This window comes from Paenibacillus sonchi, assembly GCF_016772475.1.
Classification (GTDB): domain Bacteria; phylum Bacillota; class Bacilli; order Paenibacillales; family Paenibacillaceae; genus Paenibacillus_AQ; species Paenibacillus_AQ sonchi.
This window is the reverse complement of record NZ_CP068595.1, coordinates 5,015,117-5,125,611: the sequence shown is the minus strand read 5'-3', so window position 1 is coordinate 5,125,611 and position 110,495 is coordinate 5,015,117. Positions and strand designations below refer to the sequence as shown.

The 110,495-nt window shown below is 52.4% G+C and carries 124 protein-coding genes and 3 pseudogenes (2 of these 127 running past the window's edge); 39 read left to right on the top strand and 88 right to left on the bottom strand.

The genetic code is table 11. From position 1 onward, the window contains the following. Window positions 1-734, top strand: the 3' portion of a protein-coding gene (locus tag JI735_RS22830) for an MFS transporter (RefSeq protein ID WP_039839267.1). Its footprint begins 487 nt before the window's first position; the window shows 734 of its 1,221 coding nt (coding positions 488-1,221); its start codon lies off the left edge, out of view; its stop codon occupies window positions 732-734. 746 nt (window positions 735-1,480) lie between these two features. On the opposite strand, the gene helD is transcribed toward JI735_RS22830, so the two are convergent. Together helD and JI735_RS22820 are read right to left on the bottom strand one after the other, a co-directional pair. Continuing rightward, complete coding sequence (helD, locus tag JI735_RS22825) at window positions 1,481-3,838, bottom strand: RNA polymerase recycling motor HelD (RefSeq protein ID WP_039839275.1); 2,358 nt, start codon at window positions 3,836-3,838, stop codon at window positions 1,481-1,483. Window positions 3,839-4,121: 283 nt separating this feature from the next. Continuing rightward, on the bottom strand, window positions 4,122-5,153 hold the full coding sequence (locus tag JI735_RS22820) for an FUSC family protein (protein ID WP_039839277.1): 1,032 nt from the start codon (window positions 5,151-5,153) through the stop codon (window positions 4,122-4,124). A 206-nt stretch (window positions 5,154-5,359) separates the two neighbouring features. On the opposite strand from JI735_RS22820, the gene JI735_RS22815 reads away from it, so the two are divergent. Beyond that, window positions 5,360-5,845, top strand: a complete 486-nt coding sequence (locus tag JI735_RS22815; RefSeq protein WP_039839278.1) for a hypothetical protein — start codon at window positions 5,360-5,362, stop codon at window positions 5,843-5,845. 70 nt (window positions 5,846-5,915) lie between these two features. Here JI735_RS22815 and JI735_RS22810 read toward each other — a convergent pair whose 3' ends face one another. Continuing rightward, window positions 5,916-6,572 (bottom strand): phosphatase PAP2 family protein, encoded by a 657-nt coding sequence (locus tag JI735_RS22810; RefSeq protein WP_039839279.1) that lies wholly within the window; start codon window positions 6,570-6,572, stop codon window positions 5,916-5,918. A gap of 109 nt (window positions 6,573-6,681) precedes the next feature. On the opposite strand from JI735_RS22810, the gene hfq reads away from it, so the two are divergent. Beyond that, a complete protein-coding gene (gene hfq / locus JI735_RS22805; RefSeq protein WP_020426909.1) occupies window positions 6,682-6,903 on the top strand; it encodes an RNA chaperone Hfq in 222 nt (73 codons plus the stop codon). 165 nt (window positions 6,904-7,068) lie between these two features. Here the strand turns inward: hfq and JI735_RS22800 are convergent, their stop codons facing one another. Further along, window positions 7,069-8,178 (bottom strand): lactonase family protein, encoded by a 1,110-nt coding sequence (locus JI735_RS22800; RefSeq protein WP_039839280.1) that lies wholly within the window; start codon window positions 8,176-8,178, stop codon window positions 7,069-7,071. Window positions 8,179-8,397: 219 nt separating this feature from the next. Here JI735_RS22800 and JI735_RS22795 point away from each other — a divergent pair, with 219 nt between their 5' ends. The 3 genes from JI735_RS22795 to JI735_RS36180 all read left to right on the top strand — a co-directional run bounded on the left by JI735_RS22795 (window position 8,398) and on the right by JI735_RS36180 (window position 10,179). Further along, a complete protein-coding gene (locus tag JI735_RS22795) occupies window positions 8,398-8,733 on the top strand; it encodes a hypothetical protein (RefSeq protein ID WP_039839282.1) in 336 nt (111 codons plus the stop codon). 217 nt (window positions 8,734-8,950) lie between these two features. Continuing rightward, window positions 8,951-9,991, top strand: a complete 1,041-nt coding sequence (locus JI735_RS22790; RefSeq protein ID WP_233476014.1) for a peptidylprolyl isomerase — start codon at window positions 8,951-8,953, stop codon at window positions 9,989-9,991. 20 nt (window positions 9,992-10,011) lie between these two features. Continuing rightward, the gene (locus JI735_RS36180) at window positions 10,012-10,179 is read left to right on the top strand and encodes a hypothetical protein (RefSeq protein ID WP_233476013.1); all 168 of its coding nucleotides are present in this window, start codon (window positions 10,012-10,014) and stop codon (window positions 10,177-10,179) included. A gap of 108 nt (window positions 10,180-10,287) precedes the next feature. Here the strand turns inward: JI735_RS36180 and JI735_RS22785 are convergent, their stop codons facing one another. Further along, window positions 10,288-10,482, bottom strand: a complete 195-nt coding sequence (locus tag JI735_RS22785) for a DUF2188 domain-containing protein (RefSeq protein ID WP_039839286.1) — start codon at window positions 10,480-10,482, stop codon at window positions 10,288-10,290. 66 nt (window positions 10,483-10,548) lie between these two features. Further along, the gene (locus JI735_RS22780; protein ID WP_020426914.1) at window positions 10,549-11,148 is read right to left on the bottom strand and encodes a nitroreductase family protein; all 600 of its coding nucleotides are present in this window, start codon (window positions 11,146-11,148) and stop codon (window positions 10,549-10,551) included. A 270-nt stretch (window positions 11,149-11,418) separates the two neighbouring features. Here JI735_RS22780 and JI735_RS22775 point away from each other — a divergent pair, with 270 nt between their 5' ends. Beyond that, window positions 11,419-12,846, top strand: coding sequence for a metallophosphoesterase (locus JI735_RS22775; RefSeq protein ID WP_051052297.1), 1,428 nt, complete (start codon window positions 11,419-11,421; stop codon window positions 12,844-12,846). A 60-nt stretch (window positions 12,847-12,906) separates the two neighbouring features. On the opposite strand, the gene JI735_RS22770 is transcribed toward JI735_RS22775, so the two are convergent. Further along, window positions 12,907-14,424, bottom strand: a complete 1,518-nt coding sequence (locus tag JI735_RS22770; RefSeq protein WP_051052299.1) for a copper amine oxidase N-terminal domain-containing protein — start codon at window positions 14,422-14,424, stop codon at window positions 12,907-12,909. Window positions 14,425-14,515: 91 nt separating this feature from the next. After that, window positions 14,516-15,184: a TraX family protein gene (locus tag JI735_RS22765; protein WP_202676473.1), complete on the bottom strand. Its 669-nt coding sequence runs from the start codon at window positions 15,182-15,184 to the stop codon at window positions 14,516-14,518. Between the two features lie 275 nt (window positions 15,185-15,459). On the opposite strand from JI735_RS22765, the gene JI735_RS22760 reads away from it, so the two are divergent. After that, window positions 15,460-16,245 (top strand): TrmB family transcriptional regulator, encoded by a 786-nt coding sequence (locus tag JI735_RS22760; RefSeq protein WP_039839295.1) that lies wholly within the window; start codon window positions 15,460-15,462, stop codon window positions 16,243-16,245. 31 nt (window positions 16,246-16,276) lie between these two features. Then, a complete protein-coding gene (locus tag JI735_RS22755; protein ID WP_039839297.1) occupies window positions 16,277-17,503 on the top strand; it encodes an MFS transporter in 1,227 nt (408 codons plus the stop codon). A 77-nt stretch (window positions 17,504-17,580) separates the two neighbouring features. Here JI735_RS22755 and JI735_RS22750 read toward each other — a convergent pair whose 3' ends face one another. Beyond that, window positions 17,581-18,690: an NADH:flavin oxidoreductase gene (locus tag JI735_RS22750; protein WP_039839299.1), complete on the bottom strand. Its 1,110-nt coding sequence runs from the start codon at window positions 18,688-18,690 to the stop codon at window positions 17,581-17,583. A 142-nt stretch (window positions 18,691-18,832) separates the two neighbouring features. Between JI735_RS22750 and JI735_RS22745 the strand changes: the two genes are divergently transcribed. Next, a complete protein-coding gene (locus JI735_RS22745) occupies window positions 18,833-19,510 on the top strand; it encodes a TetR/AcrR family transcriptional regulator (protein ID WP_267918966.1) in 678 nt (225 codons plus the stop codon). Window positions 19,511-19,603: 93 nt separating this feature from the next. Here the strand turns inward: JI735_RS22745 and JI735_RS22740 are convergent, their stop codons facing one another. Both JI735_RS22740 and JI735_RS22735 read right to left on the bottom strand, forming a co-directional pair. Then, window positions 19,604-20,095, bottom strand: coding sequence for a pyridoxamine 5'-phosphate oxidase family protein (locus tag JI735_RS22740; protein ID WP_039839303.1), 492 nt, complete (start codon window positions 20,093-20,095; stop codon window positions 19,604-19,606). A 108-nt stretch (window positions 20,096-20,203) separates the two neighbouring features. Then, a pseudogene (locus tag JI735_RS22735) lies at window positions 20,204-22,170 on the bottom strand (glycoside hydrolase family 127 protein). A 162-nt stretch (window positions 22,171-22,332) separates the two neighbouring features. Between JI735_RS22735 and JI735_RS22730 the strand changes: the two are divergent. Then, the gene (locus JI735_RS22730; protein WP_233476011.1) at window positions 22,333-22,941 is read left to right on the top strand and encodes a hypothetical protein; all 609 of its coding nucleotides are present in this window, start codon (window positions 22,333-22,335) and stop codon (window positions 22,939-22,941) included. Continuing rightward, window positions 22,914-23,204 (top strand): helix-turn-helix transcriptional regulator, encoded by a 291-nt coding sequence (locus JI735_RS36175; protein WP_233476010.1) that lies wholly within the window; start codon window positions 22,914-22,916, stop codon window positions 23,202-23,204. The genes JI735_RS22730 and JI735_RS36175 overlap by 28 nt, the downstream gene beginning before the upstream one ends. Window positions 23,205-23,282: 78 nt before the next feature. Here the strand turns inward: JI735_RS36175 and JI735_RS22725 are convergent, their stop codons facing one another. Continuing rightward, window positions 23,283-23,504 (bottom strand): hypothetical protein, encoded by a 222-nt coding sequence (locus JI735_RS22725; RefSeq protein ID WP_039839312.1) that lies wholly within the window; start codon window positions 23,502-23,504, stop codon window positions 23,283-23,285. A gap of 283 nt (window positions 23,505-23,787) precedes the next feature. Here JI735_RS22725 and JI735_RS22720 point away from each other — a divergent pair, with 283 nt between their 5' ends. From JI735_RS22720 to JI735_RS36170, 4 genes are all read left to right on the top strand, one after another. Then, window positions 23,788-24,369 carry a YitT family protein gene (locus tag JI735_RS22720; protein WP_039839315.1) on the top strand — a complete coding sequence of 194 codons (582 nt, stop codon included), beginning with the start codon at window positions 23,788-23,790 and terminating at the stop codon, window positions 24,367-24,369. Between the two features lie 152 nt (window positions 24,370-24,521). Then, window positions 24,522-25,289, top strand: coding sequence for a threonine/serine exporter family protein (locus JI735_RS22715; protein ID WP_039839318.1), 768 nt, complete (start codon window positions 24,522-24,524; stop codon window positions 25,287-25,289). 28 nt (window positions 25,290-25,317) lie between these two features. After that, window positions 25,318-25,749 (top strand): threonine/serine exporter family protein, encoded by a 432-nt coding sequence (locus JI735_RS22710; RefSeq protein ID WP_202676471.1) that lies wholly within the window; start codon window positions 25,318-25,320, stop codon window positions 25,747-25,749. 7 nt (window positions 25,750-25,756) lie between these two features. Beyond that, complete coding sequence (locus tag JI735_RS36170) at window positions 25,757-25,903, top strand: hypothetical protein (protein ID WP_233476009.1); 147 nt, start codon at window positions 25,757-25,759, stop codon at window positions 25,901-25,903. Here JI735_RS36170 and JI735_RS22705 read toward each other — a convergent pair. From JI735_RS22705 to JI735_RS22685, 5 genes are read right to left on the bottom strand one after another with little or no spacing between them, the layout of a single operon-like run. Next, a complete protein-coding gene (locus JI735_RS22705) occupies window positions 25,900-26,421 on the bottom strand; it encodes a GNAT family N-acetyltransferase (RefSeq protein ID WP_039839328.1) in 522 nt (173 codons plus the stop codon). The two genes, JI735_RS36170 and JI735_RS22705, sit on opposite strands and share 4 nt — an antisense overlap. Window positions 26,422-26,423: 2 nt before the next feature. Continuing rightward, entirely contained in the window at window positions 26,424-28,451 is a 2,028-nt protein-coding gene (locus JI735_RS22700; protein ID WP_459213565.1) for a Na+/H+ antiporter, read from the bottom strand. Between the two features lie 33 nt (window positions 28,452-28,484). After that, on the bottom strand, window positions 28,485-28,652 hold the full coding sequence (locus JI735_RS22695) for a hypothetical protein (RefSeq protein ID WP_202676470.1): 168 nt from the start codon (window positions 28,650-28,652) through the stop codon (window positions 28,485-28,487). A gap of 45 nt (window positions 28,653-28,697) precedes the next feature. Beyond that, window positions 28,698-28,907 carry a hypothetical protein gene (locus tag JI735_RS22690; protein WP_202676469.1) on the bottom strand — a complete coding sequence of 70 codons (210 nt, stop codon included), beginning with the start codon at window positions 28,905-28,907 and terminating at the stop codon, window positions 28,698-28,700. A gap of 1 nt (window position 28,908) precedes the next feature. Beyond that, the gene (locus JI735_RS22685) at window positions 28,909-29,109 is read right to left on the bottom strand and encodes a helix-turn-helix transcriptional regulator (RefSeq protein WP_020433825.1); all 201 of its coding nucleotides are present in this window, start codon (window positions 29,107-29,109) and stop codon (window positions 28,909-28,911) included. A 231-nt stretch (window positions 29,110-29,340) separates the two neighbouring features. Between JI735_RS22685 and JI735_RS22680 the strand changes: the two genes are divergently transcribed. After that, window positions 29,341-30,096, top strand: a complete 756-nt coding sequence (locus tag JI735_RS22680; RefSeq protein WP_039839331.1) for an MBL fold metallo-hydrolase — start codon at window positions 29,341-29,343, stop codon at window positions 30,094-30,096. 93 nt (window positions 30,097-30,189) lie between these two features. Here the strand turns inward: JI735_RS22680 and JI735_RS22675 are convergent, their stop codons facing one another. The 14 genes from JI735_RS22675 to JI735_RS22615 form a co-directional block, all read right to left on the bottom strand. Beyond that, window positions 30,190-31,065 (bottom strand): beta-1,6-N-acetylglucosaminyltransferase, encoded by an 876-nt coding sequence (locus JI735_RS22675; protein ID WP_051052301.1) that lies wholly within the window; start codon window positions 31,063-31,065, stop codon window positions 30,190-30,192. Window positions 31,066-31,141: 76 nt separating this feature from the next. Continuing rightward, window positions 31,142-32,008 (bottom strand): VOC family protein, encoded by an 867-nt coding sequence (locus tag JI735_RS22670; protein ID WP_039839336.1) that lies wholly within the window; start codon window positions 32,006-32,008, stop codon window positions 31,142-31,144. 240 nt (window positions 32,009-32,248) lie between these two features. After that, window positions 32,249-32,980: a metallophosphoesterase family protein gene (locus JI735_RS22665; RefSeq protein ID WP_039839338.1), complete on the bottom strand. Its 732-nt coding sequence runs from the start codon at window positions 32,978-32,980 to the stop codon at window positions 32,249-32,251. A gap of 894 nt (window positions 32,981-33,874) precedes the next feature. Continuing rightward, a complete protein-coding gene (locus JI735_RS22660) occupies window positions 33,875-34,297 on the bottom strand; it encodes an Rrf2 family transcriptional regulator (protein ID WP_039839339.1) in 423 nt (140 codons plus the stop codon). Window positions 34,298-34,350: 53 nt separating this feature from the next. Then, window positions 34,351-35,166 (bottom strand): hypothetical protein, encoded by an 816-nt coding sequence (locus tag JI735_RS22655; protein ID WP_051052303.1) that lies wholly within the window; start codon window positions 35,164-35,166, stop codon window positions 34,351-34,353. Window positions 35,167-35,191: 25 nt separating this feature from the next. Continuing rightward, entirely contained in the window at window positions 35,192-35,554 is a 363-nt protein-coding gene (locus JI735_RS37460; protein ID WP_325175534.1) for a DJ-1/PfpI family protein, read from the bottom strand. Window positions 35,555-35,576: 22 nt separating this feature from the next. Continuing rightward, complete coding sequence (locus JI735_RS37455; RefSeq protein ID WP_325175533.1) at window positions 35,577-35,774, bottom strand: hypothetical protein; 198 nt, start codon at window positions 35,772-35,774, stop codon at window positions 35,577-35,579. Between the two features lie 31 nt (window positions 35,775-35,805). Continuing rightward, window positions 35,806-36,126 carry a carboxymuconolactone decarboxylase family protein gene (locus JI735_RS22645; protein ID WP_039839340.1) on the bottom strand — a complete coding sequence of 107 codons (321 nt, stop codon included), beginning with the start codon at window positions 36,124-36,126 and terminating at the stop codon, window positions 35,806-35,808. A gap of 32 nt (window positions 36,127-36,158) precedes the next feature. Continuing rightward, window positions 36,159-36,905, bottom strand: a complete 747-nt coding sequence (map, locus tag JI735_RS22640) for a type I methionyl aminopeptidase (protein WP_039839341.1) — start codon at window positions 36,903-36,905, stop codon at window positions 36,159-36,161. An 18-nt stretch (window positions 36,906-36,923) separates the two neighbouring features. Next, window positions 36,924-37,403 carry a YhfM domain-containing protein gene (locus JI735_RS22635; protein WP_039839342.1) on the bottom strand — a complete coding sequence of 160 codons (480 nt, stop codon included), beginning with the start codon at window positions 37,401-37,403 and terminating at the stop codon, window positions 36,924-36,926. A 142-nt stretch (window positions 37,404-37,545) separates the two neighbouring features. Beyond that, window positions 37,546-38,175 carry an SGNH/GDSL hydrolase family protein gene (locus JI735_RS22630; protein WP_039839343.1) on the bottom strand — a complete coding sequence of 210 codons (630 nt, stop codon included), beginning with the start codon at window positions 38,173-38,175 and terminating at the stop codon, window positions 37,546-37,548. A 75-nt stretch (window positions 38,176-38,250) separates the two neighbouring features. Continuing rightward, window positions 38,251-39,114, bottom strand: coding sequence for a DUF2785 domain-containing protein (locus tag JI735_RS22625; protein ID WP_039839344.1), 864 nt, complete (start codon window positions 39,112-39,114; stop codon window positions 38,251-38,253). A 408-nt stretch (window positions 39,115-39,522) separates the two neighbouring features. Further along, the gene (locus tag JI735_RS22620; RefSeq protein ID WP_202676467.1) at window positions 39,523-40,701 is read right to left on the bottom strand and encodes an NAD(P)/FAD-dependent oxidoreductase; all 1,179 of its coding nucleotides are present in this window, start codon (window positions 40,699-40,701) and stop codon (window positions 39,523-39,525) included. A 17-nt stretch (window positions 40,702-40,718) separates the two neighbouring features. Beyond that, entirely contained in the window at window positions 40,719-41,132 is a 414-nt protein-coding gene (locus tag JI735_RS22615) for a helical membrane plugin domain-containing protein (protein WP_020433848.1), read from the bottom strand. Between the two features lie 331 nt (window positions 41,133-41,463). Between JI735_RS22615 and JI735_RS22610 the strand changes: the two genes are divergently transcribed. Further along, a complete protein-coding gene (locus tag JI735_RS22610; RefSeq protein WP_039839348.1) occupies window positions 41,464-42,081 on the top strand; it encodes a nitroreductase family protein in 618 nt (205 codons plus the stop codon). A gap of 138 nt (window positions 42,082-42,219) precedes the next feature. Here the strand turns inward: JI735_RS22610 and JI735_RS22605 are convergent, their stop codons facing one another. The 3 genes from JI735_RS22605 to JI735_RS22595 form a co-directional block, all read right to left on the bottom strand. Then, window positions 42,220-42,843, bottom strand: a complete 624-nt coding sequence (locus tag JI735_RS22605) for a hypothetical protein (protein WP_051052305.1) — start codon at window positions 42,841-42,843, stop codon at window positions 42,220-42,222. A gap of 615 nt (window positions 42,844-43,458) precedes the next feature. Beyond that, window positions 43,459-44,151: a class I SAM-dependent methyltransferase gene (locus JI735_RS22600; RefSeq protein WP_039839349.1), complete on the bottom strand. Its 693-nt coding sequence runs from the start codon at window positions 44,149-44,151 to the stop codon at window positions 43,459-43,461. A gap of 38 nt (window positions 44,152-44,189) precedes the next feature. Further along, a complete protein-coding gene (locus tag JI735_RS22595; RefSeq protein ID WP_039839350.1) occupies window positions 44,190-45,092 on the bottom strand; it encodes a LysR family transcriptional regulator in 903 nt (300 codons plus the stop codon). Window positions 45,093-45,596: 504 nt separating this feature from the next. On the opposite strand from JI735_RS22595, the gene JI735_RS22590 reads away from it, so the two are divergent. Next, complete coding sequence (locus JI735_RS22590; RefSeq protein ID WP_039839351.1) at window positions 45,597-46,337, top strand: SDR family NAD(P)-dependent oxidoreductase; 741 nt, start codon at window positions 45,597-45,599, stop codon at window positions 46,335-46,337. Between the two features lie 498 nt (window positions 46,338-46,835). On the opposite strand, the gene JI735_RS22585 is transcribed toward JI735_RS22590, so the two are convergent. The 12 genes from JI735_RS22585 to JI735_RS36165 all read right to left on the bottom strand — a co-directional run bounded on the left by JI735_RS22585 (window position 46,836) and on the right by JI735_RS36165 (window position 61,362). Beyond that, window positions 46,836-49,937 (bottom strand): cellulose binding domain-containing protein, encoded by a 3,102-nt coding sequence (locus JI735_RS22585; RefSeq protein ID WP_202676466.1) that lies wholly within the window; start codon window positions 49,935-49,937, stop codon window positions 46,836-46,838. 417 nt (window positions 49,938-50,354) lie between these two features. Next, the gene (locus JI735_RS22580) at window positions 50,355-51,026 is read right to left on the bottom strand and encodes a YcnI family protein (protein ID WP_202676465.1); all 672 of its coding nucleotides are present in this window, start codon (window positions 51,024-51,026) and stop codon (window positions 50,355-50,357) included. Window positions 51,027-51,078: 52 nt separating this feature from the next. After that, on the bottom strand, window positions 51,079-51,744 hold the full coding sequence (locus tag JI735_RS22575) for a response regulator (RefSeq protein WP_039839357.1): 666 nt from the start codon (window positions 51,742-51,744) through the stop codon (window positions 51,079-51,081). Then, window positions 51,741-52,538 (bottom strand): sensor histidine kinase, encoded by a 798-nt coding sequence (locus JI735_RS22570; protein WP_233476008.1) that lies wholly within the window; start codon window positions 52,536-52,538, stop codon window positions 51,741-51,743. Before JI735_RS22570 ends, JI735_RS22575 begins: the two co-directional genes overlap by 4 nt. Before the next feature lie 199 nt (window positions 52,539-52,737). After that, window positions 52,738-52,962: a hypothetical protein gene (locus JI735_RS22565; protein ID WP_202676464.1), complete on the bottom strand. Its 225-nt coding sequence runs from the start codon at window positions 52,960-52,962 to the stop codon at window positions 52,738-52,740. A 6-nt stretch (window positions 52,963-52,968) separates the two neighbouring features. Then, a complete protein-coding gene (cysK, locus tag JI735_RS22560; RefSeq protein ID WP_202676463.1) occupies window positions 52,969-53,889 on the bottom strand; it encodes a cysteine synthase A in 921 nt (306 codons plus the stop codon). 207 nt (window positions 53,890-54,096) lie between these two features. After that, window positions 54,097-57,936 (bottom strand): galactose-binding domain-containing protein, encoded by a 3,840-nt coding sequence (locus JI735_RS22555; protein WP_039839362.1) that lies wholly within the window; start codon window positions 57,934-57,936, stop codon window positions 54,097-54,099. 417 nt (window positions 57,937-58,353) lie between these two features. Then, the gene (locus tag JI735_RS22550) at window positions 58,354-58,929 is read right to left on the bottom strand and encodes a DUF4256 domain-containing protein (RefSeq protein WP_039839363.1); all 576 of its coding nucleotides are present in this window, start codon (window positions 58,927-58,929) and stop codon (window positions 58,354-58,356) included. Window positions 58,930-59,011: 82 nt separating this feature from the next. Beyond that, a complete protein-coding gene (locus JI735_RS22545) occupies window positions 59,012-59,470 on the bottom strand; it encodes a Crp/Fnr family transcriptional regulator (protein ID WP_202676462.1) in 459 nt (152 codons plus the stop codon). Then, window positions 59,418-59,708 (bottom strand): hypothetical protein, encoded by a 291-nt coding sequence (locus JI735_RS22540; RefSeq protein WP_202676461.1) that lies wholly within the window; start codon window positions 59,706-59,708, stop codon window positions 59,418-59,420. The genes JI735_RS22545 and JI735_RS22540 overlap by 53 nt, the downstream gene beginning before the upstream one ends. A 119-nt stretch (window positions 59,709-59,827) precedes the next feature. Then, on the bottom strand, window positions 59,828-60,892 hold the full coding sequence (locus tag JI735_RS22535) for a DUF4153 domain-containing protein (protein WP_233476007.1): 1,065 nt from the start codon (window positions 60,890-60,892) through the stop codon (window positions 59,828-59,830). Then, a complete protein-coding gene (locus JI735_RS36165) occupies window positions 60,886-61,362 on the bottom strand; it encodes a DUF4153 domain-containing protein (RefSeq protein ID WP_233476006.1) in 477 nt (158 codons plus the stop codon). Before JI735_RS36165 ends, JI735_RS22535 begins: the two co-directional genes overlap by 7 nt. Before the next feature lie 114 nt (window positions 61,363-61,476). Between JI735_RS36165 and JI735_RS22530 the strand changes: the two genes are divergently transcribed. Beyond that, window positions 61,477-63,147 (top strand): ABC transporter substrate-binding protein, encoded by a 1,671-nt coding sequence (locus JI735_RS22530; protein ID WP_039839366.1) that lies wholly within the window; start codon window positions 61,477-61,479, stop codon window positions 63,145-63,147. 104 nt (window positions 63,148-63,251) lie between these two features. On the opposite strand, the gene JI735_RS22525 is transcribed toward JI735_RS22530, so the two are convergent. Further along, a complete protein-coding gene (locus JI735_RS22525; RefSeq protein ID WP_039839367.1) occupies window positions 63,252-63,743 on the bottom strand; it encodes a DinB family protein in 492 nt (163 codons plus the stop codon). A 483-nt stretch (window positions 63,744-64,226) separates the two neighbouring features. Here JI735_RS22525 and JI735_RS22520 point away from each other — a divergent pair, with 483 nt between their 5' ends. Genes JI735_RS22520 through JI735_RS22510 form a run of 3 tightly spaced genes read left to right on the top strand, consistent with a single transcriptional unit; the run spans window position 64,227 to window position 66,732 of the window. Then, entirely contained in the window at window positions 64,227-65,042 is an 816-nt protein-coding gene (locus tag JI735_RS22520) for an ABC transporter ATP-binding protein (protein ID WP_233476005.1), read from the top strand. A 59-nt stretch (window positions 65,043-65,101) separates the two neighbouring features. Further along, entirely contained in the window at window positions 65,102-65,932 is an 831-nt protein-coding gene (locus JI735_RS22515; RefSeq protein WP_039839368.1) for an ABC transporter permease, read from the top strand. After that, window positions 65,929-66,732, top strand: coding sequence for an ABC transporter permease (locus JI735_RS22510; protein WP_202676460.1), 804 nt, complete (start codon window positions 65,929-65,931; stop codon window positions 66,730-66,732). Before JI735_RS22515 ends, JI735_RS22510 begins: the two co-directional genes overlap by 4 nt. Before the next feature lie 82 nt (window positions 66,733-66,814). On the opposite strand, the gene JI735_RS22505 is transcribed toward JI735_RS22510, so the two are convergent. The 4 genes from JI735_RS22505 to JI735_RS22490 form a co-directional block, all read right to left on the bottom strand. Beyond that, window positions 66,815-67,258 (bottom strand): GNAT family N-acetyltransferase, encoded by a 444-nt coding sequence (locus JI735_RS22505; RefSeq protein ID WP_039839371.1) that lies wholly within the window; start codon window positions 67,256-67,258, stop codon window positions 66,815-66,817. 26 nt (window positions 67,259-67,284) lie between these two features. Continuing rightward, entirely contained in the window at window positions 67,285-67,830 is a 546-nt protein-coding gene (locus JI735_RS22500; protein WP_039839372.1) for an AAA family ATPase, read from the bottom strand. Between the two features lie 113 nt (window positions 67,831-67,943). Further along, the gene (locus JI735_RS22495) at window positions 67,944-69,353 is read right to left on the bottom strand and encodes an NAD-dependent malic enzyme (RefSeq protein ID WP_202676459.1); all 1,410 of its coding nucleotides are present in this window, start codon (window positions 69,351-69,353) and stop codon (window positions 67,944-67,946) included. A 109-nt stretch (window positions 69,354-69,462) separates the two neighbouring features. Then, window positions 69,463-70,059 (bottom strand): TetR/AcrR family transcriptional regulator, encoded by a 597-nt coding sequence (locus JI735_RS22490; RefSeq protein ID WP_039839375.1) that lies wholly within the window; start codon window positions 70,057-70,059, stop codon window positions 69,463-69,465. Window positions 70,060-70,179: 120 nt separating this feature from the next. Here JI735_RS22490 and JI735_RS22485 point away from each other — a divergent pair, with 120 nt between their 5' ends. Further along, the gene (locus JI735_RS22485) at window positions 70,180-71,172 is read left to right on the top strand and encodes an acrylyl-CoA reductase family protein (protein ID WP_202676458.1); all 993 of its coding nucleotides are present in this window, start codon (window positions 70,180-70,182) and stop codon (window positions 71,170-71,172) included. Window positions 71,173-71,230: 58 nt separating this feature from the next. Here JI735_RS22485 and JI735_RS36160 read toward each other — a convergent pair whose 3' ends face one another. The 4 genes from JI735_RS36160 to JI735_RS22470 form a co-directional block, all read right to left on the bottom strand. Next, window positions 71,231-71,314: a winged helix-turn-helix domain-containing protein gene (locus tag JI735_RS36160; protein WP_233476511.1), complete on the bottom strand. Its 84-nt coding sequence runs from the start codon at window positions 71,312-71,314 to the stop codon at window positions 71,231-71,233. Window positions 71,315-71,340: 26 nt separating this feature from the next. Then, the gene (locus tag JI735_RS22480; RefSeq protein ID WP_233182928.1) at window positions 71,341-71,661 is read right to left on the bottom strand and encodes a response regulator; all 321 of its coding nucleotides are present in this window, start codon (window positions 71,659-71,661) and stop codon (window positions 71,341-71,343) included. A gap of 926 nt (window positions 71,662-72,587) precedes the next feature. Then, the gene (locus JI735_RS22475) at window positions 72,588-73,325 is read right to left on the bottom strand and encodes a cupin domain-containing protein (protein ID WP_051052312.1); all 738 of its coding nucleotides are present in this window, start codon (window positions 73,323-73,325) and stop codon (window positions 72,588-72,590) included. Window positions 73,326-73,506: 181 nt separating this feature from the next. After that, window positions 73,507-75,102, bottom strand: a complete 1,596-nt coding sequence (locus tag JI735_RS22470) for a sensor domain-containing diguanylate cyclase (protein WP_051052315.1) — start codon at window positions 75,100-75,102, stop codon at window positions 73,507-73,509. Between the two features lie 330 nt (window positions 75,103-75,432). Here JI735_RS22470 and JI735_RS36155 point away from each other — a divergent pair, with 330 nt between their 5' ends. Beyond that, window positions 75,433-75,636 carry a hypothetical protein gene (locus tag JI735_RS36155; RefSeq protein ID WP_157771513.1) on the top strand — a complete coding sequence of 68 codons (204 nt, stop codon included), beginning with the start codon at window positions 75,433-75,435 and terminating at the stop codon, window positions 75,634-75,636. Here the strand turns inward: JI735_RS36155 and JI735_RS22465 are convergent. The 7 genes from JI735_RS22465 to JI735_RS22435 form a co-directional block, all read right to left on the bottom strand. Beyond that, window positions 75,633-76,427: an SDR family NAD(P)-dependent oxidoreductase gene (locus JI735_RS22465; RefSeq protein WP_039839377.1), complete on the bottom strand. Its 795-nt coding sequence runs from the start codon at window positions 76,425-76,427 to the stop codon at window positions 75,633-75,635. The genes JI735_RS36155 and JI735_RS22465 overlap by 4 nt on opposite strands. A gap of 33 nt (window positions 76,428-76,460) precedes the next feature. Continuing rightward, entirely contained in the window at window positions 76,461-76,724 is a 264-nt protein-coding gene (locus tag JI735_RS22460) for a hypothetical protein (RefSeq protein WP_039839378.1), read from the bottom strand. Between the two features lie 179 nt (window positions 76,725-76,903). Continuing rightward, window positions 76,904-77,044 carry a hypothetical protein gene (locus tag JI735_RS22455; protein ID WP_157771514.1) on the bottom strand — a complete coding sequence of 47 codons (141 nt, stop codon included), beginning with the start codon at window positions 77,042-77,044 and terminating at the stop codon, window positions 76,904-76,906. Window positions 77,045-77,072: 28 nt separating this feature from the next. Further along, window positions 77,073-78,698, bottom strand: coding sequence for a glycoside hydrolase family 9 protein (locus JI735_RS22450; RefSeq protein WP_202676457.1), 1,626 nt, complete (start codon window positions 78,696-78,698; stop codon window positions 77,073-77,075). A gap of 57 nt (window positions 78,699-78,755) precedes the next feature. Continuing rightward, on the bottom strand, window positions 78,756-79,493 hold the full coding sequence (locus JI735_RS22445) for a GTP pyrophosphokinase (protein WP_039839388.1): 738 nt from the start codon (window positions 79,491-79,493) through the stop codon (window positions 78,756-78,758). 144 nt (window positions 79,494-79,637) lie between these two features. Further along, on the bottom strand, window positions 79,638-80,669 hold the full coding sequence (locus JI735_RS22440) for an HD-GYP domain-containing protein (RefSeq protein WP_039839390.1): 1,032 nt from the start codon (window positions 80,667-80,669) through the stop codon (window positions 79,638-79,640). Window positions 80,670-80,800: 131 nt separating this feature from the next. Continuing rightward, window positions 80,801-80,953, bottom strand: a complete 153-nt coding sequence (locus JI735_RS22435; protein ID WP_157771515.1) for a hypothetical protein — start codon at window positions 80,951-80,953, stop codon at window positions 80,801-80,803. A 171-nt stretch (window positions 80,954-81,124) separates the two neighbouring features. Between JI735_RS22435 and JI735_RS22430 the strand changes: the two genes are divergently transcribed. After that, a complete protein-coding gene (locus JI735_RS22430; RefSeq protein ID WP_039839392.1) occupies window positions 81,125-81,427 on the top strand; it encodes a Dabb family protein in 303 nt (100 codons plus the stop codon). Here JI735_RS22430 and lepB read toward each other — a convergent pair. The 10 genes and pseudogenes from lepB to JI735_RS22385 form a co-directional block, all read right to left on the bottom strand. Then, a complete protein-coding gene (lepB, locus tag JI735_RS22425) occupies window positions 81,424-81,921 on the bottom strand; it encodes a signal peptidase I (protein ID WP_039839393.1) in 498 nt (165 codons plus the stop codon). The genes JI735_RS22430 and lepB overlap by 4 nt on opposite strands. 29 nt (window positions 81,922-81,950) lie before the next feature. Next, a complete protein-coding gene (locus JI735_RS22420) occupies window positions 81,951-82,352 on the bottom strand; it encodes a DUF4265 domain-containing protein (protein ID WP_039839395.1) in 402 nt (133 codons plus the stop codon). 41 nt (window positions 82,353-82,393) lie between these two features. Next, window positions 82,394-83,259, bottom strand: a pseudogene (locus JI735_RS22415) (SDR family oxidoreductase). 55 nt (window positions 83,260-83,314) lie between these two features. Then, window positions 83,315-84,457, bottom strand: a complete 1,143-nt coding sequence (locus JI735_RS22410; protein WP_202676456.1) for a GNAT family N-acetyltransferase — start codon at window positions 84,455-84,457, stop codon at window positions 83,315-83,317. Then, on the bottom strand, window positions 84,454-85,770 hold the full coding sequence (locus JI735_RS22405) for a F390 synthetase-related protein (protein WP_202676455.1): 1,317 nt from the start codon (window positions 85,768-85,770) through the stop codon (window positions 84,454-84,456). The genes JI735_RS22410 and JI735_RS22405 overlap by 4 nt, the downstream gene beginning before the upstream one ends. Then, window positions 85,767-86,621, bottom strand: coding sequence for an MBL fold metallo-hydrolase (locus JI735_RS22400; RefSeq protein WP_202676454.1), 855 nt, complete (start codon window positions 86,619-86,621; stop codon window positions 85,767-85,769). Before JI735_RS22400 ends, JI735_RS22405 begins: the two co-directional genes overlap by 4 nt. Beyond that, window positions 86,621-87,043 (bottom strand): Rossmann-fold NAD(P)-binding domain-containing protein, encoded by a 423-nt coding sequence (locus JI735_RS37450; RefSeq protein ID WP_325175532.1) that lies wholly within the window; start codon window positions 87,041-87,043, stop codon window positions 86,621-86,623. The genes JI735_RS22400 and JI735_RS37450 overlap by 1 nt, the downstream gene beginning before the upstream one ends. Further along, a complete protein-coding gene (locus JI735_RS37445; protein WP_325175531.1) occupies window positions 87,013-87,612 on the bottom strand; it encodes an NAD-dependent epimerase/dehydratase family protein in 600 nt (199 codons plus the stop codon). The genes JI735_RS37450 and JI735_RS37445 overlap by 31 nt, the downstream gene beginning before the upstream one ends. Then, complete coding sequence (locus tag JI735_RS22390; RefSeq protein ID WP_233476004.1) at window positions 87,609-88,838, bottom strand: ATP-grasp domain-containing protein; 1,230 nt, start codon at window positions 88,836-88,838, stop codon at window positions 87,609-87,611. Before JI735_RS22390 ends, JI735_RS37445 begins: the two co-directional genes overlap by 4 nt. After that, window positions 88,828-89,829 (bottom strand): beta-ketoacyl-ACP synthase III, encoded by a 1,002-nt coding sequence (locus JI735_RS22385; protein WP_202676453.1) that lies wholly within the window; start codon window positions 89,827-89,829, stop codon window positions 88,828-88,830. The genes JI735_RS22390 and JI735_RS22385 overlap by 11 nt, the downstream gene beginning before the upstream one ends. Window positions 89,830-90,123: 294 nt before the next feature. On the opposite strand from JI735_RS22385, the gene JI735_RS22380 reads away from it, so the two are divergent. Continuing rightward, window positions 90,124-90,930, top strand: a complete 807-nt coding sequence (locus JI735_RS22380; protein ID WP_051052318.1) for a hypothetical protein — start codon at window positions 90,124-90,126, stop codon at window positions 90,928-90,930. An 82-nt stretch (window positions 90,931-91,012) separates the two neighbouring features. On the opposite strand, the gene JI735_RS22375 is transcribed toward JI735_RS22380, so the two are convergent. Next, window positions 91,013-91,804 (bottom strand): lipid II flippase Amj family protein, encoded by a 792-nt coding sequence (locus JI735_RS22375; protein ID WP_039839429.1) that lies wholly within the window; start codon window positions 91,802-91,804, stop codon window positions 91,013-91,015. Between the two features lie 258 nt (window positions 91,805-92,062). Continuing rightward, window positions 92,063-92,740 (bottom strand): TetR/AcrR family transcriptional regulator, encoded by a 678-nt coding sequence (locus tag JI735_RS22370; protein WP_157771516.1) that lies wholly within the window; start codon window positions 92,738-92,740, stop codon window positions 92,063-92,065. 120 nt (window positions 92,741-92,860) lie between these two features. Between JI735_RS22370 and JI735_RS22365 the strand changes: the two genes are divergently transcribed. Then, the gene (locus JI735_RS22365; protein WP_039839430.1) at window positions 92,861-93,892 is read left to right on the top strand and encodes an aldo/keto reductase; all 1,032 of its coding nucleotides are present in this window, start codon (window positions 92,861-92,863) and stop codon (window positions 93,890-93,892) included. A 114-nt stretch (window positions 93,893-94,006) separates the two neighbouring features. Here JI735_RS22365 and JI735_RS22360 read toward each other — a convergent pair whose 3' ends face one another. The 4 genes from JI735_RS22360 to JI735_RS22350 form a co-directional block, all read right to left on the bottom strand. Next, window positions 94,007-94,390, bottom strand: a complete 384-nt coding sequence (locus tag JI735_RS22360) for a ribosomal maturation YjgA family protein (protein WP_233476003.1) — start codon at window positions 94,388-94,390, stop codon at window positions 94,007-94,009. A 17-nt stretch (window positions 94,391-94,407) separates the two neighbouring features. After that, complete coding sequence (locus tag JI735_RS22355; RefSeq protein WP_202676451.1) at window positions 94,408-94,902, bottom strand: NUDIX domain-containing protein; 495 nt, start codon at window positions 94,900-94,902, stop codon at window positions 94,408-94,410. A gap of 18 nt (window positions 94,903-94,920) precedes the next feature. Next, complete coding sequence (locus JI735_RS37025; protein ID WP_267918964.1) at window positions 94,921-95,052, bottom strand: hypothetical protein; 132 nt, start codon at window positions 95,050-95,052, stop codon at window positions 94,921-94,923. A 160-nt stretch (window positions 95,053-95,212) separates the two neighbouring features. Next, a complete protein-coding gene (locus JI735_RS22350; RefSeq protein ID WP_233476002.1) occupies window positions 95,213-95,764 on the bottom strand; it encodes a putative ABC transporter permease in 552 nt (183 codons plus the stop codon). A 408-nt stretch (window positions 95,765-96,172) separates the two neighbouring features. Here JI735_RS22350 and JI735_RS22345 point away from each other — a divergent pair, with 408 nt between their 5' ends. Together JI735_RS22345 and JI735_RS22340 are read left to right on the top strand one after the other, a co-directional pair. Continuing rightward, the gene (locus JI735_RS22345) at window positions 96,173-97,432 is read left to right on the top strand and encodes an alpha/beta hydrolase family protein (RefSeq protein WP_039839435.1); all 1,260 of its coding nucleotides are present in this window, start codon (window positions 96,173-96,175) and stop codon (window positions 97,430-97,432) included. A 94-nt stretch (window positions 97,433-97,526) separates the two neighbouring features. Next, the gene (locus tag JI735_RS22340; RefSeq protein ID WP_039839436.1) at window positions 97,527-98,117 is read left to right on the top strand and encodes an acyl-CoA-like ligand-binding transcription factor; all 591 of its coding nucleotides are present in this window, start codon (window positions 97,527-97,529) and stop codon (window positions 98,115-98,117) included. A gap of 66 nt (window positions 98,118-98,183) precedes the next feature. Here the strand turns inward: JI735_RS22340 and JI735_RS22335 are convergent, their stop codons facing one another. From JI735_RS22335 to JI735_RS22325, 3 genes are all read right to left on the bottom strand, one after another. After that, window positions 98,184-98,369: a hypothetical protein gene (locus JI735_RS22335; protein ID WP_039839437.1), complete on the bottom strand. Its 186-nt coding sequence runs from the start codon at window positions 98,367-98,369 to the stop codon at window positions 98,184-98,186. Between the two features lie 227 nt (window positions 98,370-98,596). Further along, a complete protein-coding gene (locus tag JI735_RS22330; protein ID WP_020434039.1) occupies window positions 98,597-98,770 on the bottom strand; it encodes a hypothetical protein in 174 nt (57 codons plus the stop codon). Window positions 98,771-98,863: 93 nt separating this feature from the next. Then, window positions 98,864-99,013 (bottom strand): hypothetical protein, encoded by a 150-nt coding sequence (locus tag JI735_RS22325; RefSeq protein ID WP_202676450.1) that lies wholly within the window; start codon window positions 99,011-99,013, stop codon window positions 98,864-98,866. Here JI735_RS22325 and JI735_RS22320 point away from each other — a divergent pair. After that, window positions 98,996-99,493 (top strand): alpha-L-arabinofuranosidase C-terminal domain-containing protein, encoded by a 498-nt coding sequence (locus JI735_RS22320; RefSeq protein ID WP_325175634.1) that lies wholly within the window; start codon window positions 98,996-98,998, stop codon window positions 99,491-99,493. The two genes, JI735_RS22325 and JI735_RS22320, sit on opposite strands and share 18 nt — an antisense overlap. A gap of 33 nt (window positions 99,494-99,526) precedes the next feature. Here the strand turns inward: JI735_RS22320 and JI735_RS22315 are convergent, their stop codons facing one another. From JI735_RS22315 to JI735_RS22305, 3 genes are all read right to left on the bottom strand, one after another. Further along, window positions 99,527-100,216, bottom strand: coding sequence for an LrgB family protein (locus JI735_RS22315; protein WP_020434036.1), 690 nt, complete (start codon window positions 100,214-100,216; stop codon window positions 99,527-99,529). Beyond that, complete coding sequence (locus JI735_RS22310) at window positions 100,213-100,623, bottom strand: CidA/LrgA family protein (protein WP_020434035.1); 411 nt, start codon at window positions 100,621-100,623, stop codon at window positions 100,213-100,215. Before JI735_RS22310 ends, JI735_RS22315 begins: the two co-directional genes overlap by 4 nt. Window positions 100,624-100,827: 204 nt before the next feature. Then, window positions 100,828-101,502 (bottom strand): NAD(P)H-dependent oxidoreductase, encoded by a 675-nt coding sequence (locus JI735_RS22305; RefSeq protein ID WP_039839439.1) that lies wholly within the window; start codon window positions 101,500-101,502, stop codon window positions 100,828-100,830. 143 nt (window positions 101,503-101,645) lie between these two features. On the opposite strand from JI735_RS22305, the gene JI735_RS22300 reads away from it, so the two are divergent. Continuing rightward, a complete protein-coding gene (locus JI735_RS22300) occupies window positions 101,646-102,029 on the top strand; it encodes a winged helix-turn-helix transcriptional regulator (RefSeq protein WP_039839442.1) in 384 nt (127 codons plus the stop codon). A gap of 28 nt (window positions 102,030-102,057) precedes the next feature. Here the strand turns inward: JI735_RS22300 and JI735_RS22295 are convergent, their stop codons facing one another. Next, window positions 102,058-102,432: a YkvA family protein gene (locus tag JI735_RS22295; RefSeq protein WP_063822124.1), complete on the bottom strand. Its 375-nt coding sequence runs from the start codon at window positions 102,430-102,432 to the stop codon at window positions 102,058-102,060. 136 nt (window positions 102,433-102,568) lie between these two features. Between JI735_RS22295 and JI735_RS22290 the strand changes: the two genes are divergently transcribed. Beyond that, window positions 102,569-103,657 (top strand): low temperature requirement protein A, encoded by a 1,089-nt coding sequence (locus tag JI735_RS22290; protein ID WP_039839444.1) that lies wholly within the window; start codon window positions 102,569-102,571, stop codon window positions 103,655-103,657. A 102-nt stretch (window positions 103,658-103,759) separates the two neighbouring features. Here JI735_RS22290 and JI735_RS22285 read toward each other — a convergent pair whose 3' ends face one another. Next, the gene (locus JI735_RS22285) at window positions 103,760-104,731 is read right to left on the bottom strand and encodes an acetylxylan esterase (protein ID WP_039839446.1); all 972 of its coding nucleotides are present in this window, start codon (window positions 104,729-104,731) and stop codon (window positions 103,760-103,762) included. Between the two features lie 102 nt (window positions 104,732-104,833). Here JI735_RS22285 and JI735_RS22280 point away from each other — a divergent pair, with 102 nt between their 5' ends. Continuing rightward, window positions 104,834-105,679 (top strand): sugar phosphate isomerase/epimerase family protein, encoded by an 846-nt coding sequence (locus JI735_RS22280; RefSeq protein ID WP_039839448.1) that lies wholly within the window; start codon window positions 104,834-104,836, stop codon window positions 105,677-105,679. Here JI735_RS22280 and JI735_RS22275 read toward each other — a convergent pair. Beyond that, a complete protein-coding gene (locus JI735_RS22275) occupies window positions 105,670-105,921 on the bottom strand; it encodes a DUF1572 family protein (protein WP_325175633.1) in 252 nt (83 codons plus the stop codon). The two genes, JI735_RS22280 and JI735_RS22275, sit on opposite strands and share 10 nt — an antisense overlap. 176 nt (window positions 105,922-106,097) lie before the next feature. Here JI735_RS22275 and JI735_RS22270 point away from each other — a divergent pair, with 176 nt between their 5' ends. From JI735_RS22270 to JI735_RS22260, 3 genes are all read left to right on the top strand, one after another. Beyond that, entirely contained in the window at window positions 106,098-107,009 is a 912-nt protein-coding gene (locus tag JI735_RS22270; RefSeq protein ID WP_202676448.1) for a glycosyltransferase family protein, read from the top strand. Beyond that, window positions 106,997-107,173: a hypothetical protein gene (locus JI735_RS22265; protein WP_202676447.1), complete on the top strand. Its 177-nt coding sequence runs from the start codon at window positions 106,997-106,999 to the stop codon at window positions 107,171-107,173. Before JI735_RS22270 ends, JI735_RS22265 begins: the two co-directional genes overlap by 13 nt. A 175-nt stretch (window positions 107,174-107,348) precedes the next feature. Next, a complete protein-coding gene (locus JI735_RS22260; RefSeq protein WP_020434026.1) occupies window positions 107,349-108,116 on the top strand; it encodes an SGNH/GDSL hydrolase family protein in 768 nt (255 codons plus the stop codon). A gap of 346 nt (window positions 108,117-108,462) precedes the next feature. On the opposite strand, the pseudogene JI735_RS22255 reads toward JI735_RS22260, so the two are convergent. Beyond that, window positions 108,463-109,574, bottom strand: a pseudogene (locus JI735_RS22255) (glycosyltransferase). A gap of 28 nt (window positions 109,575-109,602) precedes the next feature. Between JI735_RS22255 and JI735_RS22250 the strand changes: the two are divergent. Both JI735_RS22250 and thiD read left to right on the top strand, forming a co-directional pair. Beyond that, window positions 109,603-109,812, top strand: coding sequence for a hypothetical protein (locus JI735_RS22250; protein WP_233476001.1), 210 nt, complete (start codon window positions 109,603-109,605; stop codon window positions 109,810-109,812). A 132-nt stretch (window positions 109,813-109,944) separates the two neighbouring features. Then, window positions 109,945-110,495, top strand: the 5' portion of a protein-coding gene (gene thiD / locus JI735_RS22245) for a bifunctional hydroxymethylpyrimidine kinase/phosphomethylpyrimidine kinase (protein ID WP_039839459.1). The gene runs 262 nt beyond the window's last position; 551 of the gene's 813 nt are visible here — the first part of the coding sequence; its start codon is at window positions 109,945-109,947; the stop codon falls past the right edge of the window.

The window sequence follows — 110,495 nt, the reverse complement described above, 5'->3', positions numbered from 1 at the left end:
CAGGCTTTGGCTCGCTGCTGATCTGTACTGCTGCAGCACTGGTGCTGATTTTGCCGCTCAGCTACCGCCTGACCACGAAGCTGCCGGCACATCATAAGGAGCCGGCAGCTCCGCCGGTAACAGAAATCAGGGGTGGCGCCTTCCGGAGACTGTTTATTCCCTGCCTGCTTAACTTTCTGCTGTCTGTCTCCTATGGCGGACTGCTGGGTTTTCTGGCGCTCTACGGTGCTGAGGCCCATCTGGAACACATCGCTTACTTCTTTCTGTTCAATGCTGTAGCGATTGTAGTTGTACGGCCGCTCTCCGGGAAAATTTACGACCGTTTCGGCCCTCCTGCCCTGCTCATTCCGGGGAGTCTCTTCATAGTTGCAGGACTGCTGCAGCTCTCCTTCGCTTCCTCAACGGCTGCACTGTTTCCGGCCGCCCTTTGTTACGGAATCGGCTTCGGTTCGATGCAGCCCGCATTGCAGACCTGGATGATCCAGTCCGTGGAGCCCCGCCAGCGCGGGACGGCGAACGGCATGTTCTTCAACTCGCTGGATCTCGGTGTAGCGATTGGAACCATGATCCTCGGTTCCATTGCACTGTATACCAGCTATGGCGTCATGTACCGATATTCGGCACTGGCACCCGTTCTGCTGCTGTTGATATATACAACCCTGCTGCTCGCTAAACGTTACAACCGCCAAAAACCTGCGCCAAAGAATTCCACGAGCCACTCTGTGACCAAATAAACGCTTAAGCTGTTCCTTGTATACCCTCTCGCTTAAAGTGATTCTATCCATCATCTGGCCGATACGGCAAGAACCAAAACGGCTGTGCGGTCCTCCACGGGACAGCGCAGCCGTCTTGGTTCTAGCGTTACCTGGAGAACGACTCCCCATGAATCCTACGGCAACTCTTTAAGTGGAAAAAGGTTACCTAATTTGCCGAAGTACCCTACCCTTGGGCAGATGAAGTGGAAAAAGGGACACTAATTCAGCTCATTTCACCATTGTTCAAGAAATATAGCCCAATGGGTGATTAGGTTTACTTTTTCCACTTCAATCTCAGGATTTTCTTAATTTTCGGAAAAATAAGTTCCCTTTTTCCAACTAGCACCTGCGAAGAAGCCGGTAAAGACGGATCGCCCTATTCCTTTGCGATCGATCCGCAGCCGTTACGGACAGGAGAGCCTTTATGGATAGAAGATTCGGCTATTCCGCAGGACTAACGGACTCAGATGCCTTTATTTCTCCCTCTCCCCTTTATTCCAGGCTCCATCGAACGATCTAACGGCTCCTGAGTCCGTAACTGCTGAAAAAGTAAGGTTTTTGGCAAAATAAGGGCTCCTCGGTCCGCTTCAGTCCGCGGATGGAGCCCTATCCTCCTGCATCGCGTATATTCCTGTGAGTAAATTCTTATATTTTCAAAAAAACCGCCCTGTGATCTCTGATCCCGGGGCGGTTTTTGTTTATCATGATATTCAATAAAGGCTCCCTCAACCCTGCATAACTCCGGCAGCTGCCGACTCGCGGGCTTCGGCGGGCAGAAAATGATTCGGCTGCCCCAGGCTGTAAATATGCAGCAGATGCATAGCCCGGGTGCATGCGGTATAGAACAGCTTGCGTTCACTTTCCCGGCCATATTTAGCCTCGGAGCCGTCATAAATGATGACGGCATCAAACTCCACGCCCTTGGCCAAATATGCGGGCAGCACCAGGGTCCCTTTTTGGAAATTGGGCGTATCCTTCGTAACCAGCCTGACCGGAAGCCTGTTCTGCAGCTCGGCATGGACGCGTGCGCTCTCCTCTGCCGTTTTGCAGATTACCGCCACGTAATGATAGCCCATGGAGTGAAGATTCAGCACATCCTGCTCAATTGAACCAATCAGACCCTCCTCATTGTCCACAACCGTCAGCAGCGGTGATTCTCCCCGCCGGTTGAAGGGAACAATCTTTTCCCCGCCGGGAATCATCGAACGCGTAAATTCAACAATCTCATAGGTGGAGCGGTAGCTGCGGGTCAAGGAGATGACCTCCGTATTCTCCTGGCCGTAGATGCTGACCAGCCCGCCCAGATCACCAAGCACCTCACCCTGGGCATAAATCGCCTGATTGAGATCGCCAAGCACCGTCATTTTGGCCCGGGGAAACAGGCGGCGCATGAATTCAAGCTGGAACGGGGAATAATCCTGCACCTCATCGACGATCACATGACGGATTTGCGTATTGGTCCGGAAGCCCTGGCTCAGCTCCTTCAGATACAGAAACGGTGTAGCATCTTCATAGGCAAGCTCGTTCCGGCTCAATGACGTCACCGTCTGGCGGCAGATAGCGTCCCAGGCTCCCGGCAGCTCCCGGCCGTTGCCCAGGCGCTCCATTAACTCACGGTCAGCAAAAAGCAGACTGTACAGCCCCTTCACATCCACGAACCTTCCCCGTTTGGTCCAGCCGCGCAGCGGCTTCAGACGCTGGCTGACAATATACCGGGCCAGCACCGTTTTCTCCATATCGAAGTCATCAAAGCTGTCATTCCGGCCCCCGCCCTTGCGGCGGAGCATATTGTATGCCCGTTGATAGTCACTGGAATCCAGCAGCTCAATCTGGTCCTCCACCCACTGCGATTCCCGCTCTTCCACACTGAAGGCAGCGATTTTTTTGAGCAGCCAGCCCGTCATCAGATCGATCCGGTTCGCCAGTTTAATACCGGGATCAAAGCTGTAGAATTTTTGCTGCATTTCTTCTTTACTGACGACTGCCCGGCCTAGAAATACAAGCGGTTTAAACAGCATCCCCTCATGCTCCAGCAGATTGACGTAACGCCGGATCACATCCAAAAAAGCCACAGAGGACTTGTAGGCAATTCCCGCTCTCCGCGTGGCTGCCTCAGGCCCTTCCGGGGCATTCAGCAGGCTTTCTGTCTGGCTGAAAACATCCTCCAGCTCAAATTCCTGGCCCAGCCGGTGCTCAAGATACATCTGGAACGTAGTCTGCTGCATATTTTCTTCACCCAGCTCCGGCAGTACCGTGGATACATAGCTGTTAAAAAGCGGATTCGGCGAAAACAGCAGCATTTGGTCCGCCTGCAGCACCTCGCGGTATTTGTAGAGCAGATAAGCCACGCGCTGCAGCGCGGCTGAGGTTTTGCCGCTGCCTGCTGCACCCTGCACGACCAGCATCCGGCTCCGGTCATTGCGGATAATAGCATTCTGCTCCTTCTGTATGGTCGCAACAATACTTTTCATCCGGTCGTCCGCACTGTGGCTGAGCACCTGCTGAAGCAGTTCGTCGCCAATGGTAACACCTGTATCGAACATGACCTCAATCGTGCCGTTATCGATCACGAATTGGCGTTTCAGCTCCATGGTGCCGGAGACAAGCCCGCCTGGTGTTTCATAGGCTGCCGGACCCGGAGCCCCGTCGTAATAAAGACTTGAGATGGGAGCGCGCCAGTCGTATATCAGGAACGAGCCGTTGTCCTCCATCAGCGAGCCGATGCCCAGATAAATCCGCTCTGTCTCTGCATCCGCTGTCTCCTTAAAATCAATCCGTCCAAAATAAGGCGATACGACAAGCTTTCTATATTTTTTGAGCGCTTTGCTCGACTGCAGATGATGGCGTTCCCGTTCATTCAGAATTTGCGCCTGCTGGCGCAGGCTTGTCGAGGTTTCTCCTAGGTCATCCGGGCTGCTGAAGTTCACTGTAACCTCTTCCCAGAAGTCTTTGCGCATATCCACAACATCACTGCGATGAAGACCAAGCTCCTCGGATAGCCGTCTGATATGGGCCGACAGCAGCTTTGTAATTCCGTTTACCCGTTTCTGCTCTTCTTCCCACTCGCTATCATGCTTCTCCATTGCAATTCATCCCCTTCGGAAGGTTGATATTTATCCTTGCCTATGCTATAATTAAATTAATTTATTTTACCATTTTTGTATTATTTTTCCGATATCCATTTATATTAACAAGCACGGCATCCTTTTTCAAGTCTCTCTATCCGTGATACATAATGATCCGGTCCCTTCAGGGGCCGGATCTTTTGCTATGACCAAACATTGATCTTCCTGGTTATATACTATAAAGTATGCGCCAATACATGCTTGACAGTCAACGTTGTGCTGCTCAAAAGCAGGCTATTGATTATTCCTTCTCCTCGGCAGAAAGCCGGTTAATCTGATCCGCAACCTTATCCAGCCGCTCCAGCTGGTATCCGTAATCATAAATTGCAGCCGCCACTACAGAGAGGCGCAGCTGGCCGGATTTCTCAGCATCATAACCGTTGATTGCCGCTTGGAGAAAGCGGTCGTTATCCTCCGCCAGCGGGTCAATATCGTTCGCTCCCGGTTTCAGCTTGTCTTCAAACTTGAGCAGAATAGTCTCATGGTATTTGATCAATTGCTCCAGATGGCGGTCAAACAGCTCATCGGTCTTCCCGGTGCGCTCCGCCTGGAAATAATGCCGGTCCACCGCCTCCAGCACTTCAAACCCTTTCTGCAGCGAAGCCAGCAGGTTCTTATAGACCACCATCTGCCGGGTCTGGCTGTATTTGGCCCGTCGTAGCTGTTTCTGTTCCTCCTCGAACAAAGCGTACTTATCCGCAAGCGACCGGATAGAGGCCTCCAGCGCATTTTTTTCGTCGCGGAAGACACTCTCCTTCATCTCATGCGACACAGCCGTCCGCAGCAGCAGCGACAGGCTGCCGAATACATTTTCAATCTGCTGGATATACTGCTTCCGCGGCTGCGGAGGAAATACGGCTATATTGATAATAAAAGCAGCGACAATACCGGTCAGCGTCAGCAGAAAGCGGGTTAACGCAAACTCCCATTGCCCCGAGGCTTCCATGACCGAAATTACAGTGACCAGGGTCAACCCGATCGTATCGGCCCGTTTCATTTTCATACTGATCATAATCACCAGAATACATACCAGCCCGACGGCAATCGGCTCATTGGACAGCAGCATTCCGCCCAGCAGCGCCAGTACCGCACCTATGGTACTCGTCTGAATCTGATCCAGAAAGTACCGCCAGGATCTGTAGATCGAGGGCTGCATCGCAAATATCGCCGCAATCGCTGCGCCTACAGGAGAAGAGAATTGCAACAGAGCGGATAGATAAAGTGCAAGTGTTACGGCCAAGCCGGTTTTGAGTATGCGGGCGCCAAAAGCCAAATCCATCCCTCCTAATCGATATTACTTCGTACAAATATGTATATCCTGATCTGTTTTGGTTCATTTCTAAGAAGGTACAGACATTATTACCCAGGAAGCTGGCTGCCGAATTTTAGTGTGGCTTAAGCCGGCTTTCAGGATGCTTTCAGCTTTCGGGGAATACTGAATACAGCAGTCCCCCCACAAATCCATGTACGAGGTGAATCATGAGCAACAATGTCAAAAGAATTACAGCCTTCGCTGCAGCGCTTCTGCTCTGCCTGGCTCCGGCTGCCGCCTTTGCGGAAAATGCTGTCAGCAGTACACCTGCAACCGCTCCCGATTCAGCAGTACGGGCTGATCAGAACCCCCGTCATCCCCATCCCCCAGGCACCGACAAAGACTTCCGGGCCGGAGGCGGGCATTTCATTATCAGTGAAACGTCCAAACTGCTGGAGATGGACCGTCATGAGCTGATCCGCAGCCTGAAGTCAGGTACAACCTTGTATGCGCTGGCCAAAGAGAAGAAAGGCTGGACTGAAGAGCAATACCTCCAAAAGCTGAGCGAAGCGGCAGTCATGAAGCTTGAGACTTCCATCAAAGATGGCCGTCTGACCCAGGGTGAGGCAGACAAGCTGAAAGCCGGACTGCCGGCACTTCTGAAGCTGGGCATCAGCCGGATAAATCAATTCCAGCAATCCATAAAACGCTGAAGCACCTGGCAGAACAGGTATATTCATATGGCGGACAAGCGGATTCCCATGCGGGCGGGAATCCGCTTTTTCATGGCAGGCGCTTCTTGCTCTTCCGGGAATTCCGGTAGGCCTCAAAGCAGGCAATACATAACATCATCCAGGCTCCGCTCGCCGCATATCCACCAATGACATCACTTGGGTAGTGTACCCCCAGATAGACACGGCTCCAGCCGATCCCCCCTGTCATAAGCACTGTGAACAGAATGAACAGAATCCGCTCGCTTCTCCTGCGCATATACCGCCACAGCAGGTACGCAATGATGCCATACAGCGAGAACGCCGCCATGGAATGCCCGCTCGGAAAGCTGTATCCGGCCTGTTCAATCAAGCGGTGGATATTCGGGCGTTCCCGGTGAAACCACAGCTTCATCCAGGTGTTCAGCAGCTGTGAGCCTGCCCCGACTGCAAGAAACAGAATCAGCTCGATACGGTGCTTCAGCACAAAGTACAGCAGCACCATTGCCAGTAATGAAATGCCGATGGCAAGACTGGATGAGCCCACCAGGGACAATCCCTTGGCCAGGGAAGTCAATGCCGGGGATTCCGCGGACTGCACGGCATGAATCATGAAGTTGTCAAACCCGGAGATCCGGTCCATCTTCACAAACACAGCGATTACGACAAAAACCAGAAAAAAACCGATAAACCCCCGGAAACCTCTTGACCAGTATTGGTATTGCAGCATAACTACCCCCTTGTCCAATTTAAGCCGGATGACCCTATTTTCAGAGAAGGTCTTACCCGTGGTATAATGTTCTGGAAGACAATTCATAAAAAGATGGAGTGCTGCCAAAGTGGAAACTCTGAAATTACAGGAGCGTTTGTTGAACCAATGCATCTCAACCAAGGTTCCCGTGACGATCTTTACAACCAATGGAGTTAAAATGCAGGGACTTGTAACCTCTTATGATGCCTATACGATCACTTTGCAAGGGCAAGGTGACGGCAGACAAAATGTGCTGTTCAAATCAGCCGTCTCTACAGTTGTACCGCTGAAGCCTGTCTCGCTCAAATAAGCCTTCAATCCAGCTTTCCCGTTAATCTGGAATTACAGCCCCTTTTCAAAAGGAACACCGGAGCTTTATGCTCCGGTGTTCCTTTTGCTTGAAATATAAGGAATCTTCATCTCCAACAAAAAAACATCATCCTTGTATTTAGCACAGAGCAGGATTCACCGGAGACTAGTCGGCCGCCGGAAAATATGCAGGTTTGACACACACCGGTTTGGATAACGCGGCGGTATTTCCGGTGAAGCTGAGCCGCCCGCTTGCGCGGTCAACGCTGAACACCACCAGATTATTGCCGTCGCGGTTAGCGGCTATCAGATATGCGCCGTCCGGAGTGAGGGCAAAATGGCGCGGATGCCCGCCATGTGTGGAGACATGCTCCACCAGTGTAAGTCTGGCGGTTGCAGGGTCAACGGCATAAACCACAATGCTGTCATGTCCGCGGTTCGAACCGTACAAAAAGAGTCCGTCTGCAGACAAGGCGATTTCCGCACAGCTGTTGTTTGCCGCAGGGTAGCCTTCGGGCAGTGTAGAAATCGTTGCAACCGTCTGAAGTGTACCTGCTGCACTGTCATACAGGAATGAGGTAACCGTGCAGTCCAGCTCATTGATTACATAAGCGGATTTTCCGTCCGGATGAAAGACGAAATGACGCGGTCCCGCCCCTTCATGCAGCATGGTGTCTCCCAAGGCTTCAAGTGTCTTCGCATCGCGGTTAATTTTATAGGTCCGGATCAGATCCAGCCCCAAATCGGAGACGAACAGAAATTTCTCGTCCGGACTGAAGATGGCGGAATGCGGGTGGGGCTTTTCCTGCCCGGGCAGGTTTCTTTGACCCGTATGTACAGCGGTATCCTCCAGACGCACAGGCAGTCCTTTCTGATCCAGGGATACCAGACCCACGAGGCCCCCATGATAGCTGCATACGATAATAAATTCATTGCGGGTATCTCTTGAGATGTGGCAGGTTGTCGTTTGGCCGCTGCCTGCGGCAGGCATAGTGGAAATGCGGTTCAATTCCGTGAGCTTGCCATTTTGCGGATTTATTGAAAAGGATACAACCTCGCCTTCCTTGCCGCCTTGTCCGTTAGCTTTTTCTCCTATGACATACAGCCGTCCTTCAGCAGCATCTACGTTCACAAAAGTCGGGTTAGTAATGCCCTGCACCTGATCCAGAGGGGTAAGTTCGCCCCCTGCTTCCCCATTGAATTCAAATACCTGAACCCCGCTCTCTTCAGCGCTTGCGTAGGAACCGGTAAACAGCAGCAGTCTTGTATTCTTCATCTCGGTAATCCTCCTCCAATGGTCTTCAGTCTCGTTGCCTTAAGCGGCCCGAATGGGACCGGCCATTTATATAATTTACATTTTTTCAGCGTCTATGACAAATCGCGTAGTAAAATTTCACAAAATATTTTAAAAATGAGGCTTTCCAAGGGCAGAGCGTTATGTTATAATGAAAGCGCTAACATTAGGTTTTTTACTTTATTTTAAGGGGGAACATGAATGAGCAGCCTGCTGGAAGCCAGAAATGTGTATGAGGACTTCGAGGTGGAAACGGACATTCTGTTCTTTAAGGTCGGAGACCATGATTTGGTCATTTTTCACGGCAGAAACTATAATATAAAAAAGAGAATGACTGCCGAACAGCTTAACCGTTTAGTATCTAACCCAAGTTATTATCATGTGTACGGGGGCTGTTACGTCAATCTGAACAAGATCAGCTCCATCGAAGACGACAGCATCTATTTCGGGGAGATGGGCCTGTTTGCCAAGACTGTCCGTGTGCCAAGACGGAAGCAGGAAGGCATACGTCATCTGCTGAGAAGCCTCAGCTCATAGGCAAATTTATTTTCCGCTTGAAGCAGAGAAATATGGAGCCTTCCCAAAGCCGGAGCCGCATGTTCTATTCATGCGGCTCCGGCTTTTTCTTGTTTCTTAAGAGAAACTTAAAAAGTAAATCGGCTTTTTTATACTTTCTTAAGGTTTGGAATCCTGATTTCTGGTAAAGTTGTAGAAAGACAGGCAACACCTATATTGAAGGGAGTCATTAATTCTAATGGACAAAAAAGATTTCAATGAGAATGAACATCAGGGCAACAATGGAGCAGCGGAAGAGAACAGCCCTTCCGATATTCATGAAGAAGCACTGGAGGGAACAGCATCCAGTCCTGAGCCGGAACCGGAAACCGCTCAGAAAGCTGCAGAAGTATTCGAGCAGAACGATGCACCTGACAGCGCTGCCAATGTTCCGGTAATGAATAAGGTAGGCGACGGCACCCCTCCTTCCTCCCCGGCTTCCACAGGCGGACGGGGCTGGATGATCGCATCGATTGTGCTGGCTGCAGCACTTATCGTCGTTTTCATCGTACAGCCTTTCAAGAAGGATGACAGCAAAGTAGCCGTCGCAACTGTGAACGGGACCGACATTTCCAAAGCAGAGCTTTATGATAAACTGGTTGAAGCCGGCGGTGAAGCCACTCTCCAAAACCTGATTACCAAAACTCTGGTAGACCAGGAAGCCAAAAAAGCCAACATTACGGTGACCGATGCCGACATCCAGGCAGAGCTTGAAGATCTGAAGACCCAATTCGGCGGTGAAGAAGCGCTGAACAATGCGTTGCAGCAAAGTTCGATGACGCTGGATGACCTGAAGAAGCAAATGCCGCTGCAGGTTGAAATCCGTAAATTGGTTGAGCCAAAAGTAAAAGTAACGGATGAAGAAATTTCCAAATACTACGAAGAGAATAAGGCTTCCTTCAATCAGGAAGAAGAAGTCCGCGCTTCCCACATTCTGGTCAAAACCAAAGAAGAAGCTGAAGCGATTGTAAAACAATTGGCAGGTGGAGCAGATTTTGCCGCACTGGCGAAAGAGAAATCCTCAGATACCGGCTCCAAGGATAAAGGCGGAGACCTTAATTTCTTCAAGAAAGGCGATATGGTTGCTGAATTCTCCGATGCTGCCTTCAAACTCAAGGTTGGCGAAACCAGCGGCGCTGTCAAAACGAACTATGGCTACCACGTGATCAAAGTAACCGACCGTAAAGAAGCCCACAACTATACGCTGGCTGAGAAAAAGAAGAAATCACCAAAAAACTGAAAGCGCAAAAGGTATCCGAAATGTCTTCCACTTGGCTGCAGGAGCTGACCGCCGGTGCGAAGATTACCAACACGCTTACGGATAAACCGGAAGCATCTCCTTCCGCTGATGCCAGCGCAGCACCAGATGCCAGCGCAGCACCTGCCAGTGAAGCTCCGGCGGCTACAGAAGCTCCAGCTACGAAATAAGACGTTTCCACTGCTGCAGCTTGAACCGGAGCCACAACTTATACAAAGAGGACAAGCGGTCATCCCGCCTGTCCTCTTTTTGTTTATTCACTATAGCAACCCATAGTGCTAATGGTTTTTTTTGCGGATCTGCTTATCATGATTCTCGCCCCACTCTTTAGCCTGTGCCGTGGCAATCGAGATTGCCCTGTCCTCTTCATATCCTTCGTCCAAGAGGGCATTGGCGATCTCAATCGCCTTATTCCGCACCGGGGCCATAAAGTTCTTCAGAGAATCCGGATAATCATCTTCGTTCCATGGCATCGCAAAAACCTCCTTAATCGGGCTATAGATATCATTAGCCGGATCAAGGAGGTTTTAAACATTGACTTATTTAATGACTTTTACACGTTCTTCAATCGGCTGAAATTCTTTTTCACCTGGAGCGGTGACCGTTTTACCGAAAGGCATTTGGGCGATCAGCTTCCAGTCGGCCGGAATATCAAAGGTTGCTTTCACTTCATCATCGATAAGCGGGTTGTAATGCTGCAGTGAAGCACCCAGACCTGCTTCAGCAAAAGCAGTCCATACTACAAACTGCAGAATACCGGAGGATTGGTTCGACCAAATCGGGAAGTTTTCAGCGTACAAGGCAAAGTTTTCCTGCAGATGCTTCACCACTGCCTGGTCTTCGAAGAACAATACTGTGCCGTATCCGGCTTTGAACGAAGCCAGTTTCTGTGCAGTGCCTTCAAATTGCTCAGTAGGTACAATTTTGCGGAGGGTATCTGCCGTGATATCCCATACCTTATCGTGCTTATCTCCCAAGAGTACTACTGCTCTGGAGCTTTGGGAGTTGAATGAAGTTGGGCTATGTAGGACCGCAGCTTCAACAATCTCTTGAATCTCTGCATCGGAAACCGGGGATTCTTTGCTGATGGCATAGATAGAACGTCTGCCTTTTACCGCTTCAAGAAAGTTTTTAGACATCGTATAAATACCTCCATTTATTTAGTAACTTACTTTTTTAAATCTTAACACTTTTATTCCGAGAATGCAACATCCATTCACAACTTTTTCCTCTTGCTTGTCTCCATACCCACTCTATTGTCGCTGTCCCAGAGCATATTTATTCACATTCCACTAATTTGTATAAGCAAATCAGGCGATTAAGAAACAGTTACTCACTTTTCGATATACAATTCTGCACCAAATAGGCTACAATAGTTCAGCAACAGTGCAGAAGGAAGGTTGAGATGTATGAGAAAGCTTAATTTTAAAGGCTCTTTTTTGTTGCAAAAAACAAATATACATACCTTTACAGTGCTTCTGGCCGCAGGTTTCATCCTCGCGAGCTGCCGGGACACAAATTCGGCATTGCCGGACAGGCCAGTGTCAACCGTAGTGCAGGCAGAAGCAGACACGGCACCGGTGTCCTTCTGGGTGGCAACAGATACCCATTACCTCGACAAGGACCTTCAGGATGGCGGGGCAGCTTTTCAGGCCTATGTGAACGGCGGGGACGGCAAAATCCTTCCCTACAGCGAGGAACTAATGGAAGCGCTCGTCTACGACGTTGAGCAAAAAAAGCCAAAATTCCTGATTCTCAGCGGAGATCTGACCAACAACGGGGAAACCAGCAGCCATAAAAAGCTCGCAGAAAAGCTAAAACGCGTGGAGGAAGCGGGGACCGATGTCTATGTAATTCCAGGCAATCACGACTTGAATAATCCCTGGGCAAGATCGTTCAAGGCAGACAAGCTGATCGTTGCTGAGCATATTGCCCCGGAGGATTTTACCGAAATGTATGCCGACTTCGGTTATTCTGAAGCCCTTTCGCGGGATAAGGACAGCCTCAGCTACCTTGTTAACGCAGCCCCGGGGCTCTATCTTCTGATGATCGACAGCAGTCAATACGCGAACAATGAAAGCTACGGCTTCCCCCAGACAGACGGGCGCATTCTCCCTTCTACCCTCTCCTGGATGGATGATTGCGCAAAGCTCGCTGCCGGGAAACATGCGTCCATCATTACGGTAATGCACCATAATCTGCTCAGCCATACCTCCATGTCTGTTGCCGGTTTCAAGCTCAACAACAGTCAGGAAACGATGAAGACGCTGCGCAGGAATAATCTCAATCTGGTATTGTCCGGACACATTCATATGCAGGATATCGCCCGCGATCCGAAAAGCGGAAATGAGGGTACAGCAGGCGCAGGGGAATCTCCGGTCTATGATATTGCCACCAGTGCCTTCGCCGTTAATCCGCATCAATATGGTGCGATGGCCTTCGATCCCGCTACGCGGGCAATTACCTACCATTCTACTTCAGTAGATGTGGAAGGCTGGGCCAAGGCAAATGGCATTACCGATCCCAACCTGCTAAACTTTACAGCCTATGCGGAGAAGGTATTCGCTGACCAATCGTATAAGAAGGCAATGGCCCGTCTTAAAGAATCCACATTCAGCGAACGTGAAAAACAGTCCATGGCTGAAGTTATGGCTAAGTTGAACGTCAATTATTTTGCCGGGACCACTTCGGATGCTCTGGATGAAATTAAGGCCATGCCGGGTTATAAGCTGTGGATGGGTATGGATGGCGGCTTCATGTCCGGCTATATCCAGAGCATGGCCGCAGATAAAGCGCTCAGCAATGTCTCCTTGAAAATGAACCTGACCAGGCCTTAATCTTCATAAGAAAACCGGAACCTCTTGTTGAAGAGGTTCCGGTTTTTTGTAACTCTGGATTTACGGACGGTCAATATAGATGTAGCCATCCTCATCTGTTTCGACCTTGGCATGAAGCGCCTCTGCCAGCAGACGAAGCGGCACATAAGCATCTCCGTATTCATCGATGAACACCGGCTGCGGAAGCTTCACTGTAGCTCCGTTTATCTGAACCTTGTCAGACCCGATTTTGAACACCAGCTGGTCACCGTAGACATCATCGGTAACCTTGATGGCGCGGTTAGCACCATCCCATTCCACTGCCGCATCGAGATCTTCAGCCAGATACCGCAGCGGCACATAGGTTGTGCCTCCTTCGACAATCGGATAATAGTAATCATCATCCGGGGCAATCACCAGGGATTTGGAGGTAATCCCCATATCATTCTTGAGCAGGTTGTACAGATCAGAACCTTGCTCAAAGCTTCTTAGCGTTTCACCCGGAGTCAGGTCGGTTGAAGACATATCCAGCGCGCCTTCAGTAGAAATCCGGTCAGCGGTCACCGGACCGTTCACATTCCAGGTCTGAGTTCCCAGCTTGAGTGAAATACTCTGAAGCGGCAGGTCCTCGCTCGCTGGCAATGCGACATTCAGATCGATATTCTGCTTGCGGACATGGAACCCGTTATCCACAAACAGATCTACATTCAGCTTGGTATCTTTGCTGAGTACAGTTTTTAGTTCAGGCGTAGAGGAGTAGAGATTATCCAGCTGCTTGTCATAGACAAGCAGAAGTGCATCTACAGCCAATTTGGCCGCATCATGCGCTACTGTCACTACACCTTCCTTATCTTCCAGGGGAATATCGCCCAGTCCCAGATCGCTGAGCTCACTTGCGCCGATACCATTGGCTTCCAGAAGCGGATACAGATAATCATAAAGACCGCTGATGAATGCCGTGAACCCTTCGGTATCCTTGGAAATGGATTTCAGGAAGCTTTTTACCAATGCCGGCAATTCTTCTCCCGTAATCTCCGTATGCAGCTTAGTCAAACTCAGTTGTTCGCCATATACAGATTCATTAACAGAAGCTATGCTGATTGCGCCGGGATTCGGCAGATTTTTGACTACAAACTGAGTAAGCAGCTTGGAAAGCTCTGTAGTTTTGTTCTGGTCAAACCCTTTAAGGCCAAGGGATTCCTCATACCCTTCAAGCGGATAGTAGAAAGGCTGTTTCGCACCTTTTGCTGTAAAAACAACGGCAGTAGTATCCATAAAGAATGTAAAAGGAATGGATAATTGCTTATAGCCAACAACTCCTGACGCGGAAATGTTGCCATTGTCCTGAAGCTTCACATGGCTGATGTTCAGGGAGAAGGAATTAATCAGATCCACCATTTTCTGATCTTCTGCACTAATTCCTGCAGCAGGTACAGCATTCACCGACAAGGTGGTGCTGGATTCAGAAGATTTTACATCCAGATCCCCCAGAAGCGCCTTGTTGACATCGAATCCTGCAACCGACTGGCAGCCTGCCAGAATCAGCAGCAATGCGAGAATCGGAAGCAACCACTTGGTCCTTGCTTTCATTTTCTTCATAGCATGTCTCCTCTTGTTATATTTTGCAATCTATATCCATCAACTCTAAAGAGGAAGGATCGGGGTCAAGCCCCTGCAGCCAACTGCAGGATTATATTGTAAACAGACTCCGCCAATCAATAGTTACCCACTCCCGGAAAAACAGAATCTTCACCAAAGCCAGCGCGGCCAGATGCAGTGGATAGAAGGACCACCAGATCCAGCGCGGCAGCCGCTTCTGCTCCAGCAGACGCCAGAATCCCGGAGCTCCTGCAATCAAAAGGGTAGGAAGTATACTGAGCATCTGCACCGTCCACCCATAATAGAACAGGTAGATGCTATTCAGCAGGAAATGCGCCAGAATCATCCAGTAGGAACGGACGTAACGGAAAATCAGCACCAGCAGCAGACCGTAAGCATTGTAATCCAGCGGCAGCCGGTCCATCAGGACAAAAGCAAAAATCACTACAGGAATACCGTACCACGGATTGGGCAACTTATCCAGAACAAACAGGACCAGCGCCGACAGCAGCAAGGTAAAGACGACATTCCAGCCTCCCGGATCAAGTGCCAGATTATAGGGAATTTGCGTTAACAGTGCAATCCAGAGCAGCCGCCGCAGATAACGCGGCCTCGATGATGTATGTATATGCCCTTGCACGAGCATGTAGCAGTAGATTGGAAAAGCAATTCTACCCACAATCCTCCAGCCCATCTCGCCAGGGAAAAAAATATAGCCGATATGATCAATCAGCATGGTCAGCATCGCAATAATCTGCATCTTTGGCCTCCAGTGGGGTGATTTGGGGGATTTCCGGCTGGCAGTTCACACTTATGCCGTTCAATTCTAGCGAGGTTATGGGATTCGGGACCATGTCTTTAGCTCCTGAAATCATTTATATTTTTTAATGTTAACAGTATAACAGAGATGCACTGCATACGCATCGAACTCATTTTATTCTGAAAATTCAGTCTTGACAGCTATACATAATCGTAGTAGTATTTCGAAATACTTCTACATTATCGGAAGATTATCGAATGCGAAGGAGGCTCCATATGATTGAAGCCCTACGGAAACTCGGTTTGTCCGATCTCGAAGCCCGCTGCTATCTGGCGCTGCACGGTCAGTCGCCCTCTTCAGGCTACGAGGTCTCTAAGCAGGTATCCGTTTCACGCTCCAACGTGTATGCCGCACTGCGCGGCCTGGTGGAAAAAGGGGTCTGCCGCGCTGAAGAAGGTGAGCCGGTTACATTCGCGGCGATCCCGATTGGACAAGTTGTAAAACTGCTTCAATCTGAGTTCGAACGCACTGCCCGCTTACTGGAGAGTGAGCTGACCACCCTGCCGGATCCGCCGCCCTTCTTCAGTAACTGGAAGGGGGATCAGCAAGTGGATCTGGCGGTCCGCCGCCTCGCCGCCAATGCCAGGGATCAGATTCTGGTCGATCTTTGGGCAGAGGACCTGCACCGGGTTGAGGAATCGCTGCTCGCCGCCGAGCACCGGGGAACCGCCGTTCATCTGATGGTCATCGGTGAAGCGCCGACGGAGCTTAAGCGGGTTATCATACATAGTGTGCCGCCCGGTGGTCCGAATAAATCACGGAACTTCTCCATGCTGCTGGACAAGGAGGCGGCGATCCTCGGCAGCTTCAGCCGTCATGCACCGGCATCCGCGCTGGAGAGCAACCACCCGGCGGTGCTGAACGTGCTGGAGACCTCGTACTTCCACGATGTGGTGATGATGCGGATCGAGAATGATTTTACCAGGGAGCTGGAGGAACGATACGGCAAGGATTACGCCCAGATCCGGCGCGAGCATCCTGAGATGCACTCGAAGAACTAGACTACCTGATATCAAGAAAGGATGACTTGCCTTGAATCCAAACGGCTCGTCCGTGCTGCATAACCGCTCGTTCCTGCGCCTGTGGATCGCGCGGATCTTCTCGACCAGCGCTTTTCAAATGCTGTCTGTCGCCATCGGCTGGCAGATGTACGCGCTGACTGACAGCGCCTTCCAGCTTGGCCTCGTCGGCCTGGCACAATTCCTGCCCATGCTGCTGCTGACGCTGCCGGCCGGGCAGACCGCGGACCGCTACGACCGCCGCACTATCGTCTATCTCTGTCAGCTTATGGAAGGCGTTGTGGTCCTGCTGCTTGTCCTCGGCAGTATGCAAGGCTGGCTGGGCTCGCTTCATCTGCTGATCGCTGCCGCCATTCTGGGTGCATGCCGCACCTTCGAAGGCCCTGCCTCGGCAGCACTTGTGCCGGACATCGTGGACCGCGAACAGCTGCCGAAGGCGGCAGCCTGGTCAGCCTCGGCGATGCAGACTGCAATGATCGTTGGCCCGTCACTCGGAGGTGTACTCGTGGTCTGGGGTACCGCCGCTGCCTATATTGCATCGCTGGCCGCACTCCTGGTCTCGACTGTTCTGATCTTCTTCGTCAAGACTGTTCACTTCGTGAAAAAGCTGGACGCCGTCAACATGGATACCTTCCTCAGTGGGCTGCGGTTTGTATTTGCCCGAAAAATCATTCTCGGCACCATTTCGCTCGACCTGTTCGCCGTGCTGCTTGGCGGCGCAACTGCCCTGCTGCCGATCTTCGCCGAGGATATTCTGAAGACCGGGTCACTCGGTCTTGGTCTGCTGCGCTCTGCACCAGCGGTCGGGGCGATCGTCGTCTCCCTGATCTTAACCCGGTATTCGGTGGAGAGAGCGATTGGTAAGACACTATTCGCCTCTCTCGTTGTATTCGCCTTGGCGACAATCCTGTTCGGTGTGTCCCACAACTTCTGGCTCTCGCTCTTCGCGCTGTTCCTCATCGGCGCTTCCGACGTCGTAAGTGTCGTAATCCGTTCGACGCTCGTTCAGGTCAATACGCCGCAGGAGATGCAAGGCCGTGTCAACGCCGTCAACTCGCTGTTTATCGGTACCTCGAACCAGCTGGGCGAATTTGAGTCCGGCACGATGGCCGGTCTGGTCGGTGCCGTGCCTGCGACAGTTATTGGCGGGCTCGGTACCCTTGCCATCTCTTTTATCTGGATGTACTGGCTCTTCCCCGTCCTCCGGACCCAGAAAACGTATACGGCAGAGAAGGGGTAAAGACAGTGTCCGTATTAAACCAAAACAAGCAGATCAAGGACAGGTGCCTTAATCTGCTTGTTTTGGTTGTTTGTGCTTCAATACAGTTTCGCCGCTGCATCAGGAGTAAAGGCTTGAATCTCCTCCAGCCTGCCTTCGCGGATTTTCTTCGCCCATGCCGGATCACCCAGGAGCGCGCGTCCGACCGCTACCAGATCAAACTCCTGGTTATCCAGCCGCTTCAGCAGTTCCTCCATTCCTTGGTGGTCCGCTTCCTCTCCTTCAGCGGGATCATTGTTCATGCCTATGGAACCAACAGCAATCGTTGTCTTCCCGGTGAGCTTCTTCACCCATCCGGCAAAGCCCAGCTCCGAGCCTGCGAATTCCGGGTCCCAGAACCGGCGGGTCGAGATATGGAAGATATCCACCCCTGCCTGCACCAGTACATTCAGGAACTGTTCCAGCTGCTCCGGTGTATCCACCAGCTTCGCTGTGTAATCCCCCATTTTCCACTGGGATAACCGGATGGAAATCGGATAATCCGGGCCGACTGCAGCGCGGACAGCCTGGACAACTTCGGCTGCAAACCGGGTACGCTTCAGGAAATCGCCGCCATAGCGGTCCGTCCGCTGATTGGTTTTTTCCCAGAAGAATTGGTCAATCAATAAGCCGTGGCCGCCGGAAAGCTCTATCCCGTCGAAGCCAGCCTGCTGTGCATTCACTGCGGCATCGGCATAGGCCCGAATGACCCTGGCTATTTCTTCTTCCGTCATCGGCTCGCTTATCTTGTTCCCCTGCATATCGAGTCCCGATGGTCCAATCGATGGAGCGTCCGGGTAAGGCTGGGAACCCATGGGACGAATCATTCCCATATGCGACAATTGCGGTACAATCATCCCGCCGGCCTCATGAACCTGTCGGATCACTTCACGCCAGCCGTTCATAGCAGCTTCTCCAAAGAGATTAGCAAGTCCCGGATCACTGGTTGCAGCCGGATGATCAATCATCCCTACGGTGATGATAAGCCCCACCCCATTCTCGGCACGGCGGCGGTAATAAGCTGCCATATCCTCACCCGGCACTCCCTCCGGTGAAAAAGCACGCGCCATTGGCGACATTACAATCCGGTTAGGTATAGTTAATTGATGAATCGTATACGGTTCAAATAAGGTCTCCAGGGAATTGATTTCCTCCTGTTGTTTGGTCATGTATAACGCCTCCTATAGGTTCAATGATGATTCTCAAAGCAGGTTTGAAAGCAATAGTAACAAGCTCCAGCCTGCCCTTCAACCAACAATTTGCCCAAGTTGTTGCTTAAGCAAGATGCGAAAAAAACTGTCGCATTGAGAGATGATAATTGTTGTCTATGGAGCACATGTTTATAATAAGAGGATTATAATCTTTACTGAAAGAGGTGCTGCAAAGGATGGCTGGCGTACTCCCCCCAACCCGAACGACCCGCGTGTCATCCGGACGCGTCAATTAATTCTGGACGCCTTCGTCCGGCAATTGAATGTTATGGACTTCAACTCCATAACCGTCGGAGACATTACCAAGGCAGCCACCATTAACCGGGCGACCTTTTATGCTCATTTCCAGGATAAATATGCGCTGTTTGAAGCCTTTTTACTAGACGCCTTCACGAACATGGTCCTTAATAAAATCGATACGGAAGGACCGTTGACAGAGAAGACGCTTCAGGAGCTTATCACAGCATTATGTAATTATCATGAAACCAGCCACCGCTGTTTCAAAAGATATGATTCTGTGGCTCTCCTGCTCGAAGAGAATATCAAAGTGCATCTCGAAAAACTTATACTTCAGTTGATCTCCAGCTCAGACGCGACTACAGATTCCAACTCGCTTGCAACTGCAGCCACCCTGCTTAGCTGGTCTTTATATGGAGTAACCTACCGCTGGAATCTGGAAGGAAGATCAGAGTCTGCCTCCGAACTGGCGGAGCGGGTAATGCCGCTGATCACGGGGGGCTTCCGCATGTTCAAGCCTCAAGTCTCTTATTCCGAATAAGTTCACTGGTGCTACTCGTATGATAGATCAGCAAAAAGATGCCCTCCGCCGCTGGAGGATTCCGGCGGCGGAGGGCATTTTTCCTCAGAATAATTATTCTAACTCAATCGTCTTGTTAAGATCCGACTTCTCCGTATCCTGATGGGTGATCCGTTTGAACATGTAAGTCGCCATCTCAGCCAGGTTACCGCTCTTCCAATATTCTGCGGCTTCGGCATGAACCTGAATCAGGATCACGTCCGGGTCATCATAGGTGGTCTTCAGGAACGTGTTATACCCTGCACTCCAAAATTCTTTCTTCTTCTCCAGATCCTCCACAATCTTAGCGGTTCCGCGGATGGAGACATAGGATTTGTCAGCGTACACAACGTTAACCCTCGGATCATGGATAATTTCCCCGAACTTGCTGGTGTCCTTCTTCGTCATAAACCACAGGTCTCCGTCAAACTCAATCTCCTGAGTCTTCATGGGACGGGATACCAGACCTTCTTCCGAGATCGTTGTGAACATCGCAGTATCAATACCTTTGATAAGGTCCCGAACCGTCTCAACAGCTTCCTGATGACTTTTGTCCAAAGTTGACATGTTTATCGCCTCGTTTCTTCCGGGTTATGGGAATAGGATATCCAAACGCGTATCTATTATTAACCCGAATCGGCGAAAACCTATGATTCCATATCTATTCAGCGCAGCCTACGCCTTGCTCTCCGGAATCCATACCTTCATCTCGCCGCTGCCGCGGTTTCCCCACAGATAATAGGGAATGGCCGTGATCGTGGCGGCTTCCACAGGTGCCTTCACTCTGCTGTACAAGCCGCTGCTCCAGCCTGCCTGCTGTATCCGGCTGCCTTGGCTTTTTACTACTACTGCACTGCCTAGCAGTGAAGCTTCAAAATGCTCTGTGAACGGAGCGGATTCATGTAATGCAATTGAGCTTAGCGGTGTGCTGTTATCGGCGGCTTCCAGACAATAGACGAGCGGGCCGCGCTGAATAGCGGTCTTTCCGGCATCTGTCCGCAGCTGCGGATGGGCATAGACCCGGTGCGCTTCCATCGGCAGCTTCAGCTCAATTGTGTCCCCGGCGTTCCAGACCCGGCGGATCACGCAGTATCCCTGCTCCACACTTTCATCCAGACTCAGCTTCTCGCCGCCCACTCTGATCTCCGCACTGCTGCTCCAGGAAGGAATACGCAAAGCGATGCCGAACTCCGCAGCTTCCGCCGGATCAACCTTGAATGTGACGGTTCCTTCCCATGGGTAGTTGCTCTGCTGGCGGACAGCTACTGCCGTCCCCCCAGTGTCGTGTTCAATTCACTGCCAATGTACAGATTGGTGTACAGGGTGTCCCCGTGAACTGTGTAGATATACTGATTCATCGAGGTCAGCAGCCGGGCCACATTCGGCGGACAGCAAGCGCAGCCGAACCAGCCCTGGCGCTCGGATTTCACATGATGCTTATCCGGATTGCAGGTGCAGGCCTGCGGCCAGACCTCAAGCGGATTCACATAGAAATAGTGTCTGCCGTCCTGTGCCATAGACCCAAGAACGTTATTGTAGAGCGCCCGTTCCATGACATCCGCATAACGCGCATCCGGTTCCAGCTCCAGCATCCGCCGGGCAAAAAAGATCAGTCCGATCGAAGCGCAGGTCTCGGCATATCCCGTATCATTGGGCAGGTCATAATCGAAGGTAAACGCTTCACCATTATGTGTGGACCCGATGCCGCCGGTAATATACATCTGCTTCCCCGTCATATTGTCCCATAATCTTACACAGGCATCGCGCAATGCACGATCTCCGGTAAGCGCTGCCAGATCCGCCATCGCCGAATACATATATACCGCGCGGACTGAATGTCCTACAGCCTCCGTCTGCTCCCTCACCGGAATATGTGCCTGAAAGTATTTCAAGTCAATGCTGCTCGCCGGACTGCTGCTCCAATGCGAAACCCGGTCCCTGGACTCCCATTCCTGCCGCAGAAAATTAGGCTCCTGGCCTCTCTGATCGATAAAAAAGCTGCTGAGCTTCAGATATTGCTCCTCACCCGTCAGCCGGTACAGCTTCACCAGTGCAAGCTCGATTTCCTGATGCCCGTCATAGCCCTTCAGCTTGCCTTCCTCCGGTCCAAATACGGAACTGATATGATCGACCATACGGCGCATCGTATTGAGCAGCTTGTCCTTGCCTGTGGCTTCATAATAGGCAACCGCAGCTTCGATGAAATGTCCCGCACAGTACAGTTCATGGCAATCCTGAAGATTGGTCCAGCGTTTGCCGGGCTCCTTAACTGTAAAATAAGTGTTCAGATAACCATCCGGCTGCTGCGCTGCGGCGACCAGATCAATGACCGCGTCAGCCCGGGCCTCCAGCTCGGGGTCGCGCTTCAGCTTAAGCGAGTAGCCGACGGCCTCCAGCCATTTGGCGACATCACTGTCCTGAAACACAAAGCCGTGAAACTCCCCAGTTCTTCTGCCGGCGGCAATCTCGAAATTGGCAATTGCATGACTCGGCTCCGCTTCCGGCACCCGGTCATGGAGCGCTTCATACTGATAAGGAATGACCACCTCCTGGACCAGCTGGATATAACGTCCCCAGAAGTCATCTCGGATAACTGCGGACAGATTGCCGGCTGTTTGCTGATTTCCGCTGATTTTATTCATTTTCCACTTCTCCTCTACATTCATTTCATCCTCGCTATTTGCCATTATAGACGGTAAAATAAATAAAAAACAGGATCAGAAACAACCCTGTTTTTGTACAATTTCACACTCATCAAATGATGCAGGCCATTGCGATGAAGCACCATAAAAAGGAGCGCAGCCATGCCATTTAATCCATCTTATATCCATTTGGCGGCACCGCCTTTCCCCTATTTTCTGGAGGGGGACCGTACCGTTTATCAGCCGGGGGATCAGCATCCCAACCGCAGCCGCATGGGGAAATTCGATCTGCTGATTGTAGAACAGGGCTGCCTGTTCATTGGCGAGGAGCATAAACAGTGGGCCGTGCCAGCCGGGCATACCCTGCTTCTTCTGCCGGACCGCTACCACTACTCAGTTAAGCCCTGCGAGGAAACGACCTCCTTCGTATGGCTGCATTTTCACACCGTAGCCGAATGGGTTGAGGCCGAGGGTGATCCCGTATATGCCAGCCGGGAAGAGCATCTTCAGAAGTATCTCACCTATCCTTATACCATCCGTGTGCCGCAGTTTGCTTCCCTGCCCGATCCTTTTGAGCGAAGCGGCCAAGCAGAGCTGCTGCTGCAGCTGGGCCAGGGAAGACGTTCCAGCGCCGTATGGCAGCAGCAGCGGATTTTTGAGGACATGCTGCGGATGCTGGATCTTGGCCAGCAGGATGCCGGAGGAAGCCCCGGGCGGAGATTGCCGAACGGACGGAAGCCTATTTGCGCAATCATTATACAGAGCCGCTGACTAATGTCAGCCTGGCGGATGCGCTGCATTTCCACTATAACTATCTGGCGCGCTGCATGAAACGGGTCTACGGGCTGACTCCTATGGAATATTTAACTGATTACCGGCTGGAGCAGGCCAAGCTGCTGCTGCTGAAGACCGAAATCCCCATCGCCGGCGTTGCCGAACGCACCGGATTTGAGAGCACAGCCTATTTCTCGCGGCGTTTCGCCAGCAAGGTTGGCATTTCCCCTCTGCGCTTCCGCAAACGCTATTCCCGCTAAACACGGCGTTGTGTCACGGAATATTCCGGTCAGGCGGGCGGTGGTGCTTCAGCAGAGCTTCCGGGGCCGGAGGCTGCTCTAATTCCGCTCCTTCCATTCTAAGGTAACCCGGAATTCATGCAGCTCCCGGTTGTAGGACAACCCCCGGATACGGACGGAATTAGGGGTATAGGCCCTGATCGGCCCTCCGGGCTCCACTATCCCCGCTCCGCTTTTTACGGCTACGGTTACATTCACTTCCGACAACGCGGCTGCCAGCAATTCCATATCGCTCACCAGCACTTTGTAGATAAAGCTCATTCGTACCACTCCTGCCCTGCCTGTAAATTTCAAGTATGCTTTTCATAAGGCATCGTTTTCGAATAAAACCGCTGTCACTAGACATGCTATATCACGTTCATCCTTTTAAAGAGAGGGGTATGTAATAAAGGGGGGGCTTAACTGAAAAACCTGGACTCGTTCATGCCTAATCCTCCTGCACAAGCAGGATTTTTTTGCGTTTTAGCTATTTTTTTCCATGCGAATGCATATTCATTAGAACAGTTGTACATGAAGACATGCCTTAGATCTGGAGATGTTGAATATGAACGCTTTTCTCAAGTATGCCGTTATCCTTCTCGCAGGCTTGCTGATCGCCACAGGCACGAACTTCTTTCTGGTTCCTTACAAAATACTTGATGGGGGAATTATCGGCATCGCTCTCATAATTAATTATATCTCCGGGGCAAAAATTGGACTGGCCATCATTATGTGCAGTGCTCCCGTCTTCCTCCTCGCCTGGCTTAAGGAGCGGGATATTTTTTACAGCAGTGTGCTGGGCCTCGTAATTTCCTCCTTTATGATTGAGCTTATTGGCCCCCTTCAATATTACTTCCTGTATTATGTAGAGCTTGGCTCGGTTTCCAGCGCGATTATTGGCGGTTTCCTGATGGGCACCGGCCTTGGGCTTATGCTGCGGTTCGAAGCGAGTACAGGCGGTACGGATCTGCTGGCCAAGTTCATTAAACGCTACATTCCGCTCAACCTGGGAGTCATCATATTTCTGACAGATGCCCTGATTATCGGAGCCGGCGACCTGCTGATCTCCAAAGAGACCTTTTTTCACTCCATCCTGACCATCCTCTCCGGTGGTGTCGCAACCGGTCTATGTACCCTTGAAAAATAAAACAAAATGATACCTATCGCAGTTTTCTGAAAAAACAGCGGGAGAACTGTATGGTTGGCAGATTATTTGTGAATCACAGGAATAAAGGTTGATCTTTTGCGGAATTGCGGCGACAATCGAAGATATAACATTCCAGGGGAGGATCGACGAAGTTGGATAGCACAAGCAGCAACAGCAATACTTCCACGCATGACATTATCGACCTGTGCCTGCTGGCCGGCAAAATCATGCTGCAAAGCGGTGCGGAGACTTACCGCGTGGAGGACACCATGAGCCGTATGGCGGCATCGCTCGGCTTTCCGGGCGCGCACAGCTACGTAACGCCAACGGTCATTATGTTCACCACCAGCCGGACGGAGCCGGTGAAGCTGTTCCGGATTGCCGAACGGACGACCGATCTGCAGAAGGTTTCGGAGGTTAACGACATCTCACGGCGGCTGAGTGAACGCCAGATCACGGCAAATGAAGCCCGCGAACGGCTGGGCGCCGTGGACGATGCCGCCCATGCTTATCCGGCCTGGCTGCAGATTGCAGCCGCTGCACTAACGGGAGCCTGCTTCACGGTCATGTTCAAAGGCAGCCTGTGGGATGCCCTGCCTGCCCTCCTGGTGTCCGGTCTCGGGTTCGCCGCAGCCACATATCTGCACCGGCTTGTACAGATCCGGTTCTTCGCAGAATTCACCGCCTCCTTTCTGATCGGGCTGCTCGCCTTTTTCTCTGTGAGGCTCGGCGTGGGCCAGGAAATGGACAAGATTATTATCGGCTCGGTGATGCCGCTTGTGCCCGGACTGCTTATTACAAATGCGGTCCGCGATTTGATGGCCGGCCATCTGGTCTCCGGCCTCTCCAAGGGAGCCGATGCCTTCCTGACGGCGTTTGCCATCGGGACAGGCATCGGGCTTGTGCTGTCACTTTTTTGATCCCCCACGTGAAAGAGGTAACCTGTTCATGATTTTGCAACTGTTAACCAGTTTTATTGCCGCTGCCACCTTCTGCATTTTGTTCAATGCGCCGGTGCGCGCCTTGGTACAATGCGGGTTTGCCGGGATGGTGGGCTGGATGCTGTACCTGCAGCTCGATGAAAAATGGGATACCGTGGTCGCCACCTTTGTAGCCACGGTGGCGGTCGGGGTGATCAGCCAGTTCTTCGCCCGCTCCTTCAAGATGCCGGTCATCATCTTCAGCGTCGGCGGCATTATCCCGCTGGTTCCGGGCGGCCTGGCGTATGACGCCATGCGCAAGTTCGTCGAGAATGACAACAATCTGGCCATCCAGTTTGCCGTCCAGGCCCTGCTGCTCAGCGGGGCGATCGCAACCGGCCTTGTGCTCAGCGAGGTACTGGGACAGATGTTCCGGCGGAAGAACGGCCGAAGCACATAAGAGCACTGTGCAAGGCACAGCTATTAGCATAAACCGGCACACGGAAACGAACAAACGGCTGCTGCTGTCCTTCAACTGGACAGCAGCAGCCGTTTTGATTTTTACAGACAAGCTTGCCGGCGGGTTTATGTGGACAAAATTATCGCCCGGCTAAACCGTCCGTCCGATAATTTTCTGGTAGCTTGCGATATCCAGCCATCTGCCGAATTTACTGCCGATTTCTTTGAACAAAGCGCTTTGCTCATATCCGTGTCTGGTGAACAGCCGGCGGCTCGGTTCATTATCTGCGCATACCGTTGCCACCAGCACATGAAAACCGAGCTCGGCCGCACGCTCCTCAATGAAGCTGAGCGCTTTCCCGCCGAGTCCCTTCCCACCGCTGCCTGGCTTAAGATAAACGCTGATTTCGCCGGAGCTGTCATAGGCCTGTTTGTTCTTGTGTCTGGCAATCAGGACATAACCCTGCATTTCACCGTTCTCCAGAATGGCGTAAGATTTGAAGCGCGGATCGCCGCTCAGCACCGACTCACGCATAGCAGCCTCATCCAGCGGCTCTGTATGAAAGGAAACCGTCGTATTCAGCACGTAATAATTATAAATATTTACTGCTTCAGCCAGATGTTCTTCCCCAATCTCCGTAAAAGACAACCCGCTTGCTGCTGTTTCTCCCATGATTAGTCCTCCCAGATCGCTGTTTCCAGTTGATCGACAAATTTCCGCAGCTTACCGGCGATTTTCAGATTAATCGCTCCGTCCTGATACATTTGCTGCACGGTATTCCGCTGTTCCTGGATGGCCTGGAGCTTCAGCTCAAGCTTCTGGTCATCGACAACTCCATCCTTAATCCAGCCTTCTCCTTCAATGAGCCGCGACTCCATCTGCTCGTACTTGTCAATGACCTTTTGCGAGGCCAGACGGTTCTCTTCGCTCATGTCGGCGCTGACGGCAGAGATGGCGGCCTGGCACATTGAGATCTTTGCGGTCCGGGCGCTTTCAGCATTCTGCGCCGCCTGTCGTCCCTCATCCCCGTTCAGCCGGCCCGAGAACAGACCCGAGAACAGACGCTGAATCTCAGTAAGCGAGAATTTGATCTGCGTGTCCAGCCGCTTGCACATCAAGGCTTCCTTGTGATCGAGCAGCTCTTCCATCTTCGACGCTACAGGAGCAGCGATGGAGCCATTCTCCAGCATCCTCCGCAGTTCCGAACGCTCCGCGGCAATTGCACTCCGCTTGGCCTGAATTCCCAGCTGCCGGAAGCGTTCCGCTTCCGGATCATCGGCTGCCCTCGGAACGCAGAGCTTGTCGATTTTGTCCGTGAATTCCAGCAGTGCCGGCTGGTTCGCGGGCTGGGGGTTCTCCGAGATCAGGCTGCGCAGCATGCTCATGCCGGCGTCAATGACCACGGATCTTGCGGTCAGCTCCGAACTGACCTGGACGCTCTCCAACACAGCCGTCTCTTGCTCACCGGCCAGCAGCGGCAGAAAGATGCTGGCAATGATCAGCGACATCAGAATAACCCCGGCTGCAAGGGCAATAATGAGATCCCGCTGCGGGAACGGCGAACCGTCTCCCAATACAAGCGGAATAGAGAAAGCCCCGGCCAGCGTTACCGCCCCGCGCACACCCGAGATTGAAGTAATCAGCTGTGACCTCAGCGATGATCTCGGTGTCTTCAGCCTGCGGCTCTCAAACAGAGAATAAGCATACACCCAGAGAAACCGCAGCACAATCAGCAGCGCCGTAATCGCCAGCACATAACCTGCCACCATGAAGTTGTTCAAAGTACTGTCGTGGTAGATCACCTCCATAACGTCGGGAACGGATACGCCAAGGATCAGAAAGACCAGGCCATTCAGGATGAGCAGCAGCACCGACCACGTGCTTGCCGATACAAGCTGCAGTTTGTATTGCGGAGACACGGCACGGTCCTTCTCAATGGCAAACATCACGCCGCCTGCTACCACGGCGAGGATACCGGACACGCCGATTTCTTCGCTGATCAAATAAATAATAAATGGCGTGAGAATCTGCAGCAGCACATGAATCGTGACATCCTCCATACCGAACCTGCGGATAAATACACTGAGCCGGATCAGCACAAATGACAGCAGTGCGCCAAGCAGCAGGCCCCCAGCCGCGATCAGCACAAAGCTGACCGTCGCCTTGGGCAGCGAAAACATTCCGGTAACTGCCGCCGCGATGGCAAACTTGAAGGCGACCAGACCGGAAGCGTCATTCATCAGCGACTCGCCTTCAAGTATGCGGTGGATACTCTTCGGCAGATGCACCTTCCCGGCCAGTGAGCTGACCGCAACGGCATCCGTAGGCGATAGAATCGCTGCGAGGGCAAAGGAAGCAGCCAGCGGTATCGACGGAATCATCCAGTGGATGGCGTACCCGGCCACAAATACTGTGGCAAAGACCAGCCCCAGCGCCAGCAGCAGAATGGGCGCCCTGAGATTCCACAGCTCGTCGCGCGGTGTGCGCCTCCCGTCATTGAACAGCAGCGGCGCAATGAACAACACAAAAAACAGCTCCGGCTCAAAGGACATATGGATGCCCGTTGGAATTACCGCAGCAATAACACCCAGTCCAATCTGGATCAGGGGAACCGGCACAAAAGGGATAAACCGGTTCACGATGTTGGAGACTGCGATCAGTCCCAGCATTAAAAGCACAGCGAGAAATGTCTCCACTCCCATCAACCTCCCCTGATATTTAAGCTACATTCAGCTTCACATTCTCTTAGTATAGTAATTGGATAACCCGATTGCCAGCACCAGCTCCAGCAGAAGCAGCGATGAGACCATAAGAATGATGGTAATACCCGCGCCCATAAACCCAAGGGCCAGCACCAGAATACTTAACGCATACACAAGCACCCGGTTAATGGTCGAGCCCACCTTTTCCCGGAGGCGGATATTCCGCTCATCCTGGACTTCGACAGCCTACCGGCGGGCGCGTTCATCGGTTTCAGGCTTTGATGCCAGCAGGCTGCTTATAAAGTTCCCCATCCCCAAACAAAATACAGCCGCCCCTAGTCCGATACATAATCCGGAAATCATTCCTTCCCCGCTTAGAACAAACCCGCCGATGTATAAGGCAACTGCACCAATCACTGCCAATCCCGCATACAGCCACAAGCCGCCCTTCCTCACACTATCCCTCCTCCTCATATTCAAAAATATCCTCGATGCTCAGTTTGAAGTATCTCGCCAGCTTAAAAGCCAGAATGATCGACGGATTATACCTCCCGTTCTCCAGGGAGCAGATCGTCTGTCTTGATACCTCCAGAGCCTCCGCGAGTTCTTCCTGCTTGATGCCCTGCTGCTTCCGGATTGCCTCAAGCTTATTCTTCATTGCTGTTCCTCCTGGTTATGTAAAGCTAGCTTTACATATAGCATATCATGCCCCATATGAAATGTAAAGTCAGCTTTACATAAAGCCGATATTGTTCACTGTTTAACCCATTGACAAAAATATTTATTTATGTTATAATTGATAATTTAAGTATTGAAAACGAAAACGGATTTGCGTATGATATGCATTAGCCTAACGGCACAAATCTATCTTTTGTAACGGAGGGATATCATGCATATCGCCAAAGGAATTGAAATGCTGGAGATTTCGGTCCCCGTCATGGGCGGAACGGACACGTTCTATCCGACCTTGATCTGGGACGAAGAAGAGGCTGTACTGATCGACACCGGCGTCCCCGGATCAGCGCAAAAGTTCAAGGAGGCTGCGGCTGCAGCCTCTGTGCCCTGGAACCTTGTTCGGACGATCCTTATCACTCACCAGGATATCGATCATATCGGAAGCCTGCCTGCTCTTCTGGAACAGAGCGAATCCAAAATCACCGTTCTCGCGCATGAAATCGAGCGGCCTTATATTGAAGGCAAGCAGATGCTGCTGAAACACACTCCTGAAGCGCTGGCCGCCGCCGAAGCCATGCTCCCCAAGAACGTATCCGAGGAATGGAAGCGGGCTTTTCTGCATGTGCTGGCCCATCCGCCCAGAGCAGGCGTGGACCGGACGCTTACAGGCGGCGAGGTCTTGCCCGTCGGCGGCGGAATCGCCGTCATTCATACTCCCGGCCACAGTCCGGGCCACCTGAGCCTGTACCATCAGGCCAGCCGCACGCTGATTGCAGCCGATGCGCTGACTGTGCGCGGAGGTGAGCTGTGCGGTCCCGATGCAGCAGCTACACCGGACATGGCTGAAGCCCTCCAGTCTCTGCATAAATTTGCTGATTTTGAAATCGATCAGGTGATTTGCTATCACGGGGGCCTGTTCCGGGGGGACGTCAACCGCCGGATCGCTGAATTGGCTCATGGAGGCAATTAGTCCCCGGACCTTGGCGGGTATTGCCTGGTAAAACATAATAAGCAGGAGCTGGACCCGTCTACGCCGGTCCAGCTCCTGCTTATTATTAATGATTCAGGCCAGCTGCAGGATATCCTGAACGATCTCCCGGTCCACATCCAGGTCAAACTTGCGGCCCCAGAAGCATTCGGTACCCTTTTGCCGGATTCGTTCGTAATCCTCCGCCCGCAATGTCCTCGGAAATTCCGGTCCGGTATCCCAATCGGTATAACGTTTGATTTCATTGACCACCTTATGCTTGAAGCCGCTGTTCAAGATAATGCTATGAAAAAAGATTTCGTCTCCGCAAAAGGAGTTTTTAAATAAACGGACATAGCCGGGATTATCGCGGATATACTCCAAAATATACTCCATGCATTCTCCGGTAACAGACATCCAGTTCGAGCCCTTATACAGAGCATCCGGCAGGTGCTTCAAGCTGCGCTTCAGCATCGGCACCGACATCACCAGATTGATGTAGCGGTTGCGGATTTCCGAGACGGCCTTGGCCCGGGAGACGAGAAACCTCGGATAGTACACAGACACTCTGTACATGCAGCCCCACATTTCCGCTTCATTCGGCAGCTGCAGATGTTTGACGAACTCTTTTCCCTGATGTTCCTTGAAGAAGTCAACGATTGTCCGGTTCGAAACCAGCGGCAGATCCTGACCGCTTATAATATGAATGTAGTCAAAATGCCCATGCTCCTTAATCAGTTCAAAACATTTGAGAATGCATTCAATCTGGCCGTAGTGGCCCCACTGCACATCCACAGGCTCCTTCACAAAATGAATGTCTTCCCGGTGTAGGATTTGCGCCTCGATCCCGCTTTTCCGGTCCACATGGAGAAAAAATTCCACATGCTCATCCGTTAGCGATTCCAGCAGCAGATTGATCTGCTCCGGATTTTTATGACAAAGGACAACATATGCCATTCTGAAATTATGCAAGACATTCATCCTTTCGCTCATTTATTCCCACATATTATAGGGGAATGAGCGAAGATGAACAAGTCTTAGCGTTATTTCAGGGCTTCACCAGCAGCTGAATGCCTATGTTCCATGGATCGGTAACGGTGACAATACCACCGGTTTCATCCACCCGGTATCCGGCGGAGCGCACCCGTTCGGCTACCAGATCACGCTCCTGAACACTAGGCAGCAGCAGGGTAAAATAATCTATGCCTGCCGCATCTGCCGGAGCCGCCGGCACCCCTTGACCCGCCCAAATATTCAGCCCCATATGGTGGTGGTATCCCCCCGCTGAGATAAACATCGCTGCATCACCGTAATGTGCCGTCTGCTCGAAGCCCAGCGTATCAACGTAGAATTTCTTGGCTTCGCCAAGATCACCCACGTGAAAATGAACATGCCCGATCACGGTGCCCGCAGGCAGTCCGGGCCAGGACAGACCTTCAGAAGCGGCCAGCAGACCATCCACATCCACCGGATCTGTGGTCATCACCACATTCCCGTTCGCTTCATGCTTCCATGTATCCCGCGGCCGGTCGCGGTACAGCTCAATTCCGTTATTATCCGGGTCTTGAATGTACAGCGCCTCACTAACCAGATGGTCGCCCTGACCGATGTGGATGCCGGAATCAATCAGATTGCGCAGCACCAGTCCCAGACTGGGACGGTCAGGCACAAGAATGGCAAAGTGATACAGACCCGCCACCGAATTGCGCCGGAGCACCCGCGCGTTCTTAATCTCCCGCAGCACCAGGAGCACATGCTGGCCATCCGCTGTCATTTCCACTTCGCGCCCGTTCTGGCGCAGCACCTTCAGTCCTACCACATTCTGATAAAAAGCGAGCGAGCGCTCCAAATCGCTTACCCGAAGCTGCACCAGTCCAATTTCCAAACTTTGCGGCAATACTGCTGCTGTTGTCATATAAACCCCTCCTGAATGAACATAAGTTATCCAATTTCCATGTCTGCGGTTAGTCTTAACAAGTTCCAATACTCCAATTCAGCAAGCTGTAACTGTTTCCGTTACACATTAACTAACTTTATATTAGTAGCATTCTATAAGTTTGTCAATTACTTTCCGGAAAAAGAAAAAGCCGGCCGGCACCGGTCAGGCTTAATCAGAACTTCCTTTGCATTTATTCCGGGCGGCTGCTGCCTGAACTCATTGGCCTTTGCCTCTGTATTCAGCAGTCCTAAGCTCTTTAATGTACGGCTCCAAATGGGGCATTTGCGAATCTACGGCCTGCTGCACAGCCCGCTCAATGTCATAAGGAACCCTTACGAACTGTATATTCAGCGGTGCCGGATCTCCGCTCCCGTAATTCCCCTCCATAATGACATACGAGGCCTGTGTCAGATCCAGCGGATTGCCGACACTCCCCGCATTGAACAAGGTTTTTCCTGCCAGATGCTGAAGATAGGCACCATGAATATCCCCGTAACCGGCCACATCTGCAGGCAGCTGGCTGCCGCACAGCTCTGAAGGCTCAAACAGCGACACACGCAGCTCCAGATCGTCCCAGGGCTGGACCCGCTCATTTACACTCCGCGGCGAAGCATGAAAGAGACGGATGTACCGGCCGCTCATCCAGAACTCAATGGAGAACGGCAGTCCGCTCAAATACGCCAGGCGTTCTTTTCCCAGCAGAGCCTGGTGCCATTTTATCACCTCAAGCTCGCTATCACCTGCAATGAACTCATCCCAGTTGCCCCTGACCACTTTCTCACAATGCTCCCGGATCAGGTCAACAGCCCGATCAGAATTGGGTCCTTTGCCCACAAGGTCTCCCAGGCAGAAGATCCGGCTGATCCTGCGCTGCTGAATATCCGCCAGAACCGTCTCCAAGGCTGTTGCATTGCCATGAATATCTGAAATAATTGCAATCGTCTCCACGTATAAACCTCCGTTGCTGTACTGGTATGTAATGTCTCTGCGATCATTTTAGCATTTTATTGCCGCTGTAGACTCTTTTTCCGGAGGTTGCGGGTGATATCTCCCTTAGTGACTTTCAGCAGCGTGTCTCTGATTCTGAACTCCGTCATGATGTACCTCTCCTATAGACAAAATTGAACGCTCCCGTGTTACAACCGTTTATCGATGATGTGCTTGTTCTCCCTATAAGCAACATCAATCCGCCCCCTTCGTGCATGCCTGGTGTCAGTCTAAAGCTTATGGAATATTATGTAAAGGAAGGGACGACCAGACCGGCTAGGCTCCTACCTGTTCTTTAAACAAAAAAGGGACCCCGCCAACGTCCGGCAGGGCCAAGGTCTATTTATAAGGGGGTCATAGGATTACTATAAGCCCTGAAGCTTAAAAGCGTATGAAAATCTAATAAAAAACTGCTGAAATTGTCGAATGCGGTTCTCTGCCCATAACAAGATCCCGCCGAGGCACGGCAGGATCTAATCAAAACCTATCCACTGGGGGGTGGAGACCTCTACTATACTCCCCGAACCTTAAAATTACATAAATTCTTCCTGAAGGTTTTCTTAAATTTCAATTTCCTGCCAGACAGCAAATACTTCACTTGTATACTATTAAGTGGAATTCCTCCCACTAAATCGCTGAATTTTGCGTAGCAGCAGTGTTTAGTGGGATTTTCTCCACCTAATCTGGTGAAAACCCGGCCGAAGCGGTCTTATGGGCCAAATTAGTGGTACTTTTTCCCACTAGCGTTGTTGCAGGAGGTTATTGGCTAGTTTATGTTGTCCTTTTTCCACTTAAGCCCCTGTCAAATCCGGCACAAGCAATAAAAAAACAAAAGACGCGGCGCATTACATCTCATTAAGACACCGGAATCTGATTCACGATCTGATCCAGTGTAACCCCTTGAAGCACATTCTCCAGCGCCTGCTGGGCCAGGGAAAAGACGGGGACTATAGCTCCGGCAATGTTTTTGCCGACAGGGCAGTTCGGGTTCGGATGCTCGTGAACGGAGAACAGCGTGTCCGCCTCCGCCGCGTTCACCGCGCGATAAATTTCCAGCAGTGTGATTTCACCCGGGCTGCGCGAAAGCTTTGTTCCTGCTACACCAGGGCGGACCTCGACCAGCCCAGCCTTATGCAGCATGCCTGTAAGCCGCCGGATCACCACCGGGTTGGTGTTGACACTGCCTGCGATCCATTCCGAGGTGCTCTTGCCTTCCTTGTTGCTGTCGATCAGCGTCAAAATATGAATAGCCACCGCAAACCGGGTGCTGATGTTCATGGAAATCTCTCCTTAGTGCGTTAGCCGATAGATGCAACTATAATAGTTACATTCTAACAAGTTGTCAATAGCTGCAGAAGCCCGGCAACCTCGTCAGGGTAATTCTTGGTCAGCCTTGTTTTGCCCAGGTTGCTCTTCACGATCTTAATCAGCCGGGGATCTCCACTCGCCGCATATTTACGCAGCATGGCAAATCCAGGCTGAGGCAGACTGGCGGCAAATACACTGAGACTATATTCCAGACCTTTGGACAAGACGCGAAAATGTTCCCGCTCGGCCGGGCCTGAATCGCTGCTGCGGATTCCGTCCATAATCCCGGCTGCCAGCTCCAGGCAATACAGAACATTGGCTTCAGCCTTCAGCAATGGCGGATGCGCCAGCGCCGCCACAAAAGCCCGCTGCTCCAGCAGCGTAGCGCCCGAACGCCAGCCGTCAAGCAGCTCCCTAAGCAGCGCAAAGTCGTATTCGCCCAAGGACTGCAAGCCCATTGCCGCAGCCTCGCGCAACCTCCACCTGCCATCATTCATCGCCGCCTGCAAGCGCTCTTCCGCCTGGCTTCGCCGGATGCTATCCGCATGGGCATAATGGGCTCCGCAGGCCCACACCGCGCAGAACGGCAGGTACTCCTGCGGATCACCTGTCTTGGCTTCAGACTCCGGGAGATGTGACCAGGCAGAGATCAATTCCCAGGCAGTCTCCGTCACCTCAGGTCTGGCAAACAGCCCGGCAAAGCTGCCCGCCAGCGTAAGGTTAGCCCGCGGCCCGGGCAGACCGCTCTCATGCAGCATATAATCTGTCAGCAGCGCCCATTGCTCACGATCATCTATCTGCTGCTGCAAGGCTGTCAATATGGCTGGATTTTCTTTCATCTTAAAGCCCCGTTTCTCCATTCTTCTATTGTCTGCGGATGATTCCTTGCATAACATAGGGATAGTCAATTTGCTTCTTTACAGCCTGCATCGCATCTTCTCCCGCCAGAAGCGACATCATATATAATCCCAAATCAATAGAGGTGGACACCCCGCCTCCTGTAATGATCTTGCCGTCCTGAACAATCCGCGTCTCTATAACCTGCCCGCAATAAGGCTCCAGCAGCCCGTAGGAGGAAGGATGTGTTGTAGCCCAGCAGTCCCGCAAGAACCCGGCTGCGCCCAGCAGCAATGAACCGGTGCACACCGATACCTTGTAAGGAACACTTTTGGCACCTTGAAGCCAGGAAATGAACGGCCCGTCATTGCGCAGTATTCTCGTCCCCATTCCGCCCGGTACAAAGAGCAGATCATATTGCCCCAGTTCCGGCTGAACCTTGCTGATCTACCGTCAATCCCTGCTCATCCTGCACTTCTTCCCTGAACCCGCAAATATCCATCTCCAGCCCATGTCCTGCTTCAAAATTCCCCAAGCGGCGAATCACATCATAAAAGCCGGCAAAATCCAGAAAAGTGATCCCGTCAAAAAGCACAAAAGCTATACGCATCGTTATCCTTCTCCTCCCGGCAATTCAAAAACTACTCGCTGTCATATGCCTGCAAGGCCACCGGCAAAGCCTGAATAACCGCGTTGCCTACTGCCGGAAGACCCAGCAGAACCGCACTGATGATCTCTTCCCGCGTAGCTCCAAGCGACTTGGCATGTTTTACATGAAAGGGCAGTCCGCTTTCCAGGCGCACCGCAGCCAATACCGAAATATAAGCGATTTCTTCAGTCTTTGGATCAAGACAACTTGCCGCGTCCAGCTTCTGAACGGTCTCCATCCAAGCCTGCTGCTGCTGTGGCGCTTCCTTCATAAAGGTGGCAAATGCATTGCTCACTTGTGGTAAATGATCCATTTTTTTAGCCTCCGTTTCGAATATGCACCTGTCTAGGCACTGGTCAGGATAATCGGCTTACCCTTGGTGACTATGATCGTATGCTCATACTGGGCCACCCGGCTGCTGTCATTCACACTGAGGGTCCACCCATCAGACTGCTGCTCCACAAAATCCGCTCCGGTGGACAGAAAAGGCTCGACGGTAATGACCTGCCCTTCTTTGAGCACAGTGGTTACACGCGGATTGTAGAACGGAAGAATTTCAAAAGGCTTCTCATGCAGCGATCTGCCAATGCCGTGGCTGCACAGATTGCGCACTACGTTATAGCCGCGTTTGCGGGCTTCCGTCTCCATCACCCGTCCGATTTCGTTAACCTTCATTCCCGCTCTAAGATGATTGATGACACTCATCATAGTTTCCTCAGCGCTGCGGCACAGATGGACAAGCTTCTCATTGTACGGCGGCAGTTGAAAAGAAGCCCCAGCGTCCCCATAATAACCGTTCAGCTCGGCGGAAACATCAATGTTCACCAGATCCCCTTCCTGAATGACTCTTGAACCCGGTATTCCGTGGGCCACCTCTTCATTAATACTGATACAGGTGCTTCCCGGAAAATTATAAGTGACCTTTGGGGCGGATTTCGCGCCGAACCGCTCCAGAATCGCTGCCCCCACCTCGTCAAGCTCAGCGGTGGTCATACCGGGAACTGTCCTTTTTCTCATTTCCGCAATAGTGTAGCCAACCACATGGCCCACTGCCTTCAACCCTTGCAAATCCTGTGCTGTATCGCTCGTCATCTGCTCCATTCCTCCCGGTTACAAATTATCCCACATGGACAGCTGTATTGCAGAACCCGCTTCACCATACACAAGTTTTCTCAGCTTATCGGCATCCTTAGCGGAGACCGTGTATCCTTTGGCGCTATTTTCCGCAGGGACCAGCAGTCCCTGCTTCCCCTGGGCTTCTCCAAGGTTTAGAATATAATCCTCCGTATAGCCATCCCCAAAGGTCAGCTTCATCTTAAACTCAGCCCCATGGTAGAGATCATTCTGCACCCGCTTGCTGCCGTTCATCGCATCTGCCATCAGCTTGATAAATGCAGGATCCGTAAAAGTCCGGCTCTCGAAAGATTCACTCTGCGCCCTGCCGCCGGCAGGCTGGCAATCCAGGGTGATCTCTGAAATCCACCTGGCATTGATAAATCCAAAAGCATTCTGGCAGCCACTCAGCAGTACAGCCAGCAGAACAGGTACAGTCAGTAGAAGCCTTTTAATGGGTCCCACCTCCAAATCCATATGTATCCTCCAATTATAGCAGTCTTGTGAACCAAATAACATTCTCGCTCTTCGCAAAAAAAGACCCGTCCGCTATAAATCAACGGACCGGTCTTGAAGGATTGGCAGCCTTATATGTAAAGGAGTGCAGCCTCCTGGCAGATTAGCTGATGGCTCCTGCCGCTTTCAGCCAGGCATCGGTAATAAGCGCATGTCCGGCAGGAGAAGGATGCACACCATCCGGTGCCCAGAATGCAGAATCCGCCTTCATGGATGCTGCAGCAAACAGCCCATCCAGAGGAACCAGCAGAGCCCCATACTCGCGGGCAAGCTCACGCACCACATGAATCTTCGGGTCCAGATCCTGGCGCCAGCCCTTGCGGTCTTCGGATACCGGCAGCACAAAAGGCTCAACGAGAATCAGCTTGGCATTGGTTGCTCTGAGGGTGCGTTCAATAATATCCCGGTAGGAAGCTTCAAATTGTGCAGCCGTGGTTTCCTCCCCGGAGTCAAAGCGGCGCCAGGTGTCGTTAATGCCGATGTATATGGAAACTACAGTCGGCTTCAGCTCCAGGCAGTCCTTGTCCCAGCGCCGCTGCAGATCCGCCGCACGGTTGCCGCTGATCCCGCGGTTGATAAAGGTCAGCTTCTTCTCGGGATACAGCAATCCCAGCCGTGCGGCTACCATCAGTGCATAGCCCACACCAAGCGAGGACGGGTCTTCATAGTTGCGGCCCCAATCCGTAATGCTGTCACCCTGGAACAAAATGATATCGTTTTCTTGAAATTCCATCCTGAAAATCCTCCTATAAAACAGCTCTTATTGTATAAACATACCTATTATAGCAAATAGATTTTTGCGGAGCATCTATTGAACGGAATCGCCAGTTTCTGCTGCAAATTTGTTCATTTTGAGCTCAGCGGCAAGCAGAGCTTCTTGAAGCTTCTTACCGAAATACTCGCTATCTCTCCTGAAATAAAGGGCCCGCACGAAGTTTTTACTGTTGATCCGGTTGATGTATTGGCTGTTGCTTCTGGGCTGACTGCCGCAGGCTGCAAGGCTGCTGATCCATTCAGCGATGCGTTCCCGCGCAAGCAGATTACGTAGAATCATCGTATCTACAATTGTAGCCATCCGTTCATCTTCTTCTTCTCTGAAGAGATATACTCCGTTCTGCAGCATACCCCGAACCGCTTCCAGTACCTCAAGCTGCACCGGCTCTCCGCTTTCCGGGCATTGCACCAATTCATCGATGGCATCTGCCCCGTGAGCCGCCGAGTGAGCCCAGCCGCCTTCTTCGACATAGCCTCGGAGATCTTTTTCTTCAGCATAATAACGGAGCAGTGCTGCCTTCAGCTGCCGAAACCCGGCAGCATCCAGGAAAGGCTGTTCTCTGTGCCGCTGGATAATAAGGCCGATGACAAGTACAGTGAAGGTCCGGGTGAATACTGTCTCATCCCCTTGTCCGCCTATACCATGGAACAGATGCTGCTCATCCAGCAGCACCGCCAGAACGGCTCTCAGCTCATCAGAAGAGAGCAGCCGCTGCTCCAGAATCCATGCGTAAAAGGTCGGATATATCAGCCCGTCCCGCAGCTCAGACTGAGGGTCTCCAATATACTCCAGCATCAGACAGATGAAATCCTGCACCTCCTCGCCTTTACGGAGTCTATACCGCTCCGCTTCTATTCTTTGCAAATCATTCATTAACCGGGCTCTGATATTGTTCATTGTGTCACTCCTAAGACTCAGCAGGCAGTTGCTTTACCATTGATTTAAATGCCCCACAAGCAGATAAGATGGTTCCAGGGCAAAGGCAGATAACAGCTTCATCACATGCTTATCCCTGCCTTTGGCCTTCAATGCGTGATTCACCCAGCATAAAGTGCCTTCCAACTATTTACTATGTAAATTAACACAATCCCCCTAGCCTTTCCATTAGAACAGGCGGCTGCGCCGGTTTTCGCTGGATAGCTCAGCCGTTTTAGGTGCGGATTGCCAGGGGAGCTTGCTGCTGCCAAACAACCCAAAAAACCTCCAAGCAGACCCGATCCTTATTCACTAAGGACTGCGGGTCTAGCTTGAAGGCTAAACAGAGCATTATATCAGATTTTTCATAAAATCAGATTAAATGAATAATTAGTACGCCAGGCTGAACAGACCTTTAATGTGGGACAAATAACGGATATTGCTCGCTTCCTTCATAAGGGTTGCAGGCAAGCCCTTAAGCGGAGTATTGCTGGCTCCGATAATTGCCACCCCGTCTTTGCGCCCAAGGCTGGCAAGCGTCCCGGAGTTGATTGGACTGAAGGCTTCAGAGGCTGCATTAGTCAGATAAGCGTACAGATTGTAGCCGATCAGCTCGCCCATCTGCCAGGCAATTTGTGCTGTCGGCGGGTATGGACGTCCGTCCGCTGCGAAGACAACCGCACTGTCCCCTGCCACAAAAACATCCGGGTGCGAAGTGGACTGCAGGAAGTCATTGACTGTGGCACGGCCGCGGTTCACTTCTAGGCCGGATTCACCGACCAGAGGGTTGCCCTGCACACCGCCGGTCCATACAAAGGTATTGGCAACAATTTGCTGGCCATCCTTCAGATCAATTACATTGCCGGCAACATTCGTAACAGGAAGGCCGGTCAGGAAGGTTACACCGCGGGCAGTCAGGCTCGTTACTGCACGCTCAATCAGGTGATCCGGCAGCACCGGAAGGATTTTTGGACCCGCTTCTACTAGCATCAGCTTGATTTCCTGAGGATTTACGCCATAACGTTTGGTCAGCTTCGGCAGCACATCAGCAATCTCGCCCACCAGCTCCACGCCGGTCAGACCGCCACCGCCAATCAGAATCGCCGCATCGGCTGGATTGTGTGTCTTGGCGTACTCACGAATGCGGCCTTCAATATGCCCATGGATTTGTTTCGCGTCCGCGGCGGATTTCAGCACCATGCTATACTCTTCCAGTCCAGGAATGCCGAAATAAGCAGTAGTGCTGCCCAGCGCAACAACAAGTGCATCATAGGAGAGCGTCGTACCGTCAGACAGCTGCACCTGCTTGCTGTCTACGGAAAATGATTTGACCTTGGCAATTTTCAGATCAATGTCTTTTCCGGCAAAAAGCTTGGTGAGCGGCATGGCTACGGCTTGTTCCGCAACACTTCCTGCCGCCAGACGATGGAGCTCCGTAATAATCTGATGCGTCGGGTATTGATTGACAACCGTGATTTTTGCTTCAGCCTTGCTCATATATTTGCGCACGTTAATAGCACTCAGAAGACCGCCGTAGCCAGCTCCGAGAATAACGATATGTTTTGACATCATATTTTCCTCCGCCCTTATTTTTGTGGATTACGTTCGCCGCTGACCTGCAGGTATGCATTCATGAAACGGAGCATTTTTTGCACCTGCGGGTCCTTGATCATGCGCATCATGCCGAACAATGTGATGTTTTCACTGCTTTCGTTGGCACGATCCTTGGCTTCGATAACCGTAGCTGCCATTGTTTTGACGGAATCCACTACAGGCTCGGCAAGTTCTTTGATGGCACCTACCGTGTCATTCTTTAGCACCTCATCCGCTGCAACAGTCTGCACAAAATCAAGCGACTTGGTTAATGCGCCAACCAGCTGCGTAATCTGGGGAAGCTGCTCTACCAGCGTCGTTAGGGATTCCTGCACCTCAGGCTTCAAGAGCTGATCCAGAAGATCCTCTTTAATAAAGGATTTGCTTTGCGTGATTGTTTCTGACATATTGAGTTCTCCTTTGCATTAGCTTTCTCTCATAATAAAATGTATGAAAAGATTAATCCCTAAATCAATGTGATTATTATAACATTCTTCATGTAATAAATGTCACAATCTTTTTGCCTATATATCCTTATTTTGTGATTAAAATCACGTCTTTTCTGCGATTTTTGGTTTTTCTCACGATTTCATAAGAAAATTTAACTCTGAGATCCATTTGGCCATTGACTATGCTCAAACACCGTGATATGTTTAGCAAGTAACAAATAGTAAGTTTGTTTATTAATATTAGCTATTAATAATTGTTAACTACTACATACATTATGGAGGAATGAACATGAGCGCTTTTTCAGAATTGGTTCAAGCACGCAGATCGGCAAATAACTTCGTTGAGGGGATCAAAATCCCCCAAAGCGAGCTGGAAGAAATGTTCTCGCTCACCCGCCTCGCTCCTTCAGCCTACAATTTGCAGCATACCCATTATAAGGTGGTCAGTGATGAAGACCTGAAGGAAAAGATCCGCGAAGCGGCCTATGGCCAGTACAAAATCCATACCGCATCAGCGGTCATTGTCGTGCTTGGAGACAAAAATGCCTATCTGCAGGCTTCTGAAATCTACAGCGGGCTTAAAATGCTGGGAGCCATGAGTGAGGATGCTTTTGACCAGACGATTGCGGATATCCACGGCGCTTATAGCGGAAATGATGCTTTTCAGCATGATGAAGCGATCCGTAATGCCTCTTTGTCAGCCATGCAGTTCATGCTGATTGCCAAGGACAAGGGCTGGGATACCTGCCCGATGATCGGTTTCGATGTTCAAGCCGTCAAAGCGGCCCTGAACCTGAGCGACAATATGGTGCCTGTCATGCTGATTACAATCGGCAAAGACAACAAGCACAAGATCAGACCCCGCGGCTACCGCAAGCCTGTGAATGAATTTGTAGAGTTTTTTTGATTGAAGTGCACAAAGAGCCTTCCGGCATGCGCCCGGGAGGCTCTTTGTGCTTAAAACAATAAATAATCCGCAAGCTTCAGGTTCTGTAAAAGGCCGCAGGGTACTGCTGAAAACACCGTCCGGGGCGGGCGCGGCGGATCATTTGGCATATTGCAGGAGAGCGATTGCCGCACGTTCCCGCCGGTCCGCATCCTCGCTGTCCAAGGCACACTTCAGCACAGTGAGCGCTTTTGACAGAGTCTCGGCATCTACTATACCTGTCTGTTCGCCTTCCTGGATACCGTCCACAGAGGGATCAGAAATCCACAGCTCCAGCCTTGCCTCCGGAAGCGGCCCATTGTACTGCAAGACCGCTTCTTCACCGCAGGTCCACGCTCTGAGCAGCGGATTAAGCGCCGGAGCAGGCACCGTCTTCAGCCAGGTCACTCCCCGCCGGTGGCAGCGCCGGTCTTCAGCCGAATCGAAGGCTTCCGCATAAAAGTAATCGCCCAGATCCCCCAGATAAGCCCACTCCCCATCCTCGATCAGCACATAATCCCCATCCTGCATGACATTCACGAATATGTCCAGACTGTCCGCTGCAGTTTCCAGCTCCGCTCCTGCGGTAGTCCCGGCTAGAACCAGCCGATTGTGAATCTCCTTTTTGCCGGCATGCTCCAGATCCCCCACACCTGTATATCCCAGACACACGTAATTTTCTTCCAGAAACTCCTTCATCCGGTTCACTCCGGTCAGCCCGGTCTTCACCCGAAATAGCTTCATTCGCTGTCACCCTCCATTCCTGCGTATAGCTTGCTTCTGCTACTTATGTACGGTTAAATTATACACCAAAAAACTAAGGATACGGACGAATAATAGCGCTTACATTAGGATGATTCTGAAAACATACCCGAATTTAAAGTATTCGCCTTTTTACGAATCCGCAGAACAGCGGTATAATTCAAGTATCAAGACAAGGAACCATACACTGCTGAAAGGGACCGGCGGGAAGGTAAAATCTCTCTCGCAAGTAATCTTTGGCAGATGTACTCCCTGTGCTTGAGACTATATCTTTGATCCTGTTGCTGAAGCTTTCAATCCATCCCGGAACGAAAGGGGATGAGCTTCTTAAAGCTCAAACATTGAATCATGAAACCAATCGTTAACCAGCGGATGAATTCGAGAAGACTCTAAGGCAGGATAGGCAAATTTATTGCCGCCTCGGACGATTTACCCGGCTGAGTACAAGGATAGGATAAGGAGTCTGAGAAGAACATGGGTATAGTATGTACAGCATAACCCCCTATTGTTGATGAATAATCAATAATAGGGGGTTATGTGTGTTGAGCTAAGCTGTTCCGCCGCCAATCATCGGGATATATTGGAGCGCCTGTCCGTTCAGACACGCAGCAGCCTCAGCATGGAATCCGCACCTTTTTGAAATTCATAGGGAACCTGCTGCTCTTCTGCCGTCCAGCCTTGGACCTGAGCTGCACAGACCAGCTGGTCCAGCTTATGGTATCTGCGGGAGGATAAGTCCACCAGCGGGAAGATGCGGATTTCTGACTTCGTGACCCTCATCAATTCCTGAAGTGTCCTGAGGTGAAAATCATAGTCCAGCCGGTCCCCATACATAAACAGAAAATGGGCAGACAGGGTGAGATCAAAGGAACGGTCTGCAAAAGGCAGCAGAGGCAGCTCTACTGGAATATAACGGCTGCTATTTTGCTGCCGGTCCAGCGTACTGGCTGCCAAGGCTGCTGTCCTCGCCTGCTGTAACGCATGTATGGAAGTGAACTCTTTCCACACAAAATTATCCTGAACTTTGTCCAGCTGCTGCACCGTATGCTCAATATCCTTCAGCCCTTTGTCCCTCAGTGCTTCAGCGGAATAATAGTAAGCAATGTCTGCGGCAACAGATGCCGCGCCAAGCTTGCGGGCCTCTGCGGTAAACGAGCAGGCTCCCGCCGGACAATCCAAAATACTCCGTCCCTCCAGTTCTCCCCGCTGCAAATTAAACATCCGCAAGTACTCCTCAAAGGTCCGGCCAATAAAAACAATACGCTCCAAATCCAATTTGTTTCTGCTCATCTCTGCTCAGCTCACCTCTTCTGTTCTCTTCTGTGTTTCTATTCCAGGCTAAAACCCGGCTGCGCCGCCAGTTCCTGCCTGATAAAATCATACAGCCTGCGGACGGGCGGTTTCAAGGGGTAATCCGCAATCCGGCAAATGATCCCGCAGGTCATGTCCACAGCGCTGCCTTCCAGCCTCCGGGTTACGGTTCCGGCAGGAACGGGATTAAGGATCACCTCCGGCACAAACGCGATGCCAAGCCTGCTCGCCACATAGAACTTCAGTGCCGACATGCTGCCGATTTCCATGGTATCGAGCGGCGGGCCGGCAGCTTCCGTCAAGACGCTTTCCAGTTTTTTGCGGTAGGGGCATGTAGGTGCTGTAATCAGCAGCCGGTGTCCGCGCAGATGATCCGCAGTAACGGCGGGGACGGAAACAAGCGGATGATCTTCCGGCAATAACAGTACGAATGCTTCCGTAAACAACGGTTCAAAATGCAGCTCCTTCCCCAGTTCCGGAGCGGAGCAGATTACAATATCCAGCTCTCCGCGGAGCATCCGGCCGCAAAGCGCACCTGATCCGGAGATGTCCACCGACAGCTCCATTTTAGGAAACAGGGTCATGAATTTCTGCAGAATGTCAGGCAGCCGGTAGCTTGCCGTCGGATCAGAAGCACCGATGCGTATGCTCCCCGCTTCGCCGGATTTCAAATCCGTGATGCTGCGCTGCAGCCGTTCCATATCCTGGACGATCCTCTGGCTCTGTTCGTGAAACAACCGTCCGGCTTCGGTTAAGGCCACGCCTTTGCCCCGTTCCAGCAATTGAACTCCCAGATCGGATTCCAGCTTCTGAATTTGCATTGTGACTGTAGATTGGGCATAATTCAGCTCTTCTGCGGCACGGTTGAAGCTGCCGGAGCGGATGATGGCCTGAAAGGTTTTTAATGTTTTTAGATCCAGTCTGGTTCGCTCCCTTCTGGCTCAAAGCCCAATCAAAGCTCAATTTGAGAATGCACTTTAAGGAGTGGCTTCAAAAAAATTGAACTCACCATTCAATTCATTCAATTATACAAAACCGGGCAGACTTTATACAATACTCTATACCGGCAGGCTATTCATTGACTGAACTTGAATCTGCCGCGTTCATATCAGAAGGGTGATAAGAGGACTTTGGAGACTTCGGGCTTGATTGCACTATCTGCAATAGATTTACGGATTTCAGACCAAAAGTAACTGATTCGCTGGATTCTGCTGCACAGAGTGCAATAGATTCAGTTTTGCGGCGGATAGTGGAATGATCTGCTGTAAAAAGTGCATATAGAAGTTACTTTTCGGCCTGAACCGGAGTGAGATTCGTGAGGGGAGTGACCAGGTAATTGTATGAACTGAGCGTCATTGATGACCAAAGAATAGTTACTTCAAACTGCATCAACGGATAAAAATTCGATTAAGGAGTGGATAAGCATGAATTTATCAGAAAAAGTGGCACTGGTCACAGGCGGAGGAACTGGCATCGGCAGAGCAGTAAGCCTCGAACTGGCATCGTGCGGGGCTACAGTCGCCGTTAATTATTCCCGTTCAGAAGCCGAAGCGCTGGAAACTGTTCAGAGAATAACGGATCAAGGCGGGCGGGCAATGGCTGTACAAGCAAATGTGGCCCGGGACGCAGAAGTGCGGAAAATGGTAGAAACGATTGCCGGAACCTTTGGAACGGTTGATCTGCTCGTAAATAATGCCAGCATCACCAGGCATATCCCTATGGATGATCTGGAAGCGGCTACGGAAGAAGTATGGGATGAGCTGTACGATGTAAATGTCAAAGGCATGTTCCTTTGCGCGAGAGCCGTGGCGCCTTACATGAAAAAGAACAAACAGGGGGCCATCGTCAATCTCGGCAGCATAGCCGGAACTACAGGTGCCGGCTCCTCTCTTCCCTATGCGGTCTCCAAAGCTGCCGTTCACGGGCTAACCAAGTCTCTGGCCCGCGCGCTTTCCCCAGACATCCGGGTCAACTGTGTAGCGCCGGGTGCTGTTGCCACCAGATGGTGGGCAGGCCGGGAAGAACAAATGCGCCGGCTTGCACCGAATCTGCTGCTGCAGCGTATCGCGGAACCGCAGGATATCGCGCGGTTCATCTGCTCCACCCTGGAGCAGGAGGCCATGACCGGACAGATCATCACGGTGGACAGCGGGCAAACACTGTAAATACCAAAGCAGACAGGAAGACAGCTGCTTCAGGACCAATAGACAGAACATTCAATATGAAGGAAGCAGCGTATATACGAGAGAAACACACTCATTGCGAAAGAAACACACTCACTACTAAAACAACACACTCAATTCGAGAGCATCAACACTCATCTCGAAAGTATCAACACTCAATTAGAAAGAAACACCTTCTCATGTCTTCACATGCACTAAAAGTGACTCTATCACGAATAATTTATGACGCTAGAGATAGTCATTAGGTTCACTTTGCATATTGTGAACGAGCAGCAAGGCTCCCTTAGTGGGGGACTTACTGCTCGTTATTTTAATAGTACCTTCCGGCCAGTTCAGCAGATTAAGGCAGGCACGCAAACTACCCGACTCGCTTCTCAAATAGAACTGAACTTACAAAGGTATTTATACCTTTAAACTTATCGCCTGCGCCGCTTGGGAGTCCCAAGCAGCCATGATGGCTATTAGGACTCCTTTTATACATTACGACGGCTCGTCCCCCCACACCAGAGTGCCGGAAATATAGGCTGGAGCTTTACTCCAGTCTGCATAATTGGTGTCCGCTCCATTAAAGGAATAGTCCCCGGTCTGTGTGTAATGGGTCCAGTCCGATTTTGCCACCCGCGCCTGGATATCGATGCTTGCGCCTGCTGCGAGGGAACCCGCTGAGCTGTTAAATCCAAGCTCAAGGTAATAATCAGCGCCGGTTGTAGCCGACGGCATTTTGACAAAGCTGCCGGTCACATTCGCACTGCCGACCTGGGACCAGTCACAGAAGAAATTCTGGGTCTGCTCTCCGTCAATGGTGTAATAGTATCTTAATTTCACACCGGACAGTGTAATCGCACTGGTGCCAGTATTAACAAGCTTGAATTTGGGACTGATCGTATTGGCAGAAGCTGCTGTCCCGCTGTTATACATCTGCACCTTAAGCGCACCTGCCGGAGGGGCAGCAGTATCGACAATAGTAACAGCCAGCGGTTGCGCAGCCCCGGCACTGAAGCTGAAGCTCAGGGTGATTGTACCCACCGGCTGGGCGGCCAGATATTCTTTCTTAATTGTTACAGTTGTGCCGCTGACCGTATAATCGGTTCCTTCCGACAGAGCAGCGGTACCGTTCTTAATCGAGCTCAGGGTAGTCCCATTCAGCGTCAGGGTAACAGTGATATCCGCCTGGTTGGCTGTCTTCTTGTCAAAGCTGGCGCTGGTTGGTGTAATCGAAGCGCTGGCGGCAGGCGGATTCACCGGATCGGCGTAGAGCGTGCCTCGGCCGTTCGTACCGAGATAGACTCGGCCGTAAACTCTGGGGTCTCCGGTGATTGCCATGTTAATTTTGGCGTATTGGTGGGCATCGTCATTGATCCGCACCCACGATGAACCGGCATCGTCCGAACGGAAAACACCTCTCACTCCATCAATCTTGGCTACCGTATAGAGTGCCATATAGTTCTGGCCCGGAGCAGCCATACCGAAGCCGATCAGATCGGCTTCCTCCACGTTCGTCAGCTTAGTGAAGCTTGTGCCTGAATCGGTAGAGTGCCACAACCCGTACTTGCCTTCCACCGCATTGCCGCCGGCAAACCAGATGTCTCCTTCGGTGCCCGGCATGGCTTTCATGCTGATCTGGGCCTGGTTCGGCTGCAGCCCGCCTACATTATTGGTCGGGAACCCGGCCGCCGCCGTAGCGCTGAAGGTAGCTCCACCATCTGTGCTGATATAGAAGGTTCCTGCGTAGAACGCATAGAATTTGTTCGGGTTCACTCTATCAGAGGCCACTTTGGCTCCGGCTGGGACGCCCGAGCTTACGTTCCAGGAGTTCCCGGTGGTTTTGGAATAATAGACCCCAATATCCGAGGTGCTCCAGAGGATGGAATTGCCGCTCGCAGATACCGCAACCTGGCCTTGTCCTGCGGTGGTCTTCGTGCCGTTGGAAGGCTCGCTGTTCGGCATGTACCAGTTGACGCCGCCGTCGTTAGAGATTCCAATCGACTTCATGCTCGGCGTCTTCTCCTTGTCTGCGCCCCCTACCCGCACCACGTAGGCAGGGTTCAGTTCTGCATAGTCGATGCCCGTCGTCGTTGCCCAGGACGGGCTGGTCTGGAACTTGACTGGTGCCTGGGTCAGATCTTCATACCGGAAGCCGGAAACGTCGCCAAGCGCCGTAATCAGATGGGCCGTTCCTGAGGGAGGGCTGATCAGCCCGAGCACAGCCGTTTCCTCTACTCCTTTGGCCATTACCGCAATATTAACTTTACCTCCGGTATCCCAGGAGGTCAGATTGTTTGTTCCGTAGATCGTGGCCCCTGTACCGTACATCATCCGGTCTGAGTTGAACGGGTCAATCTCCAGATCGCCCATCATCCAGCCCAGCTTCGGTGACGGATCAAGAGAAGTCGAATTGGTGACACCATGATTCAGCCAAGGCGCCGCAGTGATGTCCATGGCAAATTTATAGGTACGCTCGGGGTAAAAGCCCCAATCCCAGATCCGGCTCCAGGTCGCTCCGCCGTTCGTGCTGCGGAAAATCACCTCGTCCGGCCACCAGGCATTCAGGCTGGATACCATGACTGTATCGGGATGTTGGGCATCCACAGCCAGTCCGCCGAAGCCGTACCAGTTATCCGTTCCGGTAGACGGGCTGATGTTGGTCCAGGCCCCGCTTGCTGTGTTCAGCTTCCAGACTTCACCTTTGCTGCCATCATACGGGCCGACACCATTACTGTACGTAATGTATAGATCCCCTGTAGAAGACAGCACCCCGTGATGCGGCAGGTAGCCGGTGGGCTGGCCGGGAATCGCCGTCCACGTTGCTCCGCCATCGGTACTGCGGTATACGCTGCTTGCTGTGTCGGCAACACCAACATAGATCGTCTGTGTGGCGCTGCCCAGTGTGCCTGTGCTTTGATCAAAAGTAATCCAGGATAATCCGACCAGGTCATTGCCGTATTCAAGCGTCGGATTCTGGATATAGGTGCCGGCATTCGGAAAAGAGCTCACTTTCGACCAGGTTACACCTGAGTCTGTGCTTTTCCACAACCCGTTGCCGCTGCGCGCTCCAAAAAAGAGGATGCTGTTCTTATTAGGATCGATCACCAGACGTTCCCCTGCGGACCGCCCCGGCATATTGCCTCCAACCTTGAACGGCAGCGGAGTGGACTGCCAGGTATTTCCCCGGTCGCCGGAACGCATAATCTGCCCGTTGTCATCCCAGCTGTTGGTATAGGTGCCTGTAGCCATATATACCTTGTCAGGATCGATGGGATCAGTCGCAAGGGCATCTACACCGTTCTTGTTCCAGTCTACCCAGCCTACCGCATCACTGATGGATACCCAGCTCCCTGTGGCCTGATTCCAACGGTAAGCGCCGCCGATGTCGGTGCGCGCATAGATTAAATCCGGTTCGCTCTGATTAAAAATAATGCCGGGCACAAAACCTCCGCCTGCCCCGGTAACGACACTCTTCCAGTTATAGGCTTCGCTTGCGGCTGCGCGGGTAATCGCTGGAAAGGCAGTGAATAACGAGCTTGTCATAGCGGCCAGCAGGACAACCAGTCCCAGTTTACGGATACGTTTTCGAGTCACCATTTACGCCTCCTAAGGTTTGATTTTGCCTAGTCAAGTCCGTGGGTTTCTTTCGCTTCCCTCGCTTCCTTGCCCCTCCTTTCTGATCCCCGGCATCCTTCCGCAAACAACAGCATGTACAACTGGTAACGCTTACAGTATAATTGGTAAATATTATAATTTGTTAGGGAAAATGGTTGATTTTGCGTGAAAATGGTCGCCTGCTTCCGCACCATTTTCTACCTTTATATTACATTTTTTAAGCACGAAAAAGACTCCCCTGAACACAGTTCAGAAGAATCTCCTACACTAATGCTGAAGTACAAACTCATCCAGCTTGCTGCCGTCCACATCATAGGCCTGGAACATCAGTATTGATCCGCTCGCAGTAATGCCGGCGAACATCTGCTTGTTATTCTAAAGGTGAACCTTGCGGTGGCTTTATGCCCGTTTTCGCAGCAGCGCAATCACCGCCAGCAGAAAAGACAGCAAGGAAATGCCGAGTGCAATGTAAATCATAGGGGATGTGCCAGATGCTTTATCCTGTTCCTCCATGATCGCATTGTGCTCGTCCATGCTCATGGAGTCCTGGCCGCCCATGTTCATTGAACCGTGATCATCCATTGCCATGCCGGAATGGCTCCCTCCGCCGGCTGCCGCCTGTACAATCTCCGTGACGGAATGGGGGGTTTCCGTACCTTCCTCTCCGGACCACTGCACCAGGCTGCCGTCAGCATAATGCTGATAGGCGTCCCAGGCAATATCGCCCTTGGTGTCGGGGTTCTTGGCAGTGAAGTAAAAGCGCTGAAACTGCCCGGCCTGGATTCCTGCTGCGGTGGACACCCAGCTGATTTTGTTGCCGTCAATCTTCACATCCCAGCCCGGTACAACCTCGTATTGCTTGAATTCCGCTCCTGCGGGAACACGCAGATCGATCTGTACAGTAGCAGCGTCTTTTTCGGAAGGCACTTTTAAAGTATACGTCTCCCATGCACCGGTGACAGATTGAGACGGAGCGACGGTCACATGCGCACTGGCTGCCGCTGCGGACAGCATCAAGGCTGCCGCCGTTGGCGCGGCCAAAACTGCTATTTTACAAAACAGTCTGTTCATATTAATGTCCCCCTTTTCATGGACCTTCTGATTCTTTCTCCGGTACGGATGTCTATCGTTTCTTGGGAAAATCCCGCTCCCGCGACGCAAGCCCCTGCTCCATAGCATATCTCGTAAGCTGTGTGCGGTTCTGGAGCTGCAGCTTCTGGAGGATATTTTTGAGATGGTTTTTGACAGTATGCTCCGAGATGCCGAGTGTTGCCGCGATTTCCTTATTGGTGGAGCCGGAGGACACACACCCCAGTATCTCCTTCTCCCGTGCCGTTAATGCTTCCCGCTCTTCCTTGACAGAGGCGACAGCAAATTCCTTCAGGATCTGAAAAGCCAGCTCCCGGCTCAGCGGAACCTCCTCACTGACAATCGCCAGCAGGTATTGAATCCAGGTCGATGGAGCCAGGTTTTTCAGCAGATAGCCCTGTGCCCCCTGCTTCAGCGCCTCGAATAAATAGGAGATTTCGTCAGAAACGGTTACAATCACGATTTTGACATAAGGAAATTCCAATTTGATCCGGCGCGTAGTCTCCAGACCATCCATTTTCGGCATTTGAATGTCGATCAGGATCAAATCCGGCATCCATAATCCGGTCCGTTCGATGGCTTCGGCTCCGCTTCCCACTGCACCGATGACCTCAAATCGTTCATCCATGGCCAAAATCTCACACATCGCCTCACGGGCATGGGCATGATCATCTACAACAAGCACCCGGCAGCGGTTCATGCGGAAGCCCCCTTTTTGGCAATTTCTACGATGGTCCCGTAATCCCCGGATTTCAGCGCAAGTGTCCAGCCCATTCCTTCCGCACGCTCCTTCATTATCTGCAACCCATAGCTGCCGCTTACGGCAAAAGGGTCCTCATGCCGGATGCCGGCCCCGTCATCAGAAATGGCTACACGCCAGCCCTGCCCGTCTTCGCGGCCGGATATCGCAACCCTGCCCGCCCGGGTATGCTTGCGGACATTTATCATTGCCTCACGTATACAGGAGAGCAGCTCGGCCTGTTCTGCAGGACTGAGGTTTTCGTCCCGCAGGCTCCAGTCCATGGCCACCTCAACTGTGACCTCACGGGCAATCTGCGTCAACTGCTCCTGGACGGACTGCGCCAGAAGAGACGTCTGTTCACCTGCAACCGGAACCTTCAGATTGGATATGGCCTGACGGACATAGCGGTTGGTTTCATGCACGTTTTTTTTGAGCTGGCCTATCGTTTCTGCATCCATTTCTCCCCGCTCATGCTTCTGCTCCAGGCGGTCAATCCGTACAGACAGCAAAAATAAAGATTGCGCAATCCCGTCATGAAGCTCTTTCGCCAGCGCCTCCCGCGCCTCCATCGCCGTCTTCAGCAAGCGTTCCTGCTCCAGTTCTCTTGCATTTTTCTCCATAAGGGAGAACAGCGGCACCAGCAGCACTATGCTGAATAAGAATACAAGCACAGGGGTTAAGTAATTGCCCATATCCATGGAGAGATACGGCATCAGGAACTGATGGCGCACAATTTCCCAAATGCCGACCATGACAGTGGGCAGCAGCAGAATAAGCAGTTTAATTCTTGTATACGTTGCTGTCCCCTCCCAAATCTTAAGCCTAACATTAGCATTCTCCCGCCAACCTGACATGACTCTTTCGGGCTATACGGAGACTTTAAATGTTACAAAAATAAGTATTTAAAATTTATTTTCAAAAGATTCCAGACGTCAATACCAGCCTAATCCCTCAGCCTACAAAGGTGAAGTGTACCGTCCGTATTTGATCCCCGTATCTTTGAACCCTGCGTTTTGCTGGAGAAGAAAAAGAATTGACACCCTCCGCTCCCCGCCAATTCACACCAAGCGCCACGCCGTTTGCTGTCCTTGCCGCAAAAAGCAGCGAGAACATCCCGGACGTGATTTCACCGCCGTCATCAACACGCCAGACTGAAAATTCATCGTCCCGGGTCACAGCCGATTAGAATATCCCCATGCTCAGGTAACGTTCGCCTGTATCGGGAGCGATGCACAGCACCCGCTTACCGCTCCCCAGCCGCCGTGCTTCCTGAAGCGCCGTCCATACCGCCGCTCCGCCGGAAGGTCCGATCAGGATTCCCTCCGTACTGGCCAGGGTTCTGACCATCTCCAGCGCATCCTCATCGGAAACCTGGACAATTTCATCGTAGATGCCCGTATTCAATATGGCCGGCACAAAACCCGGGCTGGTCCCAACCAGCTTATGCGGTCCGGGCTGGCCCCCGGAGAGTACCGGTGAGCCTTGCGGCTCCACCACAACAATACGGATCTCCGGCAGCTGCTCGCGGAGTGCTTCACCGGTACCTGTTATGGTACCGCCAGTCCCCGAAGCAGCTACGAATACATCCAGCCTGCCATCCATTTGCGCCAGGATTTCCGGTGCTGTTGTAATCCGGTGAATATCGGGATTGGCTTGGTTCTCGAACTGCTGCGGAATGAAGCTGCCTGCAATCTCGCTTCCCAGCTCCAGCGCCTTGGCGATCGCTCCCGGCATCCGCTCTGCGGCCGGAGTCAGCACTACCTCTGCTCCGTATGCTTTTAGAATATTGATCCGTTCTTTCGTCATATTGTCAGGCATAACCAGAATGGCTTGGTAGCCTTTGGCCGCCGCATTCATCGCCAGCCCGATGCCGGTATTGCCGCTTGTTGGCTCGATGATAGTTCCGCCAGGCTTCAAGACTCCGGCAAGCTCTGCCTGGCGTATCAAATTGTATGCCGCCCGGTCCTTGACGCTGCCGCTGGGGTTGAACATTTCCAGCTTCACGTACAGTTCGGCTGCCTGTGGTCCGGCTAGCCGGTTCAAGCGGACCACAGGCGTATTGCCGATCAGTTCCGTGATATTGCTGACTACAAGAGATGACATGGGTGAGCCTCCTCATTTCTTCTGCTGTCTATCCCCCCATTGTAGCGCTGTGAGGCGGCTCTTGTCGACTGATCTACATTCAGCCGTATTGCGGAGCAGTCCAAGTAACCAGCAAAAAAACCGCCTCTTTATAAAGAAGAGACGGCTCAGACTGTCCATCAGAGTCTGAGAAGAGGCTCTGATTCGTCCTTATTGGCTAACCCCTGCTTAAGGATTAACGGTGATCTTGAAGGTAGATGTAGTATTTTTTACCGGTGTGACCGTGTTCGTGATCTTCAGATTGTTGAAGACTACTGAGCCTACTGCCGGACCTTGGCCGGGCTCTGCCGATTCGTTGGCCCAGATGCCGACACCCGATTTGGCGTCAAACGCGTCTCCGCTCTTTTGCGCGCCGGAAATGGTAATATTCGTAAAGATTGTATCGGCTACAGGGAACTGTGGCGAAGAGGCAAGATAATTGGTCTGGAACATGATGCCATGATACGTCGGATCTGTAATGTCCACATCGCTGACCCGGATGCCCTGGAAGATTTTCGAAGCCGAGAAAACCCAGATGGCCGGGAAGGTCTGTCCGTTCCAGAAATGTCCGCCTGCACGCTCAATCGAGATATTCTGGAGGTTCGTCGCCGGTGAAGCACCGAATCCATTCATCGGATACCCGAAGTCGAGCGAACTGATCGTAATCCCGGCATAGCAGAGCGTGTCGGCAATGTAAATATTGCGGAAGGTGTTGGCGTAACCGCCATAGACTGCCACGCCGGCTGCGCGCCAGGTCAGGATCGAGGTCAGATTCTCATACACGTTGTCCTTCATATCCGAACCGCCGGAATCAATCGCCGAAAACAGTGCAAAGCTGTCATCCCCCGTAGCCCGGGCTTCATTGTTCGAAACGAGATTGTTTGTGCTGCCGTTGGTCATGTTGATGCCGTCGGCGAAGGTGTTGCGGATACGCGAGTTTTTGATCACCATGTAGTCGGTATTGGCACCCCAGTACATGCACACCTGATGTTCGGTCCAGATGTTGTCTATCGTAATATTCGCAACATTAGAGAAGTCGAATACCTTACCGGGACCGTCGATCCGCGAGGTATAGTTGCCGAAATACGCAAAGTTGGCAAAAGTGGACCCGTTCGCCGAAGCTTCTGCCCGGAAGCCCACATCCGTGTTCTCCTGGCTGGCTGGAGCCACAAACCGGGTATACCAGGGGCCGGCCCCGATGACCTTTACAGCTTTGCCGTACACCTGGAACTTGCTTGTGGTCTGGTAGGTTCCGGCAGGCAAATATACACCTGCAAGATTTCCGGTGGTATCCATGCGGACTTTATCCAGCGCATTCTGCACATCCTGATGGGTGAATCCGGCAGGAACAGCGTATTTAGCCGGGTCCGGGTTGACGATTGGCGCCACCTGCTCCAGGCTGATGAAGTCTATCGCATATTGCGAGGTGTTCGCCGCATCCTTTTGCAGCCGGATCGTGCTTCCTTTCGGAATGGTGCTGTCGAACATCATATTGGCTTCATCGTAGATGTGACGCGGCGGGCCGGAACCGGGCGAATTGTCCGGTCTGGCCTCCGGACCATACAGCCAGGCGTATTTAGAGGTTAAGCTGATAGCTTTGGTAAACACTCCATTCACATATACGTTCAGCGTGGCATTGGTTCCATCGCCGCTTGGCGAATCCGGAATGGAAAAACGGGCAACAAGCGTGTTCGTGTTGGCCCTGGTGGTGAATTCCACATAGCTGCCGGTTGAATTCAGCGTGACCGCTCTTCTGCCCGAGGCTTCACCGGCCAGATCGCCGATATTGCGGTTCGGCGCAAGCTTGACGGCTCCGCCGCCAATCACCCCGTCCTCCGCTTCATACATGTCGTAGGGCATATTGGCTCCGCGGCCGATATACAGCGGCTGGGTCTGGACGTTGTTGGCCCGTTTTACCGCAAGCTCATTGGCATCTGCGGCGATTTCACTCTTCACTGAGTATTTGCCGTCCGCTGCCGTCCAGGTGCCCAGCGTAACCGGGGCCGTTGCCGCACCGCTGGCAATGGCTCCGCTGTAAACACCGGACAGTGTTTTGACCACCGTATTGGTGGCGGTATCCGTGATGTTCAGCGTGAGGTTATGCGCCCCGCCGGCTGAAGCGGCGGTTCCCTGGTTTTTGACGGCTATCGAGAAGGTTACAGTATTGCCGCCGGCCGGGTTGCCCGGCGTCCAGCTTACCGGAGAAGCGATCAGATCCGAGCTGGATACCGGATTTACGGTCAGCGGCGAAGGATTCGTATAGCTGTTGTTCCCCTCATTCAGCTCAATGACCGCGTTGCCCTCATCGACCTTGGCGCTGAGCGTATAAGCAGCCGCATCCTTGGCCCCGATGTTAAGTGACACATTGCTTGAGGCTCCTGCAGACAGCGCTCCGACAGGTGCTGTTCCCGCCAGGGCTGTGCCCAGGTAGAAGCTGACATTTGTCACGGCGGAGACGGCAGTTCCGGTGTTTTTGACAGCGGCGGTTAATGTAATGGCATCTGTCTCCACCGGAGCAGACGGCGACCAGGACATCGATGTTACCGTCAAATCCGGATTGGCCGCCGGTGTGCCGATAACCTGGAATTCAGCCACCTGCCCGGCGCTCGAACCGGAATTGGCGGTGATTTTCAGCTGAAGCTCACTCACGGTGGCAGTGACCGGAATGGTCACGGAGTTGCCGCTGGCCGGATTAAAGGTATACACTGCTGCCGGAACCAGACTTGTGAATGCTGAGACGGCCTGATTGTGTCCAAGCACCTCAATCGTCTGGGTGCGTGCGGACCAGATAGATGCCGGGTTAAGCTTCACAACAACCGAGGTCACGCTGGCATTGGCGCCCAGATTAACGCTGAGCGTATTGGGATAACTCCCGCCCGCGCCTTCCCAGTAAGTGGTGACATCGCCGTCATTGGCATTCGTTGGCACAAACGTATAGATGGAGGACGATGCACTGATGCTTTTGCCAATCGCCAGGTTAGAGCCCGGGCCTGTACTTGGAGCAACTGTCGGTGAAGCGGATGGCGTAGCTGTTGGCGCTACCGTGGGAGTCGCTGTTGGTGTTGCCGTTGGCGCTACTGTAGGAGTCGCTGTTGGCGTCGGTGTGACTCCCGGAGTTAGGAGCAGATTGTCTAGATTTACGTTGCCGGAATCGGTGGAATCATATTTGTAAGCAATCGTGTTGGTGCCGGATAGCAAGCTGAGTGCTTCTACTTTGGTTGACCAGGTATCCCAGTTGGCCAGATTAGCGAGTGCGGTCTGCTTGACCTTCGTCCCGTTGACGTAGACACTGAGCGTTCTGGTGCTGCCCGAGGCATTGGCGTATCTCAGCGCGGCATCGTAGCTGCCTGCTGAAGAGGCGGTAACTGTAAAGATAGTAGATGCTCCCTGTGTAAGGTACCCGTCAACAAAAGCCGAACCGGAATAGCCGCTGTGGTCGGTGTTGATTTTGGCTCCGCCGGATAATGAGGCTGCTTCTGCTTCATAAGTTCCGTCGGGAGAAGCCGTGGTGCCATACACCTCGAATTCAGACACCTGGGCGGCCGGCCAGCCTGTGTTTGCTGAGAAATTCAATTTGATGTACCGGGCGGCGGCAGCCGTGAAATTGATGGTTACCGTATTAGAGCCGCTGGAGGGATTGAATGTATAGCTAGCGTCTGACACCAGATTGCTGTATGAGGAATCGTCGGGGCTGCCTTGAATCGAAAGCGTTTGGGTCCTTGCCTCCCAGGAAGCCGGAAGCTTCAGCACCACCTGATTGACGCTGCTGCTTACTCCAAGATCCACTTTGAGCCACCCCGGAAAAGCATTGCTTGAGCTCTCCCAATACGTTGCCTGATTGCCGTCACTGGCATTGGACGCAGCATATACATCTCCAACGGAGCTTGCCGTCATCGTCTTGCCCGCAGCCAGGTTCCCCGCAGCCGAACTGACAGCCGGAAACAGCGCCAGCTGGCCTGCGAACAAAACAGTGATCAGGCAGTACATGAGCAACCTTTTTCCGGCAGATGCAGTATTTCCTGTCAACATGGACAACCACCTCCCCTAATTGTTTGACCCGCTTAAAAGTATGCGCTTTCATAAATCTCTTGTTTGCCAGGCTACTTCTTAAATTGCCCGCCCCCTTTACGATATATAGTCTACTAATTAGCCAGCTGTCTATTCTCTGGACCCTCTTAAATGCAAAAAAAGAACGATCCCCCCTGCGAAACCATGCAGAACAACAACCGCAAGCGCAAGATGCCTGACCGAACCCCGGAGACTTTTCTATGAGCTAACTAATTATGGTAATAATATAAGATATCGCTAGATTTTGATCGAGGGCTAATTCTATGAATTGTATGTGCATTATTACGATTTGCAGTTGCAGATCTATTTTCAGACAGCAAAAAAAGGCCCTTCCGACGGGAAACCACCGGGCGCAGGGCCGATCGGGCTCGCCAAATTCTAGACCCTTAGGGAGCCGCGGAACCCTCTGGCGCCATAATAGGATTCTGCTCCATTGTGGTACATAAAGACCGTGTCATAGCGGCGGTCGCAAAAGACGGCTCCACCGAGTGTTCTGATGCTTTCAGGTGTTTTCACCCAGCTGGACGTCTTCAAATCATATTTCCCAAGCTTCTGCATCTCCCGGTATTGTGCTTCTGTTAAAAGATCAATGCCCATAGCAGCCGCCATTTCTATCGCATTATTGTGCGGCTTATGTTCTTTGCGCGACTCCAGCGCTTCACGGTCGTAGCATACACTTCTGCGGCCTTTCGGACTTTCCGCTGAACAATCATAAAAAATGTATTCGCCCGTCTCATCGTCATGACCAACAACATCCGGTTCACCGCCAGTCCTTTCCATTTCATGAAGCGGCCATAGCTTGTCCGGTTGAGCTTCAAGTTTCGCTTGTACATTAGCCCATTCAAGACCTTGATGACGGTTCATGTTTTTCTCAAAACGGGCTTTCAAAGTTTCAAGCAGTCCCTCACGTTGTTCCGGAGACAATTTAATATCGTTGTTTGAACTGGCTGTCATGTCTATTTCTCTCCCTTCAAATATGGCACTCCCCAGTGAAAAACACTATCTCTGATTGCTGAAATGTTACAGACTCATGCAATTATTCATAGAGATTGCCGTTCGCCAATTGAACCAGCTTGTTCTGGTCCAGCACACTCAGGCTGCCCTTCTTGCGTTCAACAATACCTTCCTCCACAAAACGGCGCACGATCCGGTTAAGATGCCTGTAGCTGGTCCCGAGCAAATCTGCCGTTTCCGCAAGTGTAGACGTACGGATCTCCTCCACGCGCTGCCCGCCGCTGTCCGCAAACAGGGATAACAGATAGCTGGCAAAACGGTTTTCCAGCGGATAGAGCAGATTCAGTGCCGTGGTCTGGCCCAGCGTATACATTTTGTGGCTCAGCTCCCCTACCAGGAAACGCAGCAGGGCTGTATTTTCCTCAAATTCCTTCAGAACCAGCGCTCTTCCGGCCGCCAGCAGGAGGCTTTCGCCCATGGACACTACTTCATTTTTGACCGGATATTGGCGCAGCAGCTCCACATCTCCAATGACCGACATCGGCCGGGCAAAACGGACCAGCAGCGATTTCCCGTTCAGGGAGCAGGGTATGAATCTTGAGCCGCCCCTCTACCAGTATAAACATATGCTCCAGACGGTCGCCCACCGAGCAAATGGCCTCACCGTCACTATAGCGCCGCAGCTCCATACCGGAGATGGCTCCGCTGCTGAATATCTCCATCAGACCGTTGTGCCCGGCCAAAGTCCGGATCTTGTCCTGATCTGCAATCCACTGCATAAGCAGCTCTCCCACCTTTGGTCACGAATGAACTAAATGTAACACACTATGCGCGGAGCAGCCAACTCCCCTGTAATCCGTCAGCCCTTCCGTTGCAAATCTACCACAGTTGAAGGCTTCTATTCGGCAAAATACTGCTCCAGCGCCCGCTCCGCACGGAACTTCGCTGCATTAAAAGATGGCCATGGCCGCGCGTCTTGCGTCCGGTTGTCCCATTTTTCACGCAGAATCTCATCCAGCCTGCCGTTGTCCTGCCTGCTGAAGTCGATCAGCAGCGGCGTAACGTCCGGTGACAGCCTGGATAAATAGCTGGTGTCGAGGATGCCGCTTGTCTCATAGCGCTGGATATTCTGCTTCGCGATAATGTGATCCATGCCAATATAGTTTATTAACACGTAGGAGAACAGCCCGAGAGCCAGACAGCACGGAGCAAGCGGAAAATGCACCCGGCTGATCCGCACCGCCGCCAGCACCAGCAGCAGTCCGAGAAAAATCATAAACGCATGCACCAGGAACCGGATGTAGGTATATCCGTAAGCTTCTTCATACAGGGCCAGCCGGGAATAGGCGGAATAGAGCATAACCACAGAACAGAGCACCAGGATGTAGAGCAGGAAATTTACGATTGTGCGCAGCCGGGCTGCCGCCGGGCCAGTCGAATGCAGGGACAGCAGCAGCAGAACGAAATTGATCGAAGTCACCAGAATCAGCTCCAAAAAACCGCTGCGCGCATAATCGGCATAGGTGCTGCCCTCCGGCAGAATGCCATCCCAGGCACCAAAAAGGTAAGAGAATTGCAAGCTTACGAACAGTACGTATACCGTATTGATGACGGTCAGAATAGTTGTGAGAATCACCGGGTCCACCTTCAGCGTCAAAGGCTGGGGAAGCAGCTCATTGAGCGACTCCGCCGATGGCCCGTCCTCCATATTCAGCTCCGGCTTCGGGTTCCACACATACACCTTGTGATCGACAAACCCCCAGAGAAGGCCGAACATGCCTGTTCCCAGCAGGAGCACCCACAGCAGCCGCGCAAACCCTTCGCCAAAAGAGAGCCGTTCCAGCATCTGCGGAATCCCTGCCAGCAGCTCATGGAACACACCGTCCGCCGAGGAGAGCAGCGAGGTTACAATCAGCAGCAGCGGCAAAGAGATTCCCAGCCCGGTCAGCACTTTGATCACCACTTGCTTCCGTTCATCCTGCAGCTTCCCCCGCCGAACATTCTGCGGATGATCCGTGGAGCTGTCCCCCAGTGCCGCAGGCTCTGGGCAAATAAATGCTCAGCCGCCGCCCCGATCATCAGGGGTCCGTTCCAGGACGGGAGCTTATAGCTAAGCATGTAGGTCATATGTAATAAAATCAGCGCCGGAATGACCAGCAGATTCAGCCCGAAGAACAACCAGTTCGCGAACAACGCATAGGTCAGAGAGAGCAGCACAATCGCCCCCAGCCAAACATAACTGACGACAGCGGGCTTGCGCAGCTTGTCTTTGGCAAAGTAGAGCACAAACACATAAAACAAACATACAAAAATCGGATAGGAAACCCCCGGCATTTTGCCGTAAAACAAATACTGGTTCAAGACTGCGAGCAGAAAAGCCGCCCCCAGGGCCTGAAGAGCCCGTTCCGGCTTCGGTACCGTCTGATCTTCCATGGTAAATACCTCCATCTCCTTACTTTCTTATCCCGATTCTAGCTGATAAAATAAGAAGAAAAAGAGAAAGATTACAAGGTTTGTTTCCTATTTTAATGAAGGAGAGCGGGACGCATGAAGCTGCACAGCCAATTTTTGAAGCTCCATTCCCATCACGGAGGGCCGGCGGAAATCCCGGTTACACTAGATGAGCTGGCGCACACCCTGGGCTGCACCCACCGCAATGCCCTGCATATTATCAATAAAATGGCCGGACTGGCCTGGATCACCTGGACCCCCAGCCGGGGCCGGGGCAAGCGCTCGAAGCTGACGTTCCTTGCGGATGCGGAGGAGATCGCCCTGGAATCCATGAAGCAGGCAATCAGCAGCAGGGACTTCGGCAGCGCCATCGAAGGCATTCGGGGACATGCCCGCTCCTCCTCGCTTCAGAATACGCTGGAGGGCTGGCTGCTGGCTTATTTCGGGCATCATTCCGAAATCCGCAGCAACAAACAGATTGATACGCTGCGGCTGCCGGTTAACCAGAAGCTGCATACCTTTGACCCGCTGTATATGAATCTGCTGGCGGAGTCTTTTGTATCCAGCCATGTTTTTGACGGACTGGTGGGGCGAAGCAGCGAACGGGGCATTGTTCCCGGCCTGGCCCACGCCTGGGATGTGGATGGCAGCCGCACCGGATGGACATTTCACCTGCGCAAGGAAGTCCTGTTCCATCATGGAAAGGTGCTGTCCGCCGAGGATGTGGTCTATTCACTGCAGCGGCTGATACAGACCTCGCAGCGGACGCTCTACAGCTCCATTTTCAAGGAAATTACCGGGGTGGAGGCCTTGAATTCTACAACGGTGCGCATCGTTCTGCGGAAGCCGAATGAGCTGTTTCTTCCGTTCCTGTGCACCAGCCGGGCAGCGATTGTTCCGCGTGATATGGAATCCGGTCCAGGGGGTGCCTTTGGCCGGAGGCCGGTTGGCACCGGGCCCTTCAAGCTGGTGGAGATAAGCGGGGAGCTCTGCGTGCTGGAGGTATTCCCTTATTATTATCAGGGGCGGGCCCATTTGGACCGTGTGGAAATTCTTCATGTGCCGTTTGGCATAGAGCAGGCGCAGCCGGATACGGCTTCTGCCTTTCATGTCATCCCGAATCCTTCCACAGCGGATGCCTCCTCCTGGAGCCGGATTCATTCCGAATCCTATGTACGCAAGTTTGTCACCTGCAACACCAAAAAAAACGGGCCCTTAAGCGATCCCCTGCTCCGCGCGGACATTCTGTCTTGTCTGAGTGAAGCGGCCCCGCCAATTGATCCCGGTACTCCAGAGATGCTGCCAGGTCCCCTGCAGATTGCTACCATTCCGCAATATCTGGGGGATGCCGAGTATATCGCCTCCCGGCTGATCCGGCACGGCTATGCCTGCAGCGTCCTGTCCGTTTCGCCGGAGGAATTCAAAGGCCCTGTGCGCCTGCAGTCTGACCTCATCGTCTTCTCTCTGCTCCGAGATCAGGACGAGGAGCTGCGGCTGTTCGATCTGTATCAGACGCTGGCACAGCATGTGGAGCCTGGCATCCGTGCCGGCATAGAGGGCATGCTGAACCTCATCGCAGGCCAGCCCGATCCCGGAGCGAGAGGCGAGGGCTTCAAGCGGATTGAGGACAAGCTGACGCGGGATCATCAGCTGCATATTCTGTACGAAAAGCCGGTCCAGACCGCTTATCTGCCTTCCGTGCGCGGCGTAACTTTCAACAGCCAGGGCTGGGTGGACCTGCGGCATTTGTGGTTTCCGCGCGTATAAGAGCGCTCCTTTTTGAAAAAAGCTCCGGCGGAAATTCCGCCGGAGCTTTTGCTTCGTATAGCTTTTGAATGAAAGTGCCGCCTACAACCAGCTTGTTAGTCCCCTTACCCTCTGCCGGGCAGACTGTCCACTAGTCCCTTGCCGATTACGTTGGCGGACGGTGGCTGCTTGCCGGCTTCTCTGGCCCACACGGAGAGCTGCCCGATATGATGAATTTCGTGGGCAATCATATGGCGCATAATCTCGCCCCAGGCATGTGTTACCACGGATCCATCCTTTTGTGTGTCGGCAAAAATCTTCCGTTCCAGTCCCTCATTCCAGTTCAATACAAAGGACTCCACCTCCGGCCGGAAGCGGGCATCCAGTTCTCTTACCTTCTCCAGGCTGCTGAACCGGGCAAAATCCTCCTGAAAATCAGGTTTGCCCTGCATCACCATAATCCAGCTCCACTCTACATCGGCAATATGAAACAGAGTCTTCAGAATCCCGCCGACCCCGCCGACGCGCGGCTTCAGCTGCTCCTCCTCCGTCAAATCCTCACACCACTTGTACCACTCTTCCCGTACCATCCAGTTATAGCGAAAAAACGTCTGCATGCAACCCCTCCATGAAATGTTGTCCGTACTAAAGTCATTAACCAATAGCTTCATTAGCAAAATTCATAAGCTAGATTCATAAGCAAATGTTAAATAAATCACACTTGTTCCCAGTTTAGCACACCAGACGGAATCTCCGGCATGGAAAAAACAATTATGGCCTGCCTGCGCCAAGCAGCACAACTTGATCTCCCATCTGGCAGAAAAAGGTGTATAAACGTAAAAACACCGGTGAAAAATTCACCGGTACCTAAAGACAACTTTTGAGACACATATGTAAAAAAAACTATGGTTTACTTGCGTTAACTATAAAATTAATATAGCACGGAAATGTCAAGATAGCAAGCATTTTTATGAAAAATGGAGCAATTTCATGTGATATCCCCTCCAATGCCACTCGGGTGGAACCACGGACGGGAGAATGCCATTTTATCTCAACTGCCTGTAAATGTTATGATCTTCTGCACGAAGGAGGTGCACCAGATGCAAATTGTACTCAAAGATATCTGTAAAACCTTTAAGGTGTATAAACGGCCCGAAGGAAAATGGGGGCTGCTGAAGGGGGCTTTTATGCGCAATGTGACGCAAGTGGAAGCGCTGGCTGGAATCGGCTTTGAGATTGCCGAAGGCGAGCTTGTGGGATACATCGGGCCCAACGGTGCCGGCAAATCCACTACGGTCAAGGTGATGAGCGGCATCCTCACACCCGACAATGGCGAATGCACCATTATGGGCAAGGTTCCCTGGAAGAATCGTGTGGAGCATGTCTCCAAGATCGGCGTTGTGTTCGGGCAGCGGTCCCAGCTGTGGTGGGACGTGCCGGTGGCGGACTCCTTTGACGTGCTGAAGGATATTTACGCGATACCCGCCGGGGATTATAAAACAAGACTTGCTGAGCTAACGGCAACCCTTGGGGTGGAAACGCTTTTAAAAACACCTGTCAGACAGCTGTCCCTGGGGCAGCGGATGCGCTGCGAGCTGGTAGCCGCCCTTCTGCACCGGCCCAAAATCCTCTTCCTGGATGAGCCGACCATCGGGCTTGATGCCGTATCCAAGCTTGCGCTGCGCACCTTTTTAAAAGAAGAAAACCGCAAATACGGGGTAACCATGGTCTTGACCACCCATGATATGGATGACATTGAAGCGCTCTGCGAGCGGGTGATGGTCATCGGGCATGGACAGCTGCTGTATGACGGACGGCTTGGCGGCCTGCAGGAGAAATATGCTCCCGAGGTAATTACGAAGGTAAATACGGATGCTATGATTGCTGCCATGTATAATGACCTGTCATTGGTTTAAGCGGATGCTCACTAAACTATTATGCTTCCGAGGCTCACAAAACTTTCAGGAGGTGTGAAATGAATTTCCGGAGTACCTGCAAGGCTTGCATTTCCCTCTTCCGCATACGTATGGCCGAAGGATTGCAGTACCGTGCTTCCGCCATATCCGGCGTGTTCGTCAGCGTGTTCTGGGGACTGCTGGAATGCGTGCTGTTTACCGTGTTTTATACATACAGCGATAACGGCGCCTGGAATAACAACGGGCTTGCTTTACCGCAAACCATATCCTATGTGTGGCTCGCCCAAGGGCTGTTTGTGCTGCAAACGATGAGCATTGACAGTGAGATTATGGGTAAAATCAACAACGGCGATGTCGGAGTCGAGCTGTGCCGCCCCCTGAATCTGTACACACACTGGTTCGTCAAAAGCTCGGCGGGCAAGCTGGGCACCTCCTGGCTCCGCAGCCTTGCCACCATCCTGACCGGTCTTCTGATGCCTGCGGGTTACGCACTTGGTGCCCCGGCTTCCGCTCTTGGCTTTGCCTGTTTTCTGCTGTCTGTCGTGATGGCCTTTGTGCTGTGCTCCTCTTTTGCCATGTTCGTGACGGCGATAAGGCTGAATATCACCTGGGGCGACGGGCCTACGTATATGCTGCTGCTGTTCAGCGGAATCCTGTCCGGCACTTATCTTCCGCTCCGGCTCTGGCCTGACTTCATGCAGACCTTTCTCTATCTCCAGCCGTTTGGCGGGTTTGCGGATATCCCGGTTCAGCTCTATGTCGGCAGTCTGACGCCATCCGCTGCACTGCCTGCAATTGGCCTGCAGTTCTTTTGGAGTGCCGTCTTTATCGCGGCTGGACGAACCATCATGAACCATAAACTCCGAAGCATTATCGTACAGGGAGGGTGAACAGAAGGATGATCGCTGAAGGCAAAATCTATTTCAAATACTTGCGGATGCACCTGCTGTCGGGCATGGAATACAAAGGCTGGTGGCTGATGCTGATCCAGGTGCTGGTCGTGGTCATCTCGGACCCGATTGCGACTGTGCTGCTCTTCTCCCGCTTCGGCAATATCGGAGAATGGACGGTGGCCCATATTATTCTGGTCTATGCGCTGGCGGTCGCTTCCTTTGGTCTGGCGGAGAGTCTGTGCCGGGGCTTCGATTATTTCCCCTGGCAGATGCTGCGCTCCGGCGACTTCGACAGGCTGCTGCTCCGTCCCCGCTCCCTCTTCGTCCAGGTGGCGGCGTCCAGATTCCATCTGCACCGTCTGGTCCGCCCCGTTACAGGAGTCTGCGCGGCAGGCTGGGCGCTCTCGGAGCTTGGCGTTACCCTTACCCCGGGGAAGATCGCTATTCTCGTCATGGCGCTGGCAGGAGGGTGCATTATGTACTGCGGGGTATTCGTGCTTACCTCGGGGCTTGCGTTCTTTACCATCAAAGGCCTGGACTGGATCTATCTCCTGACCAATGCGAGCTACCAGATCACCCGCTGTCCCGAGCCTTACATGCCGAGAGCACTAAAAAGCATGTTCAGCTTTGTGCTGCCCATGCTTTTTATCAGCTTCTACCCTGCGGCCACGGTATGCGGCTGGGATTACCCGCAGTGGCTGGGATACCTCGCCCTTCCTGCCGGTGCGGCATTCCTGGGCTTTTCGCTGCTGGTCTGGCGTTTTGGGGTGAGGCATTATAAGAGTACAGGAAGCTGATATTCGAAGGCGGGCTGTCCACCTTTACTGCTGATATGTCAGACCACTGCAGCAGCAAAAGTGCCGGGACCGTAAGCTGCCCTCAATGCGAGCTCAAATGCTTACGGTATCCCTCCACCTTTTCTTCCCGGTAGCCCATCGCTTCATAAAAAATATGCGCTTCCTTCCGCTTCTCCCCGGAGACGAACATGATGTAGTAGCAGTCTTTTTCGTGAGCGGCGGCCTCCAGGGCAGCTATCAGCTTTTTACCGAGGCCCTGGCGCCGTGCCCGCGAAGAAACTACCACGTTCTCAATCACCATAAACGGACGGCAATCGCCAACAAGGTCCTGGCAGATGATGCCCATCATCGAGCCCAGCAGCTCCCCGTCTACAAAAGCGCCTAACAGTATGTAACGGCTGTCCGCCTTAACCGACTGAAAGGCCGCTTCCAGCTTCTGCGGGTCCGTGGGGCCACCGATCAGCTCATCGTAGAGCCTGTTCAATGCGCCTAGTGATTCGAATTCAATTTCCTTAATAGTGACCATATGCAGTTATCCCGCTTTCTGTTGGTTTATTGGATTGTTTTAGCATCATACTCCCGCAGTACAGCCTCCACACGCGCAGCCACGGTCATATCTTCTTCCAACCTTAACACAGGGCACTGTAAGTGTGACATCCATTCCTCATGCAGCACCCGGCTTCTGACTTCCGGGCCTGCCGTATCATATAAAGCCGCCCACTCCATAAAAGTCTGCACCTCCTGATACATGCTGCCGCCAGGCAGACTGTCCGCACCATAACGTTCATTCTCCCTCATTCTCAGGCGTTCTAGCCGGATTTCCGGCGGAATCCGCAAAAAAACAACCAGATCAAAGCGCGGACGCAGCCCGTCCCCCCATCCGCAGACCGCACCCGACAAAATATAAGGCTCTTGTTGATCAAGATCACGCTGGATCGTCCGCAATCTTTCAGTAAGCTCTGTCTGTCGAGTATATTTATGTTCCCAGAAATAATCGTCGCTGTCCAAATGGACATGCGGCAAATGTTCGGCCAAAGCCCGCCCCAGGGTGCTGGTTCCCGCTCCCGAAGCCCCCATGATATGAATTCTGCTGTACATGTGTCCTCCTTTGAATGAAACTCAGCTAAGTTAAAAAAAAGATACAGCGACACTTCTCACTGTACCCTTTTGCCGGCAAATATGATGTGAAAAACTTGTTTGTTGTCCTTGTCTTACTCCGAAATATCAGGCGGAAGCCTGCGGGCCATACCTGTTGCGATTGCGGCCCGGATAACCGCCTCCCGTACGCCTTCAACCACTTTTTCATTAAAAATACTCGGAATGATATACTGCTCATTGAGCTCGTCCGGATGAACCACCGAAGCAATCGCCTGAGCCGCAGCCAGCTTCATTTCCAGATTGACCACCTTGGCCCTGCAGTCCAGCGCCCCGCGGAATATCCCCGGAAAACAAAGCACATTATTGATCTGATTCGGGTAATCACTTCTTCCTGTCGCCACGACCCGGGCATAAGACTCGGCCAGCTCCGGTTCGATCTCAGGGATCGGGTTCGCCATGGCAAACACGATGTTGTCCTCCGCCATACTTTTCAGATGATCCACGCTCAGAATGCCTCCACTGGATACCCCGATGAACACATCTGCCCCCTGCATCGCCTCCGTCAGCCCTCCGGTCAGCCCCTCGGGATTGGTGGCTTCGGCAAGCCAGCTCCACTCGGCATTGTCATACGTCTGTCCCTTGTGCAGAATGCCTGCCCGGTCAACCGCATACAACTTCCGTGCCCCCGCCGCCAGCAGCAGACGGCAAATCGACACACCCGCTGCCCCGATGCCAACCACGACGATCCGGCAGTCCTCTAGCCTTTTGCCGACTACCTTCAGCGCATTCAAAAGACCGGCCAAAGCTACAACCGCCGTCCCATGCTGATCGTCATGAAACACCGGAATATCCAATTCAGCGGACAGCCGCCGTTCAATCTCGAAGCAGCGCGGAGAGCTGATGTCTTCCAGGTTGATGCCGCCAAGCCCGGCGGTAACCGCTTTCACAACACGGATAATTTCTTCCGGATCTTTGGTACCCAGGCATAACGGAAAAGCATCGATATCTGCCAATTGCTTGAACAGCATCGCCTTCCCTTCCATTACCGGCATCGCCGCTTCCGGTCCGATATCGCCCAGCCCCAGCACTGCTGTGCCGTCGGTCACGACGGCTACCGTATTTCTTTTCATCGTAAGCGAATAGGCTCTGCCCGGGTCCTCAGCAATCGCCATGCAGACACGCGCCACACCCGGCGTATAGACCAGTGACAGATCTTCCCGGTTCTTGATCGGCATCTTGGGGGTAATCTCAATTTTGCCGCCGATATGGGCAAGAAAAGTCCGGTCCGATATATTGATAACCTTAATCCCCGGCATGTCCGTAAGCACCGTAATAATCTCTTCATTCGCAGCATCCTGCACATTGACCGTAATATCCCGTGTAGTCACATCCTTGCCTGCGCGTATCACGTCAATGGCCACAATATCGCCACCAACCGCAGCCAGTCTCGACGCCACATCCCCAAAGGTCGCTACTGACTTGCGGATTTCCAGCCGAATAATCATCGTTGTCGCAATCGACATAGAGCTAGCCTCCTTTTTCTGACCAATCTATGTCCAATATACTACAGTTCACATTTTATACATAATATTATTTGGTTTGCAGCACAACCTTCCTGTACTATAGGGAGCTTCACACCCGCAGCACTTTCATCACCGCCTCATAGCACATCTCCTTATACGCAGCATGCAGCTCGTCGTCGTCTTTCATCAGCCACTGGATCAGGCAGCCGTCAATGATCGCACGGATCACAGGGGCTGTAGTGTCCGGGGCTAGCTCCGTGGCAAAAACCCCTTCCTTCTGGCCCAGTGTCAGCACCTCCGTGCTGATCCGTGCACAGTTGTCATAGAAACGCTGATTGATCTCCCGGTACACCGGAATCCGGCTCGCTCTGGCCAGGAAATCCAGATATACCCGGTAAAAGGAACGGTTCTTCGCAGGTCCGGGGAATGCGGAATCAATGTAAGCCTTAAGCTTGCCTGCTGCTGTCTGCTGCTCCTGCACCGCTGCCTGCTCTTTGGCGGATATTTTCGCGGTCAGCCATTCCAGCAGCTCCACCAGGACCGCTTCCTTGTTGTCAAAATAATAATGCACAACCCCCTTGCTGACTTCAGCATGATCAGCGATGGTCTGCAGGGTTACGGAATCGTACCCCAGCTCGGACAACGCCTGAAAGGCAGCGTATAGAATCTGTTTGCGTTTCTCTTCCGATTTCTTGTAGCGTACCATAGGACCTCCACGATTTAGGGAATAATGTATATTATATCACAGAAAATAAAAAGTTGACCGGTCAGAATAAATAATATATAACTGACTTACATTACAGCTCGTCTAAAGGAGAGACCTTGCATGACAGAAACCTTTAAAGCATTGGTTGTGGACAAAGGGGAGACCTTTTCCCTGGCGGTACAGCCGCTTTCACTGGAGAAATTGCCTGCCGGAGAAGTACTGATCCGTGTTGCTTATTCCAGTGTGAACTATAAAGACGGACTCGCGAGTATCCCGAACGGCAAAATCGTACGGAGTTATCCGTTTATCCCTGGTATTGATTTGTCGGGAACGGTCGTTTCTTCCGCAGACCCGCGATTCCACGAAGGGCAAGCTGTCATTGCCAACGGCTACGGGATCGGCGTTTCCCATTACGGCGGCTTCAGCGAGTATGCACGCATCCCTGCCGAATGGGTCATGCCGCTGCCGGCAGGCCTAAGCCTGCGGGAAGCGATGATCTACGGTACGGCCGGTTTTACCGCTGCCATGTCCATCCAGGCACTGGAGGCTCACAGTGCAGCGCCGGATAAGGGCAACGTGCTGGTCACCGGCGCAACCGGCGGGGTCGGCGGAACGGCGGTGGCCATGCTTGCCAAGAAAGGCTATCAGGTCACAGCCAGTACAGGCCGGGCAGATGCAGCCGGCTATCTGAAGACGCTGGGAGCAGCCGAAATCATTTCGCGCGAAGAGGTCAGCGGAGGGTCCGGTAAACCGCTCGACAAGCAGCTGTGGCAGGCGGCGGTTGATTCGGTCGGCGGCGCCCCGCTTGCCGCGCTGCTCAGCAAAATCGCCTACGGCGGCTCCGTTGCCGCCAGCGGCCTAACCGCCGGAACAGCGGTGCCGGCAACTGTCCTGCCCTTTATTCTGCGCGGTGTAAGCCTGCTGGGAATCGATACCGTCGCTTGTCCCATAGAGCAGCGCATTCAGATTTGGGAGCGGATGGCCTCTGATCTGAAGCCTGAGCGGCTGGACGCGCTTGTGGACCGCGAGGTTACTTTAACTGAGCTGCCTGCGGCTCTGGAGGATATCCTTGCATCCAACACGCGGGGCCGCGTATTAGTCCGCTTGTCTTAACAACACAGCCACCCGCAGATGGCTTCCTGCGGGTGGCTGTGTTTAGAGGCAATAGTATCTACCACACTTCTGCAAACAGCTTCTCCTTAGCGACGATCCGGTTCATGTTGCGTGCCAGATAGCAGAGGAGCTTGTACTCCATAGATGTGAATTTGACCTATACGCCGTCTACCCGCACACGGGAAAGCGAGCAGTTGTCCGCACCTTCCCGAATTCCAGAATCTCCGGCGCTTCCACAGTATATTGGCCCCCATAACGTTTAAGCACAGCCCTCACCTTGGCGAGCAGCACACTGAGCGTGTACGGCTTATGGGTATAGTCATCCCCGCCTATGTTAAGAGCGATCAGAATATCATCATCACTGGAGCGTGCGCTGATGAACAGAATGGGCACCTGCATCGTCCTCCCCAGCCTTTTGCACAGCTTAAAACCGGAGGTTTGGCCCAGATTAATATCCAGCAGAATCAATGATGACTCATGCTCCAGCAAAAAGCGCTCACATTATTCTGCACCCGTAACATATTTCATCCGATTCCATTCTCCGTTATCTCAGTAGTTTAGACGCAGCAGCCACTCCCATAAGATACCATAAAAGCTTCGGACACAGTAACAAAAACGGCTGTGCCATCCTCCACGGGATAGCGTAGCCGTCTTGGTTAGCGTTACCTGGAGAACGACTCCCCATGAATCCTACGGCAACTCTTTAAGTGGAAAAAGGGACACTAATTTGCCGGAGTACCCTATCCTCGGGCAGATGAAGTGGAAAAAGGGACACTAATTCAGCCCATTTCGCCATTGTTCAAGAAAAGTGGCCCAATTAGGTTCACTTTTTCCACTTCAATCTCAGGATTACTTAATTTTCGGAAAAATAAGTTCCCTTTTTCCAACTAGCATCAGCGAAGAAGCCGGTAAAGACAGATCGCCCAATTCCTTCACGATCAATCCGCAGCCTTTACGGACAGGAAAGCCGTTATGGATAGAAGATTCGTCTATTCCGCAGGACAACGGACTCAGATGCCTTTATTTGTCCCTTTCCCCCTTATTCCTGGCTCCATCGAACGATATAACGGCTCCTGAGTCCGTAACTGCTGAAAGAGTAAGATTTTTGGCAAAATAAGGTCTCCTCGGTCCGCATCAGTCCGCGAATGGAGCCCCATCCTCCTGCATCGCTTATCTCCTCTGAGGCTTTTAAGATATCCACATTTTTTACACTGTATAATTTCCCCATACAATTGAAATAAGGGGTAAGTCGCATCCCCCAAAACATATAAATTTTTTTAACAAAATCACCCAGGCGGGTGAATAACAACACGGGAACACGGGGCTTACGGCCGCAGGGATTCCCACCGCTCCATAATCAACGGGGGCATGCTGAAGACGGATCGTTCTGGCAGATTTTCAGTCCGGGTTTACGTTCACACAATCCCGGCCGGGTCCACCGCAGGTTGCAGGCCCGGATAAGGCTGAACATAAGGCTGCCCGTGGTACTGCTGGACATAGGGCTGGCCGTAAAAGCCGTGCATCGGCTGAGGCTGATAGCCAAGGGGCTGCAGCATTTGCGGAGACTGCGGGTATGGATATGGAGCCATATTATTAGGGTGAGCCGCATTTGCTCCCCCGGTCTTGCCGGGTTCGCAGCAGTCTGCTGGCGGCCCGATGAAGGTACCCGGCTTCACCGGCGCCAGCGTGTCCTTTACTTGGGCTTCATTGAGACAGTATGTGTGGGCAAGCACATTCGCAGGGGTAATCGTCAGGAGATCGGAGCCCAGAATGACCTCTGGCACAGGGGCGTTGAAGATGGCCAGCAGATGGGTACAATTGACTGTAGCCACTTCATAGTGCCACCAGCCCTGCGGCACATTGGCCACCTGGCCCGGTGTAATGGGAAAATGCAGCAGTTCGTTCGTAAACGGATTGATCAGCGAGACGACAGCAGCACCCGAGATACAATAGACGAGTTCAGCGGAATTTTGGTGATAATGCGGTTCCACCACGTTCGACCGGCTGAGAAATATATCAAGAAGCGATGTATTTTCCAGTGTATTCAGCTCTTTGACCGACAGGGTATTGATATAATTGCAATCATCTTTCTTAAACGTTGTGTTTGAATTCACATCAAAGCTAAATTGGGTAGTGGGTGATTTGTAATCCATGTATAAAGTCACCTGAACACTTTCCTTTCCGGCAATCCGTTTTTTATCGTTCCTGCGTTAGAATATGTATCCGCCCAGGCCCATGTGAATATTTTTTTTGCGAGAAATAGAAGGATAATGTATAGTGTGAACCATGTAAATTCTGCAAAAAGGCATCTTCCTAAGCGGAAGATGCCTCAATTCACTCATCAGCTATAACCGTCCGGTTCCTGCCCATGCCTTTGGCCGTATACATTGCACGGTCCGCCTGCTGAAGCAGTTCCTCCAGAGAATTGCCGTGGCTCGGATAATGGGCAATTCCCTGGGAGGAGGTCACTTTAACCGCCTCTGAAGCTACAGAGGCTTCCAGCGTTTTGCGGATTCGTTCCGCCACGGTATAAGCATCCGAAGCCTTGGTTCGCGGAAGAAGCACAACGAATTCCTCTCCGCCATAACGGCAGCAGACATCCCCCGGACGAATGCTCATTTTCAATATGCCTGCAACCTGCTTCAGAACCTCATCTCCTGCCAGGTGGCCGTAGGTGTCATTCACAAATTTGAATTTATCGACATCAAGCACAATTACAGAAAACGAAAACTGTGCGGCAATCCACTGATTCATGGTGAGCTCAAGGGATCTGCGGTTGGCCAGGCCCGTCAGGAGATCCGTCATCGCTGCCTGGGTGAGCTGGTCTGTATGCTTCTGGATATTACTCCAGGCTATGGTGACCGCTTTGGTCAAGAGGTCCGCCTCGCGGTTCCAATGCGGCTTTAGTACAGGCAGCTCTGCTTTTCCCTTGCCCACTCTGCTCATCAGATCAGCAAGCATGACAAAGGGCTGGGCTAATTGATGGGCCAGGAGAACAGCAAGAAGCAGCAGAATCACAAAGGGAATCAACGTATAGGCAAGAGTGATACGGAGTTGGCTCCACAGCTCCTCCTGAATGAAGCTCACAGGGGATACTGCTGCAATTCCCCATCCATTGGCCTGAACACTTGAATAGCCGGCCAGCATCCGGACGCCTCCTATGTTCAACGCCTCTCTCTGCCCGCTGTTGCCTTTCATCAATTCCTGAACAACTTCATTGCTGCTGACATCCTCGTTAATCCGTTCTTTGTCGGGATGGAACAGCAGATGCCCGCTGGGGCTGACAATATAATAATACGATCCGGAAGCGTCAATATCATTCGTATTTCCAAAGATCATATTTAGGATATTGTTATCCTGCAGGTAGATTGTACCGCCCAGCTGCCCGAGATAATGTTTATCCGGGTTATATATCGGCTCACTCATAAAAACGATCATTCTCCCCGTCGAAAGAGCGGTGTATGGTTCTGAGAGATATGGTCTTTTAAGACGAAGTGCTTCCACCGCCCAGGGGGACATAACCGGTTTACCCTCCATTCCAAGCGTTGCCGGTGCGGTATTGCGGATAATTCCATCTGCCCCTACCAGGAGAATTGAATTAAAATAAGTGCTGCTCTTGCGCATTAATTCAAGGTAATCATCCACCTGCCCGGGCGGCAGCTCATGGAGCTTGGACAGCTTGTCCGCGCTGTATTCCATACTGCTGCGCATGGAACGGAATAGCGAATCCATTGTCCGGCTCATACGTTCGGCATTGGCCAGATTCAAATTCAGGGTCGTTTCTATGAGCGACTTTTTTTTCGAATGATATAATGCGGTGAGCAGGATCGTCGAAGTCAGCAGAACCACCAGTGTGACCAGACCGATCAGCAGTAGGGTAAGACTGAGTTTTTTCTGTGGTCTTTGTCCTGCTCCTCCCAGTCTGGGCATTCCTTAACCTCCTTGTGCTCATGGGCGGCAGTTCTCGATGAAACGGAATCCGCCTCTTTTAGAGGACTGCAAAGCCGTTTCTACTTGATTATATATACGATTGGGGAAGAGAGTCCACCTGCAGTTTTTTTTACCAAAACCTTGGTCTGGCAGGCACATTTTTTGGAATGCATTGGGGCAGAATCTCAGGGTAATGACTTGACCACCCCACCTTCAGGAGGCCTCCGAAAAATGAAATGGATCAGAAACAAAACCTTATGCGCTTAAGGGGATTGCCGATAAAATCGTCCAGGCCAGCCGGGACTAAAGATTTACCGGAGCCTAAAACAGATGAAAAGAGCAAGCGGCGGGAACAGCTCCCGAATCCGCTTGCTCTTTTCAATTCACTGTGAATTACCAGCCGCTTCGGTTAATCCAAGAGGTGATCTGCGCAAGATGATGGCGGTTATGCCAGTTGTATCGCTGAATCGCCTTATCCAGAGTCATCGTTCCCGGCATCAGGCTTATGAAGATTCTATGAAATTTTCTCTTTAGAACACGCTGCGAACCAATCCGCCATCTGCACGCAGTGCCGCTCCATTGATGGCAGCGGACAGAGGACTGCTCATAAAAGCTACAAATTCGGCAATCTCCTCTGGTCGGATCAGTCTTTCGAGGATTGAAGTGGGACGGTTTTCCTTCATGAAACGTTTCTCTGCTTCCGCAGGGCTGAGGTTCTCGTGGGGATATAAGGTTTGCAGCATCTTTTCAACCCCTTCAGTCAGGGTAGAACCGGGAAGCACTGTATTTACAGTCACCTTACTTCCGCCCGTCAGCTCAGCCAGGCTTCGTGAGACGGACAGCTGCATCGTTTTGGTGGCACTGTAGTGGGCCATTTCCTGTGATGGCATCACTGCTGCCTCACTCCCGATGAAGATCACCCGTCCCGCATTCCTCCGGAGCATTCCCTGCAGATAGTGACGGCTTAACCGGATACCGCTCAGCACATTCACCTCAACGAATCTGAGCCATTCGCTGTCCGGAATCTCAAAGAATCCGGCAGGCTCAAAAATGCCCATATTGTTGATCAGGATATCCACCTCGGGAAACTGCTCCACCATTCTATCACAGCCCTGTTCATTTCCGAGATCAGCCACAGCCGGCAGCACCCTGGCTCCGGTATGCTTATGCTTCAATTCCTGGACCACCGCGTTAACCTTGTCTTCCGAACGCCCGTTAATCATCACCTCTGCGCCTTCACGCAGCAGAACCTCAGCAATCGCCCTGCCGATTCCGCCTGTTGATCCTGTTACGAGCGCTGTTTGACCTGTAAGCTGCAATTCCATAAAAAGAACCATCCCTTCTATTGTATTTTAGTATCAAGCAGGCTCTGCAGGCTCACCCGGCTCAAGAATGGCACAGAGCTCTTCCAGATTGCTTACTGTATAATCCGGCTGCACGCCGTAGTACGCGATAACCTCAGTGAACATCCGGTTCCGTCCGTCATTTTTGTAGGAGCCGTAATCTTCTGAAGTAAACAGCTTGATGGGATACTCCTTATAGAAATCCGGCAGCATCAGGGTATCCGTATCGCTGACAATGCAGATCTGATACGCTTCAGAGATCTTCTGCAGGAAAGGCACGGTGTCTGCATAGAGGCCGGACAGCCGGTGCTCGGCAAAGAGAATATCTACAGCCTCATGGCAATCAAAGCTCAGCAGATGCTCCTGGAAGACCTTCTCAAAGCCCCTGCGGTATATTTCCTGACTGGTGCAAAAGCTCCCGGCATCACGAATGGCTGCCGCCTGTGCAAAATAATGCGTTAACAGGGCCTGACCCAGTCCAAAGCCCGCGCTTCGCTAAAATCCTGCTGCAGGATCGGCCTCCAGATGTGGTTCCTCCGGCCTTCAATGTTCACCAGGGTCTGGAACATGTCCAGGCTGATCACTTGGTAAGGGTTCACTGAAATTCGCTCCTTAGCAGACATTTCCTTAGACATTAAACCGGGCTGTCACGAACACGGCCGGAGAGTTCCAATAGATCGTGACCTCATTCGTGGAATAGCTGAGGTCATGATCGGCAAAACACTGCGCGGCCGGCTTGCCTTGCAGATGCAGGGCAACATACTCATCATGCAGCCCGCGGTCGGGTCCGCCGGATACCATGCCGGGCACCGGGTCGGCAACACCATCCCCTACAGAGGGGCGGTGATGCGGGTGCATCACCGGACGGTCGCCGAACCCGGTCACATAGCTGATGTCCAGCACATTGCGGCCCATCAGATAATGCAGATGATCCAGCGCGCAGCCGGCATAGGCCGGGTTGCCGCTGAAATGCTCTGCCGCCAGCAGCAGCATGGCATTGTTCATCACCAGCATATTGCTGCCCCAGATATAATCCTCTTCCCGCAGGGAAATCCGGTATCCGTCGTCCCGGCTCTGCCGCACCAGACGGTCAGCTTCAGCAAGCAGCCCCTGCTTCAGCGAAGCATACAACGCCGTCTGAGCAGCGGATTCCCCGCTCAGAAGATACGCCAGCGTGCCGTAGCCGCCCATATCTGCCCAACCCAGGCTGTATTTCGGGAATGGCTGCTTCGCCAGTGCCTGAACCGCCTCGTGATAGTCATCCCCGCCGGTAGTACGGTAAAGTTCTGCGGCTGCCCAGAACCGCTCGTCCTGATCATTCCCGTCTCCGTATTCACCCGTAGTTATTCCCGGCGGATTGGTGAAACCAGGCACTCCGGGATGCTGCTCCAGCCAAGTCCAGGCGGCCTGCGCCGCCGCCAGGCACCGGCGTGCATAAGCCTGATCATATGGCTCATAGACTCTTGCCGCCATCGCCATCACCCCGGCAAAGTCGCCCGTAGCAGCCGCCGATACCGGTGAGATATACAGCTCCGCAGTATCGTCCTCCGGCATCACATCAAGGCCGGGGAAGCTAAGTGTCGTCAGCTTGTGATACACTCCGCCTGTACCGGCTTCCTGCATCTTGAGCAGCCAATCCAGCTCCACCTTGCACTCCAGCAGTACATCCGGCGTCCTGCCGTCGCTCTCCGGCAGCGGAACCGCAGCGGCAAAAGCTGCCGGGTACAGCTCATAGGCCAGCAGCAGATCGGCAATAGCTTTGGCGCCGGGGCCGGAGTATTTGCCGTAATCTCCGGCATCATGCCAGCCTCCGCAGCAATCGAGGCGCTTCTCCGGCTGCCCGTGCACGATGCCTTCTGCCGTATGGCATGGTCCGTGAGCCCACGGACCAGCATATTCCCCGGTCAATTCCACGCCGCAGCGGAAATAATAAAAGGCTTTCAAAAGTCCCTGCTGCAGCTCCTGATAGGGCTTGTCGGCAATCACAAAGGAAGCGGATACTGCTCCGTCTTCTCCTTCAACGTAATATCTCCCTGCGGTTCGGACTTCCGAGAAATCAGCCGCATGGGCCCTGGCACCGCTGGGCTTATCCAGCACGGCAGCACTGGACTTTCCGGCATACGCCACTGTCCCCGTCTCTTCATGGATCACCCGGAAATCCTGCCCTTCCCCATTGATAATGGCAATCTTGACTCCTTCTGTGGAATAGCCGATTTGATTGACGGTTATGCTGCGAAGATCAGGCGTGCTCAAAGCTCATCTCTCCTCCACTTCACTGATTTTCAAAAAAACCGCTATGTATTCCCTCCTTTATTCGCCTAACAGCTTGATGAAATTCGCCGGCAGATTAAACTGCTGGTTGTTGATCATGATCCGGCGGAGCTCTACATCGGTGTCGTCGCCCTGGGCATCCTTGATCTCCTTAATTTCACGGTGCAGGCGCTCCATCTGCAGATCCAGCTCATACGCCTTGTCGGCGGCATTTTTCAATTCCCGGGTCAGATGCTCAGGAACGGACTGGCTGTATTTATAAAAGATTTTATGCTCCAGACTGGCCCAAAAGTCCATGGCAATGGTACGGATCTGCACCTCTACACAGACCTGCTCCTGGCAGTCGGACAAAAACACCGGAACCTCGACCAGCAGATGCAGGCTCTGATAGCCATTCGGCTTGGGATGCTTGATGTAATCCTTCACGCCCAGCACCTTCAAATCATCCTGCTTCTGCAGCATGGCACTGACCTGATAAATATCGGAGATAAAAGAGCAGGTAATCCGCAATCCGGCGATATCCTTAATAGTGGCTCTGATCGCAGGCAGCGACAGCTCGTTGTTTTTGCGCAGCATTTTGTTCATAATGCTCTCAGGGGATTTGATCCGCGACTTCGTATGCTCGATCGGGCTGTAGTCATGGAGCATCTGGAATTCCTGCTTCAGGATTTCAATTTTGGTCTCCATTTCCTCCAATGCGAACTTGTAAATCATCATAAAACGGGTCAATTCATATTTAAGCTGCTTGAATTTTTCGATCTGATCTTGGGTGTTCATACTCAGTTCTCCTATCTTAATCTTTCATTCATCATAGCCAATCTATTAGACGAATTCAAATTTTCCGCATACAAAAAGGCTATCCCGAACGTCCGTTATGCAACGAACGGGATAACCTTATGCCTGATCTCATGATTGCCTGATTTACATAATGATTTCTTCAACTGACAAGCTGCGCTCACGCGAGAGGTCTTTGAACACATTATCGACTTTAACCAGCGGCCTGAACATATCCAGCGGGTTATTCATCACAATCGTCCCGATTTCCCCATTGGAGAGTTGAACATTCTTGCCTACAAAGCCCGGCAGCAGATGTCCGGTAAGTGCTTGTACCACTGTTCCGTTCAGCTTGCCAAAGCCCATTTCATGCACCTTGCGCAGTACAGCAACCAACCCCTGCTTCGGCTGGTTCGGCCGGGAGGTGGTCAATCCCATGTAAATATTCGCCACCGTGACAATTTCCGTGTACGGATGAATCTCGCTTTTAAGGATTTGGTTCGGATAACCTGTTCCATCCTCATATTCATGATGCTGCAGCGCCACAAGTGCCGTCTTCTCATCCATCTTCGAACCGCGGATAATCTCATAGCCGAAGGTTGTATGCCGTTTCAGTTCTTCCTCTTCAGCAGGTGTCAGAACTCCGGTTTTGTTCAAGATGGACAGCGGCACCTGGCTTTTGCCGATATCATGCAGATAGCCTGCACGGCTGATCTCGAACCGTTCCTCTTTGGAATGGCCCATCCAGGCAGCAATATAATACGACAGCAGGCCGACCTGCAGGGAATGGTGATATGTATCAATGTCGTCGCGTTCGAGCAACAGCAGCAAAGATACGACATCCTTCTGCGTATCCAGCGTTTCCAGCAGCGGCTGCAGTGTATCATCCACCATGGATTGAGTGAACGTGCCTTGGGCCAATGCCTCCAGGAAAATCGATTCGTAATTCTGGATCGCATGGTCGAAGTTGTCATTCAGACTGTGGCCAAGGCTACTGCCATCGGCATCAACTGCGGTGCGCGGCTCAATATCCACGTATTCGATCTTGTGCCGGAGCAGGATGGTGATTTCCTCACGCTGAACTACCGTTCTCTTGGGAAGAACGTGCAGACCCACACTATTGAAAGTGTCTGTCAGAAGACAGTCGCCGTGTTTAAGATCAGTGACATGAACTTTCAAGTCTCAGCACCCCTTTTTTTATGTATAAACTTTATTTGATCATAGCCTAAAATCCTCCAGAGCCACAATATGGTTAAAGTCACGTTCCCAGACCCGGACTAGGTATATTGAATCCCCGACTTAAGCCTCTTCTACATCCATTTTACAAATCTTTTGTAGGTCAGCTTGACTCTATTCTCTTCTGCCCAGCGGGTCAGCTGCTTCATCGCCTGCTCACGGTCATCGATAAAACGGAAGCTTGGACGAATGGGGACAATTCTGTTGCCTATAGGCTTAATGCCCATAACCGGCCCGTCGATTTGGATGGATTGGATGCTCTGAGCAGACTTTTGATCCGGGATACAGGTAATTGGTCCTGCATGGTGTGTTTCCTTTCACGAATCGGAATGACGGAGCAGTATACTTGAACAGGTTATGCAGCTATAATCTAAATAAAAAAGGGAGGATGCCAAACCATGTATGAGCATCTTGTTGTTTTTAGATTTAATGAGCAATATAAGCCCGGCACCGGAGAGCAGCTGGTGCAGACGCTTTTGGCGCTGAAGGATTCCATTCCGGGGATTGTAGAGCTTACGGCAGGTGTGAACGAGACGGAGGAAACGGAGAACATCCATGGATATACGCTGGGGCTTCGCGTGACCTTCAGTGATCAGGAAGCCCTGCGCAAGTATGGACCCCATCCGGCACATCAACATTTTGTGGGGCTGCTGGAAGGAATCATTGAGAATGTTGTAGTTGTGGATTACCCTGTTTTTTAGAAAAGATCATTGACATCCAGCAGAACTTTGCCGATCAGCTTATCCTTGGCTACAAATGGAGTGCTCCACAGATGGGCGTCATAGCTTGTATTGCGGTTATCGCCCAGAAAAAAGTAGTGGTCTGCGGGGACCGTGACCGGCCCGAACCTGTAGTTCATCTTCTCCTGAAGGTACGGCTCATCGACCTGTTCTCCATTTCGGTACAAGGCCCCGTCCTTGACCTCCAGGGTATCTCCCGGCAGCCCCATGAGGCGTTTGACATATTTCTTCTGCTCATCGCCAGGTACCGGCGGATTGAACACTACGATATCGCCATGCTTCAGCGAGGTCAGCCAGAGCATTTTCTCCACAACCAGCCGGTCGTTGATTTGGATCGTCGGAATCATAGAGCCGGTTGGGACCCTCATGGCTTCAGCCACATATGTACGGATAAACAAAGACAAAACAATACCGATGGCTATGCTCGGCACCCACTGCTTCAGAAATTTTTTCATTTCACTTCCACCTCTCGGTCCATCTCGGATTAAATTTCAAAACGTTTCAGAATCAGCGCCATTTCGGCTTCTACGTCAACCCCGGAGTGCTTGGAAAGGTGGATCACCAGCAGCCCGCCGAAGATCTGCTCCCACCTGCCCTTATGTTCCGTTATCCGCCGTTTGAATTCATGAATTTCCTGCGAAACTGCCGCCTCTTTGCTGAGCAGCCAGGCATATCTGACATAACCCGATTTCTGCACCGTTTCCACATAGTAGGCTATTCCCTGCTTTTCCTCGACTCTAATAATATCTCCAAGGGCAATGCACGGATTAAAAATCGGCGTTTCTTCAATACGGTATTTGCCCTGCGCCACCGGTGTCACATCCAGAACTTCAATCTCGCGGCCGCGCTTATCAAAGCAAATATGCAGTCCTACCGTACCCGGCATTAAGCACACCTCCATTCCATTCAGCCAGATCCTATCATCCATTATTTCATTTTTTTGAGCGAGCTGGCAATAATCCCTTCAAAAACCTTCCAGGGCAGCAGCGTTTTGCCGATCGTTAGCAGGCGGGAGCCTTTGCCGACAGGATAGCGCAGCTGGGGGGCCTTCATCGCAGTGATCCGTGCAATCAGCCCGGCAACCCGGTCCGGATCGGGTGCAGTCTCAGCGCTCGTCCGGGAATACCGCAGTACTTGGGCAAGCTGCTCCTGATACGGCGAGTTGACGCTGGTGTGCATCCCCTCCATCCCTTTATCCCAGATCGGGGTACGGAAAGAGGCGGGCTCCACCAGCACGACCCGGATGCCAAACGGCAGCACCTCCTGGCGCAGACTCTCGCTAAAGCCCTCCACGGCGTATTTGGAAGCAGCATATGGAGCGTAGCCGGGAAATCCGGTCAACCCGCTGACACTGCTGATATTGACGATCAGGCCCGCCCGCTGACGCCGCATGACAGGCAGCATGGCCTTAGTGACTTCAACCAGTCCAAAAAATTCGTATCCATCTGCCGCCGCCATTCCTCCATGCCCACTTCTTCCACAAAGCCGCCTACGGCAAAACCGGCATTATTGACCAGCACATCCACTCGTCCGAACTTGTCCAGAACGGCCGCGACAGCCGATTGAATGGACGCCGAGTCCGTGACATCGAGACTTATCACATATATCCGCTCCGCTAATCCGGCTTCTCCGGCCTGGCGCAGCAGCTCCCCTTGGCGGCTTAAGTCCCGCATGGTGGCTGCAACCCGGCAGCCTTGGCGTGCCAGAGCCAGTGCGGTCAGCAGCCCGAAGCCGGAAGAGGTCCCGGTGATGAGGGCGATTGTATCGGCGTTCTGCCCGTTTTTGCTGTTCATAATTGCACCTTCTTCATCTTTTTGCGCTCCCAAATTTTAGCTTAAAACAAATGTACTACAGCTTCAACTTCCGGATCAACGGGATACCGACCCGCCGGAGCAGCCAGCCCAAAAAGGACCAGCTGCAGCGGTTCAGCCAGGATGTGCCTTGGTCACAGACCGCCGACAGTTCTGTGGCCCCCACAGCTCCACGGTTGCGCTTGAACTGCCCTACCCCGGAGCTTTCATGCAGCAGCTCTCCCCTGCTTCCGGCAAGATCGATCAGTACGGCCGACAGCATCCGGTACAGGCCGAGCGGCTGGGGCAGTGAGGTATCATAGCCGAACAGCGGCGCTGTCATCGCGCCTTCACGGCTGTAGAAGCCGAGTACGGCGTCAAGCCTGCCGTTTTTGCGCAGCCCGTATATATAAAGCGTCCGCTTCTCCAGCGCCAGCCGGATGTAGGCCTCCGTAAACTGCGGGTTATGCTTCGAATATTTATGTATATATAGCAGTTCGTACAGCTCCACAATGCGGGGGATATCCTCCTCCGTAATCTGCCCGGGCGGGTCAACCGTGTAGCCATGCTTATCCAGCAAAGCCCGGTCACGTTTGACCAGCCATTTCGCCTTGGACCCTGCGGGATGCTGCAGCAGATAAATCTGGCGGCTCGGCACCCATTTGCAGCCATATCCGTCCAGGGCCTCCAGGAGAGCACCGGAAGTCTCCTTGCTGAGGGAGCGCAAAAGAACCGTATAACCGGGATACTCGGAGCGGAGAAAATCAATTACTTTCAGCAGCTGATCCGGACTTACCGGGGGATACAGGTTGGTGGACAGCAGCCAGTTGTTGACCTGGACCACCTTGTTAAACCGGGCAGTCCGCAGCAGAAGCCCCATACCCCGCAGAAGAACAGCCAATGTTCCCTCCAGCAGCCGGTTATTCAATAACGCCAGCTCCTCTTGGGCATAGCTGACATAATGCGTGTACGGGGAGCAGACATAGGAATTGGCATACTCGTTTTCATTTACGGTAATCGGGATCGGCAGACCGTCAACCACTACCGCCTTGACGGTTGTATGCACATTGGCGATAAAGTGCTCTGCCGGATGCTCCAGCATTGCTGAAAGGTATTCCCGTGCATACCGGCCATATTCCGTGTCAGGCCATTGCAGCTCCCGGGCGCTGTCCCGGTCATATAGATACACTCCGTCGTTCAAAGCTTCCAGCTCCTTTCTACCCGGCGCAGCTTCACCGCTCCAGGTGTGAAGCTGTAATCGGTGAATTGAAGCTGAGGCGGAATACAGCTGAAACGGGTGAACAAACGCGAGAATTCTCCGGCCAACAAGGACTCTATATCCTTTGCGCTGCCCCTGCGTGTGCGGTACGAAATCTCCAGATCCAGCGGACTGCGCTGAATGACCCGGTAATGCTCGATCTCCGGTGAAGCCGCCAGCACAGCCCGGGTGACAAAATCGGGAAACAGCGTGACCAGCTGGCCATTCTCCGAATGGGGCAGGTACAGAATATCATCGCACCGCCCTTCAATCCGTTCTATCGCCGTAAACAAAGAGCCGCAGGGGCATGGAGCCGCCGATTCGGTAAGAATGTCGTTCAGCCGGTAGCGGATAATGGGCTGGACGCTTCTTGAAAAGTCCGTCACAACCGGCACGAAGCGCCTGGATTCACGGTCAAGATACTCTTTTTCAATATGAACAATATCTTCATTAAGGTGCAGCATGCCGTATTTACAGGTGCAGCCGAGAAAACCCTCCGTACATTGATAAGCCTGGTGAACGGTCTGGCCGAAGGTCCGCTCAATATGCTCCCGGTCCAGCGGGTCCAGCACTTCCGCTACAGAGATCAGGCGGCGCGGCTGAACCGTCAGGCCTCCCGACAGCCGCGCCTCGGCGAGCATACGGAGCATGGACGGCGGGGCGATCCAGATGTCAGGACTGTACTGCTCCAGCCGTGCGATCAGCTGCGGAACCGGCTCCAGCAGATCAAAATATTGAAATTGCAGGCGCCCTTGCCGGACAGACTCATAGAGATTGCTGTTCGCCCGCAGGAAAAAAGCGATCTTGGCGCGCTGCCACAGCCCTCCGGGCAGCAGCTTCGCTAATACAGTACCTGTCCAGGCGGCCTGCTCCTGTTCACTGACCAGAAATATCCCGCGGTTTCCCGACGTTCCCGACGACAGGCCAACGGTAATGCCATGCAGCGTCGGCTTGAAATAACGGCTGTTTTCCGCCTCATAAGCCTCAGCAAAAGCCATGTCTTTGGTAATTCCTGCTGTGTTGAGCGTATCGAAATAATCCATCATAAGCTGTTTTTCTATAGCGGGAAAACACCGCCACTCTTCCGCCGGCATATCCGCCCACAGATCGCGGTAAAACGGCGATAGCCGGCGGATTCGTTCCACATGCTGCCGTATCCGCCGTTCCTGCCATTGCTCCAGGGCTGCCCGGTCCTTCCAGCGGCGTCCCCATCTGGTAAGGATGTAGTACCGGAGCGTCCGCGTCAGCCGTCTCATCGGACACCGCCTGTTCCCCATAGAGCCAGTGCCTCACGGCAGTGGCTGGGCACAATCCGCAGGCCGGGAAAATTCTCGTGAATCACCCGTAAACGGTCAAAATTATGCCGGTATTCCTTGCGGTCAGACATAATGAGACCGGCTGCCGGATGCGGCCTGCGGTTCTCGCGGAAGGCCCGGCTGGACCATACGGTGTCCGCACAGAGCAGATAGTCATATCCGTCTCCGGACACAAACAAGCCGATCATTCCCGCAGCATGGCCGGACATCTCCACCGCCAGCAGACTGCCGTCGCCAAGCAGATCGTAAGCTTCCGTGAAAGGAAATCCGGGGGGCAGCGGGCGTTGTGGCGAATACTCGTCCACGGGCAGGGAACGAGCAGTGAAATCCCCCGGCAGCAGTCCCGGAAGAAATCCGGCCCGGAGCGCCTTGATGGGGCCAAGGCGGTGTACCGCCTCGTATGACTTCCGCAAATAAATAAACTGCGCCTTGGGAAAATCCCGGACACCGCCGATATGGTCAGCATGAAAATGGGACAGCACCATATAACGGATCTCCTCCGGCGCAATACCGGCTTCCCGGAGCCGCTCCACGGCACTTTCTCCCTCTTTGAAAACTACAGGTGTAATATGGCGGTACAATGAAGCCGGCAGCTTCGCCGTTTCCTCAAAGAAACGTGAACTGTAGCCTGTATCGAACAGGATTGGCCCATGCTGCGGATGCCTCAGCAGCGCATAGCCCGCAGGAAAAGCGACGGGTTTGATTGTACCGCCCTTCAGCGTCAATAGCTCGGGATGCAGACAGTACCCTGCTGACAGGATAGACACCGATACCGGAGTTGAAGTTATCATTACTGTTCTCTCCACCATTCTGCGAAGGATTGAAGACCTTCATCTGTAGTCACACGGGGTTGATAGCCAAGCTGTTCCCGCGCCAGCGAAATATCCAGCGTCTGGGAGACCCCCAGTGCCGAAGCGGAATACCGGGTGAGCACCGGCTCGCCCAGGAAGGGCAGCAGCTTGTATACACCTTCCAGTAGTCCCGCTAAAACGTATGCAGTCCGGTAGGGAAGCTGCCTGCTGTGCAGCGGCATCTCCAGCCGGGCAAACAGCCGCTCAAGCAGGTCCCGGAACAGGATCGGCTCGCCGTTGGTGATGTTATAGGCACGCCCGGCCGCTGACAGCGGGGCACGGGAGCAGAGCAGCATGGCATCAATGACATTCTCCACACAGGTGACATCAATCATGGCCCCGCCGCCGTCCAGAAGCGGCACGCCTTTGCCCTGATTGGCTGCAAGAAGCCGGGGAACAGGGCATTGTCCATAGGCCCGAAGATCGCCCGGGGCCGCAGTATAAATACCGCCAGCCCTTCTCCGGCTGCCTGCTGCACGACACGCTCCGCCATAAGCTTGGTTGCCGCATAGCTGTTAGCCGGTTTCGGCGGGAGCGGGTCTGCTTCCCGGATGCCTAAGCGGCTCTTGCGGCTGGAATACAGGCTTGGAGTGGAGATATGAATCAGGCGCGGGACACCGTGCCGCTTGCAGCCCTCTGCTATGTTGCGTGTGGCTTCCACATTGCAGGCCACAAAATCACTGTATTTGCCCCAAGGGGAGGATAGCGCCGCACAATGAAAGACGAGATCCATCCCTGTGCATGCGCGGGCCGCTGCTTCCGTGTGGCGCAGATCTTCACATACAAAGACTGCCCCGTCCTTTTCTATCTGCTGCCCGGCCTCCCGGTTCCGCCCAAGCCCGGATACTTCCCAGCCCAGCTCTGCGAACCTCCGAACCGCATGACGGCCAAGAAAGCCCGTTGCACCCGTTACAAGCACTCTAGTCATCATTCACCGTTCCATTCTATGTCTTCTGTCAGGGCTTCAGTAACTGAAATCTTGTTCCGCCTGGCCAAGCGGCAGGCGTGATAGATGATCCGAAGCTGCTCGCGGAAGGGGCGCGGATCACTTTTGCGGAAGATTACATCCTCCGCCTGGCGCAGCGCTCTTCCCCACTCCGCCAGGCCTGCCGGTCCCGGCCGCAGGGCGCAGGCGAGCATGGGAAGCGCGAGCATGGACTTTTTGCCGGAACGCGGCATGCTGACGGTTCCGGCCAGAGCCCGCTGCTCCGGATTCAGCAGCGCCTGCACCAGCCCGTCCTCCGCAGCGAACAGATGAATCCCGCTGGTCGCACGCGGGTTGCACTCGATCGGATACAAGGTTCCCTCCTGCACCTGGATGAAATCAAAGCCGATCTGGCCGCTGAAGCCGGAAGCCCGGCTGAAGCGCTGCACCCAGTCCAAAGCCGCCGGATGCTCCAGATGCTCAAAGTATACACTCGCTCCCGACCTGCCGGTCCGGTATCTGCTGCCGTATGCCGCATGTGCGATGACCTCACCTTGATGCACAACACTGTAAGTGCAGATGGCCTCACCTGTGATATACTGCTGAGCCACCCATGGCGCAGCGGATGAAATGCCGCGCGGAGCGGCAAGGCTGCGCGGGCCCCCTATGCCCTCCTGCCTCCCGTTGACCGTCCGGGGCAGAATCACTTTGGAGGCAAAGCGGGAATACGCCGGTTTGTACACCCAGGCCTCCCTTTTATGTGCCGCTTCATCCGTCTGGATTCTCCATTCCTCCGGGCTGCTGAGCAGACGGGTCTCGGGGACGGTTAATCCCAGTTCGCGGGCCCAGGCAATGAACTCGCCCTTATGGTGCAGTCTTGCCAGCGTCTCCCGTTCTGCGGAAAGCACGCGGCAGCCGCGGAGGCGGGCAAGACCGGCCGAAATATAAAAAATCTCCTCGCACTGCGGAATCAGCACATCAATGTGCAGTTCTTCCACCAGCCTCGCCAGCAGATCAATATAAGCTTCCGGGTCGTGCCTTGGCGGCGGGGCGCGAAAGCTTCGTTCTACAGCCGAAGAAACGCGGCATAAATGGTATTCGGCGCTTTCTGCGGCATACACCCGGTGCCCCGCAGCCTGCAAGAGCCGGGAGAGCTCCAGCGCCACAGGTGCCCGTCCGCCGGTAATGAGCACATTCATGACCGGCGGACTGCCGGAAGGATCAGTAATCAAGGATCAGGCCTCCCAGTGACAGACCGGCTGCGGTTCCAATGAACAGTATGCGGTCTCCCCGCTGCACCCGCCCCTGACTGACCGCTTCATGCAGCCCCATCGGGATTGAAGCCGCAATGGTATTGCCATGACCCGGCGTATTGTCGAGGAATCTGTCCTCGGCTATGCCCAGCTTTTTGCGGAGCAGCCGCATGGCCATCGCACTTCCCTGATGGGGCACCACCAAACGGAAATCCTCCATTTGCGTATGGCTCTGTGCCAGCATGTCTTCCAAAAATTCTGGAAGGAGCTTAGAAGCTTTTCTGAAAATGGCTTGTCCGTCCATATGGAAAAGATAAGGCAGTGCATTCTCCCTGCTGAATTTCCGGGCATGCAGTCTGGTGCCTCCTCCGGCAATCTCCGAATAACGGGCGCCGCTGCTGTATGTTTTGAGCGAGGCGTGCAGAATCTTCGAAGACTCCCCGGCTGGACTCGGACCAATGACCACCGCAGCCGCCCCGTCTCCAAACAGTGCCGCACTCTCCTTGTCTTCGTAATCAAGCCCGGCTGAAGCAATCTCCGAAGCTACCAGAAGCACATTCCGGTATCGCCCGGCTTCGACCATATAGGACATGACATCCAGGCCTACCAGAAAGCTGAGGCAGGTTGAATCGATATCAAAAGCCGGCACGCCAGAGTTCTCCTGTCCCATGGCCTGCTGTATAAATACGGCTGTACTCGGCAGCGGCTGCTCCTTGGTTCCGCTGGTACAAACCAGGCAATCGATATCCGCAAAGCTGAGGCCTGCCGCCAGAAGCGCCGCTTCCGCCGCTTTTGCCCCCATGGTGGAGGCCGTTTCACCCCCGCCGGCATAATGCCGCACCCCTACACCCGTTATTTTATTGACCCAGCCTGCAGGTGTCCCCAGCAGTGTGTCCAATTCCTCATCCGTCACCTTCCTGGTGGGTAAATATTTACCCGTTCCCAGGATTTTTACATGTCTAAGCTGCACAACGTCATCTCCCTGTTCCGACTGGTTCTAGGTGCCGAACATTATCCAATATTGTAAACTATAGATTCATTCTACTAGATTTCTTGGTTCAGTTACATAATACTAGCAAAAGATGCGCGAAAAAGCGAACCTGCGTTCTTTCCCATCTTGACTATCCATATATTTCAAGCTATAGTAAAAGGACAAATTTTCATACGATAAGCGGGAGAAGCACCTCGCAGGACAGGCCTTTGGGCCTTTCTTGGGGGTGCTTTTTTGCTTGTCTTATCGACACTATTATAGGAGATGAATTCTATGAAAGATTTAAGACGGAAATACATTGCAGCTGAAAAAAGATACGGCGCAGGCTTGTCCAGCAGATGGATAGGGCTGCTGATATTACTTTTTGTATTGGCCTCACCCGCTCCGCATGCTGCCGCTGACTGGGACTCCGCTCTGGATGAGATCCATAATCTCTACAGCGATTATACCGGACTTCAGACGGCACTGAAGTCCGAGACTGGGAGAACGCAGACGCTCCGCAAGCAGAATAATGCCGATCTTGCCGCCATTAATCTGAAGCTGAAGGCCATAGATTCTGTCTTGCTGAAGCGCTTGAAGTCAGAAGCCGAAGCCATGAAGAAGAAGCATGCGCCGCTGCTGGAGGAGTACACTTCGCTCAGCAAACAGATTGCAGCAGCACGCAAGGCAGGGAACCTGAAGTCGGCGACCCTGCTGGAAATTAAGCGCAATAAGCTGAAGGCCGCCGCTGCCGCTGCCCGGGCCGAGGTCAAAGCGAAGAATACCGCATTTGCTGAAGCCCGGGCGCTGACGGCAGCCAAGATAAAACCAGCCAAAGATGCCCTGGCACCTGTTGCCAGTCTCAAGAAGCAGATTACTGCCCAGAATAAAGCCGCCAGCACCACACAGACGGAGCGCGCAGAGGCTCACAAGCGCTATAAGGCCGCGATTGCATCGGGAGACGCCATCACAGCGGCTGCGGCGATGAAACTAGCTTATGCCCGGATGGGGGAGCTTCGCACTTTCGGGCAGCAATCGTACGCCTGGGAGCAGAAGATCACTGTTGCGCTGCGGGCTGCTGAAGCCAAGCTGCCCAAATAAGCCCGCTAGGGATAGGATGATGATTTAGCAATACTTGCTATGTATACAGGCAGTATCGGATTTCCTCTGCTCCGGCTGTCCCTCAAATGAGCTGCACCAGCCAGATGATCACATGAGCTGCCGGCAGAAGTACAAGCTGGCCCAGCAGAGTCCCCAGGAAACGTGAGCCCATCAATAAGACGTAGATTTTCCCCAGCTGATCACGGGAATCTGCATTTTCAATGGCTTTATGGGTGATAATGCCAAGCTGAGGGTCAATGAAGATCGTCAGCATGATGGTAGCGAGCCCGTTGATCAACCCGGAAGCCTGGGATGCGGTAGTGCTGAGGGCAGGTACCAGATGGGCGGCCAGCAATGAGGACAGCACACCGACCGTATAGAACGCGGTAACAAATATATTCATTATAATAAAGCGCTTCGGAATCCCCAGATAGCGGAAGCTGTGCAGCATCACTCTGGGCTTGCGGAAATACTTGCGGGTGTTCTTCAACTGGCCGATCGTCACACTGGTCAGCAGCTTGGGGATGGAGCCTTCAATCTCCAGCTTGGAGATGATTCTTCCGCACAGCCCCACAAAGCTCGGGAACAAGGCAATGGCAATCAAGGTACCCAGTGAAGAGGCCAGCATGATAATCCGCAAATAATTGTCCAGCGGAAAGGTATCATGTGTCTTGGCATAATCAACAAATTTGGCCGTCAGCGGAGCCTGGACCATATTGGCCGTTCTGGACACCAGCACGATAATCCCCGTCAGGGATAATGCGATGGCAATTTTGTTGAGCTTCACACCGGCAAAGCGCACCGAATACGATAACGTCTCGGCTGTGTGAATGATCATGGTCAGAATGCACACTACAATTATACTGTTCGTCATTAGCAGATTTCATCTCCATATCAGGCAGCATTTGGCTGATTTGCAGCAGTTCCTGCATCCATATAATTACAAATGAAAGCCAACCCACTAAATATATATTCCTTTACTGCGATAATCCAGAAGCAATTTTGTAAGATTTATAGAATGACTTATCGGATTATCCGAAAGAACAGCAAAGAGCAGACATCCCGTGAAGATATCTGCCCATCTTAACTGGTTCTCCATGAATTTATTGATCTCCCCGCTCTTGACACTTGTTCAGTCGACTTCTTGAAGAGCAACGGACTGCAAAGGCCCCGTTTGAATCAGTCGGGTCAGCATCAGCGCCATTTCTTCGGCGGTGTAGGTCATACCTGATTCCAGCCAGGTCTGAATCAGTCCGAACTGGGCCGCACCGAGATAGTTGATCAAATAGCGGTCGGGGATGCCGCCAAGTGTTGCGCCGCCGCTGCTTTGCTTCACATGGTCATACATATGTGTGCCCATCAGATATTTCAGCCGTTCTCCCAGTGCTTTTGATCCTTTGGGATCAAAAATCGCCTTAAAAAAATCAGCATGTTTGCTTAAATGGGTGAAAGCTCTGACGACCGGCCCGAAGGGTGTTTGCTCTGTGTTGTTGTATAGCATTGCTTCAAAATCTGCCGGTCTAAAAAGTTCCTCCAGCTCCTTCATCATCTCTGTCCGCTCAATCAGCTCGCAAATATCATGGTAATGGAGATAAAAGGTCCCGCGGTTAATTCCGGCCCGCTGCGTCAAATCTCTGACCGTCAGCCCGCTGATCCCTTTTTCTTTCAGCAGCTCCATGAACGCTTCATCAATCAGCCGCTTGGTGCGGATTACCCTAAGATCCCTGTCTTTGTCCGTCAATGGATTCATTCCTTTGCATGAAGCTAGATTATAATCGTCACTTTGCCGGGTCTGTTCATTAATCAACATTTTTTCAAAGCTGATTATTGTAGCCGGCTGCTGCACTTATTATAATTGACCCTGCAGCGACAGATCAACATGTGTCCCCAAAGATACACGTGTTCATTATAAGCAGGAGGATGATCAATTATGCAATATCGAAATTTATCCCGTACAGGTATCCGTGTCAGTGCCTACGCCCTTGGCGGAGGCGTCATCGGATCAGGTAACAAAGACGAGGCTGAATGCTTTCAAATGATTCATAAGGCCATAGATTCCGGGATCAACTTCCTGGATACTTCGGATATTTACTCCGGCGGCGAATCCGAGCGGATCATCGGCAAAGCACTGGCCGGACGGCGCAGTGAGGTTATATTGGCGACCAAGGTAGGCAACCCCAAAAGCGGGGCAGTCAATCATCAGGGCGTTTCAAGGTTGTGGATCAGACATGCCGTCGAGAACAGTCTGCGTAGTCTGCAGACCGACTATATTGATCTGTACCAGCTCCACAGACCTTTTGCGGATACCGATTTCGAGGAAACGCTCGATGTGCTGACAGATCTGGTGAAAGAAGGGAAAGTCCGGTATATCGGAACCTCCAATCATCAGGCCTGGCAAATTGCCGAAGCGCAGGCCGTAAGCAGCCGTCGGTTATTGCAGCGCTTCGTCAGTGAGCAGTCTCCTTACTCTATCCTTAAAAGGGCCATCGAGCTAGATCTTCCAGGGGCGGCGGACAAATATAATCTTGGGCTTCTTGTATACGGGCCACTGGCCGGAGGACTACTGACTGGTAAATACAGAGCAGGCCATGCTGCAGCCGAAGATTCGCGAGCCGCTCGCTATAAGGGACATTCCGCCGGGGAGGCACTTGATCCTGAACGTCCCCAAAACAAAAATAAATTTGAGCTCATCCATAAACTGCAGACCGTAGCCGATGAGGCAGGAATCTCTCTGCCGCATATGGCTGTTGCTTTTACACAAACGCATCCAGCGGTAACTTCGACAATTATCGGACCACGAACCCCTCTGCAGCTGGGTAACTTTTTAAGCGGAGCCAATCTGCAGCTCAGCGCGGATGTGCTGGACGCCATAGACCGGATCGTCCCCCCAGGCAGCAACGTTGACGATGTGGACCGGGCCTGGACACCGGATTGGCTATCAGCGGCGCAGCGCAGACGGTAACAGACGTCACCCAAGGAGCTCAACACTAACAAACCGCCCCCTCATTCAGCAGATGAAAGGGCGGTCCATTGGGCGGTTCATTGAGTAGTTCATAGACATGTCCTGGTTGCGGCGTTAGACATCATTATTAGATTTTTTAGGCCAACAAAAGCGGTCCAAGGCATAGGAGAAAACAATCCCCACCGTATAGCGTAGAAGATCAATCCAGAGGAATCCTTTCCCCAGAATTAATCCCCCTGCCCTGGTAGTCCGCAGCCCGTTGATCCATTCCCCCTGGTAGAGCTGGCTGAACTCAATTCCGAAGCTGAAGCACAGGCTTAGAAGCAGCGACTGCCATAGAGGTTTCCGGGTGAACAGCACACGGCAGGCAAAATAAATCATCGATGCCCAGAGTGCATCCCCCAGATGGCTGGCGGCAAACGGCGGCAGCCGCTCGCCAAAAGCTCTGGAGCCGAGACCCATGATCATCGCCAGAAGCACAGCAGAGCTATATATCATTTTGGACCTCATTACATTCATCCCCATAGCTTGATGACAGCCTTATTCGAAGATGGCCCGATTATCAGCATCTCCTCTAAATATCTCCGGGGATAGGGGATCGCCAGTTCAGGAAGCTTTTCCCCGCTAAAAAACACCAGCTCCTCTGCCTCCCCGTCCACACTTCGGAGTGTTCCTTTGACGATTGAACATTCAAACACAATGACCGAATATTGGACCCGGTCCCCGTTGATGTATTCATATGTATATTTCTCACCGCCAAATACGCCGATAATCCGCAGCGGATTCACCATTAAGCCCGTTTCTTCAAACACCTCCCGGCGCAGTGCCCTTGATGGGGTCTCACCAGGTTCAATGGCACCTGCGGGTAAACCCCACAGCTGTTCCCCTCCTTTGCGGAGCAGTAGAATATCGCCTTCCTCATTTCGGATCACTGCTGCGACAGACGGCACCATCAATAATTCGCTCCCAACCTTATTGCGCAGACTGCGGTAATATTCAGATATCGGCATGTTAGCCCTCCTTATAATCTATCCTTGTTGAACGAAATTAAGCTGATTTGCACTCATCCCGTCTCTGGTATTATCCACGGTCCAGTGGATCTCCCTGCCATCGTTATAGAAATCATGAATGAATGGTCCGCTGTCAATTCCCCTGCGCATTCGCCCTCCCGAACCACGTTTTATTTGATAAACCTATCTCACTATATTTTACAAGACTAGCATGTATTCCTTGTCTAGACAAACAGCAAAGGGACACTGCCAGCCCGGCAGGCTGACAATGTCCCTGGATATTCCGTACAAACTCGCATAAAACCTGCGTTCAGCCTTCCCCAAGCTCAAGCCCCTTCACGCTGCGCCGCCGGGTCCGGCAGGTCCAGAGCAGATCGGCTGCAAGCATCAGCGCCGCTAGTGGCAGCAGCAGCAGCCACAATGCGGAAATCCGGAGATACAGCCTCTCGATGAGCGGCTGCAGGCAATATACACAAACCGTCGCCAGCCCCCACCAGTATAAGGAAAATTTCAGGCAGATGTGCCCCTGCAGCTGATAGGGCATCCCCGAATAATCCCACCACTGCTTATGAAAAACAGACTTCAGCAGCCATCCGCTGGCGTATTCGACAGCAGACGGGATGATTAACGCCAGCAGGATCATCAGCGGCAGCGAAAGCCCCAGATCCTTGGCAGCCAGCAGCAGCAGCGGGGCAAAGCCGTACATCGGCTTAAAGGGGCCTCTGAGGAACCCTTCCTTGCGGAACGTTCCCAGGCTGTACAGATTATAGCTGCCCTCCAGAACCCAGCCCAGAAAGGAATACAGCATAAAATAAAAAAAATATTCACCGGCCAGCAGCGAACCCGGAGCATCCCCCAGCAAAAGCAACTGTGTAATCGAAATAGGTCCCGCCCCCTCCCTGTTATGAACAGGTCATATTGGGAGGTAGTATGCCCGGTAAAAACGGGAATTATTATGGTAAGTATTAGTTTTTATTAAGTTCATTCGAGAAAACGGTTCCCCATGCACGGCAGTTTGCAGAATATACAGCACCTTTTGAAGCACATTCGGCGGGCGACGGAATAAATAATAATCTTTAAAAATATTGCGTTTCACGCAATATTTCGTATTGTGCATTTTTGCCGAATATGCAATAATATGCTGCAGAGATTAGATCGCTGGACGCTTATTCACGGGCCCGGGTTTGCGCAGTGGTTAACTCTCTCCCTTGCTTGCAGCTTATCTGCTGAGGATAATCCAGACTGTAAATTCTTTAAGGAGGACTGTAAAATGGTAGATGATCAAGACACAAAGGTCGCAGCGCGTTTGAAAAACAAGATATTCTTCGAGCGTGACGATATCGATTTCACTTTCCAGTGGTTGCTTTCGTTTATGCACTGCGGGGGCGTTTCCCAGGGAGAGTTATTCAAACTCGCCCGGCAGATTGATCCGAATTCCATTACCAGTTATAAGAATGAATTTGAGAAGGAAGCCATTAAAGTTGAGGCAACCGCAGAGGACAGTCTGAAGAGGGGCCACTCCTTTAGCGCCGGTGAAGCGTTTATACGTGCCCACTCGTACTACAGAGCGGCCTTCTACGGTACGTTTCCGCACGAACCTGATTTCGTTCGGTTTCATCAAAAGAGTGTGGAATGCTTCCGGAAGGCGCTTGATGCGAAGTCTGGGCAGATTCCCCATGAGTGGGTGGAGGTGGAATACAAGGGTTATAAGTTCCCAGGCTGCTTTTTGAAGGCTGAGCACAGCGATGTGCCAAAGCCGACGATTCTTTTCCACAACGGTGGAGAGACACACAAGGAGGACACCTACTTCCTCGGAGGACAAGCGGCGATTGACCGGGGATATAATGCGCTGATCATTGATCTTCCTTGGGATGTCTGTGTCAGATTCTATGAACCCGAGGCGACAGCCAAAAACTTCCCGAAGGAGGAGCTGCACAACGTTTATAGAGCCACCACTGATTTCCTCCTCGCCCGCCCTGATGTGGATGCTGCCCGATTGGTCGTAAGCGGTATGAGCTATGGCGGCGCCAAGACAATGGTTCATGCAAGTTGCGATGACCGTTTTGCTGCGGCAGTTCCGAACTCACCGGTATACTCAATGGCTACCATCATTGAACGCGGCATGCCTTCGTTTCTTCGAGGCAGCGCGGATGAAGCAGCAAAGCAAACTGAAAAGATGCCATATACAGGCCAGGCACTGTTCGCCGGATCAGTATGGTCACACGGCTTCGATAGTATCGTAGAATGGCATGATGCAGCAAAGGAAGCGCTCGACGTTGATCCGCGAGACGTCAAGTGTCCCTTGCTCTCCATGTACTCGGAAGCCGAACATCCTGAGATGAAGAGACAAGCGGTTGAGACTTACGAGAAAGCACCGAACAAGAAGAATGCTATCTTTTTTGGGACTGAAGAAGATGGCGCTGACCTGCACTGTCAAATTAACAATCTGCCGCTTAGCTACCAGGTAATGTTTGATTGGCTGGACGAAGTCCTCGATTATAACATTCAGACTTCAGTTAAGCAGAAATAATAATTAGCATTATTGATAATTTTTGTCCATGGTGCTGTGAAATTTCAGCACCATGGATCTTTGACTATCCGCATAATTGGAGGAACAGATTGACATGACGACTGAAAAATCGGGTTTGAGAGAACGTAAGAAGGATGAGACACGGCGAACGCTCAGCGAAATAGCCCTTAACCTCGCAATCGAAAGAGGGGTTGGCCAGGTTCGGGTTGAGGACATTGCCGCTGCCGCAAATGTCTCCCTGCGAACGTTCAATAACTATTTTCCTTCTAAAGAAGCGGCCATCATCGGCAACGCATTTCAACGTTCCGAGACGATAGCTGTTGCGTTAGCCGCCCGCCCGCCCGGGGAAGCTCTAAAGGACTCGTTCCGAGCCGCAGTTCTTGCCGGGTTTTCAGATTCATCAGACCGGCAATGGCTGGCACGCATGATCCTCCTTCGGGATGATCCCGCATTGATCGGCGCACAGCGAAAGGCAGAAATCGAGTTCGAACGGAACCTCGCGAAGGTCATCGCAGAACGTGCACAAAAGGATCTGACGCGGGATATCTATCCGACCTTATTAGCAGCAATGCTAATTGCGGCGGTACGTGCAGCGGTCTTTTTTTGGACTAGTTCATCTCCGGGAGGGCCAACGCTACACGAAATACTTGATGAAGCCATCAGCCAATTGGGGTATGAGCATTAACAAAAAAACATAACCCGCAGGTTATGTTATGACTTCCGGGAAGCTTCAGATTGCGTTCCCTGTAGATTAGTTTTTGTCGTGCTGCTCCTTGAGCAGCTGTGTCAGTGACTGTCCGTCATGCTGCTTTCTCAGCGTCTCCAGCTTCATATCGCTGCGCACGCCAAAGTCCGAACCGTACTTTTTCTCAAGATTGCCCACAAGCGCATCCCCGCGCTTTTGCCGGTACCGGCCGTTCTCGTTTCGACTCCGCATTAACGATTCCTCCCCGCAATATGGATTGCCCAGAGACTTGTGAAATCTGCGATGCATTGGAGAATGAAGACATGCCTGAGTTCGCGCGTGACTGTACTGTACTTTTACTTGATAGTGCTTATATTTGATTCCAGTATATATTATTTACTAATCGATTCTCAATACGGGCCGCTCAAAAAACAGACTATCCTGTGAGGATAGCCTGTCAGAAGACAGGGACGCTGTCTTTAGCTCTTGGGGAACGGATCAGGATGGGAGGTATCCGCAGGTTTGGCTACCCAGTCGTCGGCCTCCGGCTCAATGTCCACACCATTTTCCATCTTTTTGCGTTCTGCGAGCGAATCGTCTTTTTTACTTTCTTTATTGCGGATGTCCGCTTCATTTTTGATATGATCTGACATGTTGAAATCCTCCTTCGCATGCTGTGCAGATTAATTGGGTTACTTAGTTTATAGTTACCCATTGGACTGTTTCGCAAACATGCTGAGATTCATTCACACCGTAACGCCGTTCCCCGCCTTATTCGTAATACACCCTGAATACGATATCCTGCTCGTAATTGCCGAAGGCCATTTCTCATTCACATGAGGGGCCTCTGAGCCAATTTCCATGGTGATTTCGATCTCCTGCACCTTCTGATCCATAAAAAGATAATTGGGCACCTACTGGATGCTTGCCTTGCCCAGCTGATCAATACCATTGCGCCGATTACGACTGAGAATGGAGGCCCGCTATGGCTCCAGACTACGTATTACCCTTACATGCATGCTTCCCTTTACGGACGGGGAACGGTGCTGCATCCGCTCGTTACCAGTCCTAAATATGATTCCAGCGATTTCACCGATGTTCCTTACCTGGAAGCAGTAAGCGTATACAATGAGGAACTGGGCGAAATCACTGTCTTTGCTGTAAACCGCCATTTGAGCGAAGGAATGGAGCTTTCCGTGGATTTGCGCAGCTTCGGACCCACTGAAGTCATTCAGCATACCGTTATGGAGCATGAAGATCTGCAGGCGGCCAACACCAAGCTGCATCCTGGGAATGTCCTGCCTCATGACCGCGGAACAGCGGTGGCAGGGACGGCCGCATCACCGCCCTTCTGTCCAAAGCTTCGTGGAATGTAATCCGCCTGCGGGTGAAGAGCTAGGCCGGATGTTCTAGTGATACATGATCCATGAAACGATTGGGCCTACGATCGAACCTACAATCGCACAGACCGTCATAGCCACAGAGCTCATGGACACCGACTGTTCTCCGTACTCCAGCGCTTTGGCTGTGCCCAGAGCGTGGGAAGCGGTCCCCAGGCCGATGCCAATGCCGGATTCGCTGCGGATTCTGAACAGTCTGATGATATAAGGCCCGCCGATAGCTCCGGTAAACCCGGCGATCATGACGAAGACGGAAGTTAAGGAAGAGTCACCGCCAAGACTGCTGGAAATCTGGATCGCTACAGCGGTCGTAATGGATTTGGGCAAGATCGAGAGCACATACAGCTTGGAAAAACCAAGGCCAGCCGCCAGCAGCATCCCGCTGAACATGCCGACCAGCAGCCCGATAACCGTGCCGCCGAGTATGGCCGGGAGGTTCTGCCACAGCACATGGCGCTGCTTATACAGCGGATAAGCAAGGGATACCACAGCCGGTCCGAGCAGGCGGTTGATCCATTCTCCGCCGATCATATAAGTGTCATAGGAAATATCGAAGCCAAGCAGAAGAACCACCACGGTAAAAGTTGCGGTGAGCGCCGGCAGAAGCACAGGTAGACGAAATCTTTTGTACAGCATGGCCATGAACAGATAAATACCAACATTCATCAGAACGAAGCCGGCAGCAAGCAGGATATTCATGCTTCGCTCCCCTTCTCGCGGGCAACCGTTATTTTAGAGCGGCTTCTGCTGCCAGTCCTGAGGACTGTGATCCACTCGGTGGCATGTGCCGTCACAACCATGGTCAGCACACTGCTGGCGACCAGGATGCCAATCATCATCAGCCCCCGGCCGCTGAAAATATCCAGGTGATTCATAATCCCGGCCGTTGCCGGAATGAAGAACATGGGCAGATAGGCCAGAATGAATAATGAGCCGTCCTCAATCAGCTTCACCGGCACAATCTTGAACAGCAGTAAAATAAACAAAAGCAACAGTCCGACAATGCTGCCCGGAACCGGAAGATGCAGCTGCTTCTGCAAATAATCCCCGGCGAGAAAAAACAGGTACAGTACAGCTACCTGGGCAATAATACGAATGATTTTCATGCTGCAGGAATCCCTTCAATCTTGAAATGACAATCCGGTGCAAAACTGCTCACTTCATAAGACTAGCAGATTTTTCAGTAATTTTTCAATTATTTTTCGAAGCTTTTATGTATATTCATAACCTTCACACAGCAAAAAAACTGCTTTGCAGGCAGGCACAATGTATTATGTGACCACCGGCAGAGCAGTTTTTGTTGCCTTATCTTATACCCAGTGAACGACCTGCTCAGCACTGCGCCGGGTTTTACCGCGCGGCTCATTCAGGCGGTAGCCAAAAGCCACCATGCAGGCGATTCCGAAATGCTCCGGATCCATAATGCCCTTAGCTGCCAGGATCTCTTCGATTTTCGGCTTGTCGAAGCCTTCAATCGGGCAGGAATCAATGCCGATCTGGGCGGCGGCCGTCATCATATTGCCAAGGGCCAGATAAGTCTGGCGGGCGCCCCACTCGAACAGTGCACGGTCATTGCCTGTCAACCCGAAATCGGTTGTCAGGAAGGTGTCATACATCTTGCGCTTCCCTTCAGCAACTTCCGGAGGCAGGTTCTGCACATCCTTCATGATTCCCTGGATATAATCTGATCCGGCGGCCAGATCTTTGGGCAGTCTCGAGAGAATCAGCACGAAGTGGCTGGCTGTCGGAAGCTGCTTCTGGGCACCCCAGGTAAATTGGCGCAGCTTCTCCCGGATCTCCGGATTCTGTACCACCACAAACTTCCAAGGCTCGAAGCCGAATGAGCTGGGTGAGAGTCTTCCGGTTTCCAGGATGAACTGAAAGTCTTCTCCGCTGATCTTCCGGCTACTGTCGAATTCTTTCGTAGCATGTCTGAATTCATAGGCCGCGATGATTTCCTTTTTGGCTGCTGCATTACTTTCCATCGTCTCTACTCCCTTTCGGTTCACTCCGTTTCATTGACGGAGTGAAGTTTATGCGTTTATATTAATGTATATATAATTATTTTTGAAGTACGCACATTAATGTAATGTAGTATACAAAATGATACTGAAGGAGTGACGTTATTATGCGCGATCGTAAAGGCGGCTTCGGTAATGCTCCGGGCTGCGACCAGGCAGCCTGCCCTGTGGAATTCACCCTTGATGTGATCGGCGGCAAGTGGAAAGGCGTGCTGCTGTACCACATGATGGAGGAAAAGAAACGGTTCAGCGAATTCCGCCGGATCTGTCCCGGAATCACCCAGCGGATGCTGACCCTGCAGCTCCGGGAGCTGGAAGAGGATGGCGTTGTTCACCGCGAGGTCTATCAGCAGGTTCCGCCGAAGGTCGAATACTCCCTGACCGAGTTCGGCCGGACCCTCATCCCCATCATCCGGCTAATGAGGGATTGGGGCGTAGAATACCAGACCAAACAGCTTTCCGGAGAAAGCTCTCGGGCGGAGACTCTGTGAAGGTGCAGCCAAGCTTATATCGAATGATTTATTCCTTCTCAAAAAATTCCTCTGACTTCTGCCGGTGCTCCTCCGTTACCTGGCCGGCAATCGCCCTTACACCTGCGGCAATGATTGCTGCGTCATCGGTGAGGCCCAGGCCGATCAGCGCATCTGGAATCGCGTCAATGGGGGAAATGAAATAAGCCAATGCCCCGAAGGCAATGCCTTTGGCCCACAAAGGGGTTTTGGCATCTATGGCACAGTAATACATCGCCACAGCATCTTTGGTAAACGGGATTTTTCCGGCAAACTTCCGGGTTTTGCTCCAAAAGCTCTTTTTCACCAGCTGCTCGTTCTTCTCACTGTATTTGAAATTCTCCACGGCGATTTCCGCCGGCAGCTTATCCCTGTCCTTCTCCATCTGCGTTTCCTCCTCTAATGCTCGGATTGTCTTGCGCTCATCGGTAGAGTGCCTTTATTATAACATATAACCGGGACCGCTCCGGGTAAACAGAACCTGCAGAACTGCATTCATCCGAACAACAAAGGAGCGTTATATGACTGTAAAAAAAGTAACCTGGCTGGAGCTCTTCTATGATCTGCTGTATGTTGCCGCCGTGTCCAAAGCCAGCCATGTGCTGCTGCATGTAGAGGACGAAACCCTTTCGCTTGAAACGCTGGGCAAATTCGTGCTGATTTTTATCCCGATCTGGTGGGCCTGGGTGGGCCAGACGCTGTTTGTCAACCGCTATGGGCAGGACATTGTCTCTCACCGGATTTTTCTGATTATTCAATTGTTCTTTGTGCTGATTATGACGGCAAGCCTGTCCGTGGATTTCGATCAGACCTATTATTCGTTTCTGACAGGCTACCTCGGGCTGCGGGCGATGACTGCGGTACAGTATCATTACGTACGCTCCAAGGAAAACGGGCATCTTAGAGCCACCGCTCATTATTTAGGCAGCCGCTTTTGGATCGGACTGGTGATATCCGCCTGTTCCCTGTTCTTTGATTCCTGGGTCCGTTATGCCGTGCTGTACGCCGGAATTGCCGTCGACATCATCCTGCCGCTGGCGGGCAGAAAAATTCTGGTCCGGACACCTGCCAATACTCACCATCTGCTGGAGCGTTTCTCCCTGTTTGCCTTGATTCTCCTGGGGGAGTCCGTTGTGAGCATTCTTGCCGTGCTGCAATCCAGCACCTGGACCCTGCAGTCAGTAGGCTTCGCGGGCCTGACCTTCGTGCTGATTATAGCCATGTGGTGGCAGTATTACGATAATCTGGAGAAAAAGGTGGATAAAAATGTTCATACAGCCGGACAGACGATCATTTATGGACATCTGTTCATCTTCCTGTCGCTGTGCATGCTGGCTGCTTCAATCCAGCTGCTGTTCCTGAACAAGCTTCATTACGGGCTGATGGTGAATCTGCTTTTCGGCTCCGTGCTGCTCTACTTCGCCTCCACAACACTGGTCTTCCACGTGTACCGGCATAAGCAGCACCGGCTGGGAATCGTTCATCTGGCGGTGCTTACAGCGGTCCTGGTCTGCTTTTACATTCTGGACATGGCAGTTCACGTGCCGGATGTGCTGATCATGGGCGAAATGGCGCTGTTCTTTGCCGTGTATGCCCGGATCACAAGCTAACAAGGATGATCCGCTATAACCAGCCAGCTTATGATGTCCATCTAAGAAGAGGCGCCCACAGGGGGCGCCTCTTTGTTGATCTCAGGAGACAGCTTTCTTCGTCTAGCGTACCGCCTGACCCAGATGCTTTTGTAAGAACAACACCTTCTGGCGGAGATGAAATTCACTAACCTCATGCCCGGAGAAGGGATAATCCATAATCTGCTTATCCGACTCTATGCGGTTATACGCGGCATATACGCTTTCCGGCATGCAGACGGTATCCTTCCAGCCGACAGAAATCAGAACCGGGGCCGTAATGCGCGGGGCAAGGTTCACGATATCGAAGTAAGCAAGCGTATCCAGCACCCGCTCCAGATGCTCCGGATAACGCCGCACATAAGCGCCGATCTCGGTCAGGGAGCTGGTTGAATTCAGCACGCCGAAATCCAGCCGGCAGAGATTGGGGATGTCTGCAGCCACAGCGGCGATCTTGCTGCTCAGGGCACCAGCCAGCAGAGCAATGCCCCCGCCCTGGCTGCCGCCGGTAATCGCGATGCGCGACGGGTCCACGCCCGGAAGCTGCGCAGCCGTTTCCACTGCGCGGACGGTATCCATAGCCACTGCCATATAATAAGAATGTTCCTTCTCCAGCAGTCCCTGCGTAATCCAGCCCTTGGCCACACCGCTCTCCATGGGCAGCAGATTTCCGGTCTCTCCCAGTTGTCCCCGCACATCCACGGCCAGAACGGAATAGCCGAGCAGCACCCAGGAAGCGTAACGCTCCGGATATCCCCTGTCCCCGGTATAGCCGGGAAAGGTAATGATGCAAGGAAGCGGCCCCCCGCCATTCCCCGCCTGTGCAGGCTGAATATGCCAGGCATGGACCCTTGTTTCATCAAAGCTCTGGAAACTGACTTTGTCTACCCGCATTCCCGGATATGGCGTCACTTCGGGCACAGAAATAATCTCCAGCGGTTTGCGGGCATACTCTGCAAGGATGCCATCCCAAAATTCGTTGACTACTCCCTGTTCCAGTGTCGGTTCAGGACGGCAGTTCTCGAGTTCCTGCTTGCGGAGCTCTATCGTATTCATTGCATACTCTCCTATTCTGTCAGCGCTTTATGATTGCAAGTAACTGTAAGCGCTATTAATATAAAGTTAATAATAATACAAATCGCTATTTTCCAAAAGGAGATGTTTACCATCCGTTACGGAACTTTGGCCCACACCGCAGGCTGTCTGCCCCTGAAAGAGCTGACTGCCGCGCTTCAAGACTATGGAATTGATTTCGTCCAACTGGCCTTGTCCAAAGCTATACAGGATATCGATACCTCAACCGGCAAGCTTAGCCCGGGCCTCGCCAATTATATCGCTGAACAGTTTGACCGCGCGGGAATCCGCATCGGTGTGCTCGGCTGTTACATTAATCCGATTCATCCCGATCCGGCCATCCGCCGGCTGGAGATCGGGCGGTTCAAGGAGCATCTGCGTTATGCCCGGCAGTTCGGCGCACCGATGGTCGCTACGGAGACCGGAGCCTTGACCACTTTTGCCGAATTTGAGCCTTACCGCTATGAGGAGCTGGGCTGGGAAACCCTTCGGGCCACGGTCGAGGAGCTGGCCGAGGAAGCGGAAAAATGGGGAGTCTTCCTCGGGCTGGAAGGCGTAAGCACCCATACGTTGTCCACTCCGGCCAAAGTGCGCCGGATTCTCGACGAAGTCCCCTCCAGCGCAATTGGCGTAGTCTTCGATCCCTGCAACTTGATCGGAGATCATGTCCAGAACCAGGATGAGATTGTGGACGACGCCTTCAGCCTGTTCGGGGACCGGATCATTTTGGCCCACCTGAAGGATATGTATGCCGAGGGAATCCGCATCCGCCATGGCCAGGCTGGCCGGGGATTGTTCCACACTGCGGAGTTCCTGAATAAGCTCCAGGCCCACAAACCGATGATCGATGTCTCGCTGGAGGATATTCAAGGCCCGGCAATCCGCGAAACGGTGGCGCTGCTGGAACGACTAAGAGGCCCTCAGTCGTAGTGCTTCCAGTTCAGCAGATACACATCCTCTTCCTGCATCCATTTCGCGAGATACACAATCTGGCCGGTATGGCAGGCATAATGCTCTGCCGTACCGATCAGTATCTTTTGAATACTCCAGCTGTAACTCTCCATTTCTGAATTCTCAGGATAATGCACGGTGACGACCCGTTCCAGATCCTTTTCGGTTAATCCATTGACTACAGCCCGGCTCTCCCGTCTTACTTCCCGCAATAACTCCAGCAGTTCTTCTCATACATTCGCTAATAATCTCATTCACTTTACTGCCTCCTCTTTGGGGAACCCGTTACAATTTTAAGGCTGCCGTCCCGGCACTCTTCAACATTCGCTGAATAAAATAGTATTCATAACCAGTGTTTGCTATTTTCAGCTATATTGTAGAAGGGAAGAGATCATTCATGAGGTTTACATTTCCCATTCTCACCTTATGCCATGGCGGGGCGCAGCGTATGCTGGTAGAACTCACCAACGGGCTTGCCGCCCGGGGTCATGATGTTGTGATCCTCATGCCATTAGGGGGCGACATTTCCTATGAGGTCCATTCTAGCATACTAACTACAGACCAAACTGTGCTGCGAGAATCTGATTTCCCTGTCAGTGATATTATTGTGTCCAATTTCTATACAACGGTTCCCGTGTCCGAGGCGGCAAGCCAACAGGGAAAAGGTATGCATATCCGCCTGTCTCTATGCTATGAGCCGCTCTTCCTGCCGGAGAATGAAGTATCCTTTCCTTCTTATCATATCACTGACAAGCTGCTTGTTTTGTCACAATGGCAGCAGGAATTAATTGCTTTGAGCCATGGAATTACCGGGAGCATTGTGCCGGTCGGCATAAGTACAGGGTTTCGAAACCAGAATATCCGCCACATGCTGCAGGAGCCGCTGAATATCACGGCGATTCTGCGCAAGGAGGAGAACGGCTTTGCCTCGCACCGTGAACAGGGCTATTTGGTGAAACAGCTCGATATCGTCAGGCATAACGCCCCGCAGGTGAACATCAACTTCATCTGCCCGCCGGATGAGTTCTATTCCTCGGAATCCCTGCAGAGGATGAAGGCCGAAGGCAAATACCGGTTTTTCACTCCGAAAAATGATGAAGAGCTCTGTTATCACTATAACGGGGCGGATATCTTTGTCAGCGCCAGTGCCTTCGATGCCGGTTCCCTGCCGGGACTGGAAGCCATGCGCTGCGGGGCAGCGCTAGTGTCTATATACTCCGGGGAAATCTCCAGTATGCCCGCCACGAGGAGAATTGCCTGCTCTCCTACCGTTATGAGAACCGGCTGGCCCAGGATGTGCTGCGCCTGATTGCTGATCCTGCGCTCAGAGCCCGGCTCGCTGAACAAGGTGAAGCTGATTCTTTGGCCTGGACCTGGGATAATAGTGTTAACAGTATGGAGCAGGCTGTCGTACGGTTCATGCAGAATATCCCCCATAATGAACCAGCCCGGACCCCTTATTGCGCCGGATAGCCGGATATAGAATAAGCAAAGGCCATTAACCTGAAGCTAAAATGAAGCAGCTGCTGCCCGAATCGCGGATTTCGCAGCTGCTTGTTCGCATAACCAATGACGTTTATACATAGGCAATGCCTTCATGAATGGTTTACACTAAGATTAAGTACAATATAGTTTCGGAGGTGTGGCCATGCATCAGATCGAAAATCATTCGGCGGCTGCAGAGCTTGAATATAAGTATATGGTGAGCGGAGACTCCATTTCGAAGGGTGTAGTCTATGACGAGGCCAGAAGCAAATATGTAATTCTGGAGGACAATTATGTCTCCCTGCTGCAAGGCAAGCTGAAGGGGGCGCTGCGCAACACTGCCAGATTCGGCAATACGCTGCTCAAGGGCTTCGGCAATCTCAAACGGGATGTGCTGAAGGAGAAGCCGGATATGGTGCTGATTGAATACGGGGGGAATGACTGCGATTTCCACTGGGAAGAGATTGTGAATAACCCTGAAGCTGAGCATAATCCCAAAACCGATTTCCCGGCATTCGAAAGCATGCTCCGGGATATGATCGACTTCCTGAGCACCCAAGGGATTATGCCGATTCTGATGAGCCTGCCGCCGCTGAATGCGGACAACTACTTCAAATGGGTGAGCGGAAACAATCCGGCTTCGGAAGCGAACATTATGAAATTCCTCGGCAGTGTCACCAAAATCTACTGGTGGCAGGAACGGTACAATTCCACCATTATCAGGGTCGCCGAGAGCACCAAGACAAAGATTATTGATGTCCGGAGCGCTTTTCTTCAGCAGCCGGATTATACAAAGTTCATCTGCCGTGACGGGATCCACCCCAACCGGGCAGGGCACCGCATTATCTATGACAAGGTGCTGGAGTTTCTCTCCAGCAGCGAACCCCATTTGCTGCTCGACGGCAAGGGACAGGCTCTGCACGGCCGCTGATCCATTGCCGCCGGCAGCCTGTTCCCTTATTTAATGGAACAGAATTTAATGGAACAGGCAGAACCCGCTGCACATCCGGACGTGCAGCGGGTTCTTTTAAACCAGCCGATTACTTTCTATTGAGGACAGGAGATCCGTTACTGAGGCGGATCAGCGGGTCCTGCAGATTATCCGGACTGAGAATCCGCTAAACATCTCATTACCCATCATTTTGGACTCAAATGAACAATATAAGGGCTTCTGTGTCCGCGAGCGCCGGAAATAAATACTTTTCTGCAAAATAACGTCTGCTCTGTCCGCTTCACTTCACAGAGGGTACAGTCCAAAGACACCTCTCTAACCGCTCTTACTCTGCCTGCTCTGCAATGGGCTGCAGCGCGACATATTTATCACCGAGCAGGGTTTTGAAATAATTCCGGTTATACAGCATGCTGGGATGGGCCGGATGATAACGCAATGCCGTTTCATTGAACAGGTTAGCCTTCTCGTGCTGTCCAAGACGGTCATAACATAAAGCCAGCTGCAGATTCGGCAGCCAGGTGCTGTAGCTTTCATTGCGTATGCCCATGGAGTCATTCTGCCGGGGCAGCATCACAGCGAGCTCATACCAGTAGACGGCCTGATGCAGCTGATTCTTCTCCAGGTTCCAGGCACCCAGTCTGCAGCAGAATTCCGCCCGCGGCTTATCGATCTTCAGTGTCCGGCAGAGTGCCTGAAAAGCTTCCTCCCTGTTCCCCAACCGTTCCTGGCATTCGGCCAGCCGCAGGCAGGCCTGGTAATTATCCTCGATCCAGCCCTGTCCCCCTTCCAGAAAAAGGGTATAGTACCGGCACGCCTCCTCATGCATCCCGTGGTCCCGCAGCTCATTCGCGTAATAGTACTGGTCCCGGGGGAGAAGGCTTCGCCGGCTGCGGCCCGTTTCTGGTAAATCCGCAGATTGCGGTCCGTGTAGGCCTTGTCTTTTTCGTGTGTAATGCAGACATCGCTGCTGTAGGATGGGCCGTACACCTCCAGATGTTCGTGCACCGGCCCTATCCATTTGAAATTGCAGCTGCGGCGGACCAGCCGGTTGCGGCGAAGTGAGGTCACCACATTGCCGGCAGCATCAAAAGCAAGATTATATGGCATATTTACGCTGTCCACATGTCCCGGAAGACTGGTTTTGAGTCCTCTGAAAAGCTCCTGATCCTTATCCTTCAGGTAATCATCGGCATCCAGCCACAGGATATAGTCCTTGGCGGCCTTGCTGAAGGCAAAGTTCCGGGCCGCCGAGAAATCCTCGATCCACGTAAAATCATAAATCACCGCCCCAAAAGACGCGGCAACTTCCTTGGTCCGGTCTGTCGACCCCGTATCTACGACAACGATCTCATCTGCAAAGGATGCTGCGGAAGACAGGCAGCGGGGCAGACTGTTCTCTTCGTTGCGGACGATCATGCATAAACTGATTTCGATCATGGCAGCCTCCTAAACATTGTGCTTCTATATGGATATGCAGTTTGCTCCGGTGAGAACCCGCCTCCTACCCACCGCCCTTTCCGCCTGTTTCCATTTCCCTTCTATTTTTTTACCCATATCCCATATCTTCCGGGGCGGCAAGTTTCTTGCAGTGTATTGGATGGGCGGCGACAGTGCCGAGCCTTACCGTTATGACAAGGCCATCAAGCTTGCGTTAAGCAGCCTGGACAGCAAATAGACATACCTTAGCGTACAACCTCCTGCCGGAGTGCGGACACCGGGAATGTTTTTTGTTATAATATCGTAGAGTTTAAAAGATTCTACCTGAATCAAGCTTTATCTATTCATATACCAGAAGGGGACGTTCGCTTTGTCAAAAATTATTAAAGCTCTAACCATTGCCGGAAGTGACTCCAGCGGAGGCGCCGGCATCCAGGCCGACCTCAAAACCTTTGAGGAGTATGGCACCTACGGCTTCAGCGCTTTGACCACTATTGTTACGATGGACCCGGATAACGGCTGGCATCACAATGTCTATCCGATTGATGCGGCCATCGTTGCAGAGCAGCTGAAAACCGTGTTCGCAGGGGGTCCTGTCGATGCCATGAAGACCGGCATGCTGGGCAGTGTGGATATCGTTAAGGTGGCAGAAAAAGCGATCAAGGAGAATCTGCAGACCAACGTAGTCATTGACCCGGTTATGGTCTGCAAAGGGGAAGATGAAGTCCTGAATCCGGAGAGCGCAAATGCGATCCGTGATCTGCTGCTGCCGCTCGCCACAGTGGCTACACCCAATCTGTTCGAAGCCGGTGTGTTGTCCGGGCTGGGCAAGCTGACGTCCATAGACGAAATGAAAGAAGCTGCACGCCTGATCCATGCGCTTGGCACCCAAAATGTTGTCGTCAAAGGCGGCAAAGCGCT

What these genes read in the sequence shown, in the direction of transcription:
- helD (WP_039839275.1), bottom strand. Translation starts at nt 3,838, where the DNA reads ATGGAGAAGCATGATAGCGAGTGGGAAGAAGAGCAGAAACGGGTAAAC.
- JI735_RS22815 (WP_039839278.1), top strand. Translation starts at nt 5,360, where the DNA reads ATGAGCAACAATGTCAAAAGAATTACAGCCTTCGCTGCAGCGCTTCTG.
- JI735_RS22810 (WP_039839279.1), bottom strand. Translation starts at nt 6,572, where the DNA reads ATGCTGCAATACCAATACTGGTCAAGAGGTTTCCGGGGGTTTATCGGT.
- JI735_RS22800 (WP_039839280.1), bottom strand. Translation starts at nt 8,178, where the DNA reads ATGAAGAATACAAGACTGCTGCTGTTTACCGGTTCCTACGCAAGCGCT.
- JI735_RS22795 (WP_039839282.1), top strand. Translation starts at nt 8,398, where the DNA reads ATGAGCAGCCTGCTGGAAGCCAGAAATGTGTATGAGGACTTCGAGGTG.
- JI735_RS22790 (WP_233476014.1), top strand. Translation starts at nt 8,951, where the DNA reads ATGGACAAAAAAGATTTCAATGAGAATGAACATCAGGGCAACAATGGA.
- JI735_RS36180 (WP_233476013.1), top strand. Translation starts at nt 10,012, where the DNA reads ATGTCTTCCACTTGGCTGCAGGAGCTGACCGCCGGTGCGAAGATTACC.
- JI735_RS22785 (WP_039839286.1), bottom strand. Translation starts at nt 10,482, where the DNA reads ATGCCATGGAACGAAGATGATTATCCGGATTCTCTGAAGAACTTTATG.
- JI735_RS22780 (WP_020426914.1), bottom strand. Translation starts at nt 11,148, where the DNA reads ATGTCTAAAAACTTTCTTGAAGCGGTAAAAGGCAGACGTTCTATCTAT.
- JI735_RS22775 (WP_051052297.1), top strand. Translation starts at nt 11,419, where the DNA reads ATGAGAAAGCTTAATTTTAAAGGCTCTTTTTTGTTGCAAAAAACAAAT.
- JI735_RS22770 (WP_051052299.1), bottom strand. Translation starts at nt 14,424, where the DNA reads ATGAAGAAAATGAAAGCAAGGACCAAGTGGTTGCTTCCGATTCTCGCA.
- JI735_RS22765 (WP_202676473.1), bottom strand. Translation starts at nt 15,184, where the DNA reads ATGCAGATTATTGCGATGCTGACCATGCTGATTGATCATATCGGCTAT.
- JI735_RS22760 (WP_039839295.1), top strand. Translation starts at nt 15,460, where the DNA reads ATGATTGAAGCCCTACGGAAACTCGGTTTGTCCGATCTCGAAGCCCGC.
- JI735_RS22750 (WP_039839299.1), bottom strand. Translation starts at nt 18,690, where the DNA reads ATGACCAAACAACAGGAGGAAATCAATTCCCTGGAGACCTTATTTGAA.
- JI735_RS22745 (WP_267918966.1), top strand. Translation starts at nt 18,833, where the DNA reads ATGATAATTGTTGTCTATGGAGCACATGTTTATAATAAGAGGATTATA.
- JI735_RS22740 (WP_039839303.1), bottom strand. Translation starts at nt 20,095, where the DNA reads ATGTCAACTTTGGACAAAAGTCATCAGGAAGCTGTTGAGACGGTTCGG.
- JI735_RS22730 (WP_233476011.1), top strand. Translation starts at nt 22,333, where the DNA reads ATGCCATTTAATCCATCTTATATCCATTTGGCGGCACCGCCTTTCCCC.
- JI735_RS22725 (WP_039839312.1), bottom strand. Translation starts at nt 23,504, where the DNA reads ATGAGCTTTATCTACAAAGTGCTGGTGAGCGATATGGAATTGCTGGCA.
- JI735_RS22720 (WP_039839315.1), top strand. Translation starts at nt 23,788, where the DNA reads ATGAACGCTTTTCTCAAGTATGCCGTTATCCTTCTCGCAGGCTTGCTG.
- JI735_RS22710 (WP_202676471.1), top strand. Translation starts at nt 25,318, where the DNA reads ATGATTTTGCAACTGTTAACCAGTTTTATTGCCGCTGCCACCTTCTGC.
- JI735_RS22705 (WP_039839328.1), bottom strand. Translation starts at nt 26,421, where the DNA reads ATGGGAGAAACAGCAGCAAGCGGGTTGTCTTTTACGGAGATTGGGGAA.
- JI735_RS22700 (WP_459213565.1), bottom strand. Translation starts at nt 28,451, where the DNA reads ATGGGAGTGGAGACATTTCTCGCTGTGCTTTTAATGCTGGGACTGATC.
- JI735_RS22685 (WP_020433825.1), bottom strand. Translation starts at nt 29,109, where the DNA reads ATGAAGAATAAGCTTGAGGCAATCCGGAAGCAGCAGGGCATCAAGCAG.
- JI735_RS22680 (WP_039839331.1), top strand. Translation starts at nt 29,341, where the DNA reads ATGCATATCGCCAAAGGAATTGAAATGCTGGAGATTTCGGTCCCCGTC.
- JI735_RS22670 (WP_039839336.1), bottom strand. Translation starts at nt 32,008, where the DNA reads ATGACAACAGCAGCAGTATTGCCGCAAAGTTTGGAAATTGGACTGGTG.
- JI735_RS22660 (WP_039839339.1), bottom strand. Translation starts at nt 34,297, where the DNA reads ATGAACATCAGCACCCGGTTTGCGGTGGCTATTCATATTTTGACGCTG.
- JI735_RS22655 (WP_051052303.1), bottom strand. Translation starts at nt 35,166, where the DNA reads ATGAAAGAAAATCCAGCCATATTGACAGCCTTGCAGCAGCAGATAGAT.
- JI735_RS37460 (WP_325175534.1), bottom strand. Translation starts at nt 35,554, where the DNA reads ATGGGGACGAGAATACTGCGCAATGACGGGCCGTTCATTTCCTGGCTT.
- JI735_RS37455 (WP_325175533.1), bottom strand. Translation starts at nt 35,774, where the DNA reads ATGCGTATAGCTTTTGTGCTTTTTGACGGGATCACTTTTCTGGATTTT.
- JI735_RS22645 (WP_039839340.1), bottom strand. Translation starts at nt 36,126, where the DNA reads ATGGATCATTTACCACAAGTGAGCAATGCATTTGCCACCTTTATGAAG.
- map (WP_039839341.1), bottom strand. Translation starts at nt 36,905, where the DNA reads ATGACGAGCGATACAGCACAGGATTTGCAAGGGTTGAAGGCAGTGGGC.
- JI735_RS22635 (WP_039839342.1), bottom strand. Translation starts at nt 37,403, where the DNA reads ATGGATTTGGAGGTGGGACCCATTAAAAGGCTTCTACTGACTGTACCT.
- JI735_RS22630 (WP_039839343.1), bottom strand. Translation starts at nt 38,175, where the DNA reads ATGGAATTTCAAGAAAACGATATCATTTTGTTCCAGGGTGACAGCATT.
- JI735_RS22625 (WP_039839344.1), bottom strand. Translation starts at nt 39,114, where the DNA reads ATGAACAATATCAGAGCCCGGTTAATGAATGATTTGCAAAGAATAGAA.
- JI735_RS22620 (WP_202676467.1), bottom strand. Translation starts at nt 40,701, where the DNA reads ATGTCAAAACATATCGTTATTCTCGGAGCTGGCTACGGCGGTCTTCTG.
- JI735_RS22615 (WP_020433848.1), bottom strand. Translation starts at nt 41,132, where the DNA reads ATGTCAGAAACAATCACGCAAAGCAAATCCTTTATTAAAGAGGATCTT.
- JI735_RS22610 (WP_039839348.1), top strand. Translation starts at nt 41,464, where the DNA reads ATGAGCGCTTTTTCAGAATTGGTTCAAGCACGCAGATCGGCAAATAAC.
- JI735_RS22605 (WP_051052305.1), bottom strand. Translation starts at nt 42,843, where the DNA reads ATGAAGCTATTTCGGGTGAAGACCGGGCTGACCGGAGTGAACCGGATG.
- JI735_RS22600 (WP_039839349.1), bottom strand. Translation starts at nt 44,151, where the DNA reads ATGAGCAGAAACAAATTGGATTTGGAGCGTATTGTTTTTATTGGCCGG.
- JI735_RS22590 (WP_039839351.1), top strand. Translation starts at nt 45,597, where the DNA reads ATGAATTTATCAGAAAAAGTGGCACTGGTCACAGGCGGAGGAACTGGC.
- JI735_RS22585 (WP_202676466.1), bottom strand. Translation starts at nt 49,937, where the DNA reads ATGGTGACTCGAAAACGTATCCGTAAACTGGGACTGGTTGTCCTGCTG.
- JI735_RS22580 (WP_202676465.1), bottom strand. Translation starts at nt 51,026, where the DNA reads ATGAACAGACTGTTTTGTAAAATAGCAGTTTTGGCCGCGCCAACGGCG.
- JI735_RS22575 (WP_039839357.1), bottom strand. Translation starts at nt 51,744, where the DNA reads ATGAACCGCTGCCGGGTGCTTGTTGTAGATGATCATGCCCATGCCCGT.
- JI735_RS22570 (WP_233476008.1), bottom strand. Translation starts at nt 52,538, where the DNA reads ATGGTCGGCATTTGGGAAATTGTGCGCCATCAGTTCCTGATGCCGTAT.
- cysK (WP_202676463.1), bottom strand. Translation starts at nt 53,889, where the DNA reads ATGTCATCTCTTGTAGTCAGCAATATCACGGAACTGATCGGCAATACG.
- JI735_RS22555 (WP_039839362.1), bottom strand. Translation starts at nt 57,936, where the DNA reads ATGTTGACAGGAAATACTGCATCTGCCGGAAAAAGGTTGCTCATGTAC.
- JI735_RS22550 (WP_039839363.1), bottom strand. Translation starts at nt 58,929, where the DNA reads ATGACAGCCAGTTCAAACAACGATATTAAATTGTCTCCGGAACAACGT.
- JI735_RS22545 (WP_202676462.1), bottom strand. Translation starts at nt 59,470, where the DNA reads ATGTCGGTCATTGGAGATGTGGAGCTGCTGCGCCAATATCCGGTCAAA.
- JI735_RS22540 (WP_202676461.1), bottom strand. Translation starts at nt 59,708, where the DNA reads ATGCAGTGGATTGCAGATCAGGACAAGATCCGGACTTTGGCCGGGCAC.
- JI735_RS36165 (WP_233476006.1), bottom strand. Translation starts at nt 61,362, where the DNA reads ATGGAAGATCAGACGGTACCGAAGCCGGAACGGGCTCTTCAGGCCCTG.
- JI735_RS22530 (WP_039839366.1), top strand. Translation starts at nt 61,477, where the DNA reads ATGAAGCTGCACAGCCAATTTTTGAAGCTCCATTCCCATCACGGAGGG.
- JI735_RS22525 (WP_039839367.1), bottom strand. Translation starts at nt 63,743, where the DNA reads ATGCAGACGTTTTTTCGCTATAACTGGATGGTACGGGAAGAGTGGTAC.
- JI735_RS22520 (WP_233476005.1), top strand. Translation starts at nt 64,227, where the DNA reads ATGCAAATTGTACTCAAAGATATCTGTAAAACCTTTAAGGTGTATAAA.
- JI735_RS22515 (WP_039839368.1), top strand. Translation starts at nt 65,102, where the DNA reads ATGAATTTCCGGAGTACCTGCAAGGCTTGCATTTCCCTCTTCCGCATA.
- JI735_RS22505 (WP_039839371.1), bottom strand. Translation starts at nt 67,258, where the DNA reads ATGGTCACTATTAAGGAAATTGAATTCGAATCACTAGGCGCATTGAAC.
- JI735_RS22500 (WP_039839372.1), bottom strand. Translation starts at nt 67,830, where the DNA reads ATGTACAGCAGAATTCATATCATGGGGGCTTCGGGAGCGGGAACCAGC.
- JI735_RS22495 (WP_202676459.1), bottom strand. Translation starts at nt 69,353, where the DNA reads ATGTCGATTGCGACAACGATGATTATTCGGCTGGAAATCCGCAAGTCA.
- JI735_RS22490 (WP_039839375.1), bottom strand. Translation starts at nt 70,059, where the DNA reads ATGGTACGCTACAAGAAATCGGAAGAGAAACGCAAACAGATTCTATAC.
- JI735_RS22485 (WP_202676458.1), top strand. Translation starts at nt 70,180, where the DNA reads ATGACAGAAACCTTTAAAGCATTGGTTGTGGACAAAGGGGAGACCTTT.
- JI735_RS36160 (WP_233476511.1), bottom strand. Translation starts at nt 71,314, where the DNA reads ATGGAGTACAAGCTCCTCTGCTATCTGGCACGCAACATGAACCGGATC.
- JI735_RS22475 (WP_051052312.1), bottom strand. Translation starts at nt 73,325, where the DNA reads ATGGATTACAAATCACCCACTACCCAATTTAGCTTTGATGTGAATTCA.
- JI735_RS22470 (WP_051052315.1), bottom strand. Translation starts at nt 75,102, where the DNA reads ATGCCCAGACTGGGAGGAGCAGGACAAAGACCACAGAAAAAACTCAGT.
- JI735_RS36155 (WP_157771513.1), top strand. Translation starts at nt 75,433, where the DNA reads ATGAAAAGAGCAAGCGGCGGGAACAGCTCCCGAATCCGCTTGCTCTTT.
- JI735_RS22465 (WP_039839377.1), bottom strand. Translation starts at nt 76,427, where the DNA reads ATGGAATTGCAGCTTACAGGTCAAACAGCGCTCGTAACAGGATCAACA.
- JI735_RS22445 (WP_039839388.1), bottom strand. Translation starts at nt 79,493, where the DNA reads ATGAACACCCAAGATCAGATCGAAAAATTCAAGCAGCTTAAATATGAA.
- JI735_RS22435 (WP_157771515.1), bottom strand. Translation starts at nt 80,953, where the DNA reads ATGGGCATTAAGCCTATAGGCAACAGAATTGTCCCCATTCGTCCAAGC.
- JI735_RS22430 (WP_039839392.1), top strand. Translation starts at nt 81,125, where the DNA reads ATGTATGAGCATCTTGTTGTTTTTAGATTTAATGAGCAATATAAGCCC.
- lepB (WP_039839393.1), bottom strand. Translation starts at nt 81,921, where the DNA reads ATGAAAAAATTTCTGAAGCAGTGGGTGCCGAGCATAGCCATCGGTATT.
- JI735_RS22420 (WP_039839395.1), bottom strand. Translation starts at nt 82,352, where the DNA reads ATGCCGGGTACGGTAGGACTGCATATTTGCTTTGATAAGCGCGGCCGC.
- JI735_RS22405 (WP_202676455.1), bottom strand. Translation starts at nt 85,770, where the DNA reads ATGAGACGGCTGACGCGGACGCTCCGGTACTACATCCTTACCAGATGG.
- JI735_RS22400 (WP_202676454.1), bottom strand. Translation starts at nt 86,621, where the DNA reads ATGATAACTTCAACTCCGGTATCGGTGTCTATCCTGTCAGCAGGGTAC.
- JI735_RS37445 (WP_325175531.1), bottom strand. Translation starts at nt 87,612, where the DNA reads ATGATGACTAGAGTGCTTGTAACGGGTGCAACGGGCTTTCTTGGCCGT.
- JI735_RS22380 (WP_051052318.1), top strand. Translation starts at nt 90,124, where the DNA reads ATGAAAGATTTAAGACGGAAATACATTGCAGCTGAAAAAAGATACGGC.
- JI735_RS22375 (WP_039839429.1), bottom strand. Translation starts at nt 91,804, where the DNA reads ATGACGAACAGTATAATTGTAGTGTGCATTCTGACCATGATCATTCAC.
- JI735_RS22370 (WP_157771516.1), bottom strand. Translation starts at nt 92,740, where the DNA reads ATGTTGATTAATGAACAGACCCGGCAAAGTGACGATTATAATCTAGCT.
- JI735_RS22365 (WP_039839430.1), top strand. Translation starts at nt 92,861, where the DNA reads ATGCAATATCGAAATTTATCCCGTACAGGTATCCGTGTCAGTGCCTAC.
- JI735_RS22360 (WP_233476003.1), bottom strand. Translation starts at nt 94,390, where the DNA reads ATGATATATAGCTCTGCTGTGCTTCTGGCGATGATCATGGGTCTCGGC.
- JI735_RS22355 (WP_202676451.1), bottom strand. Translation starts at nt 94,902, where the DNA reads ATGCCGATATCTGAATATTACCGCAGTCTGCGCAATAAGGTTGGGAGC.
- JI735_RS37025 (WP_267918964.1), bottom strand. Translation starts at nt 95,052, where the DNA reads ATGCGCAGGGGAATTGACAGCGGACCATTCATTCATGATTTCTATAAC.
- JI735_RS22345 (WP_039839435.1), top strand. Translation starts at nt 96,173, where the DNA reads ATGGTAGATGATCAAGACACAAAGGTCGCAGCGCGTTTGAAAAACAAG.
- JI735_RS22340 (WP_039839436.1), top strand. Translation starts at nt 97,527, where the DNA reads ATGACGACTGAAAAATCGGGTTTGAGAGAACGTAAGAAGGATGAGACA.
- JI735_RS22335 (WP_039839437.1), bottom strand. Translation starts at nt 98,369, where the DNA reads ATGCGGAGTCGAAACGAGAACGGCCGGTACCGGCAAAAGCGCGGGGAT.
- JI735_RS22330 (WP_020434039.1), bottom strand. Translation starts at nt 98,770, where the DNA reads ATGTCAGATCATATCAAAAATGAAGCGGACATCCGCAATAAAGAAAGT.
- JI735_RS22325 (WP_202676450.1), bottom strand. Translation starts at nt 99,013, where the DNA reads ATGGATCAGAAGGTGCAGGAGATCGAAATCACCATGGAAATTGGCTCA.
- JI735_RS22315 (WP_020434036.1), bottom strand. Translation starts at nt 100,216, where the DNA reads ATGAATATCCTGCTTGCTGCCGGCTTCGTTCTGATGAATGTTGGTATT.
- JI735_RS22310 (WP_020434035.1), bottom strand. Translation starts at nt 100,623, where the DNA reads ATGAAAATCATTCGTATTATTGCCCAGGTAGCTGTACTGTACCTGTTT.
- JI735_RS22305 (WP_039839439.1), bottom strand. Translation starts at nt 101,502, where the DNA reads ATGGAAAGTAATGCAGCAGCCAAAAAGGAAATCATCGCGGCCTATGAA.
- JI735_RS22300 (WP_039839442.1), top strand. Translation starts at nt 101,646, where the DNA reads ATGCGCGATCGTAAAGGCGGCTTCGGTAATGCTCCGGGCTGCGACCAG.
- JI735_RS22295 (WP_063822124.1), bottom strand. Translation starts at nt 102,432, where the DNA reads ATGGAGAAGGACAGGGATAAGCTGCCGGCGGAAATCGCCGTGGAGAAT.
- JI735_RS22290 (WP_039839444.1), top strand. Translation starts at nt 102,569, where the DNA reads ATGACTGTAAAAAAAGTAACCTGGCTGGAGCTCTTCTATGATCTGCTG.
- JI735_RS22285 (WP_039839446.1), bottom strand. Translation starts at nt 104,731, where the DNA reads ATGAATACGATAGAGCTCCGCAAGCAGGAACTCGAGAACTGCCGTCCT.
- JI735_RS22280 (WP_039839448.1), top strand. Translation starts at nt 104,834, where the DNA reads ATGTTTACCATCCGTTACGGAACTTTGGCCCACACCGCAGGCTGTCTG.
- JI735_RS22270 (WP_202676448.1), top strand. Translation starts at nt 106,098, where the DNA reads ATGAGGTTTACATTTCCCATTCTCACCTTATGCCATGGCGGGGCGCAG.
- JI735_RS22260 (WP_020434026.1), top strand. Translation starts at nt 107,349, where the DNA reads ATGCATCAGATCGAAAATCATTCGGCGGCTGCAGAGCTTGAATATAAG.
- JI735_RS22250 (WP_233476001.1), top strand. Translation starts at nt 109,603, where the DNA reads ATGGATATGCAGTTTGCTCCGGTGAGAACCCGCCTCCTACCCACCGCC.